106 protein-coding genes, 1 tRNA gene and 2 riboswitches (2 of these 109 cut by a window edge) are annotated in these 114300 nt (G+C 71.5%); of the genes, 50 read left to right on the top strand and 57 right to left on the bottom strand.

Going from position 1 to position 114300, the window contains the following annotated elements; all coding sequences use genetic code 11:
- The 3 genes from moaA to SACE_RS02785 all read left to right on the top strand — a co-directional run.
- A protein-coding gene (moaA, locus tag SACE_RS02795; protein WP_009945202.1) for a GTP 3',8-cyclase MoaA crosses the window boundary here: on the top strand, positions 1-515 show its end. 535 nt of this gene lie to the left of the window's left edge; only the last 515 of its 1050 coding nucleotides appear in the window; its start codon lies off the left edge, out of view; the stop codon is at positions 513-515.
- A gap of 4 nt (positions 516-519) precedes the next feature.
- Positions 520-807 (top strand): MoaD/ThiS family protein, encoded by a 288-nt coding sequence (locus SACE_RS02790; protein WP_009945203.1) that lies wholly within the window; start codon positions 520-522, stop codon positions 805-807.
- Between the two features lie 1316 nt (positions 808-2123).
- Positions 2124-2282: riboswitch (cyclic di-AMP (ydaO/yuaA leader) on the top strand.
- 1 nt (position 2283) lies between these two features.
- Entirely contained in the window at positions 2284-2889 is a 606-nt protein-coding gene (locus SACE_RS02785; protein WP_009945204.1) for a transglycosylase family protein, read from the top strand.
- Between the two features lie 766 nt (positions 2890-3655).
- On the opposite strand, the gene SACE_RS02780 is transcribed toward SACE_RS02785, so the two are convergent.
- From SACE_RS02780 to SACE_RS02765, 4 genes are all read right to left on the bottom strand, one after another.
- Entirely contained in the window at positions 3656-4759 is a 1104-nt protein-coding gene (locus SACE_RS02780) for a molybdenum cofactor biosynthesis protein MoaE (protein ID WP_011873093.1), read from the bottom strand.
- A 120-nt stretch (positions 4760-4879) separates the two neighbouring features.
- A complete protein-coding gene (moaC, locus tag SACE_RS02775; protein WP_009945207.1) occupies positions 4880-5359 on the bottom strand; it encodes a cyclic pyranopterin monophosphate synthase MoaC in 480 nt (159 codons plus the stop codon).
- Positions 5360-5380: 21 nt separating this feature from the next.
- Entirely contained in the window at positions 5381-6835 is a 1455-nt protein-coding gene (locus SACE_RS02770) for an NAD-dependent malic enzyme (protein WP_009945208.1), read from the bottom strand.
- A gap of 215 nt (positions 6836-7050) precedes the next feature.
- On the bottom strand, positions 7051-7236 hold the full coding sequence (locus SACE_RS02765; protein ID WP_009945209.1) for a hypothetical protein: 186 nt from the start codon (positions 7234-7236) through the stop codon (positions 7051-7053).
- Between the two features lie 276 nt (positions 7237-7512).
- Here SACE_RS02765 and SACE_RS02760 point away from each other — a divergent pair, with 276 nt between their 5' ends.
- Positions 7513-9762: a helicase-associated domain-containing protein gene (locus SACE_RS02760; protein ID WP_009945210.1), complete on the top strand. Its 2250-nt coding sequence runs from the start codon at positions 7513-7515 to the stop codon at positions 9760-9762.
- Between the two features lie 358 nt (positions 9763-10120).
- Here SACE_RS02760 and SACE_RS02755 read toward each other — a convergent pair whose 3' ends face one another.
- Genes SACE_RS02755 through SACE_RS02740 form a run of 4 tightly spaced genes read right to left on the bottom strand, consistent with a single transcriptional unit; the run spans position 10121 to position 15359 of the window.
- Positions 10121-10729, bottom strand: a complete 609-nt coding sequence (locus tag SACE_RS02755) for a GTP-binding protein (RefSeq protein ID WP_009945212.1) — start codon at positions 10727-10729, stop codon at positions 10121-10123.
- The gene (locus tag SACE_RS02750) at positions 10710-11513 is read right to left on the bottom strand and encodes a DUF742 domain-containing protein (RefSeq protein ID WP_009945214.1); all 804 of its coding nucleotides are present in this window, start codon (positions 11511-11513) and stop codon (positions 10710-10712) included. Before SACE_RS02750 ends, SACE_RS02755 begins: the two co-directional genes overlap by 20 nt.
- 31 nt (positions 11514-11544) lie before the next feature.
- Positions 11545-11952: a roadblock/LC7 domain-containing protein gene (locus SACE_RS02745; protein WP_011873092.1), complete on the bottom strand. Its 408-nt coding sequence runs from the start codon at positions 11950-11952 to the stop codon at positions 11545-11547.
- Positions 11953-11972: 20 nt separating this feature from the next.
- The gene (locus SACE_RS02740; protein ID WP_009945217.1) at positions 11973-15359 is read right to left on the bottom strand and encodes a nitrate- and nitrite sensing domain-containing protein; all 3387 of its coding nucleotides are present in this window, start codon (positions 15357-15359) and stop codon (positions 11973-11975) included.
- A 738-nt stretch (positions 15360-16097) separates the two neighbouring features.
- Between SACE_RS02740 and SACE_RS02735 the strand changes: the two genes are divergently transcribed.
- From SACE_RS02735 to SACE_RS02720, 4 genes are all read left to right on the top strand, one after another.
- Positions 16098-17054 (top strand): ABC transporter substrate-binding protein, encoded by a 957-nt coding sequence (locus SACE_RS02735; RefSeq protein WP_231849911.1) that lies wholly within the window; start codon positions 16098-16100, stop codon positions 17052-17054.
- Position 17055: 1 nt separating this feature from the next.
- On the top strand, positions 17056-17823 hold the full coding sequence (locus SACE_RS02730) for an ABC transporter permease (RefSeq protein WP_029621504.1): 768 nt from the start codon (positions 17056-17058) through the stop codon (positions 17821-17823).
- Between the two features lie 70 nt (positions 17824-17893).
- Positions 17894-18691 (top strand): ABC transporter permease, encoded by a 798-nt coding sequence (locus SACE_RS02725; protein ID WP_009945220.1) that lies wholly within the window; start codon positions 17894-17896, stop codon positions 18689-18691.
- Between the two features lies 1 nt (position 18692).
- Positions 18693-19571, top strand: coding sequence for an ABC transporter ATP-binding protein (locus SACE_RS02720; protein ID WP_009945222.1), 879 nt, complete (start codon positions 18693-18695; stop codon positions 19569-19571).
- Positions 19572-19657: 86 nt separating this feature from the next.
- Here the strand turns inward: SACE_RS02720 and SACE_RS02715 are convergent, their stop codons facing one another.
- The 4 genes from SACE_RS02715 to SACE_RS02700 form a co-directional block, all read right to left on the bottom strand.
- Positions 19658-20662 (bottom strand): DUF418 domain-containing protein, encoded by a 1005-nt coding sequence (locus SACE_RS02715; RefSeq protein ID WP_011873090.1) that lies wholly within the window; start codon positions 20660-20662, stop codon positions 19658-19660.
- Between the two features lie 479 nt (positions 20663-21141).
- The gene (gene mdlC, locus SACE_RS02710; protein WP_009945224.1) at positions 21142-22737 is read right to left on the bottom strand and encodes a benzoylformate decarboxylase; all 1596 of its coding nucleotides are present in this window, start codon (positions 22735-22737) and stop codon (positions 21142-21144) included.
- A gap of 103 nt (positions 22738-22840) precedes the next feature.
- Positions 22841-23641 (bottom strand): LppU/SCO3897 family protein, encoded by an 801-nt coding sequence (locus SACE_RS02705; protein WP_009945226.1) that lies wholly within the window; start codon positions 23639-23641, stop codon positions 22841-22843.
- A 213-nt stretch (positions 23642-23854) separates the two neighbouring features.
- Entirely contained in the window at positions 23855-24592 is a 738-nt protein-coding gene (locus SACE_RS02700) for a hypothetical protein (RefSeq protein WP_009945227.1), read from the bottom strand.
- A gap of 206 nt (positions 24593-24798) precedes the next feature.
- On the opposite strand from SACE_RS02700, the gene SACE_RS02695 reads away from it, so the two are divergent.
- Complete coding sequence (locus tag SACE_RS02695; RefSeq protein ID WP_009945229.1) at positions 24799-25308, top strand: hypothetical protein; 510 nt, start codon at positions 24799-24801, stop codon at positions 25306-25308.
- A gap of 38 nt (positions 25309-25346) precedes the next feature.
- On the opposite strand, the gene SACE_RS02690 is transcribed toward SACE_RS02695, so the two are convergent.
- A complete protein-coding gene (locus tag SACE_RS02690) occupies positions 25347-25601 on the bottom strand; it encodes a hypothetical protein (protein ID WP_009945231.1) in 255 nt (84 codons plus the stop codon).
- A gap of 118 nt (positions 25602-25719) precedes the next feature.
- Between SACE_RS02690 and SACE_RS35995 the strand changes: the two genes are divergently transcribed.
- The 6 genes from SACE_RS35995 (at position 25720) to SACE_RS02660 (ending at position 30488) form a co-directional block, all read left to right on the top strand.
- The gene (locus SACE_RS35995; protein ID WP_009945232.1) at positions 25720-25905 is read left to right on the top strand and encodes a helix-turn-helix domain-containing protein; all 186 of its coding nucleotides are present in this window, start codon (positions 25720-25722) and stop codon (positions 25903-25905) included.
- 143 nt (positions 25906-26048) lie between these two features.
- On the top strand, positions 26049-27710 hold the full coding sequence (locus tag SACE_RS02680) for a DNA repair helicase XPB (protein WP_009945233.1): 1662 nt from the start codon (positions 26049-26051) through the stop codon (positions 27708-27710).
- Between the two features lie 91 nt (positions 27711-27801).
- Positions 27802-28395 carry a suppressor of fused domain protein gene (locus SACE_RS02675; protein ID WP_009945235.1) on the top strand — a complete coding sequence of 198 codons (594 nt, stop codon included), beginning with the start codon at positions 27802-27804 and terminating at the stop codon, positions 28393-28395.
- A 230-nt stretch (positions 28396-28625) separates the two neighbouring features.
- Positions 28626-29114, top strand: a complete 489-nt coding sequence (locus SACE_RS02670) for a DUF2975 domain-containing protein (RefSeq protein WP_011873089.1) — start codon at positions 28626-28628, stop codon at positions 29112-29114.
- A complete protein-coding gene (locus SACE_RS02665; RefSeq protein ID WP_009945238.1) occupies positions 29114-29389 on the top strand; it encodes a helix-turn-helix domain-containing protein in 276 nt (91 codons plus the stop codon). The genes SACE_RS02670 and SACE_RS02665 overlap by 1 nt, the downstream gene beginning before the upstream one ends.
- A gap of 103 nt (positions 29390-29492) precedes the next feature.
- Positions 29493-30488 carry an o-succinylbenzoate synthase gene (locus tag SACE_RS02660; protein WP_009945239.1) on the top strand — a complete coding sequence of 332 codons (996 nt, stop codon included), beginning with the start codon at positions 29493-29495 and terminating at the stop codon, positions 30486-30488.
- Positions 30489-30605: 117 nt separating this feature from the next.
- Here SACE_RS02660 and SACE_RS02655 read toward each other — a convergent pair whose 3' ends face one another.
- From SACE_RS02655 to SACE_RS02615, 9 genes are all read right to left on the bottom strand, one after another.
- Positions 30606-30878 (bottom strand): hypothetical protein, encoded by a 273-nt coding sequence (locus SACE_RS02655; protein WP_021341752.1) that lies wholly within the window; start codon positions 30876-30878, stop codon positions 30606-30608.
- A 176-nt stretch (positions 30879-31054) separates the two neighbouring features.
- On the bottom strand, positions 31055-31936 hold the full coding sequence (locus tag SACE_RS02650) for an SRPBCC family protein (RefSeq protein ID WP_011873088.1): 882 nt from the start codon (positions 31934-31936) through the stop codon (positions 31055-31057).
- A 282-nt stretch (positions 31937-32218) separates the two neighbouring features.
- Entirely contained in the window at positions 32219-33073 is an 855-nt protein-coding gene (locus SACE_RS02645) for an FAD binding domain-containing protein (RefSeq protein ID WP_009945247.1), read from the bottom strand.
- The gene (locus tag SACE_RS02640) at positions 33070-35508 is read right to left on the bottom strand and encodes a xanthine dehydrogenase family protein molybdopterin-binding subunit (RefSeq protein ID WP_009945248.1); all 2439 of its coding nucleotides are present in this window, start codon (positions 35506-35508) and stop codon (positions 33070-33072) included. The genes SACE_RS02645 and SACE_RS02640 overlap by 4 nt, the downstream gene beginning before the upstream one ends.
- Positions 35505-36065, bottom strand: a complete 561-nt coding sequence (locus SACE_RS02635; RefSeq protein ID WP_009945249.1) for a (2Fe-2S)-binding protein — start codon at positions 36063-36065, stop codon at positions 35505-35507. Before SACE_RS02635 ends, SACE_RS02640 begins: the two co-directional genes overlap by 4 nt.
- Before the next feature lie 167 nt (positions 36066-36232).
- Entirely contained in the window at positions 36233-37351 is a 1119-nt protein-coding gene (locus SACE_RS02630; protein ID WP_011873087.1) for an XdhC family protein, read from the bottom strand.
- A gap of 19 nt (positions 37352-37370) precedes the next feature.
- The gene (locus SACE_RS02625) at positions 37371-38465 is read right to left on the bottom strand and encodes a vWA domain-containing protein (protein WP_011873086.1); all 1095 of its coding nucleotides are present in this window, start codon (positions 38463-38465) and stop codon (positions 37371-37373) included.
- A gap of 7 nt (positions 38466-38472) precedes the next feature.
- A complete protein-coding gene (locus tag SACE_RS02620) occupies positions 38473-39348 on the bottom strand; it encodes an AAA family ATPase (RefSeq protein WP_009945252.1) in 876 nt (291 codons plus the stop codon).
- Between the two features lie 75 nt (positions 39349-39423).
- Positions 39424-39801 carry a hypothetical protein gene (locus tag SACE_RS02615; protein WP_231850029.1) on the bottom strand — a complete coding sequence of 126 codons (378 nt, stop codon included), beginning with the start codon at positions 39799-39801 and terminating at the stop codon, positions 39424-39426.
- Between the two features lie 307 nt (positions 39802-40108).
- Between SACE_RS02615 and SACE_RS02610 the strand changes: the two genes are divergently transcribed.
- Both SACE_RS02610 and SACE_RS02605 read left to right on the top strand, forming a co-directional pair.
- On the top strand, positions 40109-40663 hold the full coding sequence (locus SACE_RS02610) for a suppressor of fused domain protein (protein ID WP_009945254.1): 555 nt from the start codon (positions 40109-40111) through the stop codon (positions 40661-40663).
- 80 nt (positions 40664-40743) lie between these two features.
- Complete coding sequence (locus tag SACE_RS02605) at positions 40744-40977, top strand: PspC domain-containing protein (protein ID WP_009945255.1); 234 nt, start codon at positions 40744-40746, stop codon at positions 40975-40977.
- Between the two features lie 4 nt (positions 40978-40981).
- On the opposite strand, the gene SACE_RS02600 is transcribed toward SACE_RS02605, so the two are convergent.
- Entirely contained in the window at positions 40982-42979 is a 1998-nt protein-coding gene (locus SACE_RS02600) for a glycoside hydrolase family 84 protein (protein WP_021341753.1), read from the bottom strand.
- Positions 42980-43643: 664 nt separating this feature from the next.
- Between SACE_RS02600 and SACE_RS02595 the strand changes: the two genes are divergently transcribed.
- Positions 43644-44327 (top strand): copper homeostasis protein CutC, encoded by a 684-nt coding sequence (locus SACE_RS02595; protein WP_009951138.1) that lies wholly within the window; start codon positions 43644-43646, stop codon positions 44325-44327.
- Between the two features lie 211 nt (positions 44328-44538).
- Here SACE_RS02595 and groL read toward each other — a convergent pair whose 3' ends face one another.
- From groL to SACE_RS02575, 4 genes are all read right to left on the bottom strand, one after another.
- Positions 44539-46173, bottom strand: coding sequence for a chaperonin GroEL (groL, locus tag SACE_RS02590; protein ID WP_009951140.1), 1635 nt, complete (start codon positions 46171-46173; stop codon positions 44539-44541).
- Positions 46174-46741: 568 nt separating this feature from the next.
- A complete protein-coding gene (locus tag SACE_RS02585; protein ID WP_009951142.1) occupies positions 46742-48004 on the bottom strand; it encodes a serine/threonine protein kinase in 1263 nt (420 codons plus the stop codon).
- A gap of 403 nt (positions 48005-48407) precedes the next feature.
- A complete protein-coding gene (locus SACE_RS02580) occupies positions 48408-48611 on the bottom strand; it encodes a cold-shock protein (RefSeq protein ID WP_009951144.1) in 204 nt (67 codons plus the stop codon).
- A gap of 245 nt (positions 48612-48856) precedes the next feature.
- A complete protein-coding gene (locus SACE_RS02575) occupies positions 48857-49540 on the bottom strand; it encodes a TIGR00266 family protein (RefSeq protein WP_009951146.1) in 684 nt (227 codons plus the stop codon).
- A 160-nt stretch (positions 49541-49700) separates the two neighbouring features.
- Between SACE_RS02575 and moeA the strand changes: the two genes are divergently transcribed.
- From moeA to SACE_RS02550, 5 genes are all read left to right on the top strand, one after another.
- The gene (gene moeA, locus SACE_RS02570) at positions 49701-50945 is read left to right on the top strand and encodes a molybdopterin molybdotransferase MoeA (RefSeq protein WP_029622190.1); all 1245 of its coding nucleotides are present in this window, start codon (positions 49701-49703) and stop codon (positions 50943-50945) included.
- Positions 50946-51001: 56 nt separating this feature from the next.
- The gene (locus tag SACE_RS02565; protein WP_231849910.1) at positions 51002-52981 is read left to right on the top strand and encodes a M48 family metallopeptidase; all 1980 of its coding nucleotides are present in this window, start codon (positions 51002-51004) and stop codon (positions 52979-52981) included.
- A gap of 1254 nt (positions 52982-54235) precedes the next feature.
- Positions 54236-54946 (top strand): phosphatidylserine decarboxylase, encoded by a 711-nt coding sequence (locus tag SACE_RS02560; protein ID WP_011873083.1) that lies wholly within the window; start codon positions 54236-54238, stop codon positions 54944-54946.
- Positions 54943-55884 carry a CDP-alcohol phosphatidyltransferase family protein gene (locus SACE_RS02555; protein WP_011873082.1) on the top strand — a complete coding sequence of 314 codons (942 nt, stop codon included), beginning with the start codon at positions 54943-54945 and terminating at the stop codon, positions 55882-55884. The genes SACE_RS02560 and SACE_RS02555 overlap by 4 nt, the downstream gene beginning before the upstream one ends.
- Before the next feature lie 150 nt (positions 55885-56034).
- On the top strand, positions 56035-58272 hold the full coding sequence (locus tag SACE_RS02550; protein ID WP_009950923.1) for an AAA family ATPase: 2238 nt from the start codon (positions 56035-56037) through the stop codon (positions 58270-58272).
- A gap of 139 nt (positions 58273-58411) precedes the next feature.
- Here SACE_RS02550 and SACE_RS02545 read toward each other — a convergent pair whose 3' ends face one another.
- The 4 genes from SACE_RS02545 to SACE_RS38980 all read right to left on the bottom strand — a co-directional run bounded on the left by SACE_RS02545 (position 58412) and on the right by SACE_RS38980 (position 60244).
- Positions 58412-58900 (bottom strand): hypothetical protein, encoded by a 489-nt coding sequence (locus SACE_RS02545; protein ID WP_009950925.1) that lies wholly within the window; start codon positions 58898-58900, stop codon positions 58412-58414.
- A 70-nt stretch (positions 58901-58970) separates the two neighbouring features.
- The gene (locus SACE_RS02540) at positions 58971-59228 is read right to left on the bottom strand and encodes a hypothetical protein (RefSeq protein ID WP_009950926.1); all 258 of its coding nucleotides are present in this window, start codon (positions 59226-59228) and stop codon (positions 58971-58973) included.
- 72 nt (positions 59229-59300) lie between these two features.
- Positions 59301-59936: a LytR C-terminal domain-containing protein gene (locus SACE_RS02535; RefSeq protein ID WP_009950927.1), complete on the bottom strand. Its 636-nt coding sequence runs from the start codon at positions 59934-59936 to the stop codon at positions 59301-59303.
- Complete coding sequence (locus tag SACE_RS38980) at positions 59936-60244, bottom strand: DUF3263 domain-containing protein (protein ID WP_241868565.1); 309 nt, start codon at positions 60242-60244, stop codon at positions 59936-59938. Before SACE_RS38980 ends, SACE_RS02535 begins: the two co-directional genes overlap by 1 nt.
- A 317-nt stretch (positions 60245-60561) precedes the next feature.
- On the opposite strand from SACE_RS38980, the gene SACE_RS02525 reads away from it, so the two are divergent.
- Positions 60562-61137 (top strand): peptide deformylase, encoded by a 576-nt coding sequence (locus tag SACE_RS02525; protein WP_009950930.1) that lies wholly within the window; start codon positions 60562-60564, stop codon positions 61135-61137.
- A 28-nt stretch (positions 61138-61165) separates the two neighbouring features.
- Here SACE_RS02525 and SACE_RS02520 read toward each other — a convergent pair whose 3' ends face one another.
- Positions 61166-61750, bottom strand: coding sequence for a Uma2 family endonuclease (locus tag SACE_RS02520; protein WP_009950931.1), 585 nt, complete (start codon positions 61748-61750; stop codon positions 61166-61168).
- 71 nt (positions 61751-61821) lie between these two features.
- On the bottom strand, positions 61822-62391 hold the full coding sequence (locus SACE_RS02515; protein ID WP_009950932.1) for a Uma2 family endonuclease: 570 nt from the start codon (positions 62389-62391) through the stop codon (positions 61822-61824).
- Between the two features lie 282 nt (positions 62392-62673).
- Here SACE_RS02515 and thiC point away from each other — a divergent pair, with 282 nt between their 5' ends.
- From thiC to SACE_RS02500, 3 genes are all read left to right on the top strand, one after another.
- A complete protein-coding gene (gene thiC, locus SACE_RS02510; protein WP_011873080.1) occupies positions 62674-64317 on the top strand; it encodes a phosphomethylpyrimidine synthase ThiC in 1644 nt (547 codons plus the stop codon).
- 97 nt (positions 64318-64414) lie between these two features.
- A complete protein-coding gene (gene thiD / locus SACE_RS02505; RefSeq protein WP_009950936.1) occupies positions 64415-65281 on the top strand; it encodes a bifunctional hydroxymethylpyrimidine kinase/phosphomethylpyrimidine kinase in 867 nt (288 codons plus the stop codon).
- Positions 65282-65360: 79 nt separating this feature from the next.
- On the top strand, positions 65361-67448 hold the full coding sequence (locus SACE_RS02500; RefSeq protein ID WP_231849909.1) for an FUSC family protein: 2088 nt from the start codon (positions 65361-65363) through the stop codon (positions 67446-67448).
- A gap of 98 nt (positions 67449-67546) precedes the next feature.
- Here the strand turns inward: SACE_RS02500 and thiG are convergent, their stop codons facing one another.
- The 3 genes from thiG to thiO are packed head-to-tail and all read right to left on the bottom strand — an operon-like array spanning position 67547 to position 69638.
- Positions 67547-68311, bottom strand: coding sequence for a thiazole synthase (gene thiG / locus SACE_RS02495; protein WP_009950940.1), 765 nt, complete (start codon positions 68309-68311; stop codon positions 67547-67549).
- A gap of 5 nt (positions 68312-68316) precedes the next feature.
- Positions 68317-68517, bottom strand: coding sequence for a sulfur carrier protein ThiS (thiS, locus tag SACE_RS02490; RefSeq protein WP_011873079.1), 201 nt, complete (start codon positions 68515-68517; stop codon positions 68317-68319).
- The gene (gene thiO / locus SACE_RS02485; RefSeq protein WP_009950942.1) at positions 68508-69638 is read right to left on the bottom strand and encodes a glycine oxidase ThiO; all 1131 of its coding nucleotides are present in this window, start codon (positions 69636-69638) and stop codon (positions 68508-68510) included. Before thiO ends, thiS begins: the two co-directional genes overlap by 10 nt.
- A 9-nt stretch (positions 69639-69647) precedes the next feature.
- Positions 69648-69757: riboswitch (TPP riboswitch) on the bottom strand.
- An 86-nt stretch (positions 69758-69843) separates the two neighbouring features.
- On the opposite strand from thiO, the gene thiE reads away from it, so the two are divergent.
- Entirely contained in the window at positions 69844-70515 is a 672-nt protein-coding gene (thiE, locus tag SACE_RS02480; RefSeq protein ID WP_009950944.1) for a thiamine phosphate synthase, read from the top strand.
- Between the two features lie 67 nt (positions 70516-70582).
- On the opposite strand, the gene SACE_RS02475 is transcribed toward thiE, so the two are convergent.
- Complete coding sequence (locus SACE_RS02475; protein ID WP_011873078.1) at positions 70583-71716, bottom strand: S1 family peptidase; 1134 nt, start codon at positions 71714-71716, stop codon at positions 70583-70585.
- Between the two features lie 1039 nt (positions 71717-72755).
- On the opposite strand from SACE_RS02475, the gene SACE_RS02470 reads away from it, so the two are divergent.
- A complete protein-coding gene (locus SACE_RS02470; protein ID WP_143538058.1) occupies positions 72756-73940 on the top strand; it encodes an IS30 family transposase in 1185 nt (394 codons plus the stop codon).
- A 107-nt stretch (positions 73941-74047) separates the two neighbouring features.
- Here the strand turns inward: SACE_RS02470 and SACE_RS02465 are convergent, their stop codons facing one another.
- On the bottom strand, positions 74048-75076 hold the full coding sequence (locus SACE_RS02465; RefSeq protein WP_009951281.1) for a hypothetical protein: 1029 nt from the start codon (positions 75074-75076) through the stop codon (positions 74048-74050).
- A 231-nt stretch (positions 75077-75307) separates the two neighbouring features.
- Entirely contained in the window at positions 75308-76063 is a 756-nt protein-coding gene (locus tag SACE_RS02460) for a GntR family transcriptional regulator (RefSeq protein WP_009951283.1), read from the bottom strand.
- A gap of 812 nt (positions 76064-76875) precedes the next feature.
- On the opposite strand from SACE_RS02460, the gene SACE_RS02455 reads away from it, so the two are divergent.
- Complete coding sequence (locus tag SACE_RS02455; RefSeq protein WP_009951284.1) at positions 76876-77925, top strand: SIS domain-containing protein; 1050 nt, start codon at positions 76876-76878, stop codon at positions 77923-77925.
- A gap of 205 nt (positions 77926-78130) precedes the next feature.
- On the opposite strand, the gene SACE_RS02450 is transcribed toward SACE_RS02455, so the two are convergent.
- Positions 78131-78973: an amidohydrolase family protein gene (locus tag SACE_RS02450; RefSeq protein ID WP_009951286.1), complete on the bottom strand. Its 843-nt coding sequence runs from the start codon at positions 78971-78973 to the stop codon at positions 78131-78133.
- A complete protein-coding gene (locus tag SACE_RS02445; RefSeq protein ID WP_009951288.1) occupies positions 78970-79731 on the bottom strand; it encodes an SDR family NAD(P)-dependent oxidoreductase in 762 nt (253 codons plus the stop codon). The genes SACE_RS02450 and SACE_RS02445 overlap by 4 nt, the downstream gene beginning before the upstream one ends.
- Positions 79732-79910: 179 nt before the next feature.
- Between SACE_RS02445 and SACE_RS02440 the strand changes: the two genes are divergently transcribed.
- Positions 79911-80900 (top strand): N-acetylglucosamine kinase, encoded by a 990-nt coding sequence (locus SACE_RS02440; protein ID WP_009951289.1) that lies wholly within the window; start codon positions 79911-79913, stop codon positions 80898-80900.
- Between the two features lie 22 nt (positions 80901-80922).
- Here SACE_RS02440 and gcvH read toward each other — a convergent pair whose 3' ends face one another.
- The 5 genes from gcvH to SACE_RS37340 form a co-directional block, all read right to left on the bottom strand.
- Complete coding sequence (gcvH, locus tag SACE_RS02435; protein WP_009951290.1) at positions 80923-81318, bottom strand: glycine cleavage system protein GcvH; 396 nt, start codon at positions 81316-81318, stop codon at positions 80923-80925.
- A gap of 176 nt (positions 81319-81494) precedes the next feature.
- Entirely contained in the window at positions 81495-82178 is a 684-nt protein-coding gene (locus tag SACE_RS02430; protein WP_009951292.1) for a DUF3159 domain-containing protein, read from the bottom strand.
- 82 nt (positions 82179-82260) lie between these two features.
- Positions 82261-82992, bottom strand: a complete 732-nt coding sequence (locus SACE_RS02425; protein WP_009951294.1) for an ESX secretion-associated protein EspG — start codon at positions 82990-82992, stop codon at positions 82261-82263.
- Positions 82992-84983, bottom strand: a complete 1992-nt coding sequence (locus tag SACE_RS37345) for a hypothetical protein (protein ID WP_143538057.1) — start codon at positions 84981-84983, stop codon at positions 82992-82994. Before SACE_RS37345 ends, SACE_RS02425 begins: the two co-directional genes overlap by 1 nt.
- Positions 84968-85240: a hypothetical protein gene (locus SACE_RS37340; RefSeq protein ID WP_143538055.1), complete on the bottom strand. Its 273-nt coding sequence runs from the start codon at positions 85238-85240 to the stop codon at positions 84968-84970. Before SACE_RS37340 ends, SACE_RS37345 begins: the two co-directional genes overlap by 16 nt.
- Before the next feature lie 681 nt (positions 85241-85921).
- Here SACE_RS37340 and SACE_RS02415 point away from each other — a divergent pair.
- Positions 85922-86764: an SGNH/GDSL hydrolase family protein gene (locus tag SACE_RS02415; protein WP_009947383.1), complete on the top strand. Its 843-nt coding sequence runs from the start codon at positions 85922-85924 to the stop codon at positions 86762-86764.
- A 532-nt stretch (positions 86765-87296) separates the two neighbouring features.
- On the opposite strand, the gene SACE_RS02410 is transcribed toward SACE_RS02415, so the two are convergent.
- The gene (locus SACE_RS02410; protein ID WP_009947384.1) at positions 87297-90182 is read right to left on the bottom strand and encodes an AfsR/SARP family transcriptional regulator; all 2886 of its coding nucleotides are present in this window, start codon (positions 90180-90182) and stop codon (positions 87297-87299) included.
- 282 nt (positions 90183-90464) lie between these two features.
- On the opposite strand from SACE_RS02410, the gene SACE_RS02405 reads away from it, so the two are divergent.
- Positions 90465-91499: an ADP-ribosylglycohydrolase family protein gene (locus SACE_RS02405; RefSeq protein ID WP_011873074.1), complete on the top strand. Its 1035-nt coding sequence runs from the start codon at positions 90465-90467 to the stop codon at positions 91497-91499.
- Between the two features lie 317 nt (positions 91500-91816).
- On the opposite strand, the gene thpD is transcribed toward SACE_RS02405, so the two are convergent.
- The 6 genes from thpD to SACE_RS02375 all read right to left on the bottom strand — a co-directional run bounded on the left by thpD (position 91817) and on the right by SACE_RS02375 (position 97199).
- Positions 91817-92719, bottom strand: coding sequence for an ectoine hydroxylase (gene thpD / locus SACE_RS02400; protein WP_009947386.1), 903 nt, complete (start codon positions 92717-92719; stop codon positions 91817-91819).
- A 220-nt stretch (positions 92720-92939) separates the two neighbouring features.
- Positions 92940-93347 carry an ectoine synthase gene (locus SACE_RS02395; RefSeq protein ID WP_009947387.1) on the bottom strand — a complete coding sequence of 136 codons (408 nt, stop codon included), beginning with the start codon at positions 93345-93347 and terminating at the stop codon, positions 92940-92942.
- A gap of 31 nt (positions 93348-93378) precedes the next feature.
- Positions 93379-94626: a diaminobutyrate--2-oxoglutarate transaminase gene (gene ectB / locus SACE_RS02390; RefSeq protein ID WP_009947388.1), complete on the bottom strand. Its 1248-nt coding sequence runs from the start codon at positions 94624-94626 to the stop codon at positions 93379-93381.
- Between the two features lie 133 nt (positions 94627-94759).
- Positions 94760-95260 (bottom strand): diaminobutyrate acetyltransferase, encoded by a 501-nt coding sequence (gene ectA / locus SACE_RS02385; RefSeq protein ID WP_009947389.1) that lies wholly within the window; start codon positions 95258-95260, stop codon positions 94760-94762.
- A gap of 410 nt (positions 95261-95670) precedes the next feature.
- Positions 95671-96399 carry a S1 family peptidase gene (locus SACE_RS02380; protein WP_009947391.1) on the bottom strand — a complete coding sequence of 243 codons (729 nt, stop codon included), beginning with the start codon at positions 96397-96399 and terminating at the stop codon, positions 95671-95673.
- A gap of 440 nt (positions 96400-96839) precedes the next feature.
- Positions 96840-97199 carry a hypothetical protein gene (locus SACE_RS02375; RefSeq protein WP_009947392.1) on the bottom strand — a complete coding sequence of 120 codons (360 nt, stop codon included), beginning with the start codon at positions 97197-97199 and terminating at the stop codon, positions 96840-96842.
- Positions 97200-97322: 123 nt separating this feature from the next.
- On the opposite strand from SACE_RS02375, the gene SACE_RS02370 reads away from it, so the two are divergent.
- Complete coding sequence (locus tag SACE_RS02370; protein ID WP_009947393.1) at positions 97323-97820, top strand: hypothetical protein; 498 nt, start codon at positions 97323-97325, stop codon at positions 97818-97820.
- A gap of 103 nt (positions 97821-97923) precedes the next feature.
- Here the strand turns inward: SACE_RS02370 and SACE_RS02365 are convergent, their stop codons facing one another.
- Entirely contained in the window at positions 97924-98202 is a 279-nt protein-coding gene (locus tag SACE_RS02365) for a DUF3099 domain-containing protein (RefSeq protein ID WP_009947395.1), read from the bottom strand.
- 376 nt (positions 98203-98578) lie between these two features.
- Here SACE_RS02365 and SACE_RS02360 point away from each other — a divergent pair, with 376 nt between their 5' ends.
- The 4 genes from SACE_RS02360 to SACE_RS02345 all read left to right on the top strand — a co-directional run bounded on the left by SACE_RS02360 (position 98579) and on the right by SACE_RS02345 (position 100703).
- Positions 98579-98812, top strand: a complete 234-nt coding sequence (locus SACE_RS02360) for an antitoxin (RefSeq protein WP_009947396.1) — start codon at positions 98579-98581, stop codon at positions 98810-98812.
- A gap of 727 nt (positions 98813-99539) precedes the next feature.
- A complete protein-coding gene (locus SACE_RS02355; protein WP_143538054.1) occupies positions 99540-99827 on the top strand; it encodes a hypothetical protein in 288 nt (95 codons plus the stop codon).
- Positions 99824-100102 carry a type II toxin-antitoxin system RelE family toxin gene (locus SACE_RS02350; protein ID WP_009947397.1) on the top strand — a complete coding sequence of 93 codons (279 nt, stop codon included), beginning with the start codon at positions 99824-99826 and terminating at the stop codon, positions 100100-100102. The genes SACE_RS02355 and SACE_RS02350 overlap by 4 nt, the downstream gene beginning before the upstream one ends.
- 103 nt (positions 100103-100205) lie before the next feature.
- The gene (locus SACE_RS02345) at positions 100206-100703 is read left to right on the top strand and encodes an NUDIX hydrolase (protein ID WP_231849907.1); all 498 of its coding nucleotides are present in this window, start codon (positions 100206-100208) and stop codon (positions 100701-100703) included.
- A gap of 1 nt (position 100704) precedes the next feature.
- Here the strand turns inward: SACE_RS02345 and SACE_RS02340 are convergent, their stop codons facing one another.
- On the bottom strand, positions 100705-101829 hold the full coding sequence (locus SACE_RS02340; RefSeq protein WP_143538053.1) for an NsdA family TPR-like regulatory protein: 1125 nt from the start codon (positions 101827-101829) through the stop codon (positions 100705-100707).
- A 155-nt stretch (positions 101830-101984) separates the two neighbouring features.
- Between SACE_RS02340 and SACE_RS02335 the strand changes: the two genes are divergently transcribed.
- On the top strand, positions 101985-102164 hold the full coding sequence (locus SACE_RS02335; RefSeq protein ID WP_009947402.1) for a hypothetical protein: 180 nt from the start codon (positions 101985-101987) through the stop codon (positions 102162-102164).
- Between the two features lie 11 nt (positions 102165-102175).
- Here SACE_RS02335 and SACE_RS02330 read toward each other — a convergent pair whose 3' ends face one another.
- Complete coding sequence (locus tag SACE_RS02330) at positions 102176-102538, bottom strand: winged helix-turn-helix domain-containing protein (RefSeq protein WP_009947403.1); 363 nt, start codon at positions 102536-102538, stop codon at positions 102176-102178.
- A gap of 189 nt (positions 102539-102727) precedes the next feature.
- Between SACE_RS02330 and SACE_RS02325 the strand changes: the two genes are divergently transcribed.
- The 8 genes from SACE_RS02325 (at position 102728) to SACE_RS02290 (ending at position 109817) form a co-directional block, all read left to right on the top strand.
- Positions 102728-102994, top strand: a complete 267-nt coding sequence (locus SACE_RS02325) for a helix-turn-helix domain-containing protein (protein WP_021341827.1) — start codon at positions 102728-102730, stop codon at positions 102992-102994.
- A gap of 2 nt (positions 102995-102996) precedes the next feature.
- Positions 102997-103398: a hypothetical protein gene (locus tag SACE_RS02320; RefSeq protein WP_011873068.1), complete on the top strand. Its 402-nt coding sequence runs from the start codon at positions 102997-102999 to the stop codon at positions 103396-103398.
- 5 nt (positions 103399-103403) lie between these two features.
- A complete protein-coding gene (locus tag SACE_RS02315; protein WP_009947406.1) occupies positions 103404-103781 on the top strand; it encodes a helix-turn-helix domain-containing protein in 378 nt (125 codons plus the stop codon).
- On the top strand, positions 103781-104116 hold the full coding sequence (locus SACE_RS02310) for a hypothetical protein (RefSeq protein ID WP_009947407.1): 336 nt from the start codon (positions 103781-103783) through the stop codon (positions 104114-104116). The genes SACE_RS02315 and SACE_RS02310 overlap by 1 nt, the downstream gene beginning before the upstream one ends.
- A gap of 1090 nt (positions 104117-105206) precedes the next feature.
- Positions 105207-106673 carry a DUF3987 domain-containing protein gene (locus tag SACE_RS02305; protein ID WP_011873067.1) on the top strand — a complete coding sequence of 489 codons (1467 nt, stop codon included), beginning with the start codon at positions 105207-105209 and terminating at the stop codon, positions 106671-106673.
- 282 nt (positions 106674-106955) lie between these two features.
- Positions 106956-107186: a helix-turn-helix domain-containing protein gene (locus tag SACE_RS02300; RefSeq protein ID WP_011873066.1), complete on the top strand. Its 231-nt coding sequence runs from the start codon at positions 106956-106958 to the stop codon at positions 107184-107186.
- A gap of 607 nt (positions 107187-107793) precedes the next feature.
- Positions 107794-108072, top strand: a complete 279-nt coding sequence (locus tag SACE_RS02295; protein WP_009947412.1) for a hypothetical protein — start codon at positions 107794-107796, stop codon at positions 108070-108072.
- Between the two features lie 398 nt (positions 108073-108470).
- The gene (locus SACE_RS02290; protein ID WP_009947414.1) at positions 108471-109817 is read left to right on the top strand and encodes a tyrosine-type recombinase/integrase; all 1347 of its coding nucleotides are present in this window, start codon (positions 108471-108473) and stop codon (positions 109815-109817) included.
- 67 nt (positions 109818-109884) lie between these two features.
- Here the strand turns inward: SACE_RS02290 and SACE_RS02285 are convergent.
- Positions 109885-109957, bottom strand: a tRNA-Thr gene (locus SACE_RS02285).
- A 314-nt stretch (positions 109958-110271) separates the two neighbouring features.
- Here SACE_RS02285 and SACE_RS02280 point away from each other — a divergent pair.
- The 3 genes from SACE_RS02280 to otsB form a co-directional block, all read left to right on the top strand.
- Positions 110272-111723, top strand: coding sequence for a threonine/serine exporter family protein (locus tag SACE_RS02280; protein WP_009947415.1), 1452 nt, complete (start codon positions 110272-110274; stop codon positions 111721-111723).
- Positions 111724-112049: 326 nt separating this feature from the next.
- A complete protein-coding gene (locus SACE_RS02275) occupies positions 112050-113489 on the top strand; it encodes an alpha,alpha-trehalose-phosphate synthase (UDP-forming) (protein WP_009947416.1) in 1440 nt (479 codons plus the stop codon).
- Between the two features lie 151 nt (positions 113490-113640).
- A protein-coding gene (gene otsB / locus SACE_RS02270) for a trehalose-phosphatase (protein WP_009947417.1) crosses the window boundary here: on the top strand, positions 113641-114300 show its start. The gene runs 1893 nt beyond the window's last position; only the first 660 of its 2553 coding nucleotides appear in the window; the start codon lies at positions 113641-113643; the stop codon falls past the right edge of the window.

The raw sequence follows: 114300 nt of genomic DNA, 5'->3' as shown, positions 1-114300 counted from the left end.
TCAACACGGTGCTGATGCGCGGACTCAACGGCCACGAGGCGTGCGACCTGCTGCGCTACTGCGTCGAGCACGACTACCAGCTGCGGTTCATCGAGCAGATGCCGCTGGACCCGCAGCACGGCTGGGACCGCGGACAGATGATCACCGCCGAAGAGATCCTGGAGATGCTCGGCGCGGAGTTCGACCTGACCCCGCACACCGCCGAACGCGGCTCGGCACCCGCCGAGCGCTGGCTCGTCGACGGCGGGCCCGCGACGGTGGGCGTCATCGGCTCGGTGACCCGGCCGTTCTGCGCGACCTGCGACCGCACCCGGCTGACCGCCGACGGGCAGCTGCGGTCGTGCCTGTTCTCGACCACCGAGACCGACCTGCGCGGGCCGATGCGGGCGGGAGCGGGCGACGAGGAGATCATGAGGCTGTGGCAGGAGACGATGTGGGCGAAGAAGGCCGGGCACGGCATGGACACCGAGGGCTTCGCCCAGCCGTCGCGACCGATGAGCGCGATCGGGGGCTGAGCCGATGACGGCGGTGTCGGAGCACCTGGCGGTCAAGGTGCGCTACTTCGCCGGGGCGCGCGCCGCCGCCGGCGTCGCGGAGGAGGTCGTGCGCCTCGCCAGGCCCGCCGACGGGCGGCCGGTGCGGGCGTCGGACCTCATCGAGGCGGTCCTCAGCACCCACGGCGAGCGACTCGCCGAGGTGGTGCCCGCTTGCAGCTTCCTCCTCGACGGCGTAGCCGTCCGGGACCGCGCCGTCGAGATCCCCGACGGCGCGGAGTTCGACGTCCTACCCCCTTTCGCCGGCGGCTGAGCCGGGGCGGCAGCGCGGTGGCGGGCCGCCGGCGGCAGACCGGGCGGCCTGGCAGCACGGGCGCCGGTTGGCGAGTTGGCGCAGTGGCCGGACGAGCCGGGCCGCCGGTAGGCGGCGTCGGCGCCGGTAGGCGGCGGGCAGCCCAGCAGTAGCCGCGCATGCGGCCAGTCGATCGCCGATTGGGCGGCCAGCGGGGCGGGCGCCGGTAGGCGGTCCGGCGCGGTAGGCCGCAAGGCGTGACCCGAGGCAGCTTGGCAACGCGGGCCAGTAGGCCGTCCGGCGCCTCAAACCGCGCGAGCCCTGGTAAGCGGCCGTGCGCCCGGACGAGACGGTTGGCCGTGCAGGAGGCTGGACTGCGCGGACCGCGCGCGGCCGGGCGGCATGTGCCGGTGGTCGTCGGGCGAGGCCGTCAACGCGATTCGCCCTCCGCGCGCCCCGACATACGGCACGCCCAGCGAGCCGCGCCTTGAGGCGCAGGCACACAGCCCTATAGACGCCGCTACCGCGCATCCCGCCACCGCGCGGTCAGGCCAACGCCGCCGCGGAATGATCAGCATTGGCGCCGCCGAGCCGACCGCGCGCCGACCGCAGATCCGATCACGGCTCGCGGGCTGTTCGGCCTCTCGTCACAGCCCGCATCGCCGAGATCGCGCCATACCCGCTCCGCAAGTCGCCTCCCGGGCGGAACCCCGCCGTCCGCCCGCGGCGAACACGAGTCCCTCCGATGACGCCCGCGACCATTCCTTATCTACCTGCCCGCGCGCCCGCGCCCGCGCGCATGCGCGTATACAACACGCACTTGGCGTGTCGGGATAACCCGCTCGTGTGATGTCGGTATGTGTTCGACTGCTCTGCGCACATGGCTCGAATACGTCCGATGTCTCGCGCCTGGCGCGCAGATCGTCTCCGACGCGGTCGCGCGAGTCGAGCGGAGGCGACCGCGCGACCACGCACTTCGATCACGGATCGCGTCCACGTGAACTCGATCAGTGATGTTGATCAAGGGTCGGAATCCCGCCCTGGGAGCCCGAATTCGGCGTTACGGCAGGCTGACACCGACGTTGCAACGGCGGAAAAAGGGTGACCCACGCCTCACTGACGGTGATCGATCTCGGGCCGGACACGACTTGATAACGACGCGCTGATCAGCACAGATACCTCGGATCGGATCACCCAACCGCAGCGTTACTGTGACCACCGTCACATAAGCAGAGATTTCCGATCGGCTCGTTGATTACGTAGTGTCGCTCCTCGGTCGGCCCCGAACCGGCCAAGCGAGAACCCGGAAGCCCGCAGCGCCGAGCCCTGTCCGGCGGGCCTCCGGATCCCCGAAACAGGAAAAACCGGACAGGGGCGGGGGAACCACCACTGGGCGCCCCGAACGCCCTAGGGGTGAAGCCGGTCCGAGGACCGGCCGGGCTGCCTCTCAGCCCGAACCCGACAGCTCACTTCGCAGGCGCGGCAGGAGAGAGGAACATGGCTCGTTACCACGGCAAGCACCGCAAACCCTCCAATGCCGCTCGTGCCGCGGCTCGCGTCGCCGTCGCCGGTGCCGTGATCGCCACCCCGCTCGCGATCGCCGCCCCCGCCAACGCCGCCGACTGGGACGCCCTCGCGCAGTGCGAGAGCAGCGGCAACTGGAGCGCCAACACCGGCAACGGCTTCTCCGGCGGCCTCCAGTTCACCCCCTCGACCTGGGCTGCCTACGGCGGTACCCAGTACGCGAGCAACGCCAAGGACGCCACCCGCGAGGAGCAGATCGCCGTCGCGGAGAAGGTCCTCGCGTCGCAGGGCAAGAACGCGTGGCCGGGTTGCAGCGCCAAGCTGAACTGGAGCGGTGGTAGCACCAAGACCACCAAGAAGGTCACCAAGACCGAGACCAAGACCCAGACCCGCACCCAGACCAAGACCACCAGCCCGGTGCAGACCGGCGGCGGCGACTACACGGTGCAGCTGGGCGACACGCTCGGCAAGATCGGCGAGAAGTTCGGCGTCGACTACAAGAAGATCGCCGAGCGCAACAGCGACATCATCAAGGACCCGAACCTGATCTTCCCGGGCCAGAAGCTCGACATCAAGTGAGCAGGGCCGGCCTGACGGCCGGACGGACCCCAGGAGCGCGGGTCGCGTCAGCGCCCCGAATGCTGACGCGACGCGCCCCCTGAAACTCGGAACCCCATCGCCATCCCCCAGCGGTGGGGTTCCGTCATTTCCAGACCGTGATCCCCTCCGATGACCAAGCGGTGCACCACACCTGCACCGAGGCGACCAAACGCCGTACCGAAGCACCAGTGGGCCGGTCCTCAGGCAAGGACACGACACGCCGTGGGCGTGTCGGATCCGATGTGTGGAGGGACGGGCGAGTCGAGCCAGCCAGGCCGAATCAAGCCAGCTAGTCCGAGCAGCCACGTGGCAAGCAGTCGAGCCAGGTGTGAGGCCAAGTCGCTCGAAACGAGCCGGATAGAGCGGGGCCGGGGCACGCCGAGACGAGCCGGGGCAGACATGGTCCAGTGGCCAGGTCAGCCCGAGACAGGTCAGGTAGCCCGATCCGGGCCAGATCAGACCGTGCCGCCACTGGTCGGACAGAGCCGAGCGGGGCCAAGCCGAAGCGGCTCAGGTCGGGGCGAGCCGGTCAGCTCGAATCGAGTCGGGTCAGTCGAGCCGGTCAGCGCGAACGGGCCAGCCAGAGCCGAGGCCGAGCGCGCCAGGTCCGGCAAAGACCGAGCCGGGCGAACAGAGCCGAGGCGGACCTGACAGAGCTGAGCCGAGCCAGGGCGGCAGAGCCGAGCCGGAGTGAAGCGAGCACGGGCCGCAGTCCCTGCCCGTCCCGCACAAGCCCCTCCTGCCGTCAGGGGCAGTTGACCCATTCCTCGGAGCCGTCGTCGAAGACCTGGCGCTTCCAGATCGGGAGGCGGCGCTTGACCTCGTCGACGAGTTCCGAGCACGCGTCGAAGGCCTGCTTGCGGTGTTCGGCGGCGACCGCACAGCCCAGGGCCACGTCGCCGATGGCGAGCAGGCCGATGCGGTGGGCGACGGCGATGGCGCGCACGCCCTCGAAGCGGGCGGCGATCTCGCGCGCGACCTCGGCGACCACGTCGCCCGCGCTGGGGTGGCCGGTGTACTCCAGCTCCCGGACGCCGCGGCCTCCGTCGTGGTCGCGGACCACTCCACCGAAGGTCACGACGGCGCCCGCGGCGCGGTGCTCGACGAGCCGCGAGAGCTCGTCGACGTCGATCGCCTCGTCGACGACGTCCGCGCGGAGGACGGACGCCTGGGTGCGAGCGGGCGCTGCGCGCCCGAGGTCTTGGCCGGCGGCGACCGCGCCGCCGGAGGAGCCGTCAGCCGCGACAGAGCCGACGTGCGGCTCCCCGATGCCACCGTGAGGCTCGCCAACGCCGTGCGACGCGACGCCCCCATGCGACGCAACAGCGCCATGCGACGTGACGGCGCCGTGGGAGGCGGCCGCCCCGCCGTGCGGCTTGTGGTCCCCGCCGTGGATCTGGTCCACCGCGTGGTCGAGCACGCCCTCCAGGACACCGAGCCCGTCGCTGACGCCGCCCCGCGAACCGGGCAGGTTCACGATCAGCGTCCGACCGCTGACCCCGGCCAGACCGCGCGACAGCACCGCCGTCGGCACCTGCGGCAGCCCCGCCGAGCGCAACGCCTCGGCCAGGCCCGGGATCGGGTAGTCGAGCACCTCGGCGGTGACCTCCGGCGTCCGGTCGGTCGGGCTGATGCCGGTGCCGCCGGTGGTGATCACGACGTCGACGCCGTCGGCGACCGCGCGGCGCAGCTCCGCGCCCACCGGCTCGCCGTCCGGGACGACCGCGGGGTCAGGTGACTCGTAGCCGCGGGCCCGCAGCCATTCCACGATCACCGGCCCGGTCCGGTCCTCGTAGACACCGGCGGCGGCCCGGTTCGACGCCGCGACCACGCGAGCTGTGCGCGTCATGGACTTCTCCCGTCTCGGAGTGGGTACCTGCGGGGACCGGCGGCCCGGTCGGCGCACGGACCCGGGAGCCGACTCCGCGGGCCGGTTACACCCGACCGGCGGGACCGTCCCAGCACTGCTTCACTCTTCGCGTACCCAGGTGCCGGTCTTGCCGCCCTCCTTGCGCTCGACGCGCACGGCGTCGAGCACGGCGGCGGGGTCGACGGCCTTGATCATGTCGTGCAGCGCGAGCCCGGCGCCGGTGACGGCGGTGAGCGCCTCCATCTCGACGCCGGTGCGGTCGGTGGTGCGCACGGTCGCGGTGATCCGCACCTCCGCGTCACCGACCTCCAGGTCGACCTTGACGCCCGACAGCGCGATGGGATGGCACAGCGGGATCAGGTCGGGCGTGCGCTTGGCGGCCATGATGCCGGCGAGCCTGCCGGTCGCCAGCGCGTCGCCCTTGGGCAGCCCGTCGCGCCGCAGCAGGCCGATGACCTCGGCGGTGGTGCGAAGCACTCCGCTCGCCACCGCCGTCCGGGCGGTCACCTGCTTGCCGGACACGTCGACCATGCGGGCCGCGCCCGCCTCGTCGACGTGCGTGAGATCGCTCTGCGCCATACGACGAGCGTAGTCCGCGGTTCAGTACTCCAGGTCCTCGGCCATGGACCACGGCAGCGACGAACCGCCGACCGGCGCGGGCCTGGCCGTCCGGCCGGCCGTCGCCGCCTTGCGCACCGCGTCGGCCACCGCCGGGGCGACCGCCGAGTCGAACACGCTGGGGACGATGAACGAGGCGTTGAGCCGCTCGCCGTCGACGACGTCGGCGATCGCGTTGGACGCCGCGATCATCATGTCGTCGGTGATCTCGTGCGCGTGGGCGTCGAGCAGACCGCGGAAGACACCCGGGAACGCCAGCACGTTGTTGATCTGGTTCGGGTAGTCGCTGCGACCGGTGGCCACCACCTTGGCGTGCTTCTGCGCCTCCAGCGGGTCGATCTCCGGGTCCGGGTTGGCCAGCGCGAACACGATCGCGTCCGAGTTCATGGTGGCCACCTCCTCGGCGTTGAGCAGGTTCGGCGCGGAGACGCCGATGAACACGTCGGCACCGGCGACCGCGTCGGACAGCGTGCCGGTGCGGCCCTCGGCGTTGGTGTTGGCCGCGATGGACTGCAGGTTCGGGTCGGAGTCGCCGCGACCGGTGTGCACGATGCCGTCGATGTCGACGGCGATGACGTCGGCCGGGCCCTTCTTCTGCAGCAGCCGGATGATCGCCGAGCCGGCGGCGCCGACCCCGCAGACCACGACGCGGCAGTCCGCCAGGTCCTTGCCGACCACCCGCAGGGCGTTGCGCAGCGCACCGAGCACGACGACCGCGGTGCCGTGCTGGTCGTCGTGGAACACCGGGATGTTGAGCTTCTCGCGCAGCCTGCGCTCGATCTCGAAGCAGCGCGGCGCGGCGATGTCCTCGAGGTTGATGCCGCCGTAGACGGGGGCGATGAGCTCGACGGCGCGGATGATCTCCTCGGTGTCCTGGGTGTCCAGGCACACCGGCCAGGCGTTGACCCCGGCGAACTTCTTGAACAGCGCCGCCTTGCCCTCCATCACCGGCAGCGCGGCCTCCGGGCCGATGTTGCCGAGACCGAGCACGGCCGAGCCGTCGGTGACGACCGCGACCGAGTTCCGTTTGATCGTCAGGCGGCGGGCGTCCTCGGGGTTCTCGGCGATCGCCGTGCACACGCGGGCGACGCCGGGCGTGTAGGCGCGGGAGAGGTCGTCGCGGTTGGTCAGCGCGACGCGGGAGTTGACCTCGATCTTGCCGCCGAGGTGCACCAGGAACGTCCGGTCCGAGACCTTGCGGACGGTGACGCCGGGCAGCTCCCGCAGGCCGTCGGTGATGTCGTTGGCGTGGTCGGCCGACAGCGCGTTGCACGTGATGTCCACGACGATCCGGTCGGCGTGGGACTCGACGACGTCGAAGGCGGTGATGACACCGCCCGCGCGGCCGACTGAACCGGTCAGGTCACCGGCGGCGCTCGCGGACGGCGGAGCCTCGACGCGGACGGTGATCGAATAACCCGGACCTGGAACCGGCATGGCACACCCCTGTCGCAAGAGTCTTCGGACTTGGCCGGGCGACGCGCTCCGGACGACCGCGGCGGCCGCCGGAGCAGGTCACCAATCCGGGGTGAAGCCCTTGCGGACCTCTAAAGCGACCGAAGTTCACCCGGCACGAAAAATCCTAGAACTTTCACGAATGTGAGGGATATCCGGGCCGGTTTCCGGCCGGAGGTGTTGACAGCCCGGCGGATCTACTTGTTGATCTTGGTGACCGGGTGGGTGTAGGGGACGGTCTCGGTCGACAGCGGGAAGCTGGTGTCGCCGAACGGGGACAGCGCGCCCTGCTTGTCGGCGAGGAACTCGCTCACGGGGTGCTCCCCGTCACCGACCTTCGGCCACGACGGGTCGATGCGGTCCTTCTTGGTCTTTCCGGCCACTTCATTCCTCCTGACCACTCAGGCTGTTGCGAGTTCCAGTTTGCCGGATACCCGGCCCGGACTCACCCACGGGTTGCCGGGGACACACCGGGTGACCGGGCCCGCCGGCGGGCGCGCGCGGGCGGGCGCCCGGGGGCGCGAGCCGCCGCGGCGGCGACCGGGCGGACGGCTGGGGTGTACGGGCGGACTCCGGGCGCGCGAGGGCGGACCGGCGACAGCCTGTCGGGCGTCACAGCGAGGGTCGTTTCCGGGCCCGCGCTCGGTATCGTGGAACGGATGCCTGCACTCGCCGACTGGCTGCGCGAACGCAGCGACGACGACCTCGTCGCACTGCTGCGCATGCGGCCCGACCTGGCCACGCCCCCGCCCGCGGACAGCAGCGTGCTGGCCACCCGCGCCGGGGTCCGGTCCTCGGTGGCCCGGGCCTGCGAGGACCTCGACGCGTTCGCCCTGTCGACCCTGGAAGCGCTCGTCCTGCTCGACGCCGACGTGGAGGCGGCCTCCCTGGGCGCCGCCGCCGAACTGCTCGGCGTCGACGTCACCCCGCAGCGCACCCGCCGCACGCTCGACGACCTCCGCTCCCGCGCCCTGGTCTGGGGCGACGACGACGCGCTGTCGATCTCCCCCGCGGTGCGCGAGGCGCTGCCGACGTTCCCCGCCGGGCTCGGCCGTCCCGCCGAGAACCTCACCGAGGCGCAGGCCAAAGCCGCGATCGCCGAACTCGACGAGGACGAACGCAGGCTGATCGGCAAGCTCGCCGATGGCTCCCCCATCGGCCGCACCCGGGACGCCGCCGCGCAGACACCGCTGGAACGCGCGGTCAACCCGGTGCAGCGGCTGCTGGCCAAGGGCCTGCTGCTGCGTCGCGACGCCGAGACCGTCGAGCTGCCGCGCCAGCTCGCGTTCGCCGTGCGCGGCGACCACCCGATGGGCCGGGTGGAACCGGAGGAACCGCTGCTGGACCTGACCGACGCCGGGGCCTCCGCGGTGGACTCCACGGCGGCGGGCGAGGTGCTGGAACTGCTGCGCCACGTCGAGCTGCTCCTCGACCTCTGGGGCCAGGACCCGCCAGACGTGCTGAAGTCCGGCGGTGTCGGGGTCCGCGACCTGCGTCGCGCGGGCAAGGCGATGGAGGTCGACGAGACCAGGCTGGGGCTGATCGCCGAACTCGTGGTCGCGGCCGGGCTCGTCGCCAACAGCGAGGAGGCCGAGCCGCGCTGGATCCCGACCTACCAGTCCGACAGCTGGCTCGCCTCGATGCCCGAGACCCGCTGGGCGGCGCTCGCCCAGTCGTGGCTCGACCTGCCCCGGCTCCCCGGCCTGATCGGCGCCCGCGACGAGAAGGACCGGCTGCTCGGGCCGCTGTCGGAGGACCTGCGCCGGCCGCTGGCCCCGAAGGACCGGCGCCGCGTCCTCGACGTCCTCGACGAGTTGCCGTCCGGGCACGGAGTCCGCGGCGCCGACGACCTGGCCGCGGTGCTCGCGTGGCGTGCGCCGCGCAAGGGCGGACGGCTGCGCGACGACCTGGTGCGCTGGACGCTGGCGGAGGCGGCGGTGCTCGGCATCACCGCCATGGGCGCGCTCTCCACCGCCGGCCGGGTCCTGCTGACCGACGGAGGCGCGGAGGCCGCCAGGCACGTGGCTTTGCCGGAGGCGCTCGACCACGTGCTGGTCCAGGCCGACCTGACCGTGGTCGCCCCCGGCAGGCTCGAACCGGACCTGGCCGCCGAGATGAAGCTGGTCGCCGACGTCGAGTCGGCGGGCAGCGCCACCGTCTACCGGGTTGGCGAGAGCAGCGTCCGGCGTGCCCTGGACGCCGGACGGACGGCCGACGACCTGCACGCGCTCTTCCGGAACCGCTCGCGCACGCCGATTCCGCAGTCGCTCACCTACCTGATCGACGACGTCGCGCGCCGGCACGGACAGCTGCGCGCCGGAACCGCGTCGGCCTTCCTGCGCTGCGACGATCCGGTGCTGCTGGCGGAGGTCCTGGCGAACCCGGCCGTGCACGAACTGGAGCTGCGCAAGATCGCCCCCACCGTGCTGGTCAGCCCCCTGCCGCTGGCCGACGTCGTCGACGGGCTGCGCGGTGCCGGGTTCTCGCCGGCGGCCGAAGGCCCGGACGGGCAGGTCCTCGACCTGCGGGCGAGCGGAGAACGCGTGCGCGGGCGCAACCGCCCGAACCCGCCCGCGGCGATGTCGGCACCCAGCGACGCGCAGCTCGTCGAACTGGTCGGCCAGGTGCGGGCGGGCGACCGCGCGGGGGCGGCGCGGCGCGGCAGCGCCGTGAGCCCCGAGCGCGGGAGACCCAGCGCCGAGGCGACGCTGCAGCTGCTGCGCGACGCGGCGCGGGAGCGCCGCAGCGTGTGGCTGGGCTTCGTCGACTCGCACGGCGTGGCGACGCAGCGGATCGTGCGGCCGGTGCGGGTCGGCGGCGGCGTGCTCCAGGGCCTGGACCAGAGCGGCGACTCGACGGGCACCTTCCCCCTGCACCGCATCACGTCGGTGGCCCTGGTCGAGGAGTGACGCAACGCGCAGCGTTGCGGGGCGCGAAGCGCCATCCGCGCGCAGCGCGGATGACTGTCGTGCGGCGTAGCGCGATGAGTGATCGACGATCAGAGGTGTGATCGTCGATCAGGTGGGGTATCCGAGGAGCAAGGGAGCCGACGCGGCTCGGTCCGGTGAGTCCCCCCTCCGCCGGACCGACGAAGGTGACCGGGCACGGCTCCCCGATGCATCGCCCGGTCACCGCCCGAAAGCCATGCGGTACACGGCTTTCCAACCACGGGCACCACCCACACCCAAAGCCGCGCGACAGCAATCCGCGCACAGCGCGGATAGCGCTCACGCGCCACGCAACGCTGCGCGTTGCGCGATGCGCGCGCTATGCGCGCGCGGCAGCCATGCGCTGGCGCATGGCGTGCTCGACGAGCTTGATCAGAGCCTGCTTGGTCGACTCGCGGTTGCGGGCGTCGACGCTGATCATCGGCACCGAGTCGGCGATGGTCAGCGCCTCCCGCACGTCCTCCATGCGGTGGTGCAGCACGCCGTCGAAGGTGTTCACCGCGACCACGTAGGGCAGGCCCCGGTCGTCGAAGAAGTCGATCGAGGCGAAGGCGTCGGCCAGCCTGCGGGTGTCGACCAGCACCACCGCGCCGATCGCGCCGCGCACCAGGTCGTCCCACATGAACCAGAACCGGTGCTGCCCGGGCGTGCCGAACAGGTACAGGATCAGGTCCGAGTCCAGTGACACCCGGCCGAAGTCCATGGCCACCGTGGTGGTGACCTTGCCCGGCGTCGCCGTGAGGTCGTCGACCCCGACGCTCGCCTCGGTCATCACCGCCTCGGTGGTGAGCGGCACGATCTCGGAGACCGAGCCGACGAAGGTCGTCTTGCCAACCCCGAAACCACCGGCGACCACGATCTTGGTCGACGTCTTGTTGCCGCCGTGGTTGTTCACCTGCGAGCGGGGATCAGAGCCTGCGAAGCCCACTGAGCACCCTTTCCAAGAACTCCATGGACGGCCGATCCCCCACGACCATGCCACTTTCGTGAATCAGGACCAGGCCCAGACCGGCCATGTCACCGATCAGCACCCGCACCACGCCGAGGGGCAGGCGCAGGTGTGCGGCCACCTCTGCCACCGAGCGGGCCTCCATGCACAGCTCCGAGATGGAGCGGTGCTCTGGCGAGGACGCGGCGGGTTGCGCGCGTCCGCGCTCGCTGGTGGAGACCAGCGTCTCAATAGCAAGATCATAATCGGTGCGGGTGCGCCCGCGGGTGCGGGCGTAGGGACGCACCAGCGACCCGGTCTCGCCCGCGCCCTCGTCGGAGGCAGGCCCGTCGCCGCCGCGGATCGCGGGCATGGACCCGGAGATCGACGGCATGGACTGCGAGATCGGCGACATCGGCTGCGAGATCGACGGCATCGAGACCGAGGGCATCGACGTCGAGGAGATCGAGGGCATCGACATCGACGACGGACCGCTGTCGTACCGGCGGTCGTCACCGCCCTCGGCCGACGCGGCGGAGTAACCCGAACCCGAGTGGCCCGAACCCGGATAGCCCGAGTTCGAGTAACCGGAACCGGAATAGCCCGAGCCGAACAGGTCCGCGCCCGGCCCGCCGAAGAGCGCCCGGCTGTAGTCGCTCACGCCGTCGCCCGCGGATTCCTGCTGGTCGTCGACGAAGTCTTCCTGCCAGGAGTCGGCGCTCAGCCTCTTGTTGTAGAGGCGGAACAGGTCACCGTCCCAGCTGGGATCGGAACCGGCGTTCATGGCGAGCTCCCCTCAGCCTGCTCGGCGTAAGTCACCGTCGACCCATGCCCTGGAGCTGGGCGCGCAGCTCCGGGGTGAGCTGCCGGCCGACCCGCTCCACGAGCAGCGTCATCTCGTAGGCCACCAGACCGATGTCGGCGTTCGGCGCGGCCAGCACCGCGAGGCACGAACCGTCGCTGATCGACATCAGGAACAGGTAGCCCTGCTCCATCTCCACGACGGTCTGGGTGACATCACCGGCCTCGAAGCAGCGCGCCGCGCCCTGGGTGAGGCTGACCAGCCCGGAGGCGACGGCGGACAGCTGCTCGGCGCGGTCGCGCGGCAGTCCCTGGGAGCCTGCCAGCAACAGGCCGTCCGCGGAGACCACCACGGAGTGCGCGACGCCCGGGACGCGGCGCACGAAATCGGTGATCAGCCAACTGAAGCTGTTGCTGCTCATGGGTTGCTGGACGGACCCGTTCACTCCTGCTCCTCATGACGGCTCGGAATCGAGCGGGGCGGTTCTGTCGAGACCGGGTCGGCCTTGGCGTGCCTACCTCGGCGGATGCCCTGCTGGAAGTTCGACATGCGACCACGCACGGCATCCGGCGACCGTGTCGTGGCCGGCTTTGCCGGCGCTGGGGACTGCGGTCGCGGTGCGGCCGATCCCGGCACCAGGTTCGACTTCGGCACCCGCTTGGGCAGGCCGGCCGAGGTCGTCTCCTGGACCTGCTGGCTCTGCTGCACGAGGGCCTCGGCCGCCTGCCAGCCGACGTCGGCCGAGCCCCAGCCCGGATCCCGCGGCCCGGTGGGCGCGAGCAGTTCCTCGGGGAACTCGCCGGTCTCCCCGCCGGGTCCGGACGCGCCGGTGGCGCGGAGCTCACCGGTCTCCGACTCGGGCTCCGCGGCGCGCCGCGCCTGCAGCGCCTGCTCGCCGTCGGCCACCGACGGCGGCTCGGCGGGAGCCTCCTGCCGGGCCGGGCGCGGTGGCTGCCCTCCACCGGAGCTCAGCGAGTCGCCGAGCGGCGAGCCGCCTTCGTCCACATCGGACTCGCGGAACCACTGCGACAGCACCGCTTCGTAGATGGGCAGACGTTGCGTCGGCGCGTCGTCCATGTCCCAGGAGGCCCCTTTCGGCTGCGTGTCGACCGCCGGCGGTTGGCCTTCCGTCTCGTAGTCGGATGCTGTCGAAGCGCGGAGCTCCCCCGGAGCGTCTTGCGCGTCCTGGGTCGCTCCCGCTGCCAGCGGGGCGTCCGGCGCCGGTCGTGTTCCGTTCTGGTCGGCGCCATCGGAGTCCGGGTCCGGCCTGGCGGCCTCGAACGTCGCGGTCTTCTCGGCCTCGAAGGGGCTGTGGAACAGGCTGGGAGATTCCTCTTCCTCCTGCGCGGGAACACCGCACTGGCCGTCGAACGCCGCCGGGAGCTCGCGATCCTCGGCGGCGGCAGCGCTTTCCGCGCTGGGCCACTGCTCGGCACGAACGTCGTCGTCCGTGGACGCCTCGGCGTCATCCTCCCACTTCGGGATGTCGGTCGCGCCGAAAGAACCGCCGGATGAGACCTGGAAGGAGTAGTTGCCGGGCAGGTCCTCGACGGGCTCCTGCTCCTCGGCCTCCTGCGCGGCCGGGCTTTCCTTCCTGCGCTGCGGAAGCGGTCCGCCGCTGGGGTCGAAGCCGTTGCTGCTCGGGGCGGGAGCGCTCGGTGCCGGGGCGCCGGGCGAGTCGAAGTTCAGCGGTGGCAGCGGAGCGCGCTCGGTCGGCGCGTCGACTCCGCGGTCGGCCGCGCCGCCGCGACTGCCGAAGGCCGCGGCCAGGCCGAGGTGGGTACCGGTCTCGCTGAGCGGGTCGCGCTTGGGCTCGTCGCCACCGACCGGGCGGCCGATGTCGGGCATCGGGCGCGGGCCGTCGGCGGTGAGCTGCACGACGTACTCGCCGGACAGGTGCACCGTCGCGGTGACACCGCCTTCGAGGTCGCCGTTGTTCTGCAGCTGGACGCCGATGTTGTGCCTGCGCGCGAGCTGGCCGACGACGAACAGGCCCATCCGCCGCGACACCGCGACGTCGACCTCCGGCGGCCGGGTGAGCCGGTCGTTGATCTCGTCGATCTCCTCGTCGTCGATGCCGACGCCGCGGTCGCGGATCTCGATGACCAGTTCCTGCCTGCGGTAGGCGGTGCGGACGGTGACCTCGGTGTCGGGGTTGGAGAACACCGTGGCGTTCTCGAGCAGCTCGGCGATCAGGTGCACGAAGTCGTTGACCACGCGGCCCTGGATCGCCAGGTCCGGCGACTCGGCGATGGCGATCCGCGCGTACTGCTCGACCTCCGACACCGCGGCGCCGACGACCTCCGACAGCGGCACCGGGCGCATCATCCGCCGGGTGAGGTCGGTACCGCCGAGGATCAACAGGTTCTCGTTGTTCCGCCGCATGCGGGTGGCCAGGTGGTCCAGCTCGAAGAGGCTGCTGAGCTGGTCCGGGTCCTGCTCGTCCTGCTCCAGCCGGTCGATCAGCGAGAGCTGGCGCTGCACCAGCGTCTGGCTGCGGCGGGCCAGGTTGACGAACAGGTCGTTGACGTTGGTCCGCAGCAGCGCCTGCTCGGAGGCCAGCCGCAGCGCCTGCTGGTGGACCGCGTCGAAGGACCGCGCGACCTGGCCGATCTCCTCGCGGGTGTGCACCGGCACCGGTGGCACCGTGACCGAGCTCGCGCCGCTGGGATTCTCGTTCACCTGCTTGATCGCCTGCGGCAGGCTCTGCTCGGCGATCTCCAGCGCGCCGTAGCGCAGGGTGCGCAGCGGCCGCAGCATCGAGCGGGCGATGTACGAGGCGACCGCGAAGGCGACCAGCAGCAGCAGGACGATCAGCGCGCCGTCGCGCAGCATCGACCACCACGCGGCGTCGGCGTACTGCTTGGCGGTGTCGTGGAACTCGCCGAGGACCTCTTCCTCGACGCCGCGCAGCAGGTCACCGCGGGTGCCCGAGGCCGCGCCCCACTCACCCGGGTTCATGTTCAGCGCGCGGTCGTTCTCGGCGTTGATGAGCGCGTACTGCTTGATCTGCTCGGAGTCGTCGACCGCGGCACCGGCCACGCGCGCGGCGTAGAGCTCGCGCTGGGCGGGCGACGCGACGTTCTCGAACTCGGTGAACGCGGCCTCGAACCGGGCGTCGGCCTCGCGCATCTGGGCGACCTGGCCGGTGAAGAACTCGTTGCGGATACCGGCCGAGAGCAGGATGGAACGCTGCTGGGCCAGGTACTCCTTGGCGCGGCTGATCGACTCGGCGGCCCACGCGCTCTGGGTGAGCTGGGTGTTGGCCGCACCCGAGGAGACCGCGCGGGGGACGTTCAGCACGCTCTCGACGACCGAGTTGTAGGCGACCAGCGTCTGGGAGTCGGTGAAGCCGCGGTTGACGATGGCGCGCAGCGAGTTGAGGCTGCTCAGCCGGTTGAGCGCGCTCTGGTAGGCCTCGCGCACCTTCGGCGTGAAGTCCTCCAGCTCCGACTCGGGCAGCCGGAACCGGGCGATGGCGTCGTCGACGCGGCGCGCCTGGTCGTCGTAGGGGACGCGGTCGGCGCCGCCGCTGGCGGTCTGCACCACGGCGTGGTCGCGCTCGCGTTGGAGCTCGTGGGTGATGTCGGCGGTGCGCTGGGCCAGCTCCACCTGCTCGACGATGGTGTTGAGGCGGTCGGCGGTGGACATGCCGTCGTAGACGCGGATGCCTCCGACGCCGAGTGCCGCCAAGGTCGGGACCAGCAGCACGGCCGCCATCTTGGTGCGCAGACGCCAGTTGCGCAGCCACCAGCGCTTGCTGTGCGGGTCCTGCGCCTCCACGCGACGGTCCTGTCTGCCTCCGGTGCCGGGGTCGTTGTTGAGCATCCCTTTTTCCTGCGCTGCGGCGGACGTCTGCCTGCCCACCACGGCTAGTGGCCCGTACGTGGGTGGCAGGTGCGGATGGTCGTGGTCAGAGCCGGTCCCCGACGGCGGCTCCCGGGTCGACGTGCGGACCAGTGGGCCGTCGGAGCTCCGACAGTGCCCGCCGGGCCGCGGACGACCCTGACGCTCCTAGCCGGGCTTGCCATCACGCTCCCTGATCACAACCTGTTACTTCCCCCGAAGCAGAGGCAGGTTCACCTCGACGGGCGAGACTATACTTAACTGGCCGTCACAAGTCAGGCCCCTAGAGCGAGTCTGCCTCACACGGATGAGTGGCGTAGCCCTCACCTCGTGCCTATGTGACAACGTCCTGGTGACAGCTGGTTGTCGCAAGTGGTCCAACCTTCTACAGTTGCCCTGCACCCCGCCCCGCCAGGTCCGTTGGAGAAGCGATGGTCCGCCGCCCCGCAGCGGCACCGCTCCGCACGCGCCGGCTGACGACCGCCGGCAGCAGTCCGGTCGCCCGCCGGCTCCTGGCCCATTCCCGCGCGGCACGAGTGCCGTCGCGTCGCGCGCGCGCATGAGGTGCATCTGGACGCAGGTCGTCCCGCCTTTCCCGCGACCCGTTGGCGGCCGACCCGAGAACCCCCACGTCGCACCCGATGCAAGGAGGACTTCATGAGCCCGTTCCCCGGTGGAGGGATCCCACGCAGAAACCTACTGAAGCTGGCAGGCGGCGTGGTGACGGCCGGTGCACTGATGGGCACCAGCGGTTGCGGGCTCCTCGGCGGCTCCGAGAACGCCGGGCAGAGCGGCCCCGGCGGACTGGAGAAGGCCAACCTCAAGGTCGGCGCGCTGGCGACGAGCGAGATCGCGCCCCTGCACCTGGCCGTCAAGAACGGCCACTTCCAGCGCGAGGGCCTCAACGTCGAGATCGTCACCGCCAAGGACGGTGCCTCCGCGCTCAACGCCGCCATCGGCGGCGACTACGACATCACCTTCAGCTCCTACGTGCCGATCTTCGCCGCCCAGGCCAGCGGCGTCGCCCAGCTCAAGATCGTCGCCGACTGCGCGTCGGCCACCCCGAACACGATCATGATCATGACGGCTCCGGGTTCGCCGGTGCGCACCGCCGCCGACCTCGCGGGCAAGAAGATCGCGATCAGCGGCATGGGCACCATCTCCCAGCTGATGGTGCAGGCAACGATGCGCGCGCACGGCGTGGACTTCAGCCGGGTCGAGTGGGCTCCGATCGGGTTCCCCAACATGCCCGAGCAGCTTCGCCAGGGCCACGTCGACGCGGCGTTCCTCGTCGAGCCGTTCCTCACGCTCGCCGCGCGCGACACCAAGGCCGTGCCGGTCGTCGACGCCGCCACCGGTCCGCTGCAGGACATCCCGCTCGGCGGCTACGTCTCCACCGCGAACTTCGCCGACCAGAACCCCAACACCGTCGCGGCGTTCCACCGCGCCATGCAGGCGGCGACCGACGAGGCGCAGGACCGCAGCAAGATCGAGCCGCTGCTGCCGACGTTCGCCAAGGTCGACGCCGAGACCGCCGCGGTGATGGGCCTGCTCAACATGCACACCCGCGTCGACGCCACCCGCCTGGAGCGCGTGCCGCGGCTGATGCGCGAGTTCGGCTACATCCAGAAGGACGTCGACGTCAAGGCCATGATCGCCACCCCGCCCCAGAACTGACATGGCACGAGTGATTCGCGGGCTCGTGGGCCTGCTCGGTTTCTTCGCGGTGTGGGAGGCGTTCAGCCGCCTCGGCCCGGTCCCGCAGCAGTACCTGCCGCCGCCGTCGTTGGTGCTGGTGCGGTTGGCCGAACTGCTCGGCGACCGCATGTTCCTGCTCGACGTGATCGCCAGCGTGCTGGCGTGGGCCATCGCACTGGGCATCTCGGTCGTCATCGCGGTGCCCGCGGGCCTGCTGCTCGGCAGCGTCCCGGCGGTGCGGGTGGCGACCAGGGCGATCATCGAGTTCCTGCGCCCCATCCCGTCGGTGGCGCTGATCCCGCTGGCGCTGGTGCTGATCGGCAGCGGGCCCAACACCAAGATCTCGCTCGCCGTCTACGCGTCGGTGTGGCCGATCCTGTTCAACACCATCTACGCGCTCGACGAGATGGACCCGGTCATGGTGGAGACGGCCCGCTCGTTCGGCCTGGGCCGGGCGCGGGTGCTGTTCAGCGTGGCGCTGCCGAACTCGGCGCCGTTCGTGCTCACCGGTGTGCGGATGTCGGCCGCGGTGGCGTTGATCCTGGTGGTCAGCACCGAGTTCCTGGCCGGAGGCACCAGCGGCCTGGGCAGCTTCGTGCTGGACGCGAGCACCGGTGCGGGCCGGATGGACCTGGTGCTGGCGGGCACGCTCGTCGCCGGGGTCATCGGCTTCGCGATCAACGAGGCGCTGGAGGCGGTGCACAAGCGCGGGCTGCGCTGGAGCATCGTCGGGCAGGAGGCGTCATGAGCGACACTCCCGCCTCTCCGCTCATGGAAGCCGACCGGGTGCGGGTGCCCCGCAGGACACAGGAGGCGTCATGAGCCAGGTGCGTGGTTTCCTGCACCGCTGGGTGGTGTTCGTAGGCGCCGTGCTGGTCTGGGAGCTGGTGACCAGGCTCGCAAGCAGCCCGTTCTTCCCGCCGCCCAGCGAGATCGTGGCGACGGCCGCGGTGAAGTGGTTCTCCGGCCCGGCGTCCTCGCTGTTCCTCAGCGACGTGGTCTTCTCCGACCTGCTGGCCAGCATCGGGCGCATCGCCGCGGGCTGGCTGATCGCGGTGGTGGTCGGCGTCGGCATCGGCACCGCGCTCGGCCGGTCCCGTACGGCGATGGACTACTTCGGCCCGCTGTTCGCCTTCGTCCGGGCAATTCCCCCGCCGGTGCTGGTGCCGGTCTTCATGGTGCTGCTGGGCATCGGCACGTCCATGCAGATCACGGTGATCGTCTTCGGCGTGGTGTGGCCGATCCTGCTGAACACCGTGGACGGTGTCCGCTCGGTCGACCAGGTCAAGGTGGACACCGCGCGGTCGTTCCGGATTCCCCCCGTGCAGTGGGTGTTCGGGGTGGTGCTTCCCGCCGCGATGCCCAAGATCTTCGCCGGGCTGCGCGTGAGCCTGTCGCTGGCCCTGGTGCTGATGGTCGTCTCCGAGCTGGTGGGCTCCACCAACGGCATCGGCTACCAGCTGGTGAACAGCCAGCAGCAGTTCGACCTGCCCGGGATGTGGACGGGCATCGTCCTGCTCGGCGTCCTCGGCTACGCGCTCAACACGGTGCTCCTGGCGGTGGAACGCAAGGTGCTGAACTGGCAACCCTCGCAGACGGCGAAGGTAGGAGGTTGACATGGTGACCATGCTGGACGTCTCCGGCGTCGGACACCGCTACGGGACGGGCGCCGGTGCGAACCTCGCCATCGACGAGCTGTCGTTCAAGGTCGAGGCGGGCGAGCTGGCGTGCATCGTCGGTCCCTCCGGCTGCGGCAAGTCCACCCTGCTGCGCGCGATCTCCGGCCTGCTCACGCCGAGCAGCGGCGAGGTGCGCCTGCACGGCGACCTGGTGCAGGGCGTGCCGTCGGACCTCGCCGTGGTGTTCCAGGACTACAGCCGCTCGCTGTTCCCGTGGCTGTCGGTGCGCGCCAACGTCGAGTTCCCGCTGCGTTCCAGGGGACTGAGCAAGGCCCAGCGCCACGAGCGGGCCGACGAGGTGCTGGAGTGGGTCGGCCTGTCCGGCGCGGCCCGCAAGTACCCGTGGCAGCTCTCCGGCGGCATGCAGCAGCGGGTGTCGATCGCCCGCGCGCTGGCGTGCCGCCCGGCGCTGCTGCTCATGGACGAGCCGTTCGCCTCGGTGGACGCGCAGACCCGCTTCGAGCTGGAGGACCTGCTGCTGCGGGTGCGCAGGCAGTTCGACAGCACGGTCCTGCTGGTCACCCACGACATCGACGAGAGCATCTACCTCGCCGACCGGGTGTTCGTGCTGTCGAAGTCGCCCGCCTCGATCGTGGCCGACATCCCGGTCGACCTCGGCAGCGAGCGCGACCAGATCACCACCCGCGAGTCCGACACCTTCGTCCACCTGCGCAGCGAGGTGGCCCGGCTGCTCCAAATGCGCAGCCCGGAGACGGTGTCCACTGCGGACGGACGCACCGCGGCGGCGGACCGCGCCGCGGCCGACCGCTGGGCGGAGGCCGAGCGGGCGGAGTCCCGCGAGACCGCCCGGAACTGAACCACCGGCGCGCGAGTGCCCTGACCCGCTCAGCACTCGTGAGTCTTCTGGGTTGCCATGGCAACCCAGAAGACTCACGACTCCGGTCAGCGCAGGTCGAATCGGCGCCACCAGGTGACGCAGCGCCAGGCCCATTCGAGGGGCCCGTACCGGAAGCGGGCCAACCACCACCGGCTCCACAGCGCCTGCACGACCAGGATCGCCGCGGCGAAACCGAGCATGGTCGGCCAGGCGGTCGAACCCTCCAGCCCGAGGGCGGCGCCGAAGGACACGATGAGCAGGGTCGCCGTGATGTAGTTGGTGAGCGCCATCCGCCCGAGCGCCTCCAGGGTGGGAGCCAACCGGCGGCCGACCGGGGTGCGCAGGACCAGCAGCAGCCCGGTGGCGTAGGCGACGGCCATGGTCAACCCGGCCACAGCGGAGGAAGGGGTGAAGCCGGCGCTCAGGGGGTCCTGTTCCTGCCAGAGCAGAGCGGCCACCGAACCCGCGGCCGCGAGCACGAACGCGGTCAGCAGGTGCGGGCCGAGCCGGTCGAGTGCGTTCGGAAGACCCAGCTGGGCCAGTGCGAAACCCGTCACCAGCAGGCCCGGCACCAGGAGGAGACCACCGCCGAACAGCACCGTCAGCACCACGGTCATGGTCAGTCCGATCGCCAGGTTGATCCAGCGCGGTACCCAGCTCAGCGGCAGCAGCACCACGATGCCGAACAGCGCGTACCACAGCAACGCCTCGCCTGGCTGCAACAAGTGGTGCACGGCCCCGAGCACGGCGAGCGCAACCAGGCGGCGCAACAGCAGCAGCCTCGGCCGCTGCGCCCTGGCCCCCGCCCGCTGCAGGAAGATGCCGAAGCCGACCCCGAACAGCAACGAGAACAGCGGGAAGAACCGTTGGTGTGCGGTCATGTCCAGCACATGCGGAATGGGCAGCTTGCGAAGGTCGACGATGCCGGGCATGTGCATGATCTGGCCGATGTTTACCAGCAGGATCCCGCCGAGTGCCAACCCGCGCAGCGCGTCGAGCTGACCGATGCGCGGCCCCGAACTGGACGACGCGAACGCAATCCTCTCGGTTGGTGCGGTAGCCGTTGCCATGCGTTGTTTTCCCTTCTGGCGCATGAGTTGCCAGTCGTGGCCGGTTCGACTGGATGACCCAGCCGGCCGAGGAGGCTCGCTCGGCCTCGGAACACCGGCGCTATGCACGCCGAAGACCGATTCGCGAGTAGCGCACCCGCGTTCCTTTTCGTGCGCACGAAGGCGCGCTACCGGCAAGAATGTCGGTAGCGCGCCTTGGTGCGCATCGGCCGGGCGGACAAGGAGCCCGGCAGCGCATGGCCGATCGGCGGATGCGGCCATGGCCAACCGGCCGGGCGCGCCTTGCGCCGGTTCCCATGTGCAGCGCCGCTTGTGCGCTTCACGCGGTCCCGTGGCGGGGAAGAGGTGGTTCTAGCTCGCCGTGGCGATCCGCGTCGCCACGGCTGTGCGTCCTGGTGGTTCGGAAGCATTCTCGATGGCCCAACGGGTTCCGGCGGCACGGAGCGCGCGGAATACGCCGGTGGGCGGACATCGGCGGCTCAGTACAGGTAGCGCTGTCCCGGGTCGACCTTGACGTGCAGGAGCGACGGCCCGTTCATGGTGGTGAACTCCTCGCCGAGCGCCGCGTCGAGCTCCTCGGGCGTGTTCACCGACTTCGCCGGGACGCCAAGGCTGGTGGCCAGGCCGACGAAGTCGATGCCGCCGAGCTCGACGCCGGGCAGCTTGCTGCCGCCCGCCGCCTCGCCGAGCACCGCGACCGCGGCGTAGCGGGAGTTGTCCATGATCACGAAGGTCACCGGGGTCTGCTCGCGCGCCGCCGTCCACAGCGCCTGCACCCCGTACATGCTGGAGCCGTCGCCGAGCAACGCCACGGTCCGCCGCGTCTGGTCGGCCATCGCCACGCCCACGGCGGCGCCGATGCCGTAGCCCAGCGCACCCGAGGCGCAGGTGAAGAACCCGCCGTCGGTCGACCGGATCGGGAAGTGGTCGTGCAGGTCGTTGCGGTGGCTCGGGGTCTCCTCCACCACCGCCGCGTCGTCCGGCAGCGCCGAGCTGATCGTGTCGAAGACGTAGGCCGCGGTCATCGGCGTGGACGGCGCCGGCTTGTCGGGACGCTCGCAGCCCCGCGGCTCGGCCCGGTCGGACTGGCCGACCAGCGCCGACACCTGGCGGACCGAGTGCGCCAGCGTGCCCAGCACGCCCCGGCCCCGGACCGCGCGGGCCAGCACGTCGGGATCGTCGTGCACCACGAACATCTCGGGCAGCTCCACATCGGACTCGCCCCGGTAGACGTGGTAGGTGAACGCGGGAGCTCCCCACACCACCACCAGGTCGTAGGCGGCGAGCTCCTTGCTGAGCGCCTTGCGCTCCGGGTGCAGGAAACCGGCGAAGGCGGGGTGGTCCTCGGGGAACGAGCAGCGCGGCGACATCGGGCTCACCCACACCTCGGCCCGCGCCTTCTCCGCGAGCCGGACCATCTCGTCGACCACGCCGTCGCCGTCGACGGCCGGCCCCACGACGAACGCCGGGCGCTCGCAGGAGTTCAGCGCCTCGGCGAGCTCGGCCACGGAGTCGGGGTCGGCGGCGAAGCCACGGGTGCGCGGGCGGTCGGCCACCTCGACGCCGGGCTGGTCCCAGTCGTCGGCGGGGATGGACACGAAGACCGGACCGTAGGGCGGCTGCGTCGCGATCTGGTAGGCGCGCATCAGCGCGGCGGGCACGTCGGCGGCCCTGGCCGGCTCGTAGCTCCACTTCACGTAGGGCTGCGGGAACGACGCGGCGTCGGTGGCGCCGAGGAAGGGCTCGCCGAACATCAGCGAGCGGGTCTGCTGACCCGCGGTGACGATCATCGGCGTGCGGTTGCGGTACGCGGTGAACACCGAGCCCAGCGCGTGCCCCACACCACCGGCCGAGTGCAGGTTGACCAGCACCGGCTCGCGGCGGGCCTGCGCGTAGCCGTCGGCCATCGCGACCACGGCGGACTCCTGCAGGCCGAGCACGTAGCGGAAGTCGTCGGGCCAGTCGGTGAGGAAGGGCACCTCGGTGGTGCCCGGGTTGCCGAACACCGTGGTGAGTCCGAGGCGCCGGAGCAGCCCCCTGGTGATGTCGCGGACCGTCGAGGTCTCCTCCGGCATGCTGCCTCCCCGTTCGTGGCGGCCTCGCCGGCTGCGGCGAGACCGCACACCACGACATCACATGAGGGGCCCTGACCTCCACATTAGCTTGCTCACGCAAGCATCAGACCTGCTTCATGCAGATCGTCCGGCCAGGGGCGGGCTCGTTGTAGACGATGTACTGGAACTCCTGGTCGTAGTCGCACGCGGACTCTCCCGCCGTGCTGTTCTCGACGGAGAGGATCTCCATGTTCGCGTCGGCGTCACCGCAGGCGACCTTCTCCTCCAGGCCCATGTACTGCGGGATGTTCATGCAGTCGCCGGCCTTGACGTCGGGGACCAGGCACAACGTGTAGCCGCTGGTGCGGCGCCCGCTCTTGCTGACCTCGGAGAAGTCCTCCCCGCACGACTCGGAGCCGCCGAGCTGCTTGGCGATCACGAAGTCGGAGTCCGCCGACCCGCAGGGCGCGACCTCCCAGTCGGGGTTGACGGTGCTGTTGTTGGTGAGGTTGAGGCACTCACCGGCCTCAGGAGCACCGCTGCCGCTGACCATGTTGATGCCCAGCAGGATCAGGCCGACCACGGCGAGGGCCACCACACCGCTGATGATCTTCGCCGCGAGCGCACCGCCACCGCCCTTGGACGGCTGCGGCGGCACCGGCGGCGGACCGAACCCCTGGCCCTGCGGCGGCACCTGACCCGGCGGGACCTGACCGGGAGGCATCTGCGCGTGCGGGGCCTGGCCCGGCGGGACCTGGCCCGTCTGGGTCGGGTATCCGGCGCCGACCGGGCCGTACTGGGGCGCTCCCCACGCCTGCCCCGGCACGGCCTGCGGCCCGGACTGCGGGAACCCGGGCTGCTGCGGATATCCCTGGGGCCGGCCGGGCTGACCGTACGGCCCCTGCTGCTGCGGTGGATACGTCACGACTACCTCTCACGCGATCTTCGACCGACGGAGGAACTTAGCCGAGCGGCCGAACCGGCGGAGGGGAATTGACGCAACCGCCGCCACCAGGCGTCCTGCTCGTGCCCAGGGCAGAACGGACCGATGGCCGGAGGGCAGGACCGGCCGGGTCCTGGCGGCAGAGCCGACCGGTGTCCCGCGGGCACAACCGGCCGGTGTCCTGCGCGTCCGGCGTCAGGCGGGTTTCTTGTCGGCGAAGCAGGCCGTGAACGGCGGGTCCTGGAAGGAGTACCAGCCCTCCTCCGGCTTGCACACCTGCTCCGCGGTCGGGTTGGTGTCGACCTTGGTCACCTGGTCCACCGCGGCCGGGGACGCGCACTCCTCCTTCAGCGGCAGGACCGAGTCGTCCTCGCTGTACCCGGTCAGGCAGTCGCCGACCACGACGTCGAGGACCATGCAGTAGGTGTCGCCGCTGTAGGTGTTGCTGTAGTTGTCCGGGCAGCCGTTCTTGTCCTCGCCGCTCTTGACCTCGACGATCTCGTAGTCGGAGTCGGCGCTGCCGCAGGGCTCCTCGGTGAGCGAGCCGCCGGACTGGACCGACAGCGCGACGCAGTCGCCAACCTCGATGCCCGAGCCTGTCTCGCTGGAGGTGGTGGTCGGCCGGGTCTTGGACGTCGTGGGCGAGGTGCCGCCCCCGGTCTCACCGCCGGCCTGGTTGTCGTCCCTGCCACCGTTCAGCGCGAACACGAGGATCACGACGACCACGAGGACCAGCGCCGCGCCACCGGCGGCGAGGCCGATGATCAGGCCGGTGTTGCTCTTCTTCGGCGGCTGCGGCGGGTAGGGCGGCTGCGGCCCGCCGGTGCCACCGGCCACCTGGCGCCAGAAGTCCTGCGACCCGTCCTGCGGGGGCTGCTGCGGTCCCCACCCCTGCTGCGGGCCGTACTGTCCTGGCTGCGGCGGGTAGCTCACCTGTTCCTCCTACGTGATGACCGAAGAGCAACCTAGCCGAGCGCACCGCCCCGATGTGGTCGGATGCGACATATACGAACCAGATCGGAATGTGCAGGTAGTCCGTTCCGACCAGAACCGGAAGCATCGGCCACTGAACGTGATCCGTTCTCCACTTTCCGTGGATACCGTGGGCAGACCAGGTGCGTGGCGGGTGGGAGGGCGCGATGCGGATACCGGGAGAGGTCGCGGAGCTGGCCGCCGAGAACGGTTTCGGCGCCTACGTACTCACGACGGTCGAGGGCTCCGAACCGCGGGGTAGCCGGGGCTCGGCACTGCGGCCGATGATGTGGACGATCGTGCTCGTGGCGGGGGTCTGGATGATCATCGCCGCGGAGACGACCAGTGTCACGGTGCTCGGTTCCGCCCTGGTGGCGCTCGTGGCGGCAGTCGCCGTCAGGGCGGTGCTGCGGGAACGGCGCTCGTACGCGGCACGGCCCCGGCTGCACTGCTTCGAAGGCGGCGTCGTCGTGCGGCGGCGCGCGTACCCGTGGCCGGAGCTGGAGATCACCGAGTGGCCCGACACCGTTCTCGTGGGCCAGGGCGCGATCCCTCGGCGCGTCGTCTACCGGAGCATCTCCGCCGGCGACGGCAGTTTCCTGATCGGGCTGGGCACCGGCGGCCAGCAGATCAGGGACCTCGCCGAACGCGGCGGCGCGACCATCGAGGCGCTGTAGGAAACCCAGCAACGCCGCAGCCGTTGGCGAGGCGGCCCCTACCGGCGGGCTTTCGCGGAGTCGCCGGGGTTCACCGCACCAGGCTCGATCCCCGCTTCGGCGAGCAGAGCGCACCGGCAGTCCGCACACGACCTGAAGGTGATCCAGTCCATCTCCGAGGGCTGCGCCATCGCCACCGCGAGGCCGCAAACCGCCTCGTCGGCCGGCTGGCCTTCCCAACGACGACCCCTGAAGGCGTGGCGGACACCGCCGATGTCGCCGGCGACCGGTAGCCAGTAGTGCCGACTCGTCACCAGACCTCCAAAATCGGACAATCGAGTCAGTATGTCTCTCCAGCGACTTTAGCGTCGTATCTAGCCACTATGCGACAAGACAGATGCTGGCGTCACTCGGTCTGATTAGCGTCATCGTGTGCCCGAGGAGCCGCTGCTGACCACACGCGACGTCGCGAAAGCTCTCGCCGTGTCGCCGCGCACGGTCGCCCGCTGGGTCGAGCGCGGCTGGGTCCAGCCAGAGCTCACGCTCCCCAGCGGCCACCACCGGTTCCGCCTGTCGAGCGTGAAACGTCAGCTTCGAGAGCAACGCGAGAAGCACTGACGAGAGTCGTGTCCTTCACCACCGCTCCCCGCCCAGGCCCGCGGGCACCGGTGGAATACTGGGCGGCGGTCCCGCTGTTGACCCCGGCACTGCCGATCACCTGCGAAAACCGACACCCCCCGAGCGCCGAGGAGTGCGCGCCCGTGACCGACGGCCCCCTGATCGTCCAGTCCGACAAGACACTGCTGCTCGAGGTCGAGCACGCGCAGGCCGACGAGGCCCGCATCGCGATCGCACCGTTCGCCGAGCTCGAACGCGCGCCCGAGCACGTGCACACCTACCGCATCACGCCCCTCGCGCTGTGGAACGCCCGGGCGGCCGGGCACGACGCCGAGCAGGTCGTCGACGGCCTGGTGCGCCACTCCCGCTACCCGGTGCCGCAGCCGCTGCTGGTCGACATCGTCGAGACGATGGGCCGCTTCGGCAGGCTCCAGCTCACCAACGACCCCGCCCACGGGCTGGTGCTGGTCTCGCTGGACCGGGCCGTGCTGGAGGAGGTCCTGCGGAACAAGAAGATCCAGCCGATGTTCGGCGCCCGCATCGACGACGACACCGTCGTGGTGCACCCCAGTGAGCGCGGACGCCTCAAGCAGATGCTGCTCAAGGTCGGCTGGCCCGCCGAGGACCTCGCGGGCTACGTCGACGGCGAGGCGCACCCGATCTCGCTGGCCGAGGACGGCTGGGCGCTGCGCGACTACCAGCGGCAGGCCGTGCAGGCGTTCTGGGCCGGGGGCTCCGGTGTCGTCGTGCTGCCCTGCGGTGCGGGCAAGACGCTGGTCGGCGCCGCCGCGATGGCCGAGGCGGGGGCCACCACGCTGATCCTGGTCACCAACACCGTGGCGGGCAGGCAGTGGAAGCGGGAGCTGGTGGAGCGCACTTCCCTCACCGAGGAAGAGATCGGCGAGTACTCCGGCGAGAAGAAGGAGATCCGCCCGGTCACCATCGCCACCTACCAGGTGATCACCCGCAAGTCCAAGGGCGAGTACAAGCACCTGGAGCTGTTCGACTCCCGCGACTGGGGCCTCGTGGTCTACGACGAGGTGCACCTGCTGCCCGCGCCCGTCTTCCGGATGACCGCCGACCTGCAGTCCCGGCGCAGGCTGGGCCTGACCGCGACGCTGGTGCGCGAGGACGGCCGCGAGGGCGACGTGTTCTCGCTGATCGGCCCGAAGCGCTACGACGCGCCGTGGAAGGACATCGAGTCGCAGGGCTGGATCGCCCCCGCCGAGTGCGTCGAGGTGCGGGTCACCCTGACCGACGACGAGCGGCTGCGGTACGCGACCTCCGAGGCCGAGGATCGCTACAAGGTCTGCTCCACCGCCCGCACCAAGGCGCCGGTCGTCAAGGCCATCCTCGACCGGCACCCGGGCGAGCCGGCCCTGGTCATCGGCGCCTACCTGGAGCAGCTCCACGAGCTGGGCGAGGCGCTGGACGCCCCGATCGTCGAGGGCTCGACCAAGAACAAGGAACGCGAGGCGCTCTTCGACGCGTTCCGCCGCGGCGAGATCAACCGGCTGGTGGTCTCCAAGGTCGCCAACTTCTCGATCGACCTGCCCGAGGCGTCGGTCGCCGTGCAGGTGTCTGGCACCTTCGGTTCGCGGCAGGAGGAGGCTCAGCGGCTCGGGCGGCTGCTTCGCCCGAAGGCCGAGCGCAAGCAAGCGCACTTCTACTCCGTGGTGTCCCGCGACACCCTCGACACCGACTACGCCGCGCACCGGCAGCGGTTCCTCGCCGAGCAGGGCTACGCGTACCGGATCGTGGACGCCGACGACCTGCTCGGACCCGCCATCCCCGACGTGGGCTGAGGCGGGCCGGAGAGCGCGGCGGCAAAAGGGCCACACCGGAAGCCGGACCGGATAACGTGGTCGGCAACGTAGGCATTCAGCGGGAGAGCGGATGAGCGCCGAGCAGCACGGGACCACTGTGGGTGGTGCGCACCGGTTCGTGGGGCTCGCGGAGAACCTGGAACGCCACGCCGGACGGCCGACCGGTGCCGAGCCGCCGAACGTGCGGGGCGACAACCGCGGCTTCGCGCTGGTGTTCTTCCACCTGGAGCGCTACCACCTGACCACGGTGATCAGCAGCGGCCTGCGCTTCCAGCCGCTGGGCGCCGAGCCTGCGCAGGAGCTGGCGTGCACGGTCTACAAGGAGCAGGCGGAGGCGGCCAGGCACCTGGTCGACATGACCGCCGAGCTGCTGGTCAACCAGCGCACCCACCTGGTGCCCGACCAGATCGTGCCCAACGAGCAGCCGCTGCTGCCGCACACCGAGTTCCACGGTGTGCTGGCCAGCGGGCACCCGCTGTTCCCGCCGGAGTTCACCCGCTTCACCGACCCCGAGGGCGTCGAGCAGCTCCAGGTCTTCACGCTGCTGCCGGTGACGCTGGGCGAGCTGAACTTCATCCTCGACAACGGCGTCACCGCGCTGCGGCAGCAGTGGGCGCGCTTCGAGGTCGACGTCTTCGACCTCGGGCGGCCCAGCGTCGCGTAGGCGGCCGAGGCGGTCGGCCTCGGCACGTCGGTAGCGGTCCGCCGCACGAGAGCACACCCGCTCTGCTGACAGTGCTCCTGTCTCCATTACGTCGAGACGGTCCCCATCGCGTCGAGACGGTCTCCAGCACGTCCGGACGCTTCCTCGATCTGCGCCCTCAAGCATTACGCCATTGCCCAACCTACCGAATAACGGTAGATTTAGATCGCTATTCAATCGAGGGAGGGCCGATGGGGAAAGTGGCTGTACTGGCGCTGCGCGTGGTGCTCGCCTTCGGGCTCGCCGGCTCGCTGTTCGTCCAGGCGGTGATGGTGCCGCTGCTGGCCGTCGACCTGGACGAGGCCCCGGCCGCCGTGCGGGTCCCGGTCATCATGATCGTGCTGCTCGGCGTCGTGACCTGCCAGGTCACCATGGTCTGCGTGTGGCGGCTGCTGACGATGGTCCGCCGGGGCACGGTGTTCTCCCACGCCGCCTTCCGCTACGTCGACGTCGTGCTCGGCGCGGTCGCGGCGGCCTCCGTCCTCACGTTCGCGCTCGGCGTCACACTCGCACCGGGCGAGGCGGTCGCGCCGGGCGTCGTCCTGCTCGTCGGCGGGGCGGGCGTGATGGTCGCCGGGGTCGCCCTGCTCGTGCTCGTGCTGCGGACGCTGCTGGCCCAGGCGGTCGCGCGCGACACCGAGGCCAAGCACCTGCAGGCGGAGCTGAACGAGGTGATCTGATGCCGATCGTCGTCGACATCGACGTGATGCTGGCCAAGCGCAAGATGTCCGTGGGCGCGCTCGCCGAGCGCGTGGGCATCACCCCGGCGAACCTGGCGGTGCTGAAGAACGGCCGTGCCAAGGCGGTTCGGTTCACCACGCTCGCGGCGCTGTGCGAGGTGCTCGAGTGCCAGCCCGGCGACCTGCTCCGCTGGGAACCCGGGGACCAGGCGGGCGATGTGCCGCTGGGCGGCAGCGGTGCCCAGCCGCTCGCACGCGGCGGGCCGGATTCGTAGCGACGGCCGAACGCCGGGGACCGCGTCCGGACCGTGCGGCCATCCGGGCGGTGTGCGGGTCCCTCGGCACGCACGATCGGTTTAGGGCTGAAAGGATCAGGCCATGGACGCGACCGGGGCAAGGATCGAACTGACCGACCTCGACGCCGTGCGGGTCTACGGGCTCCCGATGCGCAACCGGTTCCGGGGCATCACCGTCCGCCAGGGCGTCCTGCTGCGCGGTCCGGCTGGCTGGGGCGAGTTCTGCCCCTTCGACGACTACGGCGACGCCGAGTCGGTGCCGTGGCTGGCCACGGCGCTGGAGGCGTGCGCGGGCGACTGGCCGGAGCCGGTGCGCGACAGCGTGCCGGTGAACTGCACGGTTCCGGTCGTCACTCCGGAGAAGGCGCACGAGATCGCGGCGGGCTCCGGGTGCGCCACCGCGAAGGTCAAGGTCGCCGAGTCCGGCCGTCCGCCCGGTGAGGACGTCGAGCGGGTGGCCGCGGTGCGCGACGCGCTCGGCCCCGGCGGCGCGGTCCGCGTCGACGCCAACGCCGCCTGGGACGTCGACACCGCCGTCGCACGCATCCGCGAGCTCGACCGGGCGGCGGGAGGCCTGGAGTACGTCGAGCAGCCGTGCCCTTCGGTCGACGAGCTCGCCGCGGTGCGGCGGCGGGTCGAGGTCCGCATCGCCGCCGACGAGTCGATCCGGCGGGCCGAGGACCCGATGCGGGTGGCCGTCGCGGGCGCCGCCGATGTCGCGGTCATCAAGGTCTCTCCGCTGGGCGGGGTGCGCCGCGCGCTGCGGGTGGCCGAGGCGAGCGGCCTGCCGTGCGTGGTGTCGTCGGCGGTCGAGAGCAGCGTGGGCCTGGCCGCGCAGCTCGCGCTGGCGGGTGCGCTGCCCGAGCTGCCCTTCGCCTGCGGGCTCGGCACGATCACGTTGCTCGAAGGCGACGTCGTCGCCGACTCGCTGGTGCCCTCCGGCGGCCGGCTGCCGGTGCCCCGGCGTCCGCCGGAGCCCACGCCCGCGCTGGTGGCGGCGGCCACGCCGCCCGCCGACGTCCAGCGGCGGTGGCTGGACCGGCTGCGCCGGGTCCACGCCCTCCTGCCCGCGGGGTGAGCGGTCTCTTCGGCTGCCAGAGCGCCGCAGCACGGTCTGGCACGTGCAGCCGAACGCCCCCGACATACGACCGAGCCCGGGACCGCGGTCCCGGGCTCGGTCTTCGAGCGGTCACGACTACTGCGTCGCGCGCGCCCGGATGTCGCAGGCCGCCTTCGCGGACTCCGGCGCGACGCCTCCCTGGGAGAACGCGGCCAGGCACTCGTCGTTGGTCTTGGCGTTGCAGGCCACCTCGGCGGCGTTCTCGTTGATGTCTTGGTCGTCGGCGTAGTTCGTGCAGTCGCCGTTGGTGCGGGGCGTCTCGACCGCCTGCGCCGTCATCGGGACGAACGCGGCGGAGGCCACCAGCAGCGCCGCCGGAACCAGCATCCTGGCCATGGACTTCAACATCTTCTGCGAACCTCCTGTCCAGCACGGCGAATCTCGCTCGCGCCGCCCAGGAGTCAACACCGCACAAGGCCGTCCGGCAGGCTGGGTCAGCCGCCTGTGCAGGCGTTTCACTGCCCCGTGTTGATCTTCGGGTGAAGATCGCTTTCCGTAGCTGCCGTGCCGGTTCCCCTCCCGGTTCAGCCGCGCCGCCTGCGGCGGATGAGGCGCAGGACGATCAGCAGGCCGACGACGGCGGCCGCGATCGGGGCGACGCGCTTGAGCACCGGCGCGCCCGCCGTGCCGAGGAGGTCGATGGCCTCGTCGGACGGCATCGGCTTGCCGGTCACGACCGCGTCCGCGCGGTTGGCGGCCGTCTCCTGCGCGGTGCTCGACCACTGGCCCTCCTCCGACGGCGAGGTGACCCGCCAACCCGGACGGCGGGTCCGCGCGGCGGTCTCGCGCTGGGCGGACTCCGACGCGGCAGCGGCGTCCTCGCCCGCGGCGCGGGCCACCGAGCTGCGGTCGCCGTTGACCGAGCTGCCCGAGGGCTCGCTCGCCGGAACGCCGTCGGCGTCCCCGGTCGTCGCGGTCTCCCCGGTCGACGCGGAGGCCTCCGGCTCGCCCGCGGCCTCCGGCTCGCCCGCGAGCTTCTCGGACAGGCAGCCCGCGAACTGGTTGAGGATCTTGCCCCCGACCTCGGAGATCAGACCGCGCCCGAGCTGGGCGGGCTTGCCCGTGATCTTCAGGTCGGTGTCGACCTGCACCGACGTGCCGCCGTCCTCGGCGGTCAGCACCGCGGTCACGGTCGCGGCGGCGGTGCCGTTGCCGCGCGAGTCCTTGCCGCTGGCCTCGATGACGGCGCGCCTGCCCTCCTCGTCGACCTCGGTGAAGGTGCCGGTTCCCTTGTAGAGCAGCGACACCGGTCCGAGCTTGACCTTCACGGTGCCGGCGAACTCGTTGCCCTCGGACTTGGTGAGGGTGGCACCCGGCATGCACGGGGCCACCCGTTCCGGATCGAGCAATGCCTTCCAGGCCACGTCGACGGGCACCGGAACGGTGAAGTGGTGCTGCATTTGCACTGGAAGGTCCTCCGTGTTCAAGACGAGACGGCCCGCGTCCGCGGACGGCCGCCGAGCCGGGCGGTTCAGCCGGGGCCAGACCCTCCACCCGGAGTGCCCGGCCGCCGGCGCGTTTGGAGTTGGTGGGTGCGCCGATCCGAACCCGATTCTCGCCCGGATCGGCGCGGAGCTCCACCCTCGCCGGGCCACCCCTGCCCGGCCGCCCCGGCAGAGGTCCTGACCGGCCCGCCACGCCGGCAGAGGTCCACGCCCCTCCGGCCGCCCCGCGGAGGCCCTGCGGTGCTAGCCGCCGGCCGCCGCGAGCACCGCCCGCCCGGTAAGCACCCTGGCCAGGTGCTCCCGGTAGTCGGGATCGGCGCTGGCGTCGCCCGTCGGGCTGGTGCCCTCGGCGGCGTGCGAGGCGGCCTCGCGGATCGCCTCGGCCGTGGCGGACCCGCCGATCAGCGCCTGTTCGACGCCGGTCGCGCGGACGGGAGTCGGACCCATGGCGGTCAGGCCGACGCGCACGTCCGCGATCGAGGACTCCTCGATGCGCACCGCGGCCGCGACGCCGACCAGCGACCACGCCTGGGCGACCCGGTTGAACTTCTCGTAGTGCGCGCTCCAGCCGGTGAACTTCGGCACCCGCACCTCGACCAGGATCTCGTCGGGTGCCAGCGCGGTCGTGAAGTAGTCGACGAAGAACTCCGCCGCGGGAACGGTCCGCGTGCCTGCACGCCCGGCGATGATCATCTCCGCGTCGAGCGCCAGCACCGGGGCGAGCAGGTCGCCCGCCGGGTCGGCGTGGGCCAGCGACCCGCCGAAGGTGCCGCGGTGGCGCACCTGCGGGTCGGCCACGGTGCGGGTGGTCAGCGCGATCAGCTCGGCGTGCCGGCGGACCAGCTGGTCGCGCAGCACGTCGTGGTGGGTGGTCATGGCGCCGATGACGATCGCGTCGCCCTCGTCGCGGACACCGCGCATCGACTCGATCTTGCCGACGTCGACGACGACCCCGGGGTCGGCCATGCGCATCCGCAGCACCGGCAGCAGGCTCTGCCCGCCCGCCAGCACCTTGGCGTCCTCACCGGCCTCGGCCAGCGCGGCCACCGCCTCTTCCACTGTGGACGGTGCGATGTAGTCGAACGATGCGGGGATCACCGGCTGCCTCCCTGTTCGCTGGTGTCGATCGAACCGAGTCCGCCGCCCGCCTCCGGCGCGGTGGACTCCGCGGGCCGGGCCCCGGTCACCGCCCGCCACACGCGCTGCGGCGAGCACGGCATCTCGACGTCGTCGACGCCGAGGTGCCGGACGGCGTCGACGATCGCGTTGACCACCGCCGGGGTCGAGGCGATCGTGCCCGCCTCCCCGACGCCCTTGACGCCGAGCGGGTTGGAGGTGGCCCGGGTCTCGGTGCGGTCGGTGGTGAACTCCGGCAGGTCCACCGCCGACGGCACCAGGTAGTCGGCCAGCGTCGCGGTGGTGAGCGTGCCCTCCTCGTCGTAGACGGCCTCCTCGAACAGCGCCTGCGCGATGCCCTGCGCGAGCCCGCCGTGCACCTGGCCCTCGACGATGAGCGGGTTGACCACCGCGCCGACGTCGTCCACCGAGACGTAGGAGCGGATCTTGACCCGCCCGGTCTCGGTGTCCACTTCGGTCGCGCACAGGTGCGTGCCGTGCGGGAACGAGAAGTTGTCCGGGTCGTAGGTGGCGTCGGCGTCGAGGCTCGGCTCCACGCCGTCGGGCAGGTCGTGCGCGGCGAACGCGGCCAGCGCGATGTCGCCGAGCGCGGTGCCCCGGTCGGTGCCGCGCACGCCGAAGCGGCCGGAGCTGAACTCCACGTCGTCCTCGGAGCACTCGAGCAGGTGCGCGGCGATCTTCTTGGCCTTCTCCACCACCTTGTCCGCGGCATGCACGACGGCGATGCCGCCGACCGCCAGGGACCTGGAGCCGTAGGTGTCCATGCCCTTGGGCGAGCTCTGGGTGTCGCCGTGCAGCACGGTGACGTCGTCGAAGGCCACGCCCAGCCGGTCGGCCACGATCTGGCTCCACGCCGTCTCGTGCCCCTGGCCGTGCGGGGAGGTACCGGTGACGACCTCGACCTTGCCGGTCGGCAGCACGCGGATCGAGGCGTGCTCCCAGCCGCCCGCCCCGTAGGACAGCGAGCCCAGCACCCGCGACGGCGCGAGCCCGCACATCTCGGTGAAGGTGGAGATGCCGATGCCGAGCTGCACCGCGTCGCCGCGGCGCCTGCGCTCGGCCTGCTCCTCGCGCAGCCGGTCGTAGCCGAACAGCTCCATCGCCTTGTCGGTCGCGGCCTCGTAGTTGCCCGAGTCGTAGGTCAGCCCGGCCACCGTGGTGTACGGGAACTCGTCGTGGCCGATCCAGTTCTTGCGCCGCAGCTCCATCGGGTCCATGCCGAGCTCGGCGGCGAGCTCGTCCATGATCCGCTCGATGGCGAAGGTCGCCTCCGGGCGGCCCGCGCCGCGGTAGGCGTCGGTCGGCGTCTTGTTGGTGAAGACGTTGGTGCAGCTGAAGTGGTAGGCCGGGATCTTGTAGATCGCGTTGAACATGAAAGCGCCGAGGATCGGCACGCCCGGGGTGACCAGTCGCAGGTAGGCGCCCATGTCGGCGAGCAGCTCGACCTTCAGCCCGGTGATGGTGCCGTCGCGGCGGGCCGAGATCGCCAGCTTCTGCACCTGGTCGCGGCCGTGGTGGGCGGCGACCATCGTCTCCGAGCGGCTCTCGGTCCACTTGACCGGCCTGCCCAGGCGCCTGGCGAGCAGGAAGGTGATGACCTCCTCCGGGGTCACCTGCAGCTTGCCGCCGAAGCCGCCGCCGACGTCGGGCGCGATGACCCGGATGCGGTGCTCCGGCTCGCCCAGCGTCATCGCCAGCATCAGCCGCAGGATGTGCGGCACCTGCGTGGCCGACCACATGGTGATCTGGTCGCCGGTCGGGTCGACCACGACCGAGCGGGGTTCCATGAACGCCGGGATCAGCCGCTGCTGGCGGAAGGTCCGCTCGACGCGGACCTCGGCCGCCGACAACGCCTCCTCGACGTTCCCGCCGGTGCCGGCCTCGGCGGAGTCGAAGGTCCAGGTCGCGTTGCGGTTGGTGCCGAGGTCCTCGTGCACCAGCGGCGAGTCGTCGCGCAGCGCGGACTCCATGTCCAGCACGACCGGCAGGTCCTCGTAATCGACGTCGATCGCGTCCAGCGCGTCGCGAGCCTCGGCGGCGCTGCGGGCCGCCACGACGGCCACCGCCTCACCGGCGAAGTTCACGGTGTCGACTGCCAGCGAGGGTGCGGTGGGCGCCTTCATGTCCTCGGTGATCGGCCACGCGCACGGCAGGCTGCCCTGCTCGTCGGCGAGGTCGCGGCCGGTCAGCACCGCCACCACCCCGGACATCTCGCGGGCCTGGGCGGTGTCGATCGAGGTGATCCTGGCGTGCGCGACCGGGCTGCGCAGGATCGCCAGGTGCAGCGTGCCGGTCGGGGTCAGGTTGTCGGTCCAGCGCGTCCGGCCGGTGATCAGCCGGGCGTCCTCCTTGCGCTTGCGGGAACGTCCGAGCTCCGGTTCCAGCGTCGAGGTCATGACTGGCGACCTCCCGTCACCTTCGTGTCCTGCTCCTGCCCGGTGCGCTGCATCGGGGTGTCCTCGGTGTGCTCGATCGGGGGTCCGGCACCTGGCCGCATCTTCTGCGCCGCGTCCCGCACCGCCTTGACGATGTTCTGGTAGCCGGTGCAGCGGCAGAGGTTGCCTTCCAGGCCCTCGCGGACCTCGTCGGTGTCCGGGTCGGGGTTCTCGGCGAGCAGGTCCAGCGCCTGCATGATCATGCCGGGCGTGCAGAACCCGCACTGGAGCGCGTGGTTGTCGTGGAACGCCTGCTGGAGGGGGTGCAGCTCGCCGTCGCGGGCCAGCCCCTCGATGGTGGTCACCTCGCAGCCATCGGCCTGCACGGCGAGCACTGAGCAGGACTTCACGCTCTGGCCGTCGAGGTGGACGGTGCACGCCCCGCAGTTGCTGGTGTCGCAACCGACGACCGTGCCGACCTTTCCGAGTCGCTCGCGTAGGTGGTGGACGAGGAGTGTTCGAGGCTCTACGTCGTCGGTGTAACGGGTGCCGTCCACGTTGACGGTGATGCGCGGCATTGCGGCCTCCTCGGAGGTTCGTCCATCGCGGGCGGCCATCCGGCGCCGGCCGGCCTTGCCGCTCACGAGGCGCGTTGCGCGGACATTCGGGAACCGGACTGCTCCGCCTGGGTGACGGGCGTCACTCCCCAGAGCCTGCTACGCGGAGGAGGCACGGGCAAGCGGGCTCACGAGTGATGGTGGATCGGGCCCTCCCGTTCGGACAGTCGCACTCCGCGACCACCCCAGCGCAGGGCGATGAGTTCCGCCGCGATGGACACCGCGGTCTCCTCCGGCGTGCGGGCACCCAGGTCCAACCCGATGGGGGAACTGAGCCGCTCCAGCTCGCGGTCGCCCACCCCGACCTCGCGCAACCGGGCGATCCGGTCGTCGTGGGTCCGGCGCGAGCCCATCGCCCCGACGTAGGCCAGCCGCTGCCGCAGCGCCACCTCCAGCAGCGGCACGTCGAACTTCGGGTCGTGGGTCAGCACCATCACCGCGGTGCGCTCGTCGACCCGGCCCGCCTCCACCTCGGCGGCCAGGTAGCGGTGCGGCCAGTCGACCACGACCTCGTCGACCTCGGGGAACCTGCTGCGGGTGGCGAACACGGGCCGCGCGTCGCAGACGGTGACGCGGTAGCCCAGGAACGAGCCGATGCGGGCCATCGCGGCGGCGAAGTCGATCGCGCCGAACACCAGCATCCGCGGCGGCGGTTCGAAAGCGTTGACGAACACCCGCATCCCCTCGCCCCGGCGCTGGCCCTGCGGGCCGTACTCCAGGACACCGCTGCGCCCCGCGGCCAGCATGCCGCGCGCGTCGTCGACCACCGCGTCGTCGACGCGCTGCTCGCCGAGCCCGCCGCTGGTCCGGTCGTTCCAGATCACCAGGTGCGCCCCGATGCGGTCGGAGTCCGGGTGTTCGACGACGGTCGCCACCGCGACCGGCTCCTCCAGCCGCACCGACTCGGCGACCTCGCCCAGTTCGGGGAACGACTCCCGGTCGACGCGCTCCACGAAGACGTCGAGGATGCCGCCGCAGGTCAGGCCGACGGCGAAGGCGTCGTCGTCGCTGACGCCGTAGCGCTGCAACGCCGGGCGCTCACCGTCGAGCACCGCCTCGCCCCGCTCGTACACCGCGCCTTCGACGCAGCCGCCCGACACGCTGCCGACCGCCTCACCGTCGGCGGTGACCAGCATCGCCGCGCCCGGTGGTCGCGGCGCGGAGCGGAAGGTCGCCACCACGGTGCCGAGCCCGACGGCCTGCCCCGACTCGTAGCGCTTGATCAGTTCGTCCAGCACGTCTCGCACGACGACTCCCCTGCGGCTCTCAGCGGTCGAGTACCCGCGCCCAGATCTCCTCCAACGCGCGCAGGCTGTGACCGGCGACCATCCCATCAACGTGCGGCATGGCGGCGAGAATTCCGGACTGCACCGGTTCGTAGCCTTCGTGCCCGGCGTGCGGGTTGGCCCAGATGACCGACCGGGTGAGCCGGCGCAGCCTGCGCATCTGCTCGGCCAGCACCGACACGTCACCGCGCTCCCAGCCGTCGGAGAACAGCACCACGACCGCGCCGCGCGCCACCCCGCGCTGCCCCCAGCGGTCCAGGAACGCCCGCAGCGTCTCCCCGAGCCGGGTGCCGCCGGAGAAGTCCGGCACCGCGCGGGCGGCGGCGTCCAGCGCCTGCTCCGGGTCGCGCTGCCGCAACTGCCTGCTGACCCGCGTCATGCGGGTGCCCAGCGTGAAGACCTCCGTGCTGGCGGGCGAGCGGCGGACGACGACGTGGGCGAAGCGCAGCAGCGAGTCGGCGTAGGGCGCCATCGACCCGGACACGTCGATCAGCAGCACCACCCGCCGCGGCCTGCGTGCCCGGCTCCGCCGAGGCAGCCGCAACGGCTCCCCGGCCGTGCGCAGCAGCTCCCGCAGCGTGGCGCGGGCGTCCAGCCCGCCGCGCCTCGACGGCGCCCGGCGCAGCGCGGGCCGCTGCGGCGGATCGGGGCGCAGCACCGCGAGCAGCCTGCGCAGGTGCTCCCGCTCGGCGGCGCCCAGCTCGGCGAAGTCGCGCCTGCGCAGCACCTCGGCCTCGCTGGCCGCGGCCGACAGCGGCTCGGCGCCCTCGTCGCTCTCGCCGGAGGCCGCGGTCAGCGCCGCGATCCGCGCCGGGCGGGGTACGGCGTGGCCGCCCTGCGGCGAGGGCATCGGGTCGTGGCCGAACCAGCAGCCGAACGCGGTGTCGTAGCGCGGGATGTCGTCGGGGTCGGAGCACAGCGTGAGCCGTCCGGCCCAGTACAGCGAGTCCCGGTCGTCCAGGCCGACCTCCTCGGCGGCGTCGAGGAACGCCTGCACCCGGGAGGGACCGCAGGCCATGCCGGAATGCCGCAGCGCGCGGGCGAACCCCACCAGCCCGATCACCGTGCGGTCCATGTCGTCCTCACTCCCACTCGGCGCGGACCCGCTCGGCGTCCTCCCGGTACTTCAGCACGGCGCCGAGGGTGCTCGCCGCGACCTCGGTGTCCAGCTCGTCCTTGCCGAGCGCCAGCAGCGACTGCGCCCAGTCCAGCGCCTCGGCGACCCCCGGCGGCTTGAGCAGCTCGAGCTGGCGCATCCGCTGCACCGCCGCCGCGACCTGCTCGGCGAGCCGCTCGTCGAGGCCCGGCAGCCGCCGGCGCAGGATGGCGACCTCGCGTTCCAGACCGGGGTGTTCGAGCCAGTGGTAGAGGCAGCGCCGCTTGAGCGCGTCGTGCACCTCGCGGGTCCGGTTGGAGGTCAGGACGACGATCGGCGGCTCGGCGGCCCGCACCACGCCGTACTCGGGGATGCTCACCGAGTACTCCGAGAGCACCTCCAGCAGGAACGCCTCGAACTCGTCGTCGGCGCGGTCGATCTCGTCCACCAGCAGCACGCAGGGCGCTTCCCGCAGGGCGCGCAGCAACGGCCGGTCGAGCAGGAACCGGCTGGTGTAGAGGGACGACTCGGCGGCGTCGGGGTCCAGCGAGCCGCCCGAGGCGGCCTCCAGCGTGCGAAGGTGCAGCAACTGCCGGGGGAAGTCCCAGTCGTAGAGCGCCTGCGCGGCGTCGATGCCCTCGTGGCACTGCAACCGGATCAGCTCCACGTCCAGGGCGCTCGCCAGCGCCTGCGCCAGCGCGGTCTTGCCGGTGCCCGGTTCGCCCTCGCACAGCAGGGGGCGTCGCATCCGCATCGACAGGAACGCCGCGGTCGCGATCCCGTCATCGGGCAGGTACCCGGTCGCGTCCAGCGCCGCCGCCACGTCGGCCGGCGATTTCATGCCCAGCGCGTCATCGGCCATGCCGCGAGCGTATCCGCCGGAGTCGCGGAAAACACCGGTGCGATCGCGCCACCCCGCTCGGGGCGCGGCCCCTCGTCAGCGCCCCTGGCCGTCGGCCAGCAGGTCCCGCACGGCCTCGACCACGACGGCGACCTCGTGCTCGGGGATCTCGTCACCCCGCGTGAGGTTGCGCCGGACGACCGCGATCGGCAGGTCCACCACGGCCAGCGAGAACCGGCCGTAGCCCAGCTCGCCGCAGGTCCCCGTGCCCCGCGCGACCTCGGCCATCGCGGCGAACATCTCCTCGTTGAGGCGGCGCAGCTCGTCCCTGGCCTGAGGGGTCCACTCCGACTCGCCGAAAGCCGCGGAGCCCGCGAGCAGCACCCGCGCCTGCGCCGTGTTGCGACGCGACCACTCGACCACGTGGCGCGCGGCGGCGACCGCCACCTCCCTCGGGGGACCCGACTCGAGCACCTCGAACAAGCCGGACCGGAACCGCTGGACGGTCCGCAGCCACAGGGCCGCCAGCAGCGCGGGCTGGTCGGGGAAGCGGTGGTAGACCGAGCCGCTCGGCGGCTCCTGCGGCCCGCGCGACCGCGGCCATCGTCACCGCCCTCGGACCGCTCTCGGCCACGATCGCGACCGCTGCGTCCAGGAGCTTGTCCGCGTCGTGGCGTGGTGGCCTGCCCATGGGCCAGAGGCTATGCGTCGCACCCGTGCCACCGGGAGACCTCCGGACCGCGGTCGGCACCGCGGAGCGGATCCGTAAGATCCCTCGCATATGAGCCGGTTCAGCGGATTCCCCGCCCACGTCGAAGCCCACATCGGGCGGATCCGGGGCGCCGACAGCAGCACCGCGGGCGGCCGTGAGCGCGGCTACCACCTGGTCTACTGCGACCACCGCGACGGCGCGCACGTGTCGGTGCTGACCAGCGGGCTGCGCATGCACACCGCGGGAGCGCCGCTGCCGCAGGAGCTGGTGTGCACGACGCGCGCCGACCAGGAGCGCCACGCCCGGCACCTCACCGGTGTGATCGCGGAGCTGCTCACCGAGTCGCGCAGCCGGGTCGGCTACGGCGCGCTGATCATGAACGACCGGGCGCTGCTGCCCGACACCGAGATCGCCGGGGCGCTGGCTGCCCCGCACCCGCACCTGGGTGACGAGTTCGACGTGCTGCTGCACGAGGGGCGTCCGGTGCTGCAGATCATCACGCTGGTGCCGATCACCCGCAACGAGGCGCAGCTCGTCGCCCGCTACGGCAGCGACGTGCTCTACGACAGGTGGGAGGAGCAGGGCGCCGACCTGCTCGACGTCCACCGCCCGTCCGCGGCCTGACGGCCGGTAGGGGGCGAATCCGGGTCGGCCCGGGGTTCAGCCCCGAGGCCCCGCGGACCCGGCGGCGGCACGATCGGGGCATGACCGAGAACAGCAACGTCCACCACTTCAGCACCGCGGAGACCACCGAGTCCCGCAGGTTCCGGCGCAGCCGCGAGGACAGCATGATCGCCGGGGTGTGCGGCGGCGCCGCCCGGGCGCTCGACGTCGACGCCACGCTCATCCGGGTCGTCCTCGTCGCGGCCACGCTGCTCGGCTTCGGCATGGGCATCCTGCTCTACCTCGCCTGCTGGCTGATCGTCCCGCAGGAGTGACGCCTCAGCGCAGACCGGGCGCCTGTTCCACGAAGACGTCGAGGACGCCGTCGGCGACCCGCACCGGGCCCTGCGGCCTGCTCTCACCGGGCACCGTGTGGACCTGGCCGGCCTGGTCGGCGAGCTTCCCGGCGGCGGCGAACCGCTCGCCCGCCCGCGCCTCGTCGCGACCTGCCCGGGCTTCCAGCCCGTCCAGCGTGGCCAGCAGCGCATCGCCCCAGAGCACGGTGGCGTCCAGCCACGGCCCCGAATCGGAGACGAAGTCCGGCGCCGCCCCGGCCCGGATCCGCTGCGGGGCGTCCTTGATCGCCTGCGCGTAGCCGCGCAGCCCCGCGATCGCGCCCGCGCGGTCGCCGGCCTGCCAGGCCCGGTTGAACTCCGCGATGCGGCGGGCCAGCTCGGGAGCGGGCTCCAGCCACGGCTTGCCGCTGGCCAACGGGGCCATGTGCTCGAGGTCGAAGAACACCAGCAGCGAGTCGACCGTCGCCGGGTCGGCCGACAGACCCGGCCTGCCGCCCGCGAACCGGTCGCCCGCCAGGTACTCGGCAGCCGCCCGCCACGCGCGCTGCGCGTCGAAGTCCTCGTCGTTCCAGGAGAAGTCGGCGGCTCCGATCTCGACGACCTTGCTGGCCGCCGCCTGGTTCATCGGGTTGACCACGTCGCCGACGACCTGTGCGCTCAACCCCGGCTCGCGCTTGGCGTAGGGGCCGAGCATCAGCCGCCCCACGGAGTTGTCGAAGTCGTTGACCGGGTAGTTGTCCCAGATGAACACCTTGCGGCCCCAGACCTTCTCGGCCGCCTTGGCGTCGGCGACGCTGATGCGCCTGGGGATGACGCCGTCGCCGGTCCACATTACCAGCACCCGCGGGTCGAGGCCGGTGCGCAGCGCGGTCTTGTACGGCGAGTCCTCCACGTCGGAGTACTCGGTGGGCACCATCTGCAGCGGCGACACGTCGGGGTGCGTGGCGATGAACTCGCGCTGGACCTGGTTGAGCAGGTCGGTCTGGGCCCGCCCGGCCGCACCCTGCGACGGCGCACCGTAGTGGGCCTGGTCCTGCGGGCAGTTCCAGCGCGTGTAGGAGATGTCGTCCAGCGGGATCGAGAAGTCGCGGACACCAGCGTCGTGGACCGCGCGCAGCTTGTTGACCAGCGTCTGGACATCCCGCGGGTCGCTGTAGCAGATCGAGTTGCCGGGCGAGAGCGCGAAGGTGAACTTGACGTGGTGCGCGGCGGCCTGCCCGATCAGCTCCTTGACCTCGGCAAGCTTGTCCGGCGGGTACGGGTCGCGCCACTGCTCCCGGTGGTAGGGGTCGTCCTTGGGCGCGTAGACGTAGGTGTTGAGCTTGACGTCGCCGTAGAAGGCGAGCTGGTCCATGCGCTCGGCGTGCGTCCAGGGGCTGCCGTAGAAGCCCTCGATGCTGCCCCGGATCGGCATCCGCGGGCTGTCGGACACGCCGACCCCGGCGATCCGGCCGGGCGAGACGAGCTGGCGCAACGTCTGGACCGCGTAGTACGCGCCCGACGGATCGGAGGCGCCCATCACCAGCGTCGGCTGGTCGCCGCCGCGCCCGGCGAGCACGTAACCCTCCGGCGGCGTCGGCATCGGGGCGTGGAAGCCCAGTTCCTGGAGGCCCTTGGTGACCCCGGGCGCACCCCGGTCGCCGAGACGCACCGTCAGATGAGCGCTCTGCTCGGGCTGGCCCGGCTCGCGGACGAGGACCTCGTCGGCCCCCGCCATCTCCAGCACCCGCACGGCCAGATCCCGCGTCGGCTTGTCGGCCATCGGATCCACGACGAGCTGCACCCGCCCGCGCACCGCGATGTCGTCACCCAGCCGCTCGATCTTCTTCGGCTGCGGCGTCACCTGCGGAACACCGGTCGCAGGCAGCGCCCCCGACGTCCCGGGGGTCTCCTCGGCGGGCCTGCCGGCGGGCTGGTCGGTGCACCCCGCCAGCAGGGCCACCGCGCCCAGCAGCGCCGCCATCCGGATCCGCCTGCACATGGTGTCTCCAGCCTCTCGCGTCGCCGACACTGATGTCACAAGGAGATCACATCACCCACCGCCCCGCTCCCGTGCCTCGTCGGCGGCGCACCTCCTACGGCCCCAACCAGGGTGGGGCCCGGTTCTCATCCCGTCGACCTGGCGCCAGCCCGATCAGACCGTGTCAAGGGGGCCCGCTAGATGCGAGCCGCACGTTTCCTCGAAAAATGGCCCCCTTGACGCGGTCTGATAGCCCTCGTGGAGGTCGACGGGATGAGAACCGCCAACCGCCAAACCGCAGGATGCCTCGAAAACCCACTCATCCCGGAGACCTGCCGGGGGATGCTGGGGGCGGCGAGCGCCCCAGAAACCCACCACCCACCGCAAGCCGCAAGGCCAGGGTGACTGGCTCGAGAACTCACGCGCCCCCGCTCCGAAGGCGCCCCGCCAGCACCAAGCGTTGCCTCGAAAAGCCGGGCGCCCCCGCTCCCAAAGTCACCCGCCCAGCCAAGCCGCCACCGAATACGCCCCTACGCCCCCGCTCCCAAAGTCACCCGCCCAGCCAAGCCGCCACCGAATACGCCCCTACGCCCCCGCTCCCAAAGTCGCCCGCCCAGCCAAGCCGCCGCAGAAGGCGCCCCGCCACCGGCGTTTCCCCCACCACCCCGATGGGTACGGTGCCGCCATGACTGCGCTTCTCGAGGTCATCGCACTGGATGCCGAGGACGCCGTGGCCGCGCAGGAGGGCGGCGCGGACCGGCTGGAGCTGGTCCGCGACATCGCCGCCGACGGCCTCACTCCCGACGCCGCCACTGTCCGCAGCGTGCTCTCCGCCACCGATCTTCCCGTCCGGGTGATGCTGCGTGAGGACTCCGGCTACCTCGCACGCGACGTCGACGCGCTGCGGAGGCGGGCCGGTGAGCTGCGCGAGCTGGGTGTCACCGAGTTCGTCCTCGGCTTCCTCGACGAGCACGGCGAGGTGGACGTCGGGTCCACCCGGCACGTCGTCGCCGAACTCGGCGACGGGTCCTCCTGGACGTTCCACCGCGCCGTCGACCACGCCGTGCACTACCGCCTCGCCTGGAACCACGCCGTCTCGCTCGGCCCCGACGCGGTGTTGACCGCCGGACACCCCGACGGGGTCGGCGAGGGCCTTGCTGAGCTGCACGAACAAGCCGCGACGCAGGATATCGACGGCGTCGTGCTGCTGGCCGGCGGCGGCCTGCGGCAGGAGCACGTCGACGACCTGCGAGCCGCAGGCGTGCGCGCCTTCCACATCGGCACCGGCGCCCGCGAGGACTGGTCCAGCCCGGTGCGCCCCGACCTGGTGCGCCGCTGGCGCAGCACCATCGACACGGCAACCCCGTAGTAGCCACGCCGCAAAAGCCGAGCCCCCAAACGACAAGGCCCCTGGATACGGCCACGAGCCCCAACACGACCACAGGCCCGTCGATACGCACAAGCCCCCTGAACAGCCCGAAAGACCGCCGCCCAGGAAAGAAGAGGCCCCGCCCTGAACAGCAACGAAGGGCCGCCCCCGGAAGCCCGGGGACGGCCCTTCGAAACCTGCGAGGCAGGACTTACATCATGCCGCCCATGCCGCCCATCGGGTCGGCACCGGCAGCGGCGCCCGCGGCCTCCTTCTCCGGCTTGTCCGCGACCACGGCTTCGGTGGTCAGGAACAGCGCGGCGATGGAAGCGGCGTTCTGCAGCGCCGAGCGGGTGACCTTGGCCGGGTCGATGATGCCCGCGGCCAGCAGGTCCTCGTACTCGCCGGTCGCGGCGTTGAGGCCGTGACCCGGGGTCAGGTTCTTGACCTTCTCCGCGACGACGCCGCCCTCGAGGCCGGCGTTGACGGCGATCTGCTTCAGCGGGGCCTCGACGGCGAGCCGGACGCTGTTGGCGCCGGTCGCCTCGTCACCCTCGAGCTTGAGCCCGTCGAACGCGGCGACGGTCGCCTGCAGCAGGGCCACGCCACCGCCGGCGAGGACACCCTCCTCCACGGCGGCCTTGGCGTTGCGGACCGCGTCCTCGATGCGGTGCTTGCGCTCCTTGAGCTCGACCTCGGTCGCCGCACCGGCCTTGATGACGGCCACGCCGCCGGCCAGCTTGGCCAGCCGCTCCTGCAGCTTCTCGCGGTCGTAGTCGGAGTCCGAGCGCTCGATCTCGGCGCGGATCTCGTTGACCCGGCCGGCGATCTGCTCGTCGTCACCGGCGCCCTCGACGATGGTGGTCTCGTCCTTGGTGACGACCACCTTGCGGGCGCGGCCCAGCAGGCTCAGGTCAGCGCTCTCCAGCTTGAGGCCGACCTCCTCGCTGATGACCTGACCACCGGTGAGGATGGCCATGTCCTGCAGCATCGCCTTGCGGCGGTCACCGAAGCCGGGGGCCTTGACGGCGACCGACTTGAAGGTGCCGCGGATCTTGTTGACCACCAGGGTCGCCAGGGCCTCGCCCTCGACGTCCTCGGAGATGATCAGCAGCGGCTTGTTGGCCTGCATGACCTTCTCCAGCAGCGGGAGCAGGTCCTTGACGTTGGAGATCTTCGAGCTCAGCAGCAGGATGTACGGGTCGTCCAGCGACGCCTCCATCCGCTCCGAGTCGGTGACGAAGTACGGCGAGATGTAGCCCTTGTCGAAGCGCATGCCCTCGGTGAGCTCGAGCTCGAGCCCGAAGGTGTTGCTCTCCTCGACGGTGATGACGCCTTCCTTGCCGACCTTGTCCATCGCCTCGGCGATCAGCTCACCGATCTGGCGGTCACCGGCGGAGATGGCGGCGGTGGCGGCGATCTGGTCCTTGGTCTCGATCTCCTTGGCGCTCTTGAGGAGCTGCTCGGCGATCGCCTCGGTGGCCTTCTCGATGCCGCGCTTCAGCGCGATCGGGCTGGCGCCGGCCGCGACGTTGCGCAGGCCCTCGCGAACCAGGGCCTGGGCCAGCACGGTGGCGGTGGTGGTGCCGTCACCGGCGACGTCGTCGGTCTTCTTCGCCACCTCCTTGACCAGCTCGGCCCCGATCTTCTCCCACGGGTCCTCGAGCTCGATCTCCTTGGCGATGGAGACGCCGTCGTTGGTGATGGTCGGCGCGCCCCACTTCTTCTCGAGCACGACGTTGCGGCCCTTCGGGCCGAGCGTCACCTTGACGGCGTCGGCGAGGGTGTTCATGCCGCGCTCAAGACCGCGGCGGGCGTCCTCGTCGAACGCGATCATCTTGGCCATTGCGGTGTGGTCCTCCACCTGTCTGGACGCCGTGGAGAACCAGGTACTCCCCACGGCAGGACTCGTGCTCGGCCAGGCTCGGTGCCCGCGACGGACGACCGCTCCCGACGGCACCGTCGTGTGGTGCCGCGAGGACGGCCTCACCGTCCCGACCTGGCACTCGACCTTGCTGAGTGCCAGTACCGTGTTTAGCACTCTCGCGTGGCGAGTGCAAGCGAGGGGGAACTGGTGGGTGACCCCCGCCGCAGCCCGCCCGGCCCGCACGGACGAGTCCAGCGCCCACCGCCGCCGGCCCTCGGACCAGCCCGGTACCGCCAGCCCACAGCCCAGCGCCGAGGGCTGCCAGCCCCACCGACGGATCGCCCAGAGCCGACCACCGCAGGCCAACCGATGGGAGCTCCGGCCGGTCGCTGCCAGCTCGACCCCGTCGACAGGTCCGCCGACAAACCGGAGAAACCGACTCGGTCAGCAAACCGGACACACCGACCCGCGCGCCGACGCCTGTCGAGCCGACAACGCCAGCAGCCCGAGCCGGCGACACCGACCCGAACCCGCGGACCAGTCTGGGTCAGTCGCCGATGGTCGGCACCTCGGAAGGCAGGTTGTTGCTGTTGTAGGTCGAGGTCCGCGAGCTGGTCGGCTCGGTGGAGCCGCCGCCGGAGCCGAACGAGTTGGCCATCAGCACGAACAGCACCACGAGCACGCCCAGCGCGACCACGACCAGCACCGGCACGACCCACTTCGCCGAGCCGCCCGACTTCGTGGCGAACGACGACGAGCCGACCGGCATCGGCGGGCGCAGGCGGACCGGGTCGCCGGCGGGCGGCGGCAGGGTCTGCGGCATCTGCTGCTGGTACTGCTGCGGCCCGGGGTAGGGCTGCTGCTGCACCGGCGGCGGAGGCGGGTACGCCTGCTGCGGCTGCTGTTGCACGGGCACCGCACCGGACGGCGGGCCGGGCGGCACGGCCTCGGTCCGCCTGCGCCCGGCACCCTCGCCGGCCACCGGCGACAGCGCCGCCTTGGCCGCGGTGATCAGGCCCTTGCAGGTCGAGTACCGCTGGTCGGCCTTCTTGGCCATGCCCCGGCGCAGCACGTCGTCGATGTCGGCGGGCAGCACCACCAGCGAGGTGACCTTGGGCGGCTCTCCGTGCAGGTGGCCCTGGATGACCTCCTGGACCTGGCCCTGGAAGGGCGGGCGCCCGGTCAGGCACGCGAAGAGCATGCAGGCCAGCGCGTACAGGTCGGTGCGCCCGTCGACGGGCTCGCCGCGAAGGTGCTCGGGCGCGGCGTAGGTCGGCGAGCCGAGGAAGTCGCCGCTGCTGGTGCGGTGGCCGGTGGCGCCGCGCCGGGTGAGGCCGAAGTCGGCCAGGTACACGTGCTCGCTGGACGACTCGCGCGAGGTGACCAGCACGTTGGCCGGCTTGAGGTCGAGGTGGACGAGGTTGCGCTCGTGCAGCATGTCCAGCGCCTCGGCGACCTGCCCGAGCAGCTCGAGGGTGCGCTGCGCCGAGATCGGCCCGTCCTTGATCTTGCTGGCCAGGTCGGAGCCGTCCACCAGCCGCATAGCGATGTAGAGCATGCCGTCGACCTCGCCGAAGTCGTACAGCGGCACGATGTTGGCGTGGTCGATCGCGGAGGTGTTGCGCGCCTCGTCGACGAAGCGCTCGCGGAACTCGGCGTCACCGGTGATGTGCTCACCCATGACCTTGAGCGCGACCTTGCGGCCGAGCCGCGTATCGGTGGCGCGGTACATCACGCTCATACCGCCGCGGCCGAGCACTGCGTCGATCTTGTAGTGGCCGAGACGGCGCCCGGTGAGGTCTTCCGACACGCGGCGAAGCCTAACGTTTCGCGGTACGCCCCGTCTGCGGGTTCGGTCAAGGTCGACACACACCCGTGACGACTCCGACTCCGGCGCACGGCGGCGATGCCGAATGCGACCGCCGCAGGACAGCGGCGTTGGAGGATGCGGCCATGAATTCGCGGGGATCCCGCGTGCCGGCCCGCGCGGACACCGCTTCGATCGGCCGGCATTCGACCGGCCAAAGTCCGACCGGCCAAGGTTCGATCGGTAGACGTCGAACGGTCAACGTTCGATCGGTTCAACAAGGGCGGATGCGCCACCGCGGCGGCCCGCTACCGCCGCTGCCGCGCGATCCGCGCGGCGCACTCACCGTTGGTGGACGTGCCCGTGACCCGGCAGGCGAGCCGCGAACCGGCCCACGGGCACCGGGTCAGAGCTTGCGAACGCCGTCAGCCTGGCTGCGACCGTCTCGTCCCGCCTTCACCTCGAATTCCACCCGGTCGCCCTCGGCTAGGGTGCGGAACCCGGACATGTTGATCGCGGAGTAATGGACGAACACATCGGATCCACCGTCAGTGGCGATGAACCCGTAGCCCTTCTCCGAGTTGAACCATTTGACCGTGCCGACCGCCACGGCGTCCTCCTCATGGAAATGTGATGCACGGCGCATTCGCGCCGATGGAGCGAGGGCAACGCTACCCGAGAAAACTGATCCCGTCGCGGGTTCGGCAATGCAACTTTTCCGCGAAACACTGGGCCGAACGGGTGTTTTCGATGGCCACTGACAGTTATCGATCCGGCTGATTCGGGCCGCCGACCACGACTCGCCGCGAAGTCCAATCCCCTGCTGGTACCAACTGCATTCACCGCTCAGCGGATTCAGGAACGCGAGCCCAATCCGTTCGCCTGGAGCCAGCTCACCAGTCCGCGCGGATTCCGCGTCTGCGTGAGCACCTGCCCGGGTCCGGCGAAATCGAACACGAGCCCCTCACCGCTCTTGAGCGACTGCGCGATTCCCTGATTGATCTGGCGCAGCCTGGTCTGGACCGCGTCGGCATATGCCACCACGTGGCCGGTGTCGACGGTGACGAACTCGCCCGGCTGCAGCGTCATCACGTCCAGCGCGCCGTAGCAGGAGACGACCACCGGGCCGTGCCCGGCGACGTGGGTCATGAACCCGCCCTCGCCGCCGAAGAGGTTCTGGAACCCGCCCCACTGCGTCTCCATCTGCGCGGTGCTGGCCGAGGCCAGCCAGCACCCCCGGGTGACGCACCAGCCGGTGCGCCCGTCCAGCTCGATCACGTTGAGGTCGCCGGGCAGGTTCGGCGCCACGTCCACCCAGCCGCCCTGCTGCGGCGCGGTGTAGGTCGACACGTACAGCGACTCGCCGCCGAGCGCGGCGCGCGCCAGCGACTTCAGGAAGCCGCCCTGGGCGCGGGACTCGACCGTCACGCCGTAGCTGGTCGCGAGCATCGCCCCGGACTCGACCTGCACCGGCTCCCCCGGCGCCAGCAGCAGCCGCGCGACCCCGAACGACGGGGTGTGCCGGGTACGTACCTGCACGCCGATCCTCCTTCGAAAACCGTTGCCGGACCCCCACCCGGCCGCGGCGGATCCCCGCCACCATCGGACCCCCGGACGTCGGGTGATCCGGTGGTCCGCAGTCTGCCACGCGGCGCGGACGATGGGATTACGCACGCCGGTGGCGACAGCGGTGGGGTCGATGACCGATCATCGGGGCGTGTCGAACGGAACTGGAACCAAGCGGCTCACGCCGGTGCCCGAGTACCAGCAGCGCATCGCGGAGCTGCTCGCACCGACCCCGGTCGAGCCGCGTGCGCTGGAGGACTGCCTCGGGCTGGCCCTGGCCACCGACCTCACCGCGTCCATCCCGCTGCCGCCCTTCGACAACTCCGCGATGGACGGCTACGCGGTCCGTTCGGTCGACCTGGCGGGCGCCGACGAGCAGAACCCGGTCGTGCTGCCGGTTCCGGAGGACGTTCCCGCGGGCCGGGTGCAGAACCCGCCGCTGCAGCCCGGCACCGCGCACCGGATCATGACCGGCGCCCAGGTGCCGCCCGGAGCCGACGCCGTCATCCCGGTCGAGCGCACCGACGGCGGTGTCACCGAGGTCCGCGCGTACGCGCAGGTGCAGCCCGGTGCGCACATCCGCCGCGCGGGCGAGGACGTCGCGTCCGGCGCGACAGTGCTCAGCGCGGGTACCTCGCTCACGCCCCCGCAGCTCGGGGTGGCCGCGGCCGTCGGGGCCGAGCGGCTGCCGGTGCACCGGCCGGTGCGGGTGCTGATCCTGTCGACCGGCTCGGAGCTGGTGGCGCCCGGCACGCCGCTGGAGCCGGGGCAGATCTACGAGTCCAACGGCCTCATGCTCGCCTCGGCGGTGCGCGCCGCGGATGCGGACGCGCGGCTGCTGCGCTTCGTCCCGGACGACGTGCACGCCTTCCACGCCGTGCTGTCGCCGCACCTGGACTCCACCGACCTGATCATCACCTCCGGCGGCGTCAGCGCGGGTGCGTACGAGGTGGTCAAGGACGCCCTCAGCGGCAACGGCGTGGAGTTCACCAAGGTCGCGATGCAGCCGGGCATGCCGCAGGGCTGCGGCCGCTACCGCGGCGGCCCGGCGGTGGTGGCGCTGCCGGGCAACCCGGTCAGCGCGATGGTGTCCTTCGAGGTGTTCGTGCGTCCGGTGCTGCGCGCCGCCGCCGGGCACTCCCGCACCCGGCGCGAGGTCCGCCAGGCGACGCTGACCGAGGAGCTGGTCGCGCCGGCGGGCAAGCGCCAGTACCGGAGGGCGGTGTTCGACCCGGCGACCGGTGAGGTCCGGACGCAGGGCGGCACGGGTTCGCACCTGCTGACGGCGATGGCGGCGGCCAACTGCCTGCTGGAGATCCCGGAGGAGACGACCACGCTACCCGAGGGCTCCACAGTGGACGTGCTGCTGGTGGATTGACGCCCGACAGTTTTCCACGAAGACTGCACCCCACCCGTCCGACCTCGACCGGGAGTTTGAGCACATTGCGTGGCCCCTGGCGCGCCGCATTCGCGTTGGCGCTGCACATCGGCTTTTTCGCCCTTCCGATCGGGCTCGTCGCCGGCCTGCTCGCGATCGCGGTGTTCACGTTCGGATACGACCGGGGCAGCGGCCTGCGCGTCGCGCTGGTCGCACTGGTCGTCGGCGCCGTGCTGGGCGTCGGCATGCGCGCCGTGCTGCGTTCCCGCAACCGCCCGCGCGGCGTCGCGCTGAGCCGGTCCGAACACCCCCAGCTGTGGAAGGCGGTCGACGCGATCTGCTCGGCCGCCCACACCGCGGCACCCGACGAGATCCGCGTCACCTCCGAACCCAACGCCTTCGTCCGGGAGGACACCGCGCTGCTGGGCCTGCGCACCCGCGCCCGCTACCTGGAGGTCGGGCTGCCGCTGCTGGCCGGGCTGACGGCCAGCGAGCTGCGCGCGGTGCTGGCCCACGAGATCGGCCACCTCGCGGCGCGCGGCAGGCTGACCGCGATGGCCTACCGGGCGTCGACGAGCGTGGAGCGGGCCGCCTCCGACCTGACCGGCGGACCGACGAAGTGGCTCTTCGGCGGCTACGCCCGCCTCTACAGCGCCGCCGCGGGCAGCACCAGCCCGGACCTGGAGCTGGCGGCCGACGCGGTCGCGGTGCGGGTCACCGGCAAGCGCGCGGCGGTGACCGCCCTGCGCAAGGCCACCGCCATCGAGTTCGGCTGGCGCGAGTACGCCGAGAGCTACCTCAGCATGGCGGTGAGCGTGGAGCGCACGCCCGACGTGCTGCTGGGCTTCCGGGCGTTCATGGAGAACAGCGTCCGCAAGCCCAAGCTCGCCGAACGCGCCAAGCAGGCGATCGCCGCCGAGTCCGCCGGGGACAGCGGGCACCCGACCACCCGCGAGCGCATCGCCGCGATGAAGCGGATGAGTGGCGCCGACAAGGAGCTCGACGACCGCCCGGCGTTCGCGCTGCTGCGCAACCCCCGCAAGAGCGTGCCCGTGCTGGAGGACCGGCTCCTGGTCGACGGGCTCGGCCCGCGCATGCCGTGGCCGGAGCTGGCGCGGCTGGCAGGCGCCGAGCACGTCGCGCACCAGGCGTCGCTGCTCAGCTCGGCGGTCGCGCAGAGCGGGATCACGACCGACCCGGCCATCGGCGGCGTCCTGCAGGCGGTGCACCGCGGCGAGGGGCCGGACCTGGTGAACCCGGTGCTCAACCCCGGTCTCGCCCCCGACCGCATAGCCGAGGCGGCGGTCGACACGCTCACCGAGCTGCTCGGCGGCGCGGTGGTCGACGCGCTGGTGTCGGCGGGGCGGGCGCACCACGAGCTGGACTGGGCCGGGCCGTCGGTGGTCCGGCTGACCAACGGGCGCCCGCTCGACCCGGACCGGCTGGTCCGCCCGGCCGTGGCCGATCCCCGGCTGGTGCCGGGGCTGCACCGCGCGCTGGTCGACCTCGGGGTCCCGCTGAACCACTCCAGGCCCCCGGCCGAGGAACCCGAGGCGTCGGTCGCGGGCCTCGTCAGCCCTGTCGAGCTGGCCGGGTCGCGCTACGACATGGTCGTCACCGACCGCGGGCTGGTGCTCCTGCCCACCACGGCCAGCACCGCGCAGCGGCTGCTGGCGGGCGCGGTCGCCCGCGCGGGCCGGGCGGAGCGGAAGCAGCTCGCGGAGCTGGCGGCGACGCCGGTGGCGGAGCTGCGCGAGCGACGGGACGCGCAGTGGGTCGACAGCCGCGACGTCGCGTCGGCCCGGCTGCTCCAGGAACGCCGGGGCTGGACCCTCGTCCTGGATCTATACCTCGACGAATACGCGGTGTCATCACTCGACGAGGGGTCGGTTGCTCCGGATGCCGACGGCGCGGCGTCGGCCGAGCTGCGCAGCACCCCTGATTCCATGGAGCACGGCGACCCCTACAGCGGCCTGGGAGAGCTGATGGGCGCGAGGATGGACATCGACGACCAACGCGATCTCACGGAGGAGTGAGAACGATCAGGTCAATCGATGACTGCGGGTCACTGAAACGCGCTCCAATGTCCTCCAATAGCGGCTACGGACTTTCTGTGAACTCAATTACACTGAAAACCGCGTAACAACCCGTCGATCCACTACATCTCAAAGACGTCCGCACGAGCCGACCGGGCCGGTAGCCCGAGGTGAACGTGCGGGACGGAGACCGGGACCGTGTGCCGTCGGGGGGTGCACGGACCCGCATCGGGGGAGGCCGTTTGGCGCCAACGGGGAGGCGCTTTGCGGTCGCGGTATCGGGACGGCACCGGCGCTTCGGGGGCGTCGGTCCCGTCCCGATCCGGCTTTCAGGGCCCGTCACGGCGCGTGGTGTGGACACTGGGAAGCGGCGGAGCGGGAGCCGCTGGACATCAGCAAGCGGCTCGAAACGGCTCGGCAGCGGCAAGCAGCTCGCAGCGTTGGCAGCTGGTAGCGACCCGACAGCGGTAGCGGCTCAGCAGGCCCGGCAGCGCGGTAGCGGCCCGGCAGCGCTGCGGGCCGGTAGCGCTGCGGCCCGGTGCAAAACATGACAACGCGGCAGTGTGAGGCCGGGGCACTTGTCTCCTGGAAGCCACCCGCGGGCCTCACTCCCCGCACCAACCGACACATCGGCACCTGTCGAGCACACGACACACCGACGCGTATCGGACAGTTCCGACGGCCCGGCGTGCCCCTGCCTTGCGTCCGGCAAAGCAGCTATCGAATCCGTCGAGAGCAACCCCGCACCCGACACCATGTGCGGCGAACCCACGCCGCGCCTTACACACCGGCGCGTGTCGGGCCCCTGGCGCCTCGGCGTGTCCAACGCCCGGCGTGCCACGTTCCCGACGCTAAGTGTGTCCGACACCCGTCATGCTTCCCGACACACCCGCCTGCCTCGTGTCCGACGCCGTCGTGGCCCATGCCCAACGACCCCGCGTGTCCGACGCCCAACACCCGGCGTGTCCGATGCCGGACTCCCCGCCGTGTCCAACGCCCCAAATCCGAGACCGGTGCGTGTCGGTCGGTGGTCCCCGCCACTGGCATGGCGTGCGCCGCGCTCGTCACGCCGACTGGTGAGGTTGCCCATATCCGCTGGTCAGGCGGTTGTGTTCGATCAACCTCGCCCCCTGTAGCGGGTAGGCTTGGCGCGTCCGCGATGCTGTATCGACGACACGGCGGCCCGTGCGCCGTCGGCGGTGGGCAGGCGTGCCCGTCGCACCATGACCTCCGACGCAGGGGCGTAGTACCTCGATGAGCACCGAGCAAGAACCGAAGACAAGCCCGCTGACGCACTTGGTCGCGCTCGCCCGCGACACGGTCCCGCCGATGCACCCCGCCGGACGGCCCTTCGTGCTCGGCGCCGCCGTCGCGACCCTGCTGCTGCGCCGCCGCTGGCGCGGCGCCGGGGTGCTGGGCGGCATCCTCACCGCCTGGTGCGCGTGGTTCTTCCGCGAGCCCCGCCGGACCGCCCCGACGCGCGACGGCATCGCGGTCGCCCCCGCCGACGGCACGGTCGCGCACGTCGAGAAGGCCGTCCCGCCCGCCGAGCTGGGCCTGGGTGCGGCCCCGATGACGCGCGTCAGCGTGTTCCTCACCATCTTCGACGTGCATGTCCAGCGGGTGCCGCTCTCCGGCGAGGTCACCAAGGTCTCCTACCGCGCGGGCAAGTTCCTGTCGGCGGACCTGGACAAGGCCAGCGAGGACAACGAGCGCAACTCGATGCTCATCCGCGGCGCCGACGGCACCGAGGTCGCCGTCGTGCAGATCGCCGGACTCGTCGCGCGCCGGATCGTCTGCTCCGCGTCCGAGGGCGACCAGGTCCTCGCCGGCCACACCTACGGGCTGATCCGCTTCGGATCCCGCGTCGACCTCTACGTCCCCGCGGACAGCCGCGTCCTGGTCGAGCCGGGCCAGCGCACCATCGGCGGCGAGACCGTCATAGCCGAACTGGCCCGCGCATGAGCATGCGCGACACCCCAGGCGTCCGGCTGCTGCCCAACGCCATCACCGTGCTGGCGATGTGCGCCGGGCTGTCCGCCGTGATGTTCGCGCTGAACCAGCAGCCGACCGGGGCCATCGCCGCGATCGGGGTGGCCGCCGTGCTCGATGCTCTGGACGGCCGGATAGCGCGCCTGCTCGACGCCACCACCAAGATGGGGGCCGAGCTGGACTCGCTGTCGGACGCGATGTCCTTCGGCGTCGCTCCCGCCCTGACGCTGTACGTGTGGCAGTTGCAGGACAACCGGGCGGGCTGGGTCGTCGCGCTGATCTTCGCGGTGTGCATGGTGCTGCGCCTCGCGCGCTTCAACACGCTGCTGGAGGACACCGCGCAGCCGCCGTTCGCCAAGGAGTTCTTCGTCGGCGTGCCCGCCCCGGCGGCCGGTCTGCTCGCGCTGCTGCCGCTGACGCTGACCGCGCACTTCGAGCACCTCGGCTGGTGGTCGCAGCAGCCGGTGGTGATGGTGTGGGTGATCGCCGTGGCCGCGCTGGCGGTGAGCCGGCTGCCGACGCTGTCGCTCAAGACTGTCCGGGTGCCGCCGAAGGCCGTCGCCCCGCTGCTGGTGGCCGTCGCGCTGCTGGCCTCCGGGATCATCACCTTCCCGCTGATCTCCCTGGCCATCGCGATGGTGGTGTACCTGCTGCACATCCCGTACGCGCTCTACCGATACCGCTGGCTGGCCTCGCACCCGGAGGCGTGGGAGGCCGCGCCGCGCGAGCGGCGCGCGATCCGGCGCCGCACGCAGCGGCGGCTCGGCCTGCGGCCGCCGCTGCGCCGCAGCGTGGCGGGCGCACCGCCGCGGATGCGGCTGCCCCGCCGCGGCGGACGCCCGGAGGGCCCGCGGCGCAGCTGGCGGCGCCTCGGCCTGCGCCGCAACCGCGACGACTCCGCACCGCGCTGAAGCCGACCGAGGACTGGCCCCAGCACGCGCTGGGCAGGATCCGGCGAGACCTGGTGCCCTGCCGTTCAAGTCACGCACCGGACGCGACCAGCCTCGACACCAGTCCGCCGCCTGGCTGAGGTGGGCGGCAGCGGCGATTAAGCTGCGGCCGTGCCCTCGCTCACGCTCACCGCACGCCTGTCGCCGTCGGCCCTGGACACCCGGCGCGGGGTCGTCCGCCTCCACCCCGAAGTGCTCGACGCGCTGGGTCTGCGCCCGTGGAGCGCGGTGGAGCTGACCGGCAGCCGGGTCACCGTCGCGCTCGCCGCGGCGGCTCCGCCCGGCGGGCCGACCGGCGTGGTGCTGCTCGACGACGTCGCGCTGACCAACCTCGGCCTCTCCGAGGGCGCCGAGGTCGGGGTCTCGCCCGCCGAGGTCCGCACCGCGCACCGCCTCCGCATCGCGGGCTCGCGGATGGCGACCGCCACGGTCTCGGCCGACACCGTGCGCATGGCTCTGACCGGCAAGGTCTTCCGCACCGGCGACACCGTGTCACTGCTGCCGCAGGACGTGGCACCCGCGCCCGGCTCCGACGCGGGCGAGGTGCGGCGCAAGCTCTCCGCGGCGATCGGCATGACCTGGACCAACGAGCTGATCACCATCACCGCCACCGACCCTGACGGCGTCGTCGCGGTGAAACCGTCCACAGTGGTCGAATGGCGGGCGGACGCCTTCGCCCCGGCCGCGACGGACGACGGCGTCGCGCCGCAGCCGGCCGCCGTACAGCCCGCGCCGGAAGCCCCAGCCGCGCCGGCCGAGAGCGCTGTCGCGGTGTCCGACCTGGCCGGCGCCAAGGACAGCGCCAACCGCCTCGACGAATGGCTGCGGCTGTCGTTCGAACAGCCCGAGCTGCTGCGCCGCCTCGGCGCCACCCCGCACCTCGGCGTGCTGGTCAGCGGCCCCTCCGGAGTCGGCAAGGCGACGATGGCCCGCGCGGTCGCGGCGTCGGTCGGTGCCCGGACGGTCGAGGTCGGCGCGCCCAGCATCGCCGCGCTCGAGGCCCGCACCGCCGCTCAGCGGTTCCAGGACGCGCTGGGCCGGGCGAGCACCGCGGCGGCCGGAGACGGCGGGTGCGTGCTGCTCATCACCGACGTCGAGGATCTGCTGCCCGCGTCCGACCCACCCCCGCTGGCCACGGTCGTGCTCGACGCGCTGAAGGGCGCGATCGCCACCGAACGCCTCGCCGTCGTGGTCACCAGCGCGCACCCGCAGTCGGTGGACCCGCGCCTGCGCGAACCGGGACTGGTCGACCGCGAGCTGACCATCGGCCTGCCCGACGCGGCCACGCGGACCGACCTGCTGCGGGTGCTGCTGCGCAACGCGCCGCTGGAGGCCGACGTGCGGCTCGCCGAGGTCGCCGAGCGGGCGCCCGGCTTCGTCGCCGCGGACCTGGTCGCGCTGTGCCGGGAGTCGGCGGTGGTGGCGGCGCTGCGCCACCGGGGCGAGCCGGGAGCCGAGGACGCCCGCATCCGCCAGCAGGACCTGCTCGACGCGCTGTCGTCGGTCCGCCCGATCTCGATGTCCACTTCGGACGACCTCCAGACCGGCGGCCTGACGCTGGACGAGGTGGGCGACATGGCCGAGGTCAAGCAGTCGTTGACCGAGGCGGTGCTGTGGCCGTTGCAGTACCCGGACTCCTTCACCCGGCTGGGGGTCCAGCCGCCGCGCGGTGTGCTGCTCTACGGCCCGCCGGGCTGTGGGAAGACGTTCCTCGTGCGTGCCCTGGCGGGCAGCGGCCGGCTCAACGTGCTGTCGGTCAAGGGCGCGGAGCTGATGGACAAGTTCGTCGGCGAGTCCGAGCGGGCGGTGCGGGAGCTGTTCCTGCGCGCCGCGAACGCCGCTCCCGCGCTGGTCTTCCTCGACGAGGTGGACGCGCTGGCCCCGCGTCGCGGGCAGTCGTCGGACTCCGGCGTCGGCGACCGCGTGGTGGCGGCGCTGCTCACCGAGCTCGACGGCGTCGAGCCGATGCGCGACGTCGTGGTCCTGGGCGCGACGAACCGCCCCGAGCTGGTCGACCCGGCGCTGCTGCGGCCCGGAAGGCTGGAGCGGCTGGTGTACGTGCCGCCGCCGGACGCCGACGCGCGCGAGGCGATCCTGCGCTCGGCGGCGAAGAACACTCCGCTGTCGTCCGATGTGGACCTCGGCGCGCTGGCGGGGTCGCTGGAGGGCTACTCGGCGGCGGACTGCGCGGCACTGGTCCGGGAGGCGGCCCTCACCGCGATGCGGGAGTCCCTCGCCGCCGCGGAGGTCTCCGCCGCACACCTGGACGTCGCTCGCACCGCGGTTCGGCCGTCGCTCGACCCCGCGCAGCTCGCCTCCCTGGAGACCTACGCCGACTCCAGGCGCTGAACCGGCGACCGGACACGGAAGCCCACGGTCGCACCACCTCTCAGCGCTGACGGCAAGAACGCACGAAGACGCGTTCCCGGCGCCGTCAGCCGCAGTTGCCGTCGGCGCCGGGCTCCCCGCAGTGACACCGCTCCGGAGTTCACGCGGCTCGACCGCTCGGCCACCGGGTCCCACAGCGCATAGCGGCCGTCGGCGTGTCAACCCGGTGCACCGAGTCGGTCAGCCCGGCCTTGACGTCGGTCGAGTCCAGTGCGAACGGCGACAGGTAGGTGTCCAGTAGCCAGTCACCGAACACCGGCAGGATCGCGGTCAGCAGCAGCGGCACGCCCCAACCGAGCGCACGGCGCAGCCGCTCCCGGCCGATGGAGCGGACCGCGATCCTGCCGAAGAGGCCGCACAGCGGCACCAGCGCTAGCAGGGACACCCCCCAGAAGCCGGACAGCCTCTCCACCAGCCACGTGCCCCGACGAACACCGACCTGCCCGCCACGACCGACGTAGAGCGCCGCGAAGCCCGCACCTTCCAGCACCAGGTGCGAGCGCCACAACGAGCGGGCGAGCCGGTCCTCGGCCCGCTCGGCTACCGCGCCGGCGATCCGGCCCGCCACCGACGGGACGGCGGCCAACACCGGAACGGCAACAACACCGCCAGCATCAGGACGATGGTCAGCAGTCCGTCCGATGTGAACTCGCGGCCCATCACCTCGGGCGTTGGTGCGGAGCGAATGAGCGGCCCCAGACCCGGGTGGCGAGCTGTAACTTGCGGTAGACCTCGGCCTGGTCGGCAGGCGCCAGCGGCAGCCGCCGTTCAGCGTCCTCCACGACGCGGGTGGTCCACTGGTTGGCCGCGCACGCATCGCGGAATCGGTCGGCCTCGCCCGCGTCGGCCAGCTCGACGAGGAAGACGAAGGAATGCTCGCCGAGCAGTACTTCCCGCACCCACCGCTGCGCAGCCATGGGACATCGCATACCAACCCGAACCGCGTTCTCGGCGGTCCCGGGCGGGATCAACCCGGGATGCCGCGCGGGTCACTTCCCCTGCGCGGGTCCCTTGTAGTCGTTGGTGACGATCGCGATCACGCCTGGGCTCGCCGTCTCGATGCCGGGGAACCGCGGTTCCATCCGCGCGCCGAACTGCGACGCGACCACCTTGGCCTGCTGCTCCTCCTCGGTGCCGGGCCGGAAGTAGACCGTGGTCGTGTAGATGCGGCCCGCGGAGTAGTTGCCGACCTCCGGCACGTCGTAGCCGGCGCGGCGGAAGTCCTCCGACGCGCGGTGCGCGAGCCCGGCGATGGTGCTGTTGTTGTAGACGCGGACGACGATCCGCACCTGCGCGACATCGCCCGGCACCTCGGGAGACGGCTTGGGCGGCTGGGTCTCCTGCGCCGGCGGGAGCGGCGGCGGCGACTGCGGCTGCGTGCTCGGTGCCGGAGGCGGCGCCGGGGTGCTGGGGGCCGGCGGCTCCTGCGGCGGCACCGGCGGCGGGTTCTGCACCGACGAGGCGACCGGCGGATCGGCGGGCGGCGTCTGCTGCGCGGTGTCGCGCGGGTCGCCGGAGACCGCGGTGCTCACGCCGACCACGGCCGCCACCACCCCGACGCCGATCAGCCCGAAGCCGGCGAGCTTGGTCCTGGAGGGCCCGGAGGACGGTTCCCCTGTAGTCATCAGTGCAACTCGATTCCCAGATCGCGAGCGGACCGGCCCCGCTGCCGGCTGGTCCGCACCTTACGCAGCCTCTTGATCAACATCGGATCGGCCCGGAACGCCGCGGGGTTGTCCAGCAAGGCGTTGAGCAACTGGTAGTAGCGCGACGAGGACATGTCGAACAGCTCGCGGATCGCCTGGTCCTTGCGGCCCGCCGACTTCCACCACTGCCGCTCGAAGGCCAGGATGCTCCACTCCCGCTCGCCGAGTTCGCCGTCGGAGGGCAGCGGGTCCACGCGGTCGTGCTCCGGGGCCGCCTGCTCCGGCAGCGCGTCGGTGATCCGCGCGATCGGCTCGGTGAGCGGCTCGGCGAGCCGCAGATGCCGACCGGACGCTTCCGAAAGCTGTTCGCGTTGCTGTACGGTTCGTGCCAGTTGCTCGCACTGACGGGCGATCTCCTGCACAGTCAGCATCTGGGCGGCGTCCATCTGGCTCCTCGCCTAGCGATTCGGGTCCGGCGTTTTCCCGTTGTCGCGCCGAATCACACGCGTGTGATTCCACGGTTCATTACACCATGCCCCGCCCCTCGACGTGGTCAGGTAACACCCGCGCGTAGCCCCGGCGTCGGGCCGATACCCTGCGCTGCATGGCTGTCCACCCCATCCGCATCGTCGGCGACCCGGTGCTGCACAACCCGACCCGCCTGGTGGAGAACTTCGACGACGAGCTGCGCACGCTCGTCGACGACATGTTCGAGACCATGGCCGCCGCCAGCGGTGTCGGGCTCGCGGCCAACCAGATCGGCGTCGACCTGCGGTTGTTCGTCTACGACTGCCCCGACGACGAAGGCGTCCAGCACCGGGGCGTCGTGGTGAACCCCGTCCTGGAGACCACCGAGGTCCCGGAGAGCATGCCCGATCCGGAGGAGGACTGGGAAGGGTGCCTCTCGGTGCCGGGCGAGTCGTTCCCCACCGGACGCGCCGACTGGGCGAAGGTGACGGGGTCCGATGTGGACGGAAACCCGGTCGAGGTCGAGGGCACCGGCTTCTTCGCGCGCTGCCTCCAGCACGAGACCGACCACCTCGACGGGTTCCTGTACCTGAGCAGGCTGGTCGGCAGGCACGCCAGGGCGGCGAAGAAGACCGTCAAGCGCAACGGCTGGGGTGTACCGGGCATGTCCTGGGACCCGTCGGAGCACGGCGACCCCTTCGCCGACGAGTGACGCCGCGGCCGGACCGGGAGTCCGGCGCTCAGAACTCGGCGGTGTCGAGGGAGAACCCGAACGGCTCCGGCACCTCGATCACCTCGCCGAAGCGGACCTCGGCGCACCGGAGGTAGGCGGCGTTGTGCGGTTCGGAGTACAGCCGCACCACCGACCCGCCCTTCGCCCACGGATCGACGACCAGGTACAGCGGAGCCCCGGCGTGGGCGTAGCTCCACAGCTTGAGCTCGCGGTCCCCGGCCGACTCGGCCTTGCCGGATATCTCGGCCACCAGAAGGGTTTTCTCCGCCTCGACCGACACCGCGTCCGACGCGGCCCGCGATTCCGCAGCCACCAGCAGGTCCGGGATGAAAAGGCTGCGCCTGGACGGGATGACAACGCTGACGGTCCGGAAAACGGCGGCGTCGCGCGGACTTCGCGCCGCGAAGTCGCGGTGGAGGACATCGACGATCTGGCCGTGCCGGTACTCGGGCGGGGAAACCGGGACCAGCCGCTCCTCGATCAGTTCCAGCCGCCAGCCCTCCGGGATGTTGAGGCCCTGCCAGGCCCCGACGAGGTACTCCCAGTTCGCCCACAGCGGCGGCGCCTGCTGACCACTTGGGGTGTACACCATGTGATGCAGACTACAACTCGTCTCGGAACGCATAGTCGCAGGTCATCCACGCCAAGAATGCTGAAGGAAATTCAGAGTCGATCGGTGTCGAGGGTCAGGCGGAACGGCACGGGCAAATCGATCGGCTTGCCGAACGGAACGCGGTGAACATCTTGGTACACGCCGCTCTCCGGATTCGAATGAAGCGAAACCCATTCACCATCGGGGCCGTAGCGATCGATCAGCAAGTACAGCGGCACAGCGGCGTGCGCATAGCTCCAGAGCTTCGTCTTGCGATCGACGTCGGCGTTTCCTCGCGAAGTGATCTCGACGACCAGCAACGCCTTGTCAGCGGGAATCGGATCCGAGCCCGCTGGGACATCCTGCCCGCGCATGATCATCAGGTCAGGGATGAAAAGATTCCCCCTCAACGGGATCTGCACGCCGGAGGTCTGGAAGATCTCCCAGTCGTCGGACATGGCGGGCACGAGCGCCTTGGTCAGCCTGCTTGCGATCAGGTTGTGCGAGTGGCCCGGCGGCGGGGTCATCACGATCCTTCCCTCGATGATCTCCGCGCGCCATCCCTCCGGGACATCCAGATCCTGCCAGGTGTGGACCAGGTCTTCCCAGCCCATCAGCGGAGAAACCGGAGCAACGCTCATAGCGCGGTCACCTCCTGTGTCGGAATGATCACGCATCGTATCCTCCGTCTCTGACAGAACTCATTTGCCCTGGTCACCAGCGTAATGGCAATCAGTGCTGCCGTCATCGCAGTGATGCGGGGGTTGGCAGGCCGGGATCTCGCGGCTAACGTCTGGGCCCGAAAACCACACACCGCGGGAGCTCGCACCAACAGCGGGCTGAGAGGGCGGCTGGACGAGGTGTCCGGGGCCGCCGACCGCCTGAACCTGACCGGATAATGCCGGCGTAGGGAGTGAACGGCCTTGGCCGACGTGCGCCCGAACCTGTCCAGCGACCACCACAGCGTGACCACCGGGCCCATCAGCGGCTCGCGGAAGGTCCACCACACCACCGAATCCGGCCTCAAGGTGCCGTTCCGCCGCATCGAGCTGTCCAACGGCGAGCACCTCGACGTCTACGACACCTCCGGCGCCTACACCGACGACGACGTGCAGGTCGACGTCCACAGCGGACTCCACCGGCTGCGGGCGGGCTGGACCGACGGCCGCGAGCACCGCACCCAGCTCGGCTGGGCCAAGGCCGGTGTGGTGACGCGGGAGATGGAGTTCATCGCCGCCCGCGAGGGGGTCTCGCCGGAGTTCGTCCGCGACGAGGTCGCCAGCGGTCGCGCCGTGATCCCGGCCAACCGCTGCCACCCGGAGAGCGAGCCGATGATCATCGGCAAGAACTTCCTGGTGAAGGTCAACGCCAACATCGGCAACTCCGCGGTGACCTCCTCGGTCGAGGAGGAGGTCGAGAAGATGGTGTGGGCGACCCGCTGGGGCGCCGACACCGTGATGGACCTGTCCACCGGGAAGCGGATCCACGAGACCCGCGAGCAGATCCTGCGCAACTCGCCGGTGCCGATCGGCACCGTGCCGATCTACCAGGCGCTGGAGAAGGTCAACGGCGACCCGGAGAAGCTCACCTGGGAGATCTACCGGGACACCGTGATCGAGCAGTGCGAGCAGGGCGTGGACTACATGACCGTGCACGCGGGCGTGCTGCTGCGGTACGTGCCGCTCACCGCGCAGCGGGTCACCGGCATCGTCTCCCGCGGCGGCTCGATCATGGCGGCCTGGTGCCTGGCGCACCACCGCGAGAGCTTCCTCTACACGCACTTCTCCGAGCTGTGCGAGATCCTGCGCGACTACGACGTCACCTTCTCCCTCGGCGACGGCCTGCGTCCCGGCTCGATCGCCGACGCCAACGACCGGGCGCAGTTCGCCGAGCTGGAGACCCTCGGCGAGCTGACCCACATCGCCCGCGACATGGACGTGCAGGTGATGATCGAGGGCCCCGGCCACGTCCCGATGCACAAGATCGTGGAGAACGTGAAGCTGGAGGAGGAGCTGTGCGGTGAGGCGCCGTTCTACACGCTCGGCCCGCTGACCACCGACATCGCGCCCGCCTACGACCACATCACCTCCGGCATCGGCGCGGCGGTGATCGCCCAGGCGGGCACGGCGATGCTCTGCTACGTCACGCCGAAGGAGCACCTGGGACTGCCCAACCGCGACGACGTGAAGGTCGGCGTCATCACCTACAAGATCGCCGCGCACGCCGCCGACCTCGCCAAGGGCCACCCCCGCGCGCAGGACTGGGACGACGCGCTGTCCAAGGCCCGCTTCGAGTTCCGGTGGAACGACCAGTTCAACCTGTCGCTGGACCCGGACACGGCGCGCGCGTACCACGACGAGACCCTGCCCGCCGAGCCCGCCAAGACCGCGCACTTCTGCTCGATGTGCGGGCCGAAGTTCTGCTCGATGAAGATCACCCAGGACGTGCGCAAGTACGCCGAGGAGCGCGGGCTGACCAGCGTCGAGGCGATCGAGGCCGGGATGCGGGAGAAGTCCGACGAGTTCTCCGAGTCCGGCGGCAAGGTCTACCTGCCGGTGGTCGGCTGACTGTGCCGATGTCCACGTCCCGCGGGGCCGGTGCGACGCCCGCACCGGCCCCGCGAGGGCGCCGGAACCGCACGTGGAAGCCCGTAAGATGAGCTGGATGCACGAGACACCCGCCGGGCACGAGATCCAGCCCGCGAACGACCCCGCTCCGCCGACCGCGCTGACCATCGCCGGTTCGGACTCCGGAGGCAGCGCCGGCATGCACGCCGACCTGCGGACGTTCTTCGCGTGCGGGGTGCACGGCATGACCGCGGTGACGGCCGTGACGGTGCAGAACACCGTCGGGGTCACCGGGCTGGTCGAGATCCCGCCGGAGACGGTGGCCGCCCAGGTCGACGCGGTCGCCTCCGACATCGGCGTCGACGCCGCCAAGACCGGCGTGCTGGCCTCCGCCGCGACCATCGAGGCGGTCATGGCCGTGTGCGACAACCACGGCATCGGCCGCGGCGGCCGCACCCCGTTCGTCGTCGACCCGGTCGCCGCCTCGCGCAGCGGCGAACCGCTGCTGCGCCCCGACGCGCTCGACGCGCTGCGCAACGAGGCTTTCCCGCGCGCGACGCTGGTGACGCCGAACCTCGACGAGGTCCGGCTGCTGACCGGGTTCGACGCGCGCACCCGCGCCGACCTGCTCGACGCGGCGAAGGCGATCTACGACTTCGGCCCGCAGTGGGTGCTCATCAAGAGCGGTCACCTGCCGGACGACCCGGAGTGCGTGGACCTGCTCTACGACGGCAGCCAGGCGACGCCGCTGCCCGGTCCGCGATACTCGACCGTGCACACCCATGGCGCGGGCGACGCCTTCGCCTCGTCGATCACCGCGGCGCTGGCCAAGGGCGCGTCGATGCCGGACGCGGTGCGGCTGGGCAAGCGTTTCGTGACCCGAAGCGTCGAGCACGCCTACCCGCTCGGTGCCGGTATCGGCCCGGTGTCGACCTTCTGGCGCGTCAGCCCTCGCTCGTTCTGACCATCCAAACCGCCTGTAAGAGTGATTTCCGTCCCCGAGCGGTAACCCATTAGGACTGCCCCGTCGACATAGTCGTTGAATGCCCGCGCGCCCCCACCCGCCCGTGATCGCGGTGGCCGGTCAGCGCGCGGTGCGTGTTGGCGATGGCGAGGTCTCGACGATGGCAGGGGTTAACGCGGGCGTGGCTGGTTCGGTGTTGAAACGGGTGCGGGCTCGACTGGCCACCGAGGCGGGTGCGCCGGATCCCAGACAGCGCCAGTACGCCGTGCTGGTCGCGGTCGCGGTGGTGGGCGCGACGGCGCTCGGCTGGATCTTCGACCTGCACACCCCCGGGATCGTCGCCGGGGTGACGGCGGTGTTCGCGTTGGTCGCCACGAGCGGCCAGGCGCTGCGCTCGGACCTGCACCGCTTCGTCTGGTTCACGCCCGCGCTGGCGCTGGTGATGACGCTGGGGCCGGTGCTCTCCAACGTCCCGGTGCTGGCCGGTATAGCGGTGGCGAGCGTGGTGTTCGGCGCCGGGATGCTGCCCGCGATGGGCGAGCACTACCGCGTCGGCGGCCAGACGCTGGCCGCCGCGACGCTGTTCTCGACCACCACCGGCATCGGCAGCGACCAGTCGGTGCTGGTGCTGCTGGCGTCCTCGGTCGCCGGTGTGGCTTTCGCGCTGCTGCTCAGGGTTCTCGTCGGACTCGGCGACCCGACCCGTGCCACCCGCATCGCCGTCGCGGGCACGCTGCTCGAGCCCGGCCCCGGAGTCGTGGAGCTGGCCGCGAGCGCATGGCGCGCCGACGGCGCGAGCACCTGGCTCGGTCAGGTGCTCGCCGGCGCGGCCCGGTTCCGGGCGGCGCGGGAGACGCTGCTCGCGCAGGCCCAGCAGGTCGGGCGGCTGGAAGCCGAGCGGCTGCGGGAGATCGTCGCCGAGGCCGACCGGGTCGCCGCGCAGCTCGCGATCGCCGTCCGGTCCAGGGCGTGCAGCGGGCTGCCCGCGTCGGCGCGGCTCGACCCGGCCGAGGTGGTCCTGCGGCGCGGCGGCAGGCAGGACCTGCCGGACGCGGCGCGCGGGCTCAACCAGGGTCTGGACCGCATCCGCGCGGCGGTGGTCGAGCGCGACGAGACGCCCGCGACGCCGCCCGCGCCGGGCGGGCGCCGCGAGCGCGCGATGGGCGCGGTCCGCGCGCACCTGTCGATGCGGTCCTCGCTGTTCCGCCACGCGCTGCGCTGCACGCTCGCGGTCGGCGTCGGCATGGTGATCGTGCTGCTGCTCAACGACCCGTCGGAGTCAGGTCTGCTGCTGGCGCTGTACGTGGTGCTGCAACCGGCGGCCCGCGACAGCATGAACGGCGCGCTGGAGCGCACCGGCGGCGCGGTGCTCGGCGTGGTCGCGCTGGCCGCGCTGATCACCCTGCTTCCCGGCGCCTACCTGCTGGTCCCGCTGGTGGTCGCGGCGATGCTGGTCAACATCGACCGGCTGCGCACGGACTACCGGACGCTGCTCGGCGCGCTCATCGTGATCACCGTCGTCGACCAGGCGATGCAGCTGGACCGGCCGCTGGTCAACGTGGCGATCAGCTTCGCGGCCAACAGCGCCATCGGCGCGGCCATCGCGCTCAGCGTCGGCTACGTCAGCTACCTGGTGCTGCCCAGCAGTGCGCTGCCGGACGTGCGCGGCGCGATCCGCTCCACCGTGTGGTCGGTGTCGGAGCTGCTGCGCAGCGTGCGTGCCGCCGGGCAGGGCGCCAACCTGCGGCAGGCGCTGCACTCGGCGCACGTGCTTGCCATGCGGCGCACCCAGGACCTGCTCGGCATGCCGGCGCTGCTCGACGGCAACGACGAGGAGACCGAGGACGAGCGGGTCACCCGCGACGCGGCGGTCGCCCTGGACGCGTTGCGCCAGGACGTCGCTACGCTGGCGTTCCGCCCCGAGACCGAGCGGGCCATCGCGGTGCCCGCGCTGCGCGCGGTCGACGACCTGCTCGCCGGGAAGACCTCGGCGAAGATCCCCGACGTCGCCGAGAACACCGCTCCCGCGACGGAGCTGCTGGCCAGCTCCCTGGTGGAGAACGCGCTGCACGCCCGCGCGGCGATCGACCGCACCTTCGGCTACGACAGCCCGTGGAAGAGCTACACGATCTCGTTCGTCCGCCCGGAGCGCCTGCACATCAAGTGACGGCCGCCGACCGGCGAACGGGCCGCCATCCCGGCGCCGGTCAGCGCGTCGCGCTCGCCGGGATGGCGGCCCACGTCGTCGTGCTCGGTGCCTGCTGATCAGCCGGTGGGGCGTCCTGGGCTGGAGGCCTGCGCCCAGAACCGCTGCGGGATGCGTCCGGCCTGGGAGGCGAGCCGTCCCGCGTCGACGGCCGCGCGCATCGCGGCGGCCATCCGCTCCGGGTCCTGCGCGCGGGTCACGGCGGTGGCCAGCAGCACCGCGTCGCAGCCGAGCTCCATCGCCAGCGCCGCATCCGATGCGGTGCCGATGCCCGCGTCGAGCACGATCGGCACCGACGCGCGGGAGACGATCATCTCGATGTTGTGCGGGTTGCGGATGCCGAGGCCGGTGCCGATCGGCGAGCCCAGCGGCATCACCGCCGCGCACCCGGTCTCCTCCAGCCGCAGCGCCAGCACCGGATCGTCGTTGGTGTAGGCGAGGACCACGAAACCCTGGTCCACCAGCTGTTCCGCAGCGTCGAGCAGTTCGACCGGGTCGGGCAGCAACGTGTCCTCGTCGGCGACGACCTCCAGCTTGACCCAGTTCGTGCCCAACGCCTCCCGCGCGAGCTGCGCGGTCAGCACCGCCTCGGCCGCCGTCCGGCAGCCCGCGGTGTTGGGCAGCGCCTCGATGCCGAGCTTGCGCAGCAGGTCGAGCACGCCGGTGCGGCCTCCGGCGTCGGCACGGCGCATCGCCACCGTCGTCAGCTCGGTACCGGATGCGATCAGCGCGCGTTCCAGCACCGCCAGGTTGGCCGCGCCACCGGTACCGGTGATCAGCCGCGAGCCGAACTCGCGTCCCGCGATGACCAGCGGGTCGTCCATGTCAGTCAGCCTCCTTGAACCGCGGTGAGGACTTCGACGGTCGCCTCCGCCCGCAGGCCGGTCGCGGGCCAGGCGGCCCGCGGCACGACCGCGCCGTCCAGCGCGACGGCGACTCCCCGTTCCGGCACGCCGAACTCGCGCAGCACGGCTTCCAGCGTGGCGTCCTCGGGGACCTGCCGGGACTCTCCGTTGACCACTACCTGCACTGTTGCCCTCCGTTCTCGGGGGAGATCCGGCGGCCGGGGTCGGCGGCCTTCACCTCTTCCGGCGGGGTCCGGCCGCTCAGCAGCGCGACGACCGCCTCTGCGGTGACCGGCGCCAGCAGGAACCCGTTGCGGTGGTGGCCGGTCGCGGCGATGACGCCCGGTTCCAGCCAGCCCAGCAGCGGCAGGTTGTCGCCGGTGCCCGGCCGCAGCCCGGCGATGGCCTCCACCAGCGCGTACTCGGCGATGCCCGGCAGCACCTGCTCGGCGTCGGCGATCAGGTCGCGCACCCCACCGACGGTGACCTCGGTGTCGAAGCCGACCTCGTACTGCGTCGCGCCGACGACGAGCCCGCCGTCGTCGCGCGGCACCAGGTAGACCTGCCTGCCGTGCACCGGTCCGCGCACGGTCCGGGTCGGCGGCGGCAGGGCGGTGGTCCGCGCGCGCAGCCGCAGGATCTCGCCCTTCACCGGCCGGATCGCCCCGCTCAGCAGCGGGTGGAGGTCACCGGACCGCGCGCCCGCGGCGATCACCGCGACGTCGCATCGCAGCGCCGAGTCCTCCAGCTCGACCTCGCCGGCGCGCACCGCGCGCGCCCGGGCGGTGACGAACTCGGCGCCGGCCGCCGTCGCCGCCGCGCGCAGCGCGGCCAGAGCGACGCGGTTGTCGACCGCGAGGTCGCCCGGCACCGACAACCCGGCCCGCACCGACGGGCCCAGAGACGGCTCCATCCGGCGCAGCTCGCGACCGTTGTGCCTGGTCACCGAGCGGCCGAGGCGGGCGAGGTAGTCGGCGAGGTTGTCGAGCTCGGTGCGGTCGGCGCTGTCGACCCCCACGACGAGCGTGCCCTCCGGCCGCAGACCGGACGGCATCCCCGCGTCGCGGGCGAGCCGGTCCGCGAAGTCGGGCCAGCGGTGCAACGACGCGGCCCCCAGCTCGAGCAGCTCCTCCTCGCCGGGCCACGCCTCGGCGACCGGTGCGAGCATCCCGCCCGCCACGTGCGACGCGCCGGACGCGGGCGCCGGGTCGACCACCGTCACGCGGTGACCGGCGCGCGCCGCGCACCAAGCGACGGACAGACCGATGACCCCGCCGCCGACAACGACGACGTGCTCGGCCGTCAAACCAGACAGTTCAGACAACTCCACGCTCCCTGCGCCGGCATGACCCGGATCAGGTTCGACGGTCGGGGCCTTGGCGCCCCCTCTCAGTCCGGCATCCGCGGACTCCCGTGCTCACCGCCTTCCACCGTACCCGTCGCCGATCTCCCAGTCAGCTGGGCGGCGAGATCTCCCGGCGGCGTGCGTGCCAGAAGTTACCCTGAGGGGCATGCCAGGACTGGACGGTTTCGGTATCCGCGCCCGCCTCGAGGAGGCCCTGCTCTACCTCTGCACCGACGCGCGCACCGAACGAGGTGATCTCGCCGAGTTCGCCGACGCGGCGCTGGACGGCGGGGTGGACATCATCCAGTTGCGGGACAAGAGCGCGGGCGGCGCTCCGCTGGAGGCCCGCCACGAGCTCGCCGCGCTGGAGGTGCTGGCCGAGGCGTGCGTCCGGCACGGCGCGCTGCTGGCGGTCAACGACCGCGCCGACGTGGCGATGGCCGCCGACGCCGACGTGCTGCACCTCGGCCAGGACGACCTGCCCGTCGAGCTGGCCCGGCGCATCGTCGGCGACCAGGTGGTGGTCGGGCGCTCCACGCACGACGTCGTGCAGGCCGACTCGGCGGCCACCGAGCAGGGCGTGGACTACTTCTGCACCGGCCCGGTGTGGACCACGCCGACCAAGCCGGGACGCGAGGCCGCCGGGCTCGAACTGGTCCGCCACACCGCCGAGCACCGCGGCCACGGCAGGCCGTGGTTCGCCATCGGCGGCATCGGCATGGACAACATCGACGAGGTGGTCCAGGCGGGTGCGCGGCGTGTCGTCGTCGTCCGCGCCATCACCGAGGCCGAGGACCCGCGCGCCGCCGCCGCGGCGCTGCGGACCAAGCTGGGCTAGGACGTGCGTGGGCCCCGGCGGACGTGCCGCCGGGGCCCACGCGGTCGGTCAACCGGTCACTCGGGGTTCACTGGGTGAGCAGCGTCAGACCGTAGGCCTGCAGGATCTCGTTGACCGGCTGGAAGTAGGTCGTGCCGCCGGAGGTGCAGTCGCCCGAACCGCCGGAGGTCACGCCCTGGGCCTGGTCGCCGGACAGCCACGAGCCGCCGGAGTCACCGGGCTCGGCGCACACGTTGGTGCGGGTCAGGCCCTCGACGGTGCCCTGCGGGTAGCGCACCGTCTGGTTCTTTGCCTCGACGGTGCCGCAGTGCCAGCCGGTCGTGGAGCCGGAACGGCAGATCGACGCGCCCTCGGCGGCCTCGCTGGAGCCGGCGACGCCGACGGTGCCGCCCTGGTAGTCGTTGACCAGCGGAACCGGGTTCTCGCCGGAAGCGGTCCGGACCCAGCCGTAGTCGTTGCCCGGGAAGGACGAGCCCTCGAAGGTGCCGCTCGGCTGGCTGGTGCTGTCGCCCTGGTTGCCGCAGTGGCCCGCGGTCACGAAGCCGCCCTGCACGGAGAAGCCGACCGAGCAGCGGGAACCGCTGCCGATGTAGTAGGCGTCGCCGCCGATGACGTCGGCGTAGGTCCGGGGCTGCTCGGCGGACTCGACGACGCGCACGGCGCCGGCGTCCACCCCGCTGGCGCGGACGAAGTCGGTCGCCTGCCCGGCTGTGCCCGGGGCGGTGGTCAGGACCACGGAGTTGCTGCTGGAGTCCACGTACCAGCCGGTGACCGACTGCGGGGCGCGCGCGGACTGCGCGTCGAGGCCGTCGGCGACGCCGTCGAGCTGCTGGACGTTGTGCTGGACCAGCTCGCCGTCGGCCCCGGCGGCGCGGACCTCGTCGAGGAGGCCGGCGTCGGTCACGCCGACGACGAGCTTGCCGAGCGCGGCGTCGTAGTGGGAGCCGCCGAACGCGGAGCCGAGGGTGCCGCGCAGGCTCTGGTCGGCGCGGGTGGCAGCGGCCTCGTCGGCGAGGCGCTCAGCGGCCTGCTCGGCGGTCAGGCCCAGGTCGCGCTGCATCGCCTCCATCAGGGTCGCGGCCTCCGCGGCGACCGGCGCGGGCGCGGTCGGATTCGCCGTGGCGGGCACGGTCAGGGCGGCGATCGTGCCAGCCGCGAAAATCACGGACCCCGTCACCCGGGCCGCAAGTCTGCGCTTCATGTGCTGTCTCCCTTGTTCCGCGTTACCGGACCCCCGTCGGCGAACAAGTATTCGGCGAGGACAAGTCGTGCACATCCATCTTTTGACGCATATCTCACCGATCCGGCAAATTCCTAACGTACTTCGCTGATCAGCGCGAACGGTCGCGAGAGGAGGTCTTTCCGGCGGCTCCGGCGCGCGACCGTTCGGCCGCGAACGCGGGGCGGCGCTGGGCGTTTTCCCAGCTCAGCGATGGTGCGTTGGTTTCCGGCCAGCGGGACGCGGCAGGTGCCTCGGCGGGAAGTGCGGCGGGTGGGCGGCGGGAAGCTCCGCGAGCGGGAGGTGGGATTCCGGCGGACCGGCAGCGGTCGACTTGGCGGAACGGCGGCGAGCGGCTCGGCGGAACGGCGGCGGGAAGCCCGGCGGGCGGGCGGCGGGAAGCCCGGCGGGCGAGTGGCGGGACGCCCAGCGAGGCGGTGGCGGGAAGCCCAGCCGGGTGGTGGCGCGAAATCCGGCGGGGCGATGGCGGGAAGCCCGACGGACGGCTGGCGGTGATCGAGGACGGACGGCTGGCGGGAACCGGACGGCGCGTAGGCGGAACCGGCCGGCGGCTCGGCGGGACGCGGCGGAAACCCCGGCGACGGCGTGGCGGGATGGCGGCGGAATCGCAGCCGTCGCCCCCGTGGGGGCGCCCGGCTCGGCGGGGACCTGGCGAAGGCGCAGCCACGCCAGGCACCCACTGCGCTCCACGGCGGATCCGCCGCTCCCCACCGGAAGCCAGGCGGCCCCGCTCGCCAGTCGGGGGTTCTAGCGGTCCTCGCAACACCTGCGACCTGTGGGAGTTGCGAGGACCGTGGCATGTGAGGGTGACCGTGCCGAGCTGAAGCAACGTTTCCTGGACCGGCTTGATGCGGTTGGGAGCGTCACTGTGGCGGCCCGTGAGCTGGGCCTGAACCGGAACACGGCCTTTGGTTGGGCCCGGCAGGCTGGGCGGCGGTCGATTCGAGCGCGGCAGCGGCATCCCCGGCGCGACGAGTACGAGCAGCTGCGTGCAGAGGGTGTGCCCCGGCGACGGGCGGCCGAGCGGGTGGGCATCAACGAGCGCACGGCGAAGGACTGGGACTACGGGGTCCGCAAGAGCCGGAACGCGCGGACCTACCCGAACGGGGTTCGTGTCGATTACGCGACGGGCACCAGCACGATCGTCGACGTGAACTCCGTGGCGCCCAAGCTGTCCGCACTGGACAAGCAGTTGCATCCCCGGCTGCTGACCTTGGCAGAGCGGGAACGGATCCGGGACCTGCGGGCCGAGGGCCACTCACTGCGGGACATCGGGAGCGCGTTGGGGCGCTCAGCCAGCACGATCTTGCGGGAGATCCGCGCGAACTCCACCCACGGCGGCTACCAGCCATATGCGGCCCACCGCGCGTCGGCCGCCCGTCGGCCACGCCCGAAGCAACGCAAGCTGATCGCGCAGGGACCGTTACGCCAGTTCGTGGCCGATGGCCTGCGCGAGCGCTGGTCACCGGAGCAGATCTGCCACGCTCTAGGCAAGGAGCATCCCGGCGACCAGAGGATGCGAGTGAGCGTGGAGACGATCTACCAGGCGCTGTACTTCCAGGCCCGCGGTGGTCTCAAACGCGAAGTACAGGCCGCGATCCGCACCGGCCGGACCCGCCGCAAGCCACGCCGCAACCCGAACCAGCGCACCGCGCGGTTCATCGACCCGATGGTGATGATCAGCGACCGCCCCGCCGAGGCCGCCGACCGGGCCGTGCCCGGCCACTGGGAGGGTGATCTCATCATTGGCGCTGGTAACCAGTCCGCGATCGGCACCCTGGTAGAGCGCACCACGCGGTACACCATGCTGGTCCACCTGCCGAACGGGCACGACGCCGAAACGGTCCGGGACGGTCTCGTAGCGACTATCACAACGCTGCCGAATCACCTCCGTGGCTCGCTGACCTGGGACCAGGGAGCCGAGATGGCCCGCCACAAGCAGTTCACCATGGCCACCGACATGCCGGTCTACTTCTGCGACCCGGCCAGTCCCTGGCAGCGCGGTACCAACGAAAACACCAACGGACTGCTGCGCCAGTACTTCCCCAAGGGCACCGACCTCAGCGTTTACGGACCCGAGGACCTCGAGCACGTCGCCCAACAGCTCAACGGGCGACCACGCAAAACGCTCGGCTGGGACTCCCCAGCCGAGCGCCTCGCTATGCTCCTGACCAAAGCCAGTTAATCACCTGTGTTGCGACGACCCCTTGAATCCGCCAGTGGCGAGCGGGGCCGCTGAACACCTACCCGCGTGCGCCCGCTGCGTGCGAATGCCGCCGGCGGCGGATCGAGTCAGTTGGGCGCGCCGTTGCGCAGGCTCGGCTGCGCGGTGGGCGGCACGACCCCGGTGCTTTCGCCGGGCGACTCACCCTGGGTGGGTTCGGGCAGCGAGGTCGGACCCTGCGTCGCGGTCTGCCCGCCGGTCGGCTGCTCCGGCACGGGCGTGGAGGGAACCGCGGACTGCTCGCGGGACGGCTCGGCGCTCGGCTCGACCTGCGACGAGGGCTCCGGCTCGGACGACGACTCCACCGGCTCGTCCTGCTCCGGCACCGGCTGCTGCGGCGCGGGCGGGGCGGGACGGCGCAGCGCCTGCCCTATGGTCGTCCCGCCGTCGCCGGACAGCGAACGGCCGGTGATGCCCTCGAACCCGGTGATCACCAGCATGCAGAGCGCGAACGCGATCGCGCTGCTGGCGGCGACCAGCCCCCACCTGCGCCACCGCACGCGGCTCGGCTGCACGGCGTCGCGGTCCGGCGCCGGGTTCCACTTCACCGTCGCGGCTTCGTCGGCGGGGCTCGGAGCCGGCATGCCGCCCAGGTCGCGGGTCGCGTCGTCGGCCTGCTCAGCGGCGCCGACCTGCCGAGTCGCGTTCGGGTCCTCCACCACCTGCTCGCCGCCCGGCCAGTGCATCCCCGAATGCCCCGGCGAGAGCGGCTCGATGAAGCGGGTGCGCTGCTCGGCACCGTTCGGCGCCTCGGGCTGCTGGAGCTTGGTGGTGCCGTCCTCCCCCTCCGCGTCGAACCGCAGCGACTGCTGCGCGAACGCCGTCGTCTTCTTCGCGCGCAGCAGCGCGGCCTTCTCCTTCGCCGCGGCGGCCTGCTCCTTGGTCCGCTCCAGCGAGCGCTGGTAGAGCTTGCCGCCCACCGTGACGACCACGCTGGTCAGCGCGGCGCCCCACATCGTCCCCACGGCACCCAGGTAGGAACCCAGGTAGGCGGCGGTCACCGACGCCAGTGCGGTGCCGCACACGTTCGCCGCGGAGAGGTCGAGCTTGCGCTCCTTGCGCTTGTCCTTGCTGTCTTCGTCCTTCTCCTCTGCCATGGCTCCCACGCACTCGACGCATATCAGTCCTATAACGGCCAACGTGGGATCACGGCGCTGTGCTCCCCGCAGTTGCCCATGGGTGAGTACCGCCACTTCGGGGCGGGAAATGCGCCGTTGGGCGTAACGAACAGCGATCGGGTTACGACTGCGCCACGAACGAAGGACGTTGGGCGACGGCACTACGCGCTGTCGTACCGCCGCCACCCGCAGGAGCCGCGGGGAGCGGGCTCAGGCGGGCGGGTTGAGGCGGGCGACGAACTTGTAGCGGTCGCCGCGGTAGATCGAGCGGACCCACTCCACCGGCCTGCCCTCGGTGTCGAAGGAGTGCCGCGAGAGCAGCAGCATCGGCAGGCCGACGTCGGCGCCCAGCAGCTCGGCCTCCTCCGGGCTGGCCAGCGCCGTCTCGATCGTCTCCTCCGCGTAGCCCATCTCGACGCCGAAGCTCTCCCGCAGGACCTGGTAGAGCGAGCCGCCGGACTCCAGCCGGCCGGTCAGCCCCCGGAAGCGCGACAGCGGCAGGTGCGTCGTCTCGATCGCCATCGGCTCGCCGTCGGCCAGGCGCAGGCGGCGCAGCCGCAGCACGGTGGCGCTCGGGCGGGTGCCCAGCAGCGACGCCAGCTCCTGGTCGGCCGGTTCCTCGATGACCTCCAGCAGCCGCGACGTCGGCTGCCTGCCCTGGGCGAGCATGTCCTCGGTGTAGCCGGTGAGCTGGAGCCGCTGGGCGACCTTGGGCTTGGCGGCGAAGGTGCCCTTGCCCTGGACGCGCAGCAGCCTGCCCTCGACGGTCAGCTCGGCGAGGGCCTGGCGGACGGTCGTGCGGGAGACGTCGAACTCGGCGGCCAGCGCCCGCTCGGTGGGGATCGGGGAGCCTGGGGGCAGCGAGCGGAGCATGTCCAGCAGGTGCTGCTTCAGGCCCCAGTACTTGGGCTCTCGCTGGGTACGCGCCGGGTTCTCCGCCCCGCTTGGCACCGATGTTTCGAGCATCGTTCCTCCTACCACCGCAACCTTCCCGCCGGTTGCGCCCGGTGTCGGCGCGGGCCCACCCGCACGCCGAGTACTTCTGCACTTCAGCATGCACGAAAGACGGCGGTGCGATCGCCACGCCCGCCCACTTTCGCCGGGCCGGATCAGGCCCGCGCGGCCAGGTGCGCCGTTCGGGTGGCGGTGGGAGCGCTCTCCTGGGCGGAGGCGCAACGACCGGGCCGAACCGGACGCGGAAGATCCACCCGAGCCAGCCGGTCCCGCCGCCCTGCTGAGGGCTCCCGCCCCACCGCCGACGGCAGCCGGCGCACCCTCTCGTTGGGCTCCCCCGCTGCGCGACGCCGACCGCCGCACCCTCCTCGGGACGCCAACGGCCGCCGGACCCTTCCCCCGGACGACGACAGCCGTCTACGCCCTTCCCCCGGGCGACAGCCGCCGGAGCCTTTCCCGGAGGGCAGCCGCCGGGGCCCTCTCCCCGCACAACGCCGCCGCCACACTCCCTTCGGACCCCAACGGCCACCAGCGCCCTTCCCCGGACGCCAACGGCCGCGGAGAGCTTCCCCGGACGACGACAGCCGCCACGCCCCTCCCATCCGGACGACGACAGCCGCCACGCCCCTCCCATCCGGACGACGACAGCCGCCACACCCCTCCCCTCGGACGCCAACGGCCGCCGCGCCCGTCCTCCGGACGGCGATGGCCGCCGGGCCGTGACGGCAGAATGGTGTGAGGCGTCACAGCGGGAGCGGCGATCGCCAGACGCCTCGCGGTTTCCTCTACGATTGGTCTAGACCTGGATGCGAAGGGACGCCCCGATGAGTGAGGCCACCGCACAGCCCGGCGCGCGGATGACCGCCGAGATCGCCGAACAGCCGCACGTGTTCGGCGAGCTACTGGCGCACCGCGCAGAGATCGCCGAGGTCGCCACCCGGATCGCCGAGCGCAGGCCGCGGTTCGCGCTGCTGGCGGCCCGGGGGTCCAGCGACCACGCCGCCCTGTACGCGAAGTACCTGATCGAGGTGCTGCTGCAACTGCCCGTCGGACTGGTGTCGCCGTCGACGACCACCCTCTACGGCGCGCGGCCCGACCTGACCGACGTGCTGCTGCTGTCGGTCAGCCAGAGCGGCGGCTCCCCCGACCTGCTCGAGGTCACCGAGGCGGGCCGCAAGGCAGGCGCCACCACGGTCGCGGTCACCAACACCGCCGAGTCGCCCCTGAATCGGGCCGCCGAGATGTCGGTCGGCATCCGGGCCGGCCAGGAGCAGGCGGTCGCCGCGACCAAGACCTACAGCGCCACGCTGCTCGCCCTCTACCTGCTGGTCGACGCGGTGCGCGGCGGGAACGCCGAGCACGCCCGCGCGTTGCCCGAGCTGGCCCGGACGACCCTGGACACCACCGAGCAGGCGGTCGCCGAGGCGGTCCACCGCTACCGGTTCGCCGACCGCATGGTCACCACCGGTCGCGGCTACTCGCTGGCGACGGCGTGCGAGGCGGCCCTGAAGCTGGCCGAGACCAGCTACCTGTCGGCCCGCGCCTACAGCGGCGCCGACCTGCTGCACGGTCCGGTCGCCGCGGTGGACGCCGAGACCGCGGTGCTCGCGCTGTGCAGCGCGGGCAAGGGCGGCGCCTCGACGCGGGAGGTCCTGGAGGCGGTGCACGAACGAGGTGCGGACATCTGCGCCATCGGCTCGGCCGCCGCCGACGTCCCCGCCGCGCACCGCATCGGCGTCCCGGACTGCGCGGAGGAGCTCGCGCCGGTGCTGGAGGTGCTGCCGGTCCAGCGCCTCGCGCTCGGTCTGGCGCTGGAACGGGGCGGCGATCCGGACAACCCGCGCGGCCTCAAGAAGGTGACCCGGACCCGCTGACCCGACCGCGAGCGATCAGTCCTCTGTGGACAAGAACCTGCGCCGGGCCCGTTAGAAGCCCGCCTCACCGAGGGGGCGGGGTGAGACGGGCAAGGTCAGGCTACGCCGAACGGAGCAGCGAGCCAAAGCGGGGTGGGCAAGAACGCCAGGGCAGAAAGCCCTTGTCACTCGGACGAGTGGATCAGTGCGGGTTGCGCGTACCGCCTCAGAGTTCGTAGACCTGCCGCGCCGTGGTGTCGAAGACAGCCTGCCGCGCGGCGTCGCCCAGTCCCGAGGTGAGCTCCCACGCGAGGCGGAAGACCTCCCCGTACTCGGCCGCCAGCAGGCAGACCGGCCAGTCCGACCCGAACATCACCCGCGCCGGCCCGAATGCGTCCAGCACCACTTCCGCGTAGGGCCGCAGCCGGCCGGCGTCGGGCTGGGCGGACCAGTCGTCCTCGGTCACCAGCCCGGACAGCTTGCACACCACGTTCGGATGCGCCGCCAGCGCCCGGATCCGGCTCTCCCACGGCTCCAGCTCGCCGGATGCCACCGGCGGCTTCGCGCAGTGGTCCAGCACGAAGGTGAGCTGCGGGAACTGGCCGACCGCCTTGATCGCGGCCGGGAGCTGGTGCGGCCGGACCAGCAGTTCGTAGAGCAGTCCGGCGTCCTCGACCGCGGCCAGCCCCGACAGCACCTCGGGCCTGGTGAGCCAGTCCGGGTCGGGTTCGTCCTCGACCTGGTGGCGGATTCCCTTGAGCCACCGGCCCGACGGGTTAGACAGCAGGTGCCCGAGCCGCTCCCGCACGTCGCGGGCGGTCAGGTCGGTCCAGCCGACGACCCCTGCGATGCGGTCGCAGGAGTCTGCCAGCACCAGCATCTCCGGGGTCTCGTCCGGGTCGGAGACCGTCTGCACCAGCACGGTGGAGTCCACAGTGGTCCCCCGCAGCGCGGCGACCAGGTCGGCCGGGCGGAAGTCGCGGCGCAGCGGCTGCATCTCGGGCCCGGTCATCCAGGGCTGGTCCCGGACGTCGAGGTCCCACAGGTGGTGATGGGTGTCGACGGTCATCGTTCCCCCTCGGCGGGCCGGACGCGCAGTCCGGACATCCCGCCGTCGACGTTGAGCACGGTCCCGGTCGTGCCGGCCGCGGCCGGACTCGCCAGGTGCACGATGGCATGCGCGACCTCGGCGGCCGACACCAGCCGCCCCGTGGGCTGCCTCGCCTCCAGCGCCGCCCGCTCGGCGCCCGGGTCGGCGGCGCTGTCGAGCAGCCGGCCGATCCACGGCGTGTCGACCGTGCCGGGAGCCACGCAGTTCACCCTGATCCCCTCCCGCACGTGGTCGGCGGCCATCGCGAGGGTGAGCGCGCGCACCGCGCCCTTGCTGGCCGAGTAGAGCGCGCGCTGCGGCAGTCCGGCGATCCCGGCGATCGAGCAGGTGTTGACGATGGCGGCGTGCTCGGACGCCCGCAGGAGCCCCAGAGCGGCCCGGCTGACCCGGGCGATGCCGACGACGTTGACGTCGAGCACGTGGTGCCATTCGGCGTCGTCGTTGGCCGAGATGTCGCCCTGCGCGCCGATCCCGGCGTTGTTGACCAGCACGTCGAGCCCGCCGAACCGCTCGCGCACGGCCTCGACCGCCGAGCGGACCTCGCCGTCGTCGGTGACGTCGCACCGCACGCCGAGCAGCGACTCGCCGACGTCGTGCGGACGCAGGTCCAGCACCGCCACCGCCGCTCCGCGCTCGGCCAGCAGCCGGGCCGTCGCCAGCCCGATCCCCGACGCTCCCCCGGTGACCGCCGCGACCAGACCGTCGAACTCACCCATCGAGTTCTCCGTTGCCTCGCCGCGAATCCGCGCACGCGCGATGCCGTTTGCTCATGCGTCCTCCCCGACCGAACACAGGACACCCCGATGTATATCGGCTGCCGTGCCGGGATGACCAGACCCGGCTGGTTTGCGACATCCGGGGCCACGATCCGTGGCGGAGCGGGTACAAAGAGCGCATGCGCAGCCAAGAACCGGTGCTCGTCCTCGGCCTGGACATCGGTGGGACCACCAGCCGCGCGCTGGTCGGCGACCTGTCCGGCCGCGCCCTCGGCACCGGTTCGGCCGGTGGCGGCAACCCGAACTCGCACCCGCCGGAACGGGCGGCGGCGCAGGTCGCCGCCGCTGCCGCCGACGCGCTCCGCGGCCTCGACCCGGCATCGGTGCGGGCCGGCGTGCTGGGCATGGCCGGGGCGAGCAAGATGACCGACCCCGCGGTGGCGGAGCTTTTCCGGAACGAGTGGTCCGCGCTCGGTCTGACCTGCCCGATGCGGGTGGTCGGCGACGTGGAGGTGGCATTCGCCGCGGGCACGCCCGAGCCGGGCGGCACGGTGGTGATCGCGGGTACGGGGTCGGTCGCCGCGCGGATCGAGGACCACCGGCTGGTCGCCAGCGCGGGCGGGCACGGCTGGCTGCTGGGCGACGAGGGCTCGGCTTTCTGGCTGGGGCGCGAAGCGGTCCGCGCGACACTGCACGCGCTCGACCGCGGGCGCACCGACGGCGACCTGGTCACCGCAGTGCTGGACGAGCTGGTCGACGACCGGTCGCGCGACGAGCCGCCGGCCGTGCGCAACCGGCTGATCACCGCGGTGAACTCCGCGCCGCCGATCCGGCTGGCCGAGCTGGCCCCGCTGGTCACCAGGACCGCAGGCAGCGGCGACGAGGCGGCGACCGCGATCGTCCGGAGCGCGGCGCGGCTGCTCGCCGACACCGCGTCCATCACCAGGCCGCCCGGCGACACGAGCCCGGTCGTGCTGGCCGGCGGTCTCGTCGGCGCGGGCAACCCGGTCGGCGACGCGCTCCGCGCGGAACTCGCCGAGCGCTTCGGCGCCGAGCCGCGCACGGCCGGCCCAGGTGCGGCGGGTGCGGCGTGGCTCGCCGCGGTCGGCCTGGCGGCGCCCGCCGACCTCCCGACGCTGCACAAGCAGTTCCTCAGCGCACAGGGCTGACGACCGCGGCATCGCGCCGCGGCTACTCGTTCGCTTCGGCGACGAACTCCCCGTACTGCTCCGCGGACATCAGGGAGTCCAGCTCGGACCGGTCGGCGACCTTGATCGCGACGATCCAGCCGTCACCGTAGGGATCGGTGTTCACCAGCTCCGGCTCGTCGCTCACCTGGCTGTTGACCTCCACGACCTCGCCGCCCAGCGGTGCGAAGAACTCCGCGACCGCCTTGACCGACTCCACGCTGCCGAGCGCCTCGGCGCCGCTGACGCGGCGGCCCACCTCCGGCATCTCCACGAAGACGATGTCACCGAGCTCCCGCTGCGCGTGATCGGTGATGCCGATCCTGACTGTGTCGCCGGACCGCGCCTCGACCCACTCGTGGTCCTGGGTGTACTTGAGACCCTGCGGGATGTTGACCACGTGCTGCCCCTTTCGAAGATCGCCGGAACCGGGATCCGATCCGTGCCGATCTTCGCCCCGGCGCACGAGCCGTTCGCCGTGGATCACCCCAAGCGGTGACGCCCGTTCGAATCGGTGCCGCGCAAGCGGGAGCTGGTTCTCACAGCCTTCTCACCAGGACAGCGCCGAGGTGGCGCTCAAGCCGACGTTGCGCGTGCGTCCTGCGGGTGCCTCAGCCCGGGGTGGTCCTCGGGTAGCGCGCGGCGCAGGACCCACCAGCTCACCGCCACGCACACGGCCACCAGCGGCCAGGTCAGGACCACCTGCGCGACGCTGAGCGCCACGACGGCGTTGGCCGTCCACAGCGGGATGAACACCACCAGCCGCACCAGGTACTGGCAGACCCACACCCAGCTCGCCCGGCCGTAGGCGCGCAGCAACGCCGGGTCGCGCCGCCACCTGCGGCCCTGGCCGAGCACGGTGCCCACGACGGCGCCCAGCAGCGGCCAGCGCACCACGATGCTGACCATCCACGCCAGGCCGCTGGCCGCGTTGGTGACCAGGCGGATCAGGAAGAAGTCCGCGGCGTGCCCGGTGTGCAGGGCGATGATCGCGCCGAACATGACCGCGAGCAGGCTGACCAGCACCGCGACCGGGCGGTCGCCCTTGCGCAGCCGCCAGGCCGCGATCAACGCGCCGACCCCGACCGCCGCCGCGCCACCGGCGGCGATGGACTCGCCGAAGGCGAACCAGCCCAGCCCGAACACCACCGGGGGCAGGCTCGCGTCGATCGCCGTCGTCCGCCCGCCGAGAAGCCGCATCAACGAGTCCCGGTCCGCCTCTGGCGCCGGGGCCGTGTCGGTCTGCCGATCGTCGGTCACGAGTTAAGCGTGCCTTACCCGCCGGTCCGAGTGCACGCGCCCAGTGGCCCGCGACTCGTCGGGATCATGGCGCACGCGCCGCTCAGTCGCGGGTCCGCTCCAGCATGGCGTGCACCTGGGCCGCGATGCGCTGCTTGTCGGCAGGCCCGCAGGTGATCACGTCGTGCCCTTCGGCGCGCTCGCCGACCAGCGTGTAGCGGCCGCGGTCGGTGTCGAACCAGTTCAGGGCGGGCAGCCTGCCCCGGCGGCCGCGCCGGTCGGTGCTGGTCACCACGAAGTGGCCGAGGCGGAACTTCTGCCGGTTGGTGACCGCCTCCAGCTCGTGCAGCCCCTCGATGTCGGCGTCCTGCGGCGGGCCGTTGGTCCGGTCGGCCGAGGCGCGTACCTGCTCCCCCTGACCAGGCGGAGCGTCCGGCAGCAGGTCGACGCAAGCGCGGGGCAGGTCGTCGGGGGCCATGAAACTCATCCGCAGCACCCGGCCCTCGATCGCGCCCACGACGCCGACCTCGCCGGTCGCCACGACGCGGGCGGCGAGCCGCTGCCCGGAACGCAGGTCGAGCAGGCCCGCTGCCGCGATCGACACCTCGGACGTCGAAAGCAGGTAGAGCGCGTCCTCGACCTCCGGCTCCGGCCGCCCGGACCTCGCCAGCCCGGCCGACTCCAGCTCGGCCCAGATCTGGTTGGTGATCCGCTCCCTGTCGTCCGGCGACTCCCCGAGCCTGGGGATCTCGAACGGGTACTGCCGGACGTTGAGGTCCAGCTGCTCACCGAGCACGTCCGCCGCGTGGACGGGCAGTGCGATCGTCTCGACCATCAGAAGTCCCGGTAGCTAGAAGGGGCCTCACCGAGGACCGGCGGGGCGACGAGCCTGCTCTCGCCGTAGTCCTCGTCGTAGAGGTCGTCGGCCTCTATGAGGAACTGCGGCGCGTCGCCCGTCTCTCCCTGCCTCGGCGCGCGGTACTCGGCGTCGCGGTACTCGTCCTTCACCTCTTCGGCGCCCCACTTGGTCGGGCTCCGGTCGTAGTTCGACCCCCTCGACGACTGCTGCCAGCCGCCGGAGCCGATCGGGCCGAACCCGCCGTCGGCGCGGGCCGCCGGCTTCGGCGGTCTGGGCGCCGGCTTCTGCGCGGGCTTGGCAGGTGGCTGCTGGCCGTGGCCTGGCTGCTGGGCAGGGCCCGGTTGCTGCGGTCCTGGTCCCGGCTGCTGCTGGCTCGGCCCAGGCTGCGGGCCTGGACCCGGCTGTTGGTGGACCGGGTGCTGCTCGCCGGGCGGAGGCTGCATCGGCATGCCCTCCGGCCGCGACGCCGGTCCGCCCGGACCCGGCGGGCCCTGCGGCGGTCGCTGCGGTTGCGGAGGCTGCGAGGCGTGCGGCATCGGGGCGGGCGGCATGCCCTGGGGACCGCGCGGCGGCCTCCCGTCCATGGGCGACCCACCGGGCGGCGGCGCCGGCGGCATGCCTTCGGCGGGTGTGGGCGGACGGTGCCCGCCACCGTCCGGACCCGGCGGCGGCGCCGACGGCCCGGACACCGGCTGCGGCCCTGAGGGCGGACCCGACGCCGACTGCGGACCCGACGAGGGGCTGGTTGCCGACTGCGGCCCCGACGAGGGGCCGGTTGCCGACTGCGGCCCCTGCGGCGGAGCGGACAGCGGACCCGATGGCGGACCCGCCGGGCCTTCCGGCGCGGGAGGCATCTGCGGGATGCCCTCCGGCGCGGACGGCGGACCGGACACGTCGCCGGGCGCGGCGGCGTGGCCCGCCGCCGGAGGCGGAGGCATCTGCGGGACGCCCTCGGGCGGCGAAGCCGGGCCCGAGGGGCGGAAGCCTTCGGGCGCCGGAGGCGCCGGGATGCCTTCCGGCGGCGAGGGCGGACCCGCGGCCGGAGGCGCGGGGAAGCCCTCGGGCGGCGACGGCGGGCCGGAGGCCGCCGGAGGCGGCGGCATCGGCGCGCCGGGGCGCGGCGGCGGGCCGTCCGGGGGCGGACCGGCGGCCGGAGGCGCCGGGATGCCCTCGGGCGGCGACGGCGGGCCAGGAGCCGCCGGAGGCGGCGGCATCTGCGGCGGCCGCGGGCGGCCGGGCGGCGCGGGCGGGCCCGCGTGGCCGCCGCGCGGGCCCTCGGGCCCGTCGACGGCGGACTGGGGGCCGCTCGGCGGGCCGCCGTGGCCGCGCGGAGCGTCGCCGAACTCGTTGGCGGACACAGGACCGCCGTGGCCGCGGGGGCCGTCGCCGAGATCAGCCACGGGCTGCGGACCGCTCGGCGGGCCGGCCGGATCAGCGGCCGCATGAGGAGCGTTCAAGTGGCCGCGCGGACCCTCGGGCCCGTCGGCGGTGGGCTGCGGACCACTCGCCGGACCACCATGACCACGCGGACCATCGCCAGCATCGACCATGGGCTGCGGACCACTCGCCGGACCACCATGACCACGCGGACCATCGGCAAGGTCAGCCACCGGCAGCGGCCCGCTCGGCGGACCGGGCGGAGGGGGCGGCGGGGCGAACGGGTTCCGGAGGGCTTCGTCGGGCAGATCCGCGTCGAGGGAACCCGACAGCTCCGTCGCGGGGCGCTCAGCCGCGGACGGGTGCGCGGCGGCCTCGGGCGGCGGTCCCAGGTCGCCGGACAGCGCGGAGCCGCTGGGGCGGCCGGCCGTTTCCGGGCGGTCCGGTCCGGGCGCGGGCCTGCCGGGCTGGCCCTGCCTGCGCTGCTCGTGCTCGAAGCGCTCCGCGAGGTGCTCGCTGCGCTCCCAGAACGCGAAGGGGTGCGGTTCGGCCGCCAGGGCGGCGAACTCCGACCTCAGGTCGAACCGCATCGGCCGCGGCGCGGGCCGCGCCGGCCGGGGACCACCCTGCGGCGGGCCGGCCTCGCCCGGCGCAGCACCACGCGGAGGCTCACCGGGCCCACCGCGCGAAGGCTCGCCGGGACCGCCACGCGGGGGCTCACCGGGCGCAGCACCACGCGGGGGCTCAGCAGGCCCACCACGCGGCGGGTCAACTGGCCCACCGCGCGGCGGGTCAACTGGCCCACCGCGCGGGGGCTCACCTGGCCCACCACCACGCGAGTACTCACCGGGCGCGGCGCCTCGCGGCGTCTCGGGCGGCATCGGACCGCGCGGGGGCTCACCGGGAAGCGTGCCGCGCATCGGGACGTCGTTGTGCCTGCCGGGCTCGGGGCGCCCCGCAGGACGTCCCCCCGCGTCGAAACCCGCCGGCCCCGGCGGATTCGCCGGATTCTGCGGTGACGTCACGATTCCCCCAGGTCTTCGCTTTGGACGGGTACGCAGGCCGAGGTCACCCCTTCGGCGCGGTCACCCATACCGACGCAAGCGAGCATGTCGTCGTTCCCCACTCAGACGACCGTGATCACGCGATCCGCCCGCGGAACCTCACCCGCCGAGCGTCTGCCAGCCACCTGCGTTGATCGCGACATCACGAGCCCCCTCGTTGCTTTCGTTACCGCCGAAGGACAGTAGCAGCCCCGGATCACCGTTTTCGGGGTTTCTCCGAAGAGCGAGAACCGTACTCGCCGGTACCCCTGGAACCAGCGGTCCCGGCGACCGATTTCCTCCGCAGGGCCCGGAAAAGCCGCTGCCGGCGGCCCCCGGCCAACAACTTCACAATCCGGACAATATTTACTAGACGATCGAGTGCCGTTAGTCACTCGGGCACAACCTTCGGTGGCGTAGGTCGTTCCGGACGCGCCAATGTGGGTCCGTTGTTCACCACGGGGTGTGCGGAAGGGAAAAGTTCGATGGGTGGATGGGAGCGGTCGAGCGCCGTCGACGCGACGAGCCTGGGGAGCTACGTCGCACTGGGCGACAGCTTCACCGAGGGGATGGAGGACGCCCGGCCGGACGGCGGCTACCGCGGATGGGCGGACCGCCTCGCCGAGCGCCTGGCGGCCCGGAATCCGGGGCTCCGCTACGCCAACCTCGCCGTTCGGGGGAAGCTGATCCGCCAGATCGTCGACGACCAGGTGCCGGAGGCGATCGGGCTGCGCCCCGGCCTGGTCTCGTTCACCGCGGGCGGCAACGACATCATCCGCCCGGGCAGCGACCCGGACGCGGTGGCCGAGCTGTTCGAGTCCGCCGTCGCCGAGCTGTCGGCCACCGGCGCGCGGCTCCTGATCGGCACCGGGTTCGACACCCGCGACACGCCGGTGCTCAGGCACGTGCGCGGCAAGGTCGGGACCTACAACTCGCACCTGCGCGCCATCGCCGACAAATACGACTGCGGAGTGATCGACCTGTGGTCGATGCAGGTGCTGCAGGACCCGCGGGCCTGGAGCGCGGACCGGCTGCACCTGTCGCCGGAGGGGCACCGCAGGGTCGCGCTGCGGGCGGCCGAGGCGCTCGGCCTGCCGGTGACCGAGGACTGGCGGGAGCCGTGGCCGCCGCGGCCGGAGCAGTCGTGGCGCACGCAGCGGATCCAGGACATCCAGTGGGCCCGCGAGTACCTGGCGCCTTGGATCGGCCGCCGCCTGCGGGGGCAGTCCAGCGGCGACGGCCGCGCCCCGAAGCGCCCGAAGCTGGAGCGGCTGTGCGGTGCGCAGTCCTCGGCGTCGGCCTCGCCGTCCGAAGCGGAACGCTGCTGAGCGGGATCGAGCCGGCGTCGCGGAGGGACCGAAGCACCGGACAGACGCCGGCTCAGCCGAACACCACCGCCTGAAAACAGCGGCCCGCACACAGACCACGGGCGTCGCGTGAGATCACCGGCAGAGACCGGGCGTCGGCAGAGATCACCGGGCCCGCACAGAGACCACCGGTCGGGATCACGAACCCGGCGGAAAACCCCGCGCCGGGCCGGAAAAGACGAAGTGCGGGCCCCTGGCCGACAACACCCACCCCTTGGCCACGGGCCCGCACGTACCCCCACGTCCATTCGGGAGGGTCCAGTTCCCGAATGCCCTCCCCCCTTGCGGTCGCCCCGACCTACTCCCACGTGAGTGAGCGCAGGCCGGGACGACCGGGCGACAAATCCCCCCTGACTTCCCCCAGAGCCGCCCGTCGTCCGGACCATGCACGGCTGATCCGGACACCACGAAGATTGCCGGACCCCACTATGCGGGGACTAGACGCTCGCTAAACGCTCCCGAAAACCGGGCGCTGACCAGCGGATTGACCAACTCACGAAGTTGTTGGCAAATCGCGGAGACGCTCGCGGACCTCCTCGGCGCGGTGCGAGCCGACCGTCTCGAAGATCGTCAGCGCGGTCTCCCACCGGGTCCGCGCGACGGATCGGTCGCCGCGCGAGCTGGCGGCTTCGCCGAGTCCCCGGTAGGCGGCGGCCTGCCGCTCCAGCGAACCGCATCGCTGCGCGACGTCGAGCGCCTCGTGGTGGTAGCGCTCGCCCTCCTCGACCCTGCCGAGCTCGATGCTGACCTCGCCGCAGTTGTTCAGCACCATCGCCAGCGTCTCCAGGTCGTCGGCCTCCCGGTACATCGCCTCGGCCTCGCGAAGGTGCGCCAGCGCCTCCTCCAGGTTGCCGTTGACCTGCTCGACCTGCGCCAGGTTGTTCAGCGCGCCGGCCTCGCGGTAGCGGTCGCCGAGGGTGCGGTAGGCCTGCAGCGCCTCGCGGCAGTGCACCTGCGCCTCCTCGTAGCGGCCGAGGCGGAACAGCACAGCGCCCATGTTGACCTGGGTGAGCGCCAGCAGCGCGGGATCGCCGGTGGACTGGGCCTCGGCGTGGGACTCGGCGTAGTGCGTCAGCGCCGCCTCCGGCTGCCCGGACCGCGAGTAGGCCACCCCGAGCCCGGCCGACATCAGCAGCTTGCCGACGCCGTCGCCGATCGCCCTGGCCGAGTCCAGGCCGTCGCTGTAGATCTGGACCCAGTCCTCCCACGGGCAGCGCACCATCAGGTAGTTGAACTGGAGCCGGGCCAGCGGCCACGCCAGCTCGTGCATGCCCTCGCCGTTGGCGACCCGGACGGCGGCCACCAGATTCGACCACTCCGCGTCGAACCACTCCAGCGCCTCGGCCCGCCCGGTGATCTCCGGACGCGGCGTGTCGTCGCCGGAGAAGTCGAGCTCGTCGCGGGCGGGACGCAGGAAGCGGCGCGCGTGGTCGGCGGTGACCAGGTAGTAGTGCAGCAGCCTGCGCAGCGCCGCGTCGTCGTCGGGCGAGAGCTCCCCGCGGGAAATCGTTTGCTGCCCGTCGGTGGCGCCGAGGAGGTCACGGGCGTAGACGCGCAGCAGGTCGTGCATGCCGAAGCGGTCCGAGCCGGGTTCGGTGATCAGGTGCGCCAGCGCGAGCGCGCGGAGCCGCCGGCGTGCGCTGGGCGGGTCGGTGCCGCACAGCGCCGCGACCGCGTGCCCGGTGAAGGTGTGGCCGGGGATCAGCCCGAGCAGCCGGAAGGTCGAGGCGTGGACGGGGTGCAGGTTGCGGTAGGAGATGTCGAAGGCGCGCCGGACGCTGGTGTCGGCGTCGTCGATGTCCAGCGCGTGCAGCCGGTTGCGCTCGTCGGTCAGCTCGTGGACCAGGTCCGCCACGCCCCGCGCGGGGTTGGCGGCCAGCCGCGCCGCGGCGATGCGCAGCGCCAGCGGGAGGCCGCCGCAGAGCTCGGCGAGCTCGCGGGCGGCCATCGGTTCCGACGCCGACTTGCCCGGCGTTCCGGCGCGGTCGAGCAGTTCGACCGCGGTCTCGGTCGGCAGCGTCTCCAGCGGCAGGACGTAGGCGCCGCTGCGCACCACGAGCCCGTCGAGGCGCCGCCTGCTGGTGACCAGCACCAGCGACTCGGAGTTGCCCGGCAGCAGCGGGCGCACCTGCTCGGAGTCCCGCGCGTTGTCCAGCAGGACCAGCACCCGGCGGTCGGCCAGCAGCGACCGGTACAGCGCCGTGCGGTCGTCGAGGTCCACCGGGATCGCGTCTGCGGCCACGCCCAGCGTCTTGAGCATGCTGGTCAGCGCCTCGCCGGGGGCCAGCGGCGCCCGGTCGGAGTCGAAACCGCGCAGCGACGCGTAGAGCTGACCGTCCGGGAAGCTGCGCGCGACCCGGTGCGCCCACGTCACGGCGAGCGCGCTCTTGCCGACGCCTGCCGTGCCGGTCAGCACCGCGAGCGGGTTGGCCGAGCCGCGTTCCCGTTGTGCCAGCAGCCGGTCCAGCGCCGCGCACTCGCGGTCGCGGCCGACGAAACCGACGACGGCGGGCGGCAGCTCGGCCGGGATCGGACGCCCGACCCGCACCTGCGCCGTCCCGGTGGCGGCCTGGCGTTGCTGCGGGCTCAGCAGCGTGTCGTCGTCGCGCAGCAGGCGTTCGTAGAGGTTGCGCAGCTCCGGCCCGGGATCGATGCCGAGCTCGCCGGACAGCCGCCGGCGCAGCACGTGGTAGCGGGCCTGCGCCTCGGCCCGGTGCCCGGCGCGGTAGCTGGCGAGCATCAGCTGCCCGGTCAGGCGCTCCCGCAGCGGGTATTGCTCGACCAATGTGGACAGTTCGACGACCAGGTGGTGGTGGCGCCCCATGTCGAGGTCGGCGGCGACCCGTTCCTCCAGCGCCAGCAGCCGCAGCTCGTCGAGGTTCGGCCCGACCATCCGGTGCAGGGGACTGGCGGAGATGTCGGCGAGGACCGGGCCGCGCCACAGCCGCAGCGCCTCGGTCAGCACCCGCGAGCGCTCGGCGGGCTCCAGCCCGTAGGCGTGGTTCACCAGCGCGCGGGCGCGGTGCGCGTCGACGCGGTCGGCGTCGACCTGCAGCACGTAGCCGGGCGGCCGGGTGACGATCTCCGGGTTGCCGCTGCCGTCGCCCGCGTGCTCTGCGAAGAGCTTGCGCAGCCTGGAGATGTAGCCGTGGATGATGGTGCGCGCGCTGGCGGGCGGGGCGTCGGCCCACAGGGTGTCGATGAGCCGGTCCATGGGCACGATCTGGTTCGGTTCCAGCAGCAGGCAGGCCAGGATCCCGCGCACGCTCGAGCTGCCGATCGGGATCAGCTCACCGTCGGCCAGCACCTCCAGCGGGCCGAGCACCCGGAACTCGAAGCCCGTGCTCGGCGCGCGCGCCGGGCTCTCCTGCGGTGACATACTTCCCGAAATCCGATTCGTGCTCACGTTTTGCGGTCGCGGACAGTTTCAGCCACCGGGCGGCGATCGTCCACACCCCCGGACAAGCCGACACACGGTAACGAGCCGGACCCGAGGCCAGTGCGGCACCCGGCCCGTTGTTCACCCCAATGGAGGTACGTCGGATTCCGGCGCCGGATGCCGTCGATTGACCCGATCTTCCCCCGGCACCCGTCACGCCCAGTAGAGTCGTGGCGACCGTCGACCACCCGAACGAGGACCACTGTGGAAGGAGCAGACGCCGTGCCCCCATCGTCCACAGTGGTCGACCGCGCCGTGGGCTGCCTGCTCGGAGGCGCGCTCGGCGACTCGCTCGGCTCGCCCGTGGAGTTCCGGCAGCTGCCCGACATCCGGGCCGAGTACGGCGAGCACGGCATCACCGAGCCGCCGCCGCAGGCGCTGCTGGGCGACGCGACCCAGATGTCGCTGTTCAGCGGCGAGGGCTACCTGCACGCCTGGACCAGCGGGAACAACGGCGGGCCGTGGCGGCCGGTCGAGTCCGTCGCCAACGCCTACCGGCGGTGGCTGATCACGCAGCAGGAGGACAAGCCGCAGCCCGGCGCCACCGGCCTGCTGGCGGAGACCGAGCTGTACTCCAACCGCGCACCGGGACTCACCAGCCTGCGTGCCCTCGGCGAACCGGAGCTGGGTTCGCCCGACCGCCCGCGCAACAGCTCCAAGGGCTGCGGCGGCGTGGACCGCAGCGCACCGATCGGCTTCGCGCCGAGCGCGGAGATGGCCTACCAGCTCGGCTGCCAGTGCGCCGCGCTCACCCACGGCGGACCGGGCGGCTGGGCGTCGGCGGGCGCGATGGCGCTGATCGTCCACCTGGTCGCGGTGCAGGGCCGCCGGCTGCCGGCCGCCGTCGACCAGGCCACCGGCCGGGTGCTGCGCGACGACGGCGAGACCGCGGTGGCGCTGGCGGAAGCGTCGACGCTGGCGCGGCTCGGCGCGAGCGTGGGACACGTCGAACGGCTCGGCCAGGGCTGGATCGGCCCGGAAGCGCTGGCCATCGGCGTCTACTGCGCGCTGGCCCTGCCCAAGCCGGAGCAGTTCGCCGACGCGGTCCGGCTGGCGGCGAACCACTCCGGGCACAGCGACTCGACCGCGGCGATCACCGGCTCCCTGCTCGGCGCCCGGCACGGCACCGAGGTGCTGCCGCGCGCCTGGCTGGGCCGGCTCGAGCTGGCCGACGTCATCGAGCGCATCGGCCACGACCTCGGCGCCTCCTGCTCCGGGGAGAGCTTCAACCAACGCCGCTACCTGGGGCTGGGGTAGCACGACCGTCGCGTCCCACGACGCGGGAGGGCGCGCGGCCTCGGGGCGCGGAAACTGCGATCGGCTTCAGCGCACGACGGCGGTGCGACGACCGTGCCGCAGGGACTCACCGGGGCGTGCGGGTCGCCCACTTGCTCGATGCCGTGTCGGTCACACGGGAGCACCAGGGCGAGTTGGTGCTGGTCCAAGCCGCACTCTCGCCCGGTCGGCGCCGCCGAGCCCGGCGATCCACCGCGAGCCCTTGCCGACCGCCGGGAACGCCCCGGCGCGCTTGAGGGGCGCCCCGTGCGGGGCGCCCCTCAACTCGCTCGGCAGGCTCAGCGGCGGACCGGAGTGAAGTCGCGCGCGGCGACGAACTCCGGCCGCCGGGACTCGGCCGCGAACGGCTCCACCAGCGTGTTCTCCACGCTGTTGAACACCACGAAGATGTTCGAGCGCGGGAACGGGGTGATGTTGTTGCCCGATCCGTGCATGCAGTTGGAGTCGAACCACAGCGCCGACCCGGCGGGGCCGGTGAACTGCTCGATCCCGTGCTCGTAGCCGAGCTTGGTGATCTCGTGCTCGCCGGGCACGCCGACCTTCTGCTCCTTCAGCGACGACTTGTAGTTGTCGTCCGGCGTCTCACCGACGCACGAGACGAAAGTCCGGTGGGCGCCCGGCATGATCATCAGTCCGCCGTTGAAGGGGTAGTTGTCGGTCAGCGCGATCGACATGCTCACCGCGCGCATCGCGGGCATGCCGTCCTCGGCGTGCCAGGTTTCGAAGTCCGAGTGCCAGTAGAAGCCGCTGCCCCGGAAACCGGGCATGTAGTTGATGCGGCTCTGGTGCACGTAGACGTCCGAGCCCAGGATCTGACGAGCGCGGTCGAGCACCCTGGGGTCGCTGACCAGTTCGGCGATCAGGTCGCTGATTCGGTGCACCTCGAAGATCGAGCGCACCTCGTTGGACTGCTTCTCGACGACCGTGCGCTCGTCGGCGCGCACCCTCGGGTCGTTGGTGAGCCGGTTCAGCTCCTGCCAGTAGGTCTGCACCTCGGCGGGTGAGAGCAGGCCCTCCACGGTGTGGAAGCCCTTGGCATCGTGAGCGGCCAGTTCGTCGGTCGTGGCGGGTCCCGAGTCGACCCCGGGCCACACGGTCGGGTCCTGGCGTTCGATCAGAGCCGGCTCGGAGGACACCCGGGTCGGGTAGCGGTCCTGAGTACTCAGATCGGCGACGGTCATGAGTTGCGCCTCCTTCGCGAATTCCCGCCGGAGCGAACGATGCCTGCGGCATCGATCGCCATTTCTCGGTTCCTCGTTAGAGAGGTTCCCCCTCGCGCACGAGCGGGAAGACCGTGCAGCACGCGGGCGGTGGGTCATTGCCGGTCTACACCGGACTACCCACCGCCCACGGCGAATATGCCTGCCGCCGGTAACTGCACCGGGAACGGCGGCCAGGAGGTCAGCTCGCGGCTTCCTCTTCGTCCTCGACGATGACCGGGTACACCCCGTTCTCGTCGTGCACCTCACGCCCGGTGACGGGCGGGTTGAACACGCACACCGTCCGCATGTCGGTCTTCGGGCGGACCTGGTGCTTGTCGTGGTTGTTCAGCAGGTACAGCGAGCCCGGCTTGAGCTGGTGGGTCTCACCGGTCGCCTTGTCGGTGATCTCGCCCTCGCCCTCGAACACGAACACCGCTTCGATGTGGTTGGCGTACCAGAAGTCGTTCACCGTGCCGGCGTAGAGGGTGGTCTCGTGCACCGAGAAGCCCACCTTCTCCCTGGCCAGGACGATGCGCTTGCTGCGCCAGTTCTCGGTCTTGATGTCGGCGTCGGTGTCCTCGATCTCCTCGAGAGTACGGACGATCAAGTCTCCTCCTTCGAAGAAGCGCGGTGCTGAATCAGGCCAGCACAGAATGCACGGATTCGCGGATGATCTGAAGCCCCTGTTCGAGCTCCTCATCCGAGACGGTCAACGGCGGCATGATCTTGATGACCTCGCTGTCCGGACCAGAGGTCTCCAGGATCAGCTTGCGGTCGAACGCGGCCTTGGACACCTTGCCCGCGATCTCGGGGTCCTCGAAGCCCAGGCCCCTGGCCAGGCCGCGGCCCTTGGCCAGCGCACCGTCGTACTTGGCGACCAGCTCGTCGAGAACCTCGCCGACGCGCTCGCCCTTGGCGATCGTCGACTTCTCCAGCCGGTCGTCGCTCCAGTACTCCTTGAGGGCTTCGGTGGCGGTGACGAACGCGGGGTTGTTGCCGCGGAAGGTGCCGTTGTGCTCGCCCGGGTCCCAGACGTCGTGCTCGGACTTGATGAGCGTCAGGGCCAGCGGCATGCCGTAGCCGCCGATCGACTTCGACAGGCAGACGATGTCGGGCTGGATGCCGGCTTCCTCGAAGCTGAAGAACGGGCCGGTGCGGCCGCAGCCCATCTGCACGTCGTCGACGATCATCAGGATGCCGTGCTTCTGGCACAGCTCGTAGAGGCCGCGCAGCCACTCGGGACGCGAGGAGTTGATGCCGCCCTCGCCCTGCAGCGTCTCGACGATCACCGCGGCGGGCTCGTTGAGGCCGCTGCCGCTGTCCTCGAGCATCCGCTCGAAGTACAGGAAGTCCGGGACCTGGCCGTCGAAGTAGTCGTCGTAGGGCATCGGGGTGGCGTGCACCAGCGGGATGCCCGCACCGCCGCGCTTCATCGAGTTGCCCGTCACCGACAGCGAACCCAGCGTCATGCCGTGGAAGGCGTTGGTGAAGCTGATGATCGACTCGCGCCCGGTGATCTTGCGGACCAGTTTCAGCGCCGACTCCACCGAGTTGGTGCCTGTCGGCCCGGGGAACTGGACCTTGTAGTCCAGACCGCGCGGTTTCAGCAGTTTCTCGTCGAGGGTCTCCAGGAACTCCCGTTTGGCCTTGGTGGCCTGGTCGAGCCCGTGGGTGACGCCGTCGCGCTCCAGGTATTCGAGCAGTTTGCGCTTCAGGACCGGGTTGTTGTGCCCGTAGTTGAGCGCACCGGCCCCCGCGAAGAAGTCGAGGTAGGCGGTGCCGTCCTCGGCGTAGAGGTAGCTGCCCTTGGCGACGTCGAACACCGCGGGCCAGGTGCGGCAGTAGCTGCGGACCTCGGACTCAAGACTTTCGAAGATGTTGTTCACGATCCTCCGTTCGCGCCCTGCGACCGCGCCCGGAAGCGGTGTGACCTCCGGACCAGTGCTGCCACCTGGCGGCGGTCGCGGGCTGCAACAAGATCTCTTCCACCAATGAGGGTCACGGTGTGGGTGGCGCCGTTCACGCCCCTCCGGCCGCGGCCGGAGCCGCCGCGAAGGGACCGATGCGGTACAGGTCCTCGCCCAGGTGGGCGTCCGGGAACAGCTCGGCGGTGAACAGCTCGCTGCTCACCAGCTCGGCTCCCCGGTCCCTGGCCAGGGCGGAGAACAACTTGATCGATGCGGTGTTGTCCGGGGTGATGGTCGTCTCCAGATAGCGGACACCTCGCGGCACGACCCGGTCCAACAGGTGCGACAGGAGCTTGCCCGCCACGCCACCACCGCGCTGGGAGGCATCGACGGCGATCTGCCAGACCACGATCGTGTCGCTGGCGTCCGGCCGGATGAAGCCGGTCACGAAACCCACGACCTCGCCGTCGACACGCGCCACCGCTGAGGTCTGCGCGAAGTCCCTACACCACAACAAATACGAGTAGGACGAGTTCACATCGAGCACTCCCGAATCACGGGTGATCCGGTAGAGTGCGGGGCCGTCCGCGACGACCGGAGCGTCGATCTCCAACCGCCCGGCTGAACCGCTTCCGCCATTCCGTGCGGCGCTGTTATGGCTCGGTTTGTCGCCGGTCATGCTGTGCCAACTTAACAGAACCTCCGTAACGCGTCAGGTTCGCACGCGTTTCCTGGCGTCTCTACCAGGCGCAACGCGATTTTACACGTGACGAGCCCGACAGGATTGTTGCGAAATAAACAGCGCTGATGATAAGAGTCTGCTGCGCCAATACGGATCAATGCGCTACCCCGCTGCTGACCTGGGCAAACCCGCCATCCGGGGGACATCGTCGGACACGGTCCGAATCGATCAAATGCGGCCGTGCGCCTTCGTGCTCTCTTCAGGTGAACTCGTTGGGAAATACAGGTATCGCCCGGACGCGGCGCGGGGCGTCCGGGCGATACGCGTCACACTCGGGGCGATCAGACCCCGGCGAGCTGCTTGATCCAGTCGCGGTACTCGGTGATGTTGGTGTAGGCGGTGTTCTCCGCGCGGTCGCTGGTCGAGGCCACGCCCACCTGCACGTTGTTGGCGAACATCGGGCCGCCGGAGTCACCGCCGGCCGGGATGCCGTCGCCGCGGGTCGCGCAGACCGCGGTGCCGCCGCGGTAGTCCTGGCAGGCGATGTCGGTCACGTTGACGTTGGCGACCTTCAGGATCTGCGACTGGCACTGGATCTCGGGCTTGTCGGTGCAGGTCGCACCCCAGCCGTAGGTCTGGGCGGTGTCGCCGACGTTGACGTCGCCGGTGGAGCCCAGCGGCGCGTACTCGGTCTGCACGGCGTGGTCGATGTTGACCAGCGCCAGGTCGGCGGTGTCGTGCACGTGCACGCCGCCCGGCTTGGCGTTCGCCTTCTCGCCCTGGGTCTGGTCGACGTTGCCGATGTTGAAGCTGACGCCGTCGCCCGCGCCGTCGACGCAGTGCTGGGCGGTCAGCACCCACTCGGGGGCGATGATGGTGGCCGAGCAGTTCTCCTGGCCGTTGACGAACAACCGCGCCGCCCACGGCGCGCTGTCCACCTCGGAGCCGTCGATGATCATCGGACGCATGTCCGGCGGGGGCGTCGGCTCGGCGGCCTGGGCGGGCGCGGCGAAGGTCGCCATGGCGAGCGCGGCGCCGACCGCGCCGGCGAGGGTACGAGCGATGGACACGTTGGTCTCCTTCAGTTGCCGTGGGGTGCAACAGGGATAGAAACGCGCTCAGATTTCACTCGTCCGTGTGGTTTGTCCATGGTTTGGTCACAATTCGCCACCAAGGTTCTGCCTGATAGCGACGAGATCGCCGACTTTTGGCGGAGCCGCGGACATACCCGGTACGCAATTCACACTTTTACCGTTGAACGGCGCAGAATCGCGATTCCGGGCCGGAGATCGGGGCCCGCGCCCGCGACGGCCGGAAGCGCCGGAGAGGCTACAGCTCGGTGAACACGCCATGGCGACGGTGCGTGCTCGACTAATCTCTCTTCGTAACGTTGAACGGCAGTTCGAGCCCGCACGACGGCGGCACTCCGGACGCTTCCCGGAAAGGGCAAGCGCAGGACAACCGTGGTCCTCATCGCATTGACGCTTGCGTGCGTGGTCGTCCTCGTCGCCTACCTCATCGACCGGCAGCACGGATCCCAGGCCGCGTCAGCGCCCACCGTCACCGTCGCGGCGCCACCGGCGACGCCCAGCACCGCGCCGAGCACAACCGCCTCGACCAGCCAGCGCGCCCGGCCGACCACGACCGCGACGACGCGGCCGACGACGTCGCCGCCCTCGCCCGGCTGCTGTTCGACGGCACCTCGGGCTCGGTGTCCTACAACATCGACCCGGGCATGCGGACCTTCTGCGCCCTGGTCGGGCTGCAGGACAGCTCCGCGGGCTGCTCGGTCGCCTTCGACGTGAAGGTCGACGGCACGAGTGCACAAGGAGAACGTGGTGGTCGGCCAGACGGTGGAGCTGATCGCCAACGTCGGAGGAGGTTTCCGGCTGACCGTGGCCGCTGAGGACTCTCCAGCGGGTGCACCGGCGTGTACCCGGTCGTGATCAACCCCGTGCTGCGGGCGGACTGACCGGTTCGGGAGCGCGTCGAGGTGTCGAAGCGGTGGTCGAGCTGGAACACGGGCACCAAGCTGTCCGCGATCGGCGCCCTGCTGGCACTGCTCACGTTGCTGGGCAGCTCCATCAGCTGGCTCGCTGACGGCTTGTCGGTGCGGGATCGCTTGTGGGGCAAGGAGGAGCCACCACCCGCGACGCGAACGACGGCCTCGGCCTCGGCGGACACCCCGGCGCCGACAACACCGGTGGCCGAGCCGGAGTCGGACGAGGTGAACCTGCTCGATGCCGACGCCGTCGAGGGCGGCGACTACGTCGCGGTCGGGCGCGCCACCGTGGCGGGCCGGAACCCCGAGCGCGCGCTCGTCCACCCGGGCACGTCCGTGACCACCTACAACGCCGACGGGATGCGCGAGCTGCGCGCACGGGCCGCCCTGGACGACCATTCGCAGAGCTGCGCGGTCACGTTCGAGGTCCGCTCGACGGCGAGGTGCGCAAGCGCAGCACCGTGCGCACCGGCGAGGTCGTGGAACTGACCGCCGACCTGGGCGCCGGTCGCAGGCTCGAGCTCGCGGCCGACATCGGCTCCTGCGCCGCGATCCCGGTCCTCCTCGACCCCGTGCTGCGGCCCTGACCCGCTCAGCCCCCGAGAGCCCGGCACGGTGGCGGCGCGCGGCGGCGCCGCTCCGGCGGCGGCCGGGAGTTGGCCAGCACCGTCGCCACCCAGAGCAGCGGCCCGGTCAGCACCAGGATTCCCAGCGCCAGCCACGGCACGTCCACGAGCAGGGCTGCCAGCGTCAGCCCGGCCAGGTGCAGCACCATCAGGACCGAGTACGTGCGCTTGCGCCCGCGCTGCTCCTCGGTGAGCGACGGGGCCGCGTCGGTGATCAGGGCGACCTCGCGCCGGGTGCGCCGCATGCCGCTCACCTCCCACGACGGGCCTGCACGTCCATGGCATACCCGCAGGCGGCCCGCGTCAACGCCACCCCGCAGCGGGCCGCACACGGGGCCTGGAGCGTCAGCCCACGGCGGGTCCGTGAGCCGGCGACACGGTCGGCCGACTCGGCGACATAGACGTACGAATTCCCGTTCGACACAAGCGCATCATGCGGACATTCGTTGCTTTTCGGTTGCATCGCGGTCGATGCAACACATCCATCCACTTTGGATGACTCCGACGCCTGGTCTTCCGGCACGCGTTTTCCCGCGTTTGCCGTCTTTGCGACCGGGTAGCCGGGGGTGGCCCGCTCGGGTGCGATGCGCGGGCCCGTCGAGGCCGGGAGGAGGTCCGGACATGAGCATCATGGACAAGCTGAAGGAGTTCGTCGGCAAGAGCCCCGACAAGTTCCACCGGGGAATCGACAAGGCCGCGTCCGCCGCCGACGAGAAGACGGGCGGCAAGCACAGCGACAAGATCAACCGCGGTGCCGAGCAAGCGCGCAAGTACGTCGACCGCCAGGGCGAGCAGGGCGGCCCCGAGCAGGGCGGCGCCGGCCGGCCTCCGGGAGGCGGCCCGGGCCAGCCCTGAACCATGCGTCGAGCGGTCTGGTCAACACGTTCGTAGGCGACCGCGCTGCAACCTGACGACGAACGCACCGGACGGATGACCTGTCCGGTGCGTTCGCGTGTGGACCCGCTGCCGCACCGGTGTGCCGCAGAGCCCGAGAGGTCTGGACCCACCATGCCACCGCTGCGCACCTGGCGCGTTCGCCGGCGGCTGTCTTCAATGGTGGAGGGCGTCGGAGCCGCTGAGGGGACTCGAACCCCTGACCGTCCGCTTACAAGATCTCCGGTCTGTGGTTCACATCAGCACAAAGTCGTACAAAACTGCTGGTCAGCGCAATTGCTGGAACAGTGGTTGGGTGGTTGTACGGGGGCGAACTGAGCCGGGAACTGAGCCGACGAAGCGGAGCGCGGCGCGGCCCACAACCCGGTTGCCCGGCCTCCTGGTACCGGGTGGACGCCTTCGCGGCGTCTGTGGCGATCTCAGGGCCTCTTGAGCGCCGATCTCCCGGCTGTGGCGCTACTCGCCCCACCAGGCCTCGGCAGGACGCACGCGGTTCGTCAGAGGCGGCCTGAGGGCCGCTACGGAGCCCTCTAGATCTAGAGGTGACGGCCTCTAGATCTAGAGGGGCCGCTAGAGCGGCGTTCACGGCCTCACCAGCGGTCTAGCTCCTAGAGGGCACTCCCTGACAAACCCTGTTCCAGCCTTCGGCGCTGGTCGACCGAAGAGAGGATGCCGCACAATGAACACCATGAGCGAGCAGCCAGTGAGCGTGTCCGCCGATGGCCTGGCGTCATGGAACGAAGCCGTCCAGCGTGCCGAACGTGGCGAGAGCGTGCCCGTCATCGCGCATGGCGAGCACGTTGCCGACGTCGTGCCGTCGGGCGAGATCGATCGGCTGCGAGAAACGATCGAAGTGCTCTCCGACTCCGAGCTCGTACGGGACCTCCGCGAAGGACTCGCCGACATGGCAGCCGGCCGAACGGTTTCCGCTGATCAGATGGCAGAGGACCTCCGAGCACGCGCGGCCAACGAATGAGCCCACGAGGCAGCTACACGATCAGCTACACGGCTGCCGCCAGGCGCCAGATGAACCGCCTCCCCTTGGCTGCGGCCATGGCGATGCACGACCACCTCACGGGGCCGGTCGCTGACAACCCGCACCGTCTGGGTAAGCGCCTCGATGCGCCATTCGAGGAACTGCACAGCACCCGTCGCGGCGAATACCGAGCCCTGTACTCGATCAACGACGAGCAGATCCTTGTCACCGTGGTGACCGTCGCTCATAGGCGAGACGCCTACCGTTCTCGCTAGCTGCACCGGGGAACACCAAGAGAACGAACTTTCGATAGTCCGAGAGAAGGGCTGATCAGTGGCTGACCAAGAGGGCACGTGGACCGTGCATGGTGAGCGTCCTGTGTACGAGAGCGCGTGGGTACGCGTCGGCTTGGCCGATATCTCGCAACCTTCAGGAGAGCGCTTCGAGCACCACACTGTGTGGTTTCCACCTCCTGCGATGACCGTGCTTCTCGACGACGCAGAAGAGCATGTGCTCATGGCATGGCGGCACCGGTTCGCGCCGGATATCTGGAACTGGGAGCTCCCCGGAGGGATCATCGACGAGGGGGAAGACCCGCAGGAGACAGCGTTGCGGGAGCTGATCGAGGAAACCGGCTATAAGCCTCGAAAGATCGAACCACTAGTCACATTCGAACCAGCAGTAGGCATGCTGCGCAATCCTCACCACGTCTTTCTCGGCCGGGGCGCTGAGCTGGTCGGAGACGCCACGGAGGTCAACGAAGGCAAGTTCGAGTGGGTCCCCGTGGCCAACGTGCCCAACCTGATCCGCGAGGGAAAGGTGAAGAACTCCGGCACCCTCGTCGGCCTTCTCCACTACTTGGCTCTCGGCAGGTGAGCTAGTCCACGAGCAGCTTCGCGATCCGTGCGCGCTGTCGTGCTGATCCCGTACTGCCCGCCAGTTCCGCGGCTCTCTGCGCATGCGTTTTCGAACCTTCGATGTCGCCACGCTTCCGCAGCGCTAAGGCGAGATCGACCCGAAGGCCCGACTCCGCCCGCTTCGAGGACAAGACCTGACTACCCTCCAGGGCTCTCGTAAGGTCATCGACTGCCTCGTCAGCGCCTAGCCTGGCGAGGCAGTGACCACGCCAACGGGCGAGGTGCGTGCTGTTCAGCATCAGGAAAGGCAGTTCCGGATCGGTGTCGCCTTCGGGTAGGGCGTCGGCCGCCTGATCGAGCATCGTGAGCGCCTGGCGGTGCTGGCCAGCGGCAGCGAGAAACTCCGCCTCCGCAGCTGCAAGCCAGGCACGAAGCCGAGCCGGGACACGCCGCGCGATTTCGGGGGTGTGTGCGTACTGGACTAGCTCGACTGCTTCGGTGGCCCGGCCGGCGTCGAGAAGCGCGTACGCCTGCTGAGCCGTCACGTGAGCGAACACAGCAGGGTCTTCACCTTGCCGGGCAGCAGCTTTCGCGACGTCGTGCAGGTTCCACGCCTTCGTGACGTCACCTGCATCGAGCGCCTGCCAGCCCGCCAAGGCTGCGCCCTCCGCAAGTGCGACCGCGGCCAGGTGGGAGTGCTTTCCAGGCAGGGCAGTGCGTAACAGCTTCTCCATGTGCTCAACATGTGCGACGGTCTGCGGGATGATCGCCGCGCCGACCTTCCGGTCCATGAGACGGTAGTGGTCGGTCTGCTGCTCCAACATTTCGACGATCTCGGCGTCGATCCTGGTGATCTCCAGCGCCGATGGAATGTCCAATGCAGACGGCGGCGGCGCCGTGTCCACGAAGCCTAGAGCCGCTGGCGGGAGCGCGAAGACCTCGCATAGTTCGTCGCGCCAGTCGGTCGGAAGGACGCGACCCTGCTCCCACTCCGTGTACATCCGCTTCAGGCTCACGTCTTTCGGGGGCATCTTGCCGCGACGACGTCGGACTTCGCGGAGCTTGGTGCGGGTCTCCATCTGCGACATGCCACTCGCGAGACGTGCGCGCTTCAAAGGCGTTGCTTCGGGTTCCTCTACGGGCACGGTCCCTCCCCTGGCGTTCCCCCTGGTCAGAGCCAGGTGAGTCGAACGACTCACCTCCGACTCACCCGCGACTCATCTCCCCATCATCGCAAAGTCGATCGATTCTTGAGGCATGACAGCGAAAGCAGTCAACACTCTGAACGAGGGAGAAGGTCATGGCCAAGCAGTCGTTTCCGATGATGAAGACCGGCGGCGGGGTGCTCCCGAAGCTGTTCGGTTGGGCTGTGCTGATCGTGGTCGTGGTTATGGTCGTGCAGCAGCCGACCGAATCCGCGGAGTTCGTGAAGACCACGTTCGGCGCGCTCAAGACGTTCTTCGGTGCAGTTGCCGGGTAGCTGCTGGCAGGTCAGCGGGCAAGTTCGTTCAGGCGTTCCTCGATCGCCGCGAGTCGCCGGTTGATCTCCGCAAGCTGTTGATGCACCGCCGCGACGCTGGGCACGTCAGCGTTCTCGGCATCGGCTCCGCCGGACTCCGGCTGGCTGAGGACGTACGACCCCTGGCCATGGCGGACAGCGATCAGCCCCTCCTGCCGCAGGATTTCCAGCGCGCTGCGGGCGGTGTTGATAGCCACGCCGTACTCGTCAGCCAAGTCCTTACCGGTAGGGAGCTTCTCCCCCGGCCCGTACGTCCCGTTCGTGATGCTCGCGCGGATGGCGTCGGCGACCTGACGGTAGGGCGCCTGAGAGTTCTCTACCTCGCGTTTTGCCACGTCAGCAAGGGTACGCGATCGTCAACTCAAGGAAGTCACGACAGAGACTTGACTCACTTAACTCTCGTCGCTACTGTTGCTCTCGTTCCGGTTGTTGCAGATGCCTCAACCGCCTCAGCCGGACAAGAAAAAGCCCTGGTCAGTGCTGCAACACCGACCAGGGCGCACATCGAAACCGATGGAGAAACGATGCGCTTCGAGGATAACCAGGTGTTCAAGGTCAAGGCAGTCGCCGACCTGCTGAACATCTCCAAGGCCACCATCTACCGGGCGATCGAGTCCGGGAAGCTCGACGCCCTCAAGCTCGGTACCGGCAAGGGCACCCTCCGAATCGAGGGCTCCGCCCTGAACATCTACTTGGAGCAGTGCGGCCAGGCCGCCTACGAGGCGTTCGTGACCGGCACCGAGTCGGCCGCCGCCGACGACCGTGACGAGACCGCGGGGGAGGTGGCGTGACGATGCGACTGCACACCGAGCGGGCACAGGGCATGGTCGGCGACCACCACGCGACGTTCATCCCCACCCACCGCGAGGACAACGACACCCCGATCGTGATGCAGGTGAGCATGAGCGTGCCGGTGTCGCTGGAAGACATCGAGGCCGTGTTCTGGATCGCCGTCAACGGCGGGATGTTGCTGGACGAGCGCGAACTCGGCAACGACCAGTACGCACACGAGATGGTGCTGGAGACCTTCCTGCACGAGGGCTCGAACCGCATCTGCCTCGCCCGCGAAGAGATCGAGGACATCAAGCCGGGCAGCGGGGACTACGCGCTGCTGATGATGATCCGCCGCCGGGTCGCCGAGCTCTACGGCCGCCCCGGGGTGCCCGCACCGCGCCGCGCACTGACGAGGGCGTGAGGCACATGAGCGTGCGACTGCGGCAGTACCGCACAGCCCGGGGCTGGTCGCAGAAGACCGCCTGCCAGCACCTGGCCGAAGCGGCCCGGTCCCGGGGCATCCGGGCGCACTCGCCGGGCACCCTGCTCGGGCTGCTCGGCGAGTGGGAACGCGGCGTGCGGGTGGTCTCGTCGACCTACCAGCAGCTCTGGGCCGAGGTCTACGGCACCACCCCGGGCATGCTGGGCATCGCGGGCGCTTGGTCCCGCAACCACCCGGTGGTCACCCGCGCCGACATCGAGCGCGGCGCCCCGACGCCACAGGTGGTCTCCAGCCCGAAGGACCCGCTCATCGGCGGCCTGTCCGGCGCCGAGCGCATCGAGCTGGAAGGGGTGGCCGCGTGATGACCGTGCCCAAGGTGACCGTGCATGGCGTGGTGACCGTGCTCTACGCCTGCCCGCTGACCGACGCGCAGCTGCGCGACGCCGAGGTCTACGACCTGGCTCGGTTCGTGGCCCTGGTCCACCGCAAGACGCCCCGCAAGGCGATCGAGCGGCTGGAGAACGGGCTGGCGGTGCTGGCCGCCTCCGGTGGGCCGACGTTCGACCGGCGCCGCTACGCCCTGGCTCAGGCCCGGGCCGACGCGGTCCGGGCGGTCACCCGCCCGCCGGCACCGGGACGGGACACCCCGGCGGTGCACCCGGTGGAGCTCGAGCCGGACGCGATCTGGCCGAACTAGCCCGGGCGTTCCCGCTGGTCGCGGCCACACCCCCAGGGAACAGCGCAAACACACTGTTTCCGCTGGTCGCAGGCACACCCGCCGGGAACAGCGGAAACGGCTGTTCCTGCTGGTCGCAGCCACAGGGCGTGTTTTGCCCTGTCGGAAGCGTCCCGACAGGTTCGCGAACAGCTCAAACCCCGGCCCGGTAGCGCAACCGCCACCCCACCCCGTGTGGGGCCAGAAGCCACTACCGGCGCCGGTCCTCCCCGCCGATCCCGACCACCCCGGCCCGGTGGCGCCATCCCGCCACCCACCCCGTGTGGGCCTTGAACCGCCGCCACCGGGCCGGGTCTCCCACCCCTCCAGACCAGCCGCCCCGGGACCCGCCGCGTTCGACGGGGGTGCTCCCAACTCCGCGCGGGTTGGGAGCCCGAAACCACCAGCGAACGCGGGCTGCGGACCCGAGGCAGACCGTTCGCACTACGCGGCGTGACCGGCGCCCTGCCCGTCACCACGGGCACGCCGCCCGGCACATCGCCAAGCGCCGTAGCAAACCCGCAAACCCGCAAACCCCGCAACCAACCCCAATGACCAGGAAAAAGAAGCCGGGACAGGAGGGGGAGCCAAACCCGCCACAGCCGTCACCAAACCCGCAAACCCGCCAAACCCAGCCCACCAAACCCGCAAACCCGCACCAAACCCGCACCACAAAACACCAGGTCACACCCCCTTTTGCGGGTTTGCGGGTTTAAGACCCGGATTCCCGCCCCCCACTGTTCCAGCCTCAGTGAACCCGACCCGAGCACCGCCGCAGCGTCACCGCCAGTAGTCGCCCGGAGACCCGGCAACGACCCAGCCGAGCGGGGATCGGGGGTCGATCGACCGGGACTCGATCGGCCTCGATCCACCTGGTTGGCCTGCACGAATCGAGGTCGATTCCTCCGGGTTCTCACCGCTTCTCACCTGCATGGGAAGAACCTCACCAAGATCACCGAGAACGGCAGCGAGAACCCGCCGGAGAAGGCGGCGCAGAAGCCGTGAACCCGGGTGCGGACCCGGGTTCCCAACCCCTCTGAACAGCACTCACGACCCATCGGAGCGGTAGCCCATGAGCAAGCCCGAACACCCCGCAGCCACCCCAGCGGAACAGCCTCGGCGGCTGCGCCTGGTCTCCGACTCCGACCAGCCCACAGCGAGCCCGGAGGCTCCCGGCACAGGGACGGGACCGATGTTGCCGCCGGACCCGGAAACCGAACGCCAAGCGCTCGCTCAGATCGCCAGCGCCCGCGCCGAACTCCCCGCCCGCGATGAGGCGATGTTCGAGACCTTCCTCGGCGACCTGGTCCGCCAGGTGCAGCCGACCAGCGAGGCCGACCCCACCAACATCCTGGCCTCCCTGCTGGCCGGAACCGGGGTCCACCTCGGTGGACGCCCACACATTCGGGTCGGCGACGACCGGCACCCGCTGCTGGTGTGGCCGATGGTCATCGGCCGGACCGGCATCGGCCGCAAGGGCGCGGGCTGGTCGGCCGCCAAACGCCTCCTGACGGCCGCCGATTCCGGGTTCGTGGCCTCCAACATCCACAGCGGCCTGACCTCCGGCGAGGGCCTGACCCAGGCGTTCGCCGACGAAGACGAGGGGGACGGGACCGAGCCCGGCAAAGGCAAGCCGCGCCCCCGCGCACTGCTGCCTTCCGGGGATCGGCGACTGCTGGCCTTCGAACCGGAGTGGGCCTCGGTGATGGCGCGGATGCGCCGCGAGGGCAACACCCTCTCGGCGACGCTGCGCGCGGCGTGGGAGGGCGGCAACCTGTCCACCCTCGGCGTCACCGCCCGCATCGTGCGCGACGCCCACGTCGGCATCCTGACCCACATCACCCCCGGCGAGTTCCACGCCAAGGTCAGCCACTCCGACATGGCCGGAGGCACCTACAACCGGTTTCTCCCGGTCTTCGTCGCCCAGACCCAGTTCCTCCCGGCAGGCACGGGGGCCGATCCGGCGCTGATCGAGCGCCTGGCGGTCGACCTGCGGGCACGCCTGGACCAGGGCGCCACGCTCGGACAGCTCGGCTTCAGCGACGAGGCCGCCTACCTGTGGCGGCGGCTCTACGTCGAGTTCGGCGGCTTCAGCACCGAAGATGGACCGATCGAGCAGTTCCTCTCCCGCGCCGCACCCAACTGCCTCCGGGTGGCCGGCATCCACGCCGCCCTCGACGGCACCCCCACCATCCAGCCCGCGCACCTGGTCGCCGCGGCGGCGTTCATCCGCTACGCCGTCGACTCCGCCCGCGCGGTGTTCCGCCAAGCCGACCCGGCGCTGGCCCAGCTCGCCGCCTACATCCGCGAGGCCGGGCCACAGGGACGCACCCGCACCGAGATCACCGCAGGCTTCTTCCAGGGCAACGCCAGGAAGACCCGCATCGAAGCGCTGCTGGACCAGCTCATCGCCGACCACACCATCGCCAAGACCCAGCGCCGCCCGGAGGGCCGGAAGGGAGGCCGCGCCACCGAGATCTTCATTGCCTACGAACACCACGAACTTACGAACAATGCCCCTGACCAGGGCAAACCCTGAAAGCAAAGTTCGTAGCTACGAACTTTGCTCCCCACGAAACCCCAGGTCAGCGCCAAAGTTCGTAATTTCGTCAACTTCGTCCCCACAGGAGCCGCCATGCACACCGCCCACCGCCCGACCGCCGTCACGGCACAGGGAACCCGGCAGGGAACCGCCGGGGAGGCAGGGAATTCTCCCTACCCCGTTCCCTCCGCCACTCCCTCGGCTCGACCTGCGCAAACCCCACAACAGGGAACGAGGGAACGCCCCGCGCACACCGCCCGACACCCCCGGAATCCGGGGTTGTCGACACCGGCCCCCGCTTCCCTCCCCCGGCCCCGGGAGTCCGGGGACGCAACGCGGCTGCTGCTGACCGTCGAGCAGGCCGCCCGCCGGTTGTCGGTCGGCCGCACCACGATGTTCAAGCTCATCAAGTCCGGCGACGTCGACTCGGTACGCATCGGCCACGCCCGCCGCGTCCCCGTCGAAGCGCTCACCGCCTACATCGACCGCCTGGCCCGGGGCGCGGCATGACCACCGCCGTCACGTCGCCCAGTCGGCCCAATATCGGGGTGGGAGGGGGTGCCGTCCCAGCCGTCCCAGCCGTCCCACCGCAGGTCAGCGCGGGACGGCAACACGCCCTGGGACGGCACGAGCCGTCCCACCGACCCCAGCGGCGCGCACTGCTGGGACGGCACGAGCCGTCCCACGCCTGCAAGCCGTCCCAGCCTGACCAGCACTGGGACGCTTGGGACGGCTGGGACGGCTACCCCCTCACCCCGTACCGCCGGGCCGCGCGAGGCCAGTGAACGGGCCAGTGAGCCCGGCAGGGGCCAGTGGATATCCACTGGCCATCCACTGGCCCGGCCCACTGGGCACGGCCTGCGAGAACGCCCCACAAGTGGGCAAGTGGATGCCCGGTGGATCAGGGGTGGAGGCCGCGATTCCGGGTGGATTCCCACCCACGCGCCCACCCACTCACTCCACCACCCGCCACCAGGCCCAACCCCGCCCAGGTGGACAGGTGGACCGGGTGAACACCCCGCCCGGAAACACCTCTGCGCGGCGGTGCCGGGCAGTCCGCACCGTCCACCCACCCCGTTCGAACCGACCGCCCACAACCACACCCGGGAGACCCACGATGACCCCGCTGGACATCACCGGCCGCGTGCTGGCCGTGCTCGCCGCCCTCGCCCTGCTCACCGCCGCCGCGGTAGCCGTCCTGCTGTGGCGGGCGGTGCTGCCCGTGATCCTCATCGCTGCGCTCGCGGTGACCCTCGGGATGGTGCGCACCCTCGCCCTCGGTGGCTTCGCCGCACTGGCCGCACTCCGCGGCCTCATGCTCGCCCTCGACCGCGCCGGCACCGCCGTACCCACACCCCGGCTCCGCACCGCTAGACCTAGCGCCCACACCCGCTAGACCTAGCGGGAGCGCTAGCGGCCCGGACCGGCACCGACCAGCGAGCTAGCGCCTAGCGGGACAGGGGCCAGCGTCCCACCACGCCACCGAACGCGGCCCGCTCGGCGACCCGGGCGAAGCGCTAGACGAGTTAGACGAGTTAGCCACCTGGCACCCTCGCTCACCCCGAGTTGGGAGCCTCCCAGGCTGCTCCCAACCTGGGCGCTAACCCCGTAACTCGGCTAACTTGCCTAACTTTCCGCAGGTCAGCCCAGCAGCAGAACGATCTAACCCCCGAGTTAGATATCTAACTCGCCTCCGCCGATCTAACTCCGGATCTAACCCCCCACCGCGCTCTCGCGCGGCGACCCCGCGCGCCCACAACCAGCCACGAAACCGACCACCGAGAGGAACCATCCATGCCCCGCAAACGCCGCCCAGAAGGCACCCGAGCCCCCAACGGCGCCAGCAGCATCTACTACAGCGAGACGGACGGCTACTGGCACGGGCGCGTCACGATGGGCGTCCGCGACGACGGCAAGCCCGACCGTCGCCACGTCCAAGCCAAGACCGAGACCGAGGTCATCGATAAGGTCCGCAAGCTCGAACGTGACCGGGATAGCGGCAACGCGCGGAAGCCTGGTCGCGCGTGGACAGTCGAGAAGTGGCTGACTCACTGGGTCGAGAACATCGCGGTGCACTCCGTTCGGTACAAGACGCTTCAGGGCTACCGAACGGCGGTCTACAAGCACCTGATCCCCGGTATCGGCGCGCACCGGATGGACCGCATCGAGCCGGAGCACTTCGAGCGGTTCTACGCCAGGATGCAGGCCGCCGGCGCCAGTGCAGGGACCGCACATCAGGTGCACCGGACTGCCAAAACGGCATTCAACGAATACTTCCGGCGGCAGCGCATCACCGGGAACCCCATCGCCTTCGTGAAAGCGCCGCGCGTCGAGGAAAAGGAAGTGGAGCCGTTCACGCCGCAGGAAGCCAAGAGCATCATCACGGCCGCGCTCAAGCGGCGCAACGGCGTGCGATACGTCGTCGCCTTGGCTCTCGGTTGTCGCCAAGGCGAAGCCCTGGGGTTCAAGTGGGACCGCCTCGACCGCGGGAACCGGCTTTACCGCGTACGGCAGGCATTGCAGCGGCAGGCTTGGCAACACGGATGCGACGACCCGCACGCCTGCGGAGCACGACTTCATCGGGTGGCGTGCCCGGACAACTGCACCCAGCATCGCAACCGCAAGAGCTGCATTCGCGACGAGAAGGGCCACCACCGTCCGTGCCCGCCGAACTGCACCAGGCACGCGAGCAGTTGCCCGCAGCGGCACGGTGGTGGGCTCGTCGAGGTCGACGTGAAGTCGAAGGCTGGTCGCCGGAGCTTCGTTCTGCCAGATGAGGTCTTCGATCTGCTGATGCGCCACGAGCAGGCGCAGCAGCGGGAGCGCAAGCACGCCGGTAGCGAGTGGCAGGAGGGGGGCTGGGTCTTCACCCAGCCCAACGGCCGGCCGATCGATCCGCGGCGCGACTGGGGTGAGTGGAAGGACATCTTGGGGGAGGCAGGTGTTCGGGATGCTCGGCTGCACGACGCGCGCCACACTGCGGCGACGGTCCTCATGCTGCTCCGCGTTCCAGACCGGGCCGTCCAGGATCACATGGGCTGGTCCTCGATCCGGATGAAGGAGCGCTACATGCACGTCACCGAGGAACTGCGACGAGAGATCGCCGATCAGCTCAACGGGTACTTCTGGGACGTCAACTGAGACGGAAAGTGAGACGAAAAGCGCCTGGTCAGGGACCTGTCGACGGCGTTTCCGCTGGTAGTTTCGGAGCCGCTGAGGGGACTCGAACCCCTGACCGTCCGCTTACAAGGCGGGCGCTCTACCAACTGAGCTACAGCGGCGTGCGCTACGTCGCGCGCGAACATCGTAAGCGTCCACCGCCGGCACGAGGAAGGCGCCCGGACCCGGCCCGCCGCCCGGCGCGCCGACCCTGCGGAAGACGCGACCGGAGACGCGCCGCGGACGCCGCAGGAGATGCGGCCGGGACGCGCCATGGGCGAGGCTGGACCGGCGCCGGACCGGCGGTGTCGGAGTGACCCGGCTTCGTGATGGACTCCACAGAAGATCGGTGCAACGGTCCGCCGCCGGCGGCCGATGGCCGAGGGGAAGATCCGACCGCCCGCGCGGCGGTGCTACTCGGGAGGGGAACACAGCAGTGGGAATCACGCAGCGCGCCCGTGGTGTGCTGCGGCGGCGCGAACCGGCCGTCAGCGCCGGGAATCGCAACGTCGTCTACGGGCCGGCACTGCCCGACGAGTCAGCCGTACACCTGGTCCTGGACCTGGGCCTGCGCATCGGCGAGATCCAGATGTCCAGCGGCGCGGGCGCCTCGGACGTGACCGCGACGATCATCGCGGTCGCCAACGCCTACGGTCTGCCCCACTGCGAGGTCGACGTGATCTACACGTCGATCACCGTCTCGTGCTACCGCGGTACCGAGTCGCTGCCGATCACCTCGCTGCGCGTGGTCCGCAACCGCTCGCTCGACTACACCCGGCTCTCCGAGACCGAGGCCCTGGTCCGCCGGATCACCGCCAACGAGCTCAGCGCCGCCGACGCCTACGCCGAGCTCAACCGCATCAGCACCGCGCCGCACCCGTTCCCGCGGTGGGTGGCGACGCTGGCGTGGGCGGGCATGGCCGCCTCGCTGGCGGTCCTGCTCGGCGGCGGCGCCGACTGGAGGCTGCCGCTGATCGCGGCCGCGACCGCGGCGCTGATCGACCGCGTCGGCCGGGTGCTGAACCGGCGCGCGCTGCCGTTCTTCTTCCAGCAAGCGGTCGGCGGCGCGGTCGCGACCACCATCGCGATGGGCTGCTTCGCCACCGGACTGCTGCCCAACCCCGCTCTCGCGGTCGCCGCGTCGATCATCGTTCTGCTGTCCGGGATGACCGTCGTCGGTTCGATGCAGGACGCCATCACCGGATACAACGTGACCGCCGCGGGACGGATCACCGAGCTCGCGCTGATGTCGGCAGGGCTGATCGCGGGCGTGGTCGTCGCCCTGTACGCGGGGCTGCGGATCTTCGGCTCCGACGCGCTGGGCGGCGCGAACTTCGACGAGGCGATGCTGCAGAACTTCGGCCGCGCGCAGGTGACCTCCCCCGTGCTGTTGCCGCTGGTCCAGCTCGCGGCGGGCGCCTCGACCTCCGCCTGCTTCGCCCTCGCCAGCTACGCGCCGCCGCGGCCGCTGGTGGTGGCCGGGGTCGGCGGCGCGGTCGCGGCGTTCGTGCACGCCGTGCTCACCCTCGCCGACGTGCACACCGTGCTCGCCGGGGCGGTGGCGACCACGATCGTCGGTTTCATCGGCGGCATCATCGCGCGCCGGCTGCGCATCCCGGCGCTGGTCATCGCGGTGTCGGGCGTGGCGCCGCTGCTGCCGGGCCTGGCGACCTACCGGGGCCTGTACGAGCTGTCGGTGCTGGGCAGCCCGACCGGGGTGTCGACGCTGATGCTGGCGGTCGCGATCGGGCTGGCGCTCGGCTCGGGCGTGGTGCTGGGCGAGTACCTCGCGCAGCCGGTGCGCACCCGGCTGGGCCGCCTGGAGCGGCGCTTCGCCGGGCCGCGGATGTCCGGGCCGCTGCGGCCCACGCGCCGCCGCCTGGAGTGAGCCGGCGGCCCCTCGCACGGAGCGCCGGGACACCGCGGCCCACTACCGGGGTTGCGCCACCGTGTCGAACCACACGAACCACGCGCGCCCGCGTGGAATTGGCTAGGGTCGGGTCTTCGGCACGGACCCTTCTCGCCGGGCGACGGCCAGGCGTTCTCCCGGTCATGCGGCCGCCCCGGCAGAGCCGGGCGGCGCACCGCGGGCGGACCTCCGGGCGGGCCGGCACACGCGACGGCGAGGGGCGCCCCAGGCCGGTATCCCAGCATCCGAGACAACGCAGACCTCTCGACCGGGCGCCGCCCGGCACCACTGAGGAGGAAACACCGGTGAGCAAGGGCAGCACGCCCCAGAGAGCGGACTTCGTCGTCGTCGCCAACCGACTGCCGGTGGACCTGGAGCGGCTGGAGGACGGGACCGAGCGCTGGAAGCACAGCCCGGGTGGTCTGGTCACCGCGCTGGAGCCGTTCCTGCGGGCCAGGCGCGGCGCCTGGGTCGGCTGGCCGGGCGTGGCCGACACCGAGGTCGAGCCGTTCACCGACGAGGACATGCACCTGCACCCGGTGCCGCTGAGCTCCGCGGAGTTCCGCGACTACTACGAGGGCTTCTCCAACGCCACGTTGTGGCCGCTGTACCACGACGTGGTCGTGCCGCCGGTCTTCGACCGCTCATGGTGGGACGCCTACCAGCGGGTCAACCGGCGCTTCGCCGAGGCCGCCGCGCGCGTCAGCGCCGAGGGCGCGACGGTGTGGGTGCAGGACTACCAGCTCCAGCTGGTGCCCGCGATGCTGCGGGAGCTGCGCCCGGACCTGCGGATCGGGTTCTTCCTGCACATCCCGTTCCCGCCGGTCGAGCTGTTCATGCAGCTGCCGTGGCGGACCGAGATCGTGCGCGGGCTGCTGGGCGCCGACCTGGTCGGCTTCCACCGCCCCGGCGGCGCGCAGAACTTCCTGTGGCTGGCCCGCAGGCTCGCCGGCTTCGAGCCCAGCCGCGGCCAGGTCGGGGTCCGCTCGCGGCCGGGCGTGGTGCAGGTCGGCGACCGGACCGTGCGGGTCGGGGCGTTCCCGATCTCGATCGCCTCCGCCGAGCTGGACCGGCTGGCCCGCAGCAAGGAGGTCCAGCAGCGGGCCAGGGAGATCCGCCGCGAGCTCGGCGAGCCGCGCCGCATCATGCTCGGCGTCGACCGCCTCGACTACACCAAGGGCATCGACGTGCGCCTGCACGCGATGCACGAGCTGCTCGCCGACGGCCACATCAAGGCCGAGGACGTGGCGATGATCCAGATCGCCACCCCGAGCCGCGAACGCGTCGAGCACTACAAGCAGATGCGCGAGGACATCGAGCGCGAGGTCGGCCGCATCAACGGCGAGTTCGGCCGGGTCGGCCATCCGGCGGTGCACTACCTGCACACTTCCGTGGACCGTAAGGACCTGGTGGCGTTCTACTGCGCCGCCGACGTCATGGTCGTCACACCGGTCCGGGACGGGATGAACCTGGTGTGCAAGGAATACGTGGCGTGCCGCCACGATCTCGGCGGCGCGCTCGTGCTCAGCGAGTTCGCCGGCGCCGCGGCCGAGCTCACCAGTGCCTTCCTGGTCAACCCGCATAATCTGGACGGTGTTAAGGACGCCCTACTCGCCGCCCTCGACATCGACGAGGCCGAAGGGAGACGTAGGATGCGCGCATTGCGTAGGCAAGTGCTCACGCACGACGTCGATCGCTGGGCGCGATCGTTCCTCGAAGCACTGGGCACACCCCACGCGGAGTAGGCAAGCAACGCCGTCTATCCCACACAGCGGGAAACGCGGCTAGCGACACCGTCGACCACCGGACGGCGTCAGCGGCAACCGTCCACCGCGGACCCGACTAGGCGCGTGAGCCGGATCGATCCCGAATGTCCCGACCACGTCATTGAGGAGTATGGCGTTGACCGCCGAAGCCCTGCCTGCCGAGTTGCGCCGTGTGATCGTGCAGCTCGCGCGGACACCTCGACTTCTGGTCGCCTGCGACTACGACGGCACCCTCGCCCCCATCGTGGCGGACCCGAACATGGCCAAACCGCTGCCCGAGTCCGTGCACGCGCTGCGCTCGCTCGCGGCGCTGCCCGCGACCACCACGGCGGTGATCTCCGGGCGCGCCCTGCGCGACCTGGCCACTCTCTCCAGGCTGCCCGCCGAGGTGCACCTGGTCGGCAGCCACGGCTCCGAGTTCGACGTGGGTTTCGTGCACGAGCTGGCCCCCGAGGCGACCCAGCTGCGCACCGACCTGCAACGTGCGCTCCAGGAGACCGTCAGCGGTCACGGCGGCGTGAGCCTGGAGAACAAGCCGGCCAGCGTGGCCGTGCACGTGCGCCGAGCCGAGCCCGACACCGCCCAGATCGTCCTCGACGCCGTCCGCAGCGGACCGGCCACCTGGGACGGGGTGGAGGTGACCGAGGGCAAGGAGGTCATCGAGCTGGCCGTGGTGCAGACCGACAAGGGCAACGCGCTCGACACGCTGCGCCACCAGGTCGGCGCCACCGCCGCGATCTTCATCGGCGACGACGTGACCGACGAGAAGGCCTTCGCCCGGCTGCACGGT

This window comes from Saccharopolyspora erythraea NRRL 2338 (assembly GCF_000062885.1).
In the GTDB taxonomy this organism is placed as follows: domain Bacteria; phylum Actinomycetota; class Actinomycetes; order Mycobacteriales; family Pseudonocardiaceae; genus Saccharopolyspora_D; species Saccharopolyspora_D erythraea.
Note: the sequence above shows the minus strand (reverse complement) of the source record. Positions and strands in the feature narration are given on the sequence as shown.

What these genes read in the sequence shown, in the direction of transcription:
- SACE_RS02790 (WP_009945203.1), top strand. Translation starts at nt 520, where the DNA reads ATGACGGCGGTGTCGGAGCACCTGGCGGTCAAGGTGCGCTACTTCGCC.
- SACE_RS02785 (WP_009945204.1), top strand. Translation starts at nt 2,284, where the DNA reads ATGGCTCGTTACCACGGCAAGCACCGCAAACCCTCCAATGCCGCTCGT.
- SACE_RS02780 (WP_011873093.1), bottom strand. Translation starts at nt 4,759, where the DNA reads ATGACGCGCACAGCTCGCGTGGTCGCGGCGTCGAACCGGGCCGCCGCC.
- moaC (WP_009945207.1), bottom strand. Translation starts at nt 5,359, where the DNA reads ATGGCGCAGAGCGATCTCACGCACGTCGACGAGGCGGGCGCGGCCCGC.
- SACE_RS02770 (WP_009945208.1), bottom strand. Translation starts at nt 6,835, where the DNA reads ATGCCGGTTCCAGGTCCGGGTTATTCGATCACCGTCCGCGTCGAGGCT.
- SACE_RS02760 (WP_009945210.1), top strand. Translation starts at nt 7,513, where the DNA reads ATGCCTGCACTCGCCGACTGGCTGCGCGAACGCAGCGACGACGACCTC.
- SACE_RS02750 (WP_009945214.1), bottom strand. Translation starts at nt 11,513, where the DNA reads ATGAACGCCGGTTCCGATCCCAGCTGGGACGGTGACCTGTTCCGCCTC.
- SACE_RS02745 (WP_011873092.1), bottom strand. Translation starts at nt 11,952, where the DNA reads ATGAGCAGCAACAGCTTCAGTTGGCTGATCACCGATTTCGTGCGCCGC.
- SACE_RS02740 (WP_009945217.1), bottom strand. Translation starts at nt 15,359, where the DNA reads ATGCTCAACAACGACCCCGGCACCGGAGGCAGACAGGACCGTCGCGTG.
- SACE_RS02730 (WP_029621504.1), top strand. Translation starts at nt 17,056, where the DNA reads ATGGCACGAGTGATTCGCGGGCTCGTGGGCCTGCTCGGTTTCTTCGCG.
- SACE_RS02725 (WP_009945220.1), top strand. Translation starts at nt 17,894, where the DNA reads ATGAGCCAGGTGCGTGGTTTCCTGCACCGCTGGGTGGTGTTCGTAGGC.
- SACE_RS02720 (WP_009945222.1), top strand. Translation starts at nt 18,693, where the DNA reads ATGGTGACCATGCTGGACGTCTCCGGCGTCGGACACCGCTACGGGACG.
- SACE_RS02715 (WP_011873090.1), bottom strand. Translation starts at nt 20,662, where the DNA reads ATGGCAACGGCTACCGCACCAACCGAGAGGATTGCGTTCGCGTCGTCC.
- mdlC (WP_009945224.1), bottom strand. Translation starts at nt 22,737, where the DNA reads ATGCCGGAGGAGACCTCGACGGTCCGCGACATCACCAGGGGGCTGCTC.
- SACE_RS02695 (WP_009945229.1), top strand. Translation starts at nt 24,799, where the DNA reads ATGCGGATACCGGGAGAGGTCGCGGAGCTGGCCGCCGAGAACGGTTTC.
- SACE_RS02675 (WP_009945235.1), top strand. Translation starts at nt 27,802, where the DNA reads ATGAGCGCCGAGCAGCACGGGACCACTGTGGGTGGTGCGCACCGGTTC.
- SACE_RS02670 (WP_011873089.1), top strand. Translation starts at nt 28,626, where the DNA reads ATGGGGAAAGTGGCTGTACTGGCGCTGCGCGTGGTGCTCGCCTTCGGG.
- SACE_RS02665 (WP_009945238.1), top strand. Translation starts at nt 29,114, where the DNA reads ATGCCGATCGTCGTCGACATCGACGTGATGCTGGCCAAGCGCAAGATG.
- SACE_RS02660 (WP_009945239.1), top strand. Translation starts at nt 29,493, where the DNA reads ATGGACGCGACCGGGGCAAGGATCGAACTGACCGACCTCGACGCCGTG.
- SACE_RS02655 (WP_021341752.1), bottom strand. Translation starts at nt 30,878, where the DNA reads ATGTTGAAGTCCATGGCCAGGATGCTGGTTCCGGCGGCGCTGCTGGTG.
- SACE_RS02640 (WP_009945248.1), bottom strand. Translation starts at nt 35,508, where the DNA reads ATGACCTCGACGCTGGAACCGGAGCTCGGACGTTCCCGCAAGCGCAAG.
- SACE_RS02635 (WP_009945249.1), bottom strand. Translation starts at nt 36,065, where the DNA reads ATGCCGCGCATCACCGTCAACGTGGACGGCACCCGTTACACCGACGAC.
- SACE_RS02625 (WP_011873086.1), bottom strand. Translation starts at nt 38,465, where the DNA reads ATGGACCGCACGGTGATCGGGCTGGTGGGGTTCGCCCGCGCGCTGCGG.
- SACE_RS02620 (WP_009945252.1), bottom strand. Translation starts at nt 39,348, where the DNA reads ATGGCCGATGACGCGCTGGGCATGAAATCGCCGGCCGACGTGGCGGCG.
- SACE_RS02610 (WP_009945254.1), top strand. Translation starts at nt 40,109, where the DNA reads ATGAGCCGGTTCAGCGGATTCCCCGCCCACGTCGAAGCCCACATCGGG.
- SACE_RS02605 (WP_009945255.1), top strand. Translation starts at nt 40,744, where the DNA reads ATGACCGAGAACAGCAACGTCCACCACTTCAGCACCGCGGAGACCACC.
- SACE_RS02600 (WP_021341753.1), bottom strand. Translation starts at nt 42,979, where the DNA reads ATGTGCAGGCGGATCCGGATGGCGGCGCTGCTGGGCGCGGTGGCCCTG.
- SACE_RS02595 (WP_009951138.1), top strand. Translation starts at nt 43,644, where the DNA reads ATGACTGCGCTTCTCGAGGTCATCGCACTGGATGCCGAGGACGCCGTG.
- groL (WP_009951140.1), bottom strand. Translation starts at nt 46,173, where the DNA reads ATGGCCAAGATGATCGCGTTCGACGAGGACGCCCGCCGCGGTCTTGAG.
- moeA (WP_029622190.1), top strand. Translation starts at nt 49,701, where the DNA reads ATGACCGATCATCGGGGCGTGTCGAACGGAACTGGAACCAAGCGGCTC.
- SACE_RS02560 (WP_011873083.1), top strand. Translation starts at nt 54,236, where the DNA reads ATGAGCACCGAGCAAGAACCGAAGACAAGCCCGCTGACGCACTTGGTC.
- SACE_RS02555 (WP_011873082.1), top strand. Translation starts at nt 54,943, where the DNA reads ATGAGCATGCGCGACACCCCAGGCGTCCGGCTGCTGCCCAACGCCATC.
- SACE_RS02540 (WP_009950926.1), bottom strand. Translation starts at nt 59,228, where the DNA reads ATGGCTGCGCAGCGGTGGGTGCGGGAAGTACTGCTCGGCGAGCATTCC.
- SACE_RS02535 (WP_009950927.1), bottom strand. Translation starts at nt 59,936, where the DNA reads ATGACTACAGGGGAACCGTCCTCCGGGCCCTCCAGGACCAAGCTCGCC.
- SACE_RS02525 (WP_009950930.1), top strand. Translation starts at nt 60,562, where the DNA reads ATGGCTGTCCACCCCATCCGCATCGTCGGCGACCCGGTGCTGCACAAC.
- SACE_RS02520 (WP_009950931.1), bottom strand. Translation starts at nt 61,750, where the DNA reads ATGGTGTACACCCCAAGTGGTCAGCAGGCGCCGCCGCTGTGGGCGAAC.
- SACE_RS02515 (WP_009950932.1), bottom strand. Translation starts at nt 62,391, where the DNA reads ATGAGCGTTGCTCCGGTTTCTCCGCTGATGGGCTGGGAAGACCTGGTC.
- thiD (WP_009950936.1), top strand. Translation starts at nt 64,415, where the DNA reads ATGCACGAGACACCCGCCGGGCACGAGATCCAGCCCGCGAACGACCCC.
- SACE_RS02500 (WP_231849909.1), top strand. Translation starts at nt 65,361, where the DNA reads ATGCCCGCGCGCCCCCACCCGCCCGTGATCGCGGTGGCCGGTCAGCGC.
- thiG (WP_009950940.1), bottom strand. Translation starts at nt 68,311, where the DNA reads ATGGACGACCCGCTGGTCATCGCGGGACGCGAGTTCGGCTCGCGGCTG.
- thiE (WP_009950944.1), top strand. Translation starts at nt 69,844, where the DNA reads ATGCCAGGACTGGACGGTTTCGGTATCCGCGCCCGCCTCGAGGAGGCC.
- SACE_RS02475 (WP_011873078.1), bottom strand. Translation starts at nt 71,716, where the DNA reads ATGAAGCGCAGACTTGCGGCCCGGGTGACGGGGTCCGTGATTTTCGCG.
- SACE_RS02465 (WP_009951281.1), bottom strand. Translation starts at nt 75,076, where the DNA reads ATGGCAGAGGAGAAGGACGAAGACAGCAAGGACAAGCGCAAGGAGCGC.
- SACE_RS02460 (WP_009951283.1), bottom strand. Translation starts at nt 76,063, where the DNA reads ATGCTCGAAACATCGGTGCCAAGCGGGGCGGAGAACCCGGCGCGTACC.
- SACE_RS02455 (WP_009951284.1), top strand. Translation starts at nt 76,876, where the DNA reads ATGAGTGAGGCCACCGCACAGCCCGGCGCGCGGATGACCGCCGAGATC.
- SACE_RS02450 (WP_009951286.1), bottom strand. Translation starts at nt 78,973, where the DNA reads ATGACCGTCGACACCCATCACCACCTGTGGGACCTCGACGTCCGGGAC.
- SACE_RS02445 (WP_009951288.1), bottom strand. Translation starts at nt 79,731, where the DNA reads ATGGGTGAGTTCGACGGTCTGGTCGCGGCGGTCACCGGGGGAGCGTCG.
- SACE_RS02440 (WP_009951289.1), top strand. Translation starts at nt 79,911, where the DNA reads ATGCGCAGCCAAGAACCGGTGCTCGTCCTCGGCCTGGACATCGGTGGG.
- SACE_RS02425 (WP_009951294.1), bottom strand. Translation starts at nt 82,992, where the DNA reads ATGGTCGAGACGATCGCACTGCCCGTCCACGCGGCGGACGTGCTCGGT.
- SACE_RS37345 (WP_143538057.1), bottom strand. Translation starts at nt 84,983, where the DNA reads ATGCGGTTCGACCTGAGGTCGGAGTTCGCCGCCCTGGCGGCCGAACCG.
- SACE_RS02415 (WP_009947383.1), top strand. Translation starts at nt 85,922, where the DNA reads ATGGGTGGATGGGAGCGGTCGAGCGCCGTCGACGCGACGAGCCTGGGG.
- SACE_RS02410 (WP_009947384.1), bottom strand. Translation starts at nt 90,182, where the DNA reads ATGTCACCGCAGGAGAGCCCGGCGCGCGCGCCGAGCACGGGCTTCGAG.
- thpD (WP_009947386.1), bottom strand. Translation starts at nt 92,719, where the DNA reads ATGACCGTCGCCGATCTGAGTACTCAGGACCGCTACCCGACCCGGGTG.
- SACE_RS02365 (WP_009947395.1), bottom strand. Translation starts at nt 98,202, where the DNA reads ATGCGGCGCACCCGGCGCGAGGTCGCCCTGATCACCGACGCGGCCCCG.
- SACE_RS02360 (WP_009947396.1), top strand. Translation starts at nt 98,579, where the DNA reads ATGAGCATCATGGACAAGCTGAAGGAGTTCGTCGGCAAGAGCCCCGAC.
- SACE_RS02355 (WP_143538054.1), top strand. Translation starts at nt 99,540, where the DNA reads ATGAGCGAGCAGCCAGTGAGCGTGTCCGCCGATGGCCTGGCGTCATGG.
- SACE_RS02350 (WP_009947397.1), top strand. Translation starts at nt 99,824, where the DNA reads ATGAGCCCACGAGGCAGCTACACGATCAGCTACACGGCTGCCGCCAGG.
- SACE_RS02335 (WP_009947402.1), top strand. Translation starts at nt 101,985, where the DNA reads ATGGCCAAGCAGTCGTTTCCGATGATGAAGACCGGCGGCGGGGTGCTC.
- SACE_RS02325 (WP_021341827.1), top strand. Translation starts at nt 102,728, where the DNA reads ATGCGCTTCGAGGATAACCAGGTGTTCAAGGTCAAGGCAGTCGCCGAC.
- SACE_RS02320 (WP_011873068.1), top strand. Translation starts at nt 102,997, where the DNA reads ATGCGACTGCACACCGAGCGGGCACAGGGCATGGTCGGCGACCACCAC.
- SACE_RS02315 (WP_009947406.1), top strand. Translation starts at nt 103,404, where the DNA reads ATGAGCGTGCGACTGCGGCAGTACCGCACAGCCCGGGGCTGGTCGCAG.
- SACE_RS02310 (WP_009947407.1), top strand. Translation starts at nt 103,781, where the DNA reads ATGACCGTGCCCAAGGTGACCGTGCATGGCGTGGTGACCGTGCTCTAC.
- SACE_RS02305 (WP_011873067.1), top strand. Translation starts at nt 105,207, where the DNA reads ATGAGCAAGCCCGAACACCCCGCAGCCACCCCAGCGGAACAGCCTCGG.
- SACE_RS02295 (WP_009947412.1), top strand. Translation starts at nt 107,794, where the DNA reads ATGACCCCGCTGGACATCACCGGCCGCGTGCTGGCCGTGCTCGCCGCC.
- SACE_RS02290 (WP_009947414.1), top strand. Translation starts at nt 108,471, where the DNA reads ATGCCCCGCAAACGCCGCCCAGAAGGCACCCGAGCCCCCAACGGCGCC.